This window comes from Micromonospora sp. NBC_01699 (assembly GCF_036250065.1).
Taxonomy (GTDB): domain Bacteria; phylum Actinomycetota; class Actinomycetes; order Mycobacteriales; family Micromonosporaceae; genus Micromonospora_G.
Genome location: NZ_CP109199.1, coordinates 519045 through 634387, shown reverse-complemented (window position 1 = coordinate 634387; position 115343 = coordinate 519045). Strand labels below are relative to the sequence as shown.

Below are 115343 nucleotides of genomic sequence, written 5' to 3'. Positions count from 1 at the left end.
GAGCTACAGGCCGACCCTACGCAATGCGCCCTCGTCGGAGACTCCGAGAGCGACGTCGAAGCCGCCCAGGCCGCCCAGGTCACCGCCATCGGGTACGCCAACAAACGCGGCAAACGCGCCCGCCTCGCCAAAGCCGAAGCCACCATCGGCAGCATGGCCGAACTCGCCACCGCACTCGCCGACGAGGAGCTGTAGCGCACCAACCTCGCACACGAACGCCCCGATCCTGATCAGGAATCGGGGCGTCTCTTTGGCCGGGGTCAGTCGACGTGCGGGAAGCGTCCGGCGAGGTAGTCCGCGATCTGCCGCCGCATCGTCGGGTGGATGTCCAACCCAGCCAACTCATCGTTTCGGAACCAACCCACCTCGCTGGCCTCATCGTTTGCCGCCGGAGCACCGCCGACCGGCCGAGCCAGGAGCGTCACCTCGTACTCCTGACGCACCTCACCGTCCGAGTACGCCACGATGTGACCGGGGTCAGAGTAGATGCCGACGATCCCGGTCACCTCCACGTCCACGCCGGTCTCCTCGCGAGTCTCCCGGACCGCGCACTCAGACGGGGTTTCGCCGATCTCCATCTTGCCCATCGGTAGCGCCCACTGGTCGGTGTCCCGCCGCCGCTGAAGCAGAATCGCCCCCTGGTCGTCGACCGCCAGGACCCCGCACGCCGGCACGAGCGTGTTCGCCTTCGGTGCGTCCGGGTCGTTCCAGTACTCGACACGTCCCACGCTCAGACCTCCCTACCCAGCCACGGCATCGCGGTAGCCCACACCCGCTCGAAGCTACTCACGTAGTGATCGAACAGGCCGCCACCGTCGACCTTACGGAGATGGAACGTCGGATTGGCGCTCGCAGCCTCGCCGTACGCGTGCGGGTTCGTCAGGATCTCGTCGTCGTACCGAAACAGGCTGTTGTACAGCGTCGTCGGGTGTAGTCGGATCTCACAACCGTCCATCCCCGCGATCTCCCGGTAGTACGTCAACGACGCCCGGATCTTCGCCGCGAGCGTGCCGCCCAGGCCCTCCTCCCGATCCCGAACCGTCACCGCCTCGCTGTTCGGGTCACCAAAGCAGAGTCGCACCTGCACCCCGGTCGACAGACGATCAGCGAGCATCCGGGCAACCCGTGGCTGTATCTGCGCGAAAAAAGTCCCAGAGAAGACCAGCACATCCACCCGCTCCTGCGCCTCCGACAGCAGCCGTAGCCACGTCTCACGCGGAACCGACGCCCGATCCGGGAACACCTCGATCAGCTCGGCCCGACTCGCCTCACCACGCTTGTTGGCCACCGAAGCGAGCACGTCAGGCCAGAGGTACGCCTCTTCCGCACCCAGCCGCCGCGCCGTCGCCCACCGATGCCGCCGATGCGGCACCCGCCCCGAGCTAATCCACCGTTCGACTGTCTTCGGGTCAACGCCGCACTCACCGGCCAGGTCCTCAACGGCGACGCCCCGGCGCACCATCACCGTCCGCAGACGTTCATTCATATCTCCATTGGACGTTTCCCGGACGGGACGTCGCAAGGCCGCCACAGGACGTATCGCCGAGGCCCCAGACGTTCGTGAGGGGTCTACCAGGGCAGGCGCGACGTACGACCGGCCGCCGGTTGACTACCCAACGTCGTACGGGGATGGCCCTGTTCTCGTGCTCGCCGCAAGGGCCGCGAGGGCAGGTGCGTACGACAGCACCAGTCGGGGTGCGGGTGGGGGGTCCTCGCCGTCACCCGCACCCCGACCGCAACAAATCCAAGGAGCCAGTACGTGACTGACGCACGCTACGCGAGCGGTCCGCCGCCAAGGAACTCAATCGCACCAACCGCAACCCAGCGCCCACTACCGATCGTGGATCTGTCGCAGCCCGACTCACGATTTGTTATTCACATTCCTTTCAAGGCCACCACGCTCGGGGCCGCCCTCGGGACAGCCGAAAGGCTCGCCGACTTCCTCAGCTTCATTCCTGAATTCGAACCAAGCGACACTGCTGTCAGCCTAGAAGACGACCAGCTCAATCAGCATCCCGTCTACTGCGGCCGCATCCTTCCCGCCCACGGGCGGTGCTTGTATTTGTACGGCCACGCCGACCCGTGCAGCACCACCTAGGAGTCAAAATTTCGACACGCGCTGCGGTTCGCTTTCCTAAAGTCAGATTACTGATTGGATCCCCGCAACTATGAGTGCGGTCAACAGGCCCAGCCTTGTCAAAATCACTGTCAATCTCGCTCCGACCACCGATGCCGCCCTGACTCAGATGGCTACCGGGCAAGGCATTAGTCGCACTGACGCCCTCAACCGTGCGATACGGGTGGCCGCGTTACTGCATGAGTTGGCGCCAAATGATTACTTTAAAATCGTCTTGGCAGATGGCTCAGAGAGAGATATCTACCTGGTTTAGGGCTCTGAATACAACGCCCCGACGGACCGCTGATTCGCAAGTCTCCCACATTTCTTAAAACCTGCCCTAGAACAGGAGCATGCGCTCACCAGCCCCACGCGCGGTTCCAGTCCTCCGTTAGCACCCCACCTCAAGCCTCCTGGCACGCACCGTCGAACCGGTACGGAAGACAGAATTCAACAAACCATCGAGGTAGCAGCGAACGGGATATGTTGATGGTCCCGCAGCCGACCGCCTCATGCAAAGGGGTGCGGCATGTTTGAGTGAGGAGAACGTTTCGTCGAAGGAGAGGCCGGGCGACTTAGGCGCTTCGCCTACCATTTGATCGCTTCAAGTCCTCTCTGGTATCGCGCAACAACTTAAGCAACTTGGCCCGTTGCTCCAGATGCCAGGCGGACTGCCCCGCCAACTGCACTGAACCGATCAGACCCCAAACCGCCATAAAGATTGATGTACCGAAGATTGTCCAGCGAGCGGCGCGCCAGTACCACGTAGACGATGCAGGCAGTATCGGCCACGCGAGTGCCGATAGGAGAGATACGAGTACGCCGATCGCGCAGACCCATATCACAATCTTGTATGGTCGCGAGACTGCCCGGAGGCCACCAGACGCTCTTTCCAGAACGATTAGGTATTCGGCGCTGAGTAGACTGACCAAGATGGTGTGTGCCGCCATCACGATGCCGGTGAGTGTTGCCAAGAGCGCTGTTACTGCGAGCAGAATAGTTCCAGCTTGACCCGAAGCCTTGTCGGCAAACGTAATCAATGCGCCAGCGGCGACTGCCACCGGGATTGCTAGAAGGAAGTCAATCGACAGAATTACCGACCCTGCTCGCGTGTGGGCAAGATAGGTCCAGCGGCTCCGCCCGCGCTCTAGCCAGTTGAGGGACGACGTCCCGTCGCGTGCGTGCGGGCCGATGTCAACTCTTTCCTTCGCAGCCATCAGGGCTCCTCGCCTACCTCAATCCTGCCGAGTTCCATGATGAGGTCACCCACTGACACTTCCCCAGACTCGGAAGCCGGCACCGAAACGATCGTGCTTTCTCCGTTCAGCTCGCTTGCCCACACAGTCTCGACCGTTTCGCCTTCTACGTCACGCTCGCCAGCGGCTACCGCGTGTCCGTAGCCGCGTGTCACGTGGTCCATCAATTGCTGTGTCAGCTCCACATCCGTGTCGATCCGCTCGCCGCGCAGGTCCAGGGTGGCGACCTCAAGATGGAGTCCTTCTATCAAGCGCTCGACCTCAGGCCGCCCCTCGTAGTTTGGGTTGGGGCGCTCCAAGTGCAGGCGAAGGCGCCTCACGTTCCGTACGCTCCGCCTCCACTCGCCGAACGACTGTGCACGGCTGAGGGCGACGATGTCCCAGCCTGACTCGCCGGTGGCCTGCTGAAGTATGTCGAGCATGGCTCCCGTGAACGATGTGACGCGAATGTCCTGCTTGCGTGTCTGAAAGATTAGTGCAAGATCCGCCAAACGGATCGCGAACGGCGTGGCAAGTCCTCCAGGAACGTCGGTGTGCTCGAAGTCCTGCTCGGCCTCATCCCACAAATCTACGCCCGTGCTTGCCTCGTACCCCAAACGACCATGAAGATACTGATCAACGTGGTGCACTTGCCCGAGGCGCCAGAGTCGTCGATACCGGATGGTTTCGGCACCAGGCACGAGCGCGGCCAGGACCTGTTCTGCTGGCGTTCCGAGGAGCGATCCCTGGGATGGCGGAACAATCCGAGCGCGGGCCAGCTTGCCAACATGATTCCGAGGGCTCATCCGGGCGATCCTAGGTATCTCAGCGGCTGACCGCTAGACCGATCGTATCAATAGGGTTGCAGCCTGTCATATTTCAGACTTTGGCAAGTCTGGTGGCGAAGAGGACCAGCGGTCACGCTAGCTCGACACCCCAGAGCCGAAGACCTTCGGTAGGGCCTGAGTGTTGAGCGAAGGATGGAATGCCGTGCCCCATATCACCGACCGTGTTGTCCTTAGAGCTTGGCGCCAGAGCGGCGAAACTGGCCGTATTCACTACGTGGCGGCGAAGGCTGGTGGCGGTGAGCGGCGTCTGTACGTCGACGAGGGCAACGCTCTCTACGCTGTGCTCGATGGGCACCTTCTCGCACAGGGATACACCGGTCCAGCAAGCAGCGAGCGCCGTTCAGATTGAGAGATATGGGCCGACTGGCATGGCTAGCGCCGAGGCGGCGGGGAGGCGACACCGACGCCATAAAAGACAGCGCAGAGGCAAGCAGGCACCGGCTGCACTACAAGCACCGACGTTCCCCAAAACCTAGCCGTAACCGCCAGGAAGCCCTGTCCCGCTCCGAGATTACTCATAGACAGTGAGACAGGGATAAAAGCAGGCTATTGACTGCCGATTTATTCTCTTTAGGATCAAGGCGCCGCGCGTTGCGCGGCGCGGGCGCGGAGCGCCGCCCGGCGAGACCCGCCCCGGACGCCTTCGGCGCCGGGGCGGCAAGCCGCCGACAACCGCCGGGACGGCCGCGCCCGCTGGTCGACTCGGCCGATACGGTCACGGCATGGCTGACCCGATCGAACTGAGTCTCGACCGAGCGACCGCCGAGGATCTTCGCGACGCCCTCTACGACCTAGGCGAGCACCTGGCCGCCGGTCGTCCAATCCCCCTGATGCCCACCGCCACCAGTTCCCGGCTGGGCGCCTTGCTCCGTGACCTCGACGTACGGCTCGGCGGGCCGGGCAGTTTCTCCAGTAGCCCGACACAGAGCCCGGCGGCCCGGAAGCCGGCGTGACCGGGCACCGTCGAGGGCAGGGCTTCCGACTGCCGCGCCAGTCCAAGAACGGGACTGGCTTGCCACCGGTCTACCGTAGCCCGCTCGCCGGTACCTCACTCTCCCCCACGGCCGCCGTACGTCGCTGCCGCGCCCTCAGACCCCGACAGGCCGCCGAAAGCCGGGGCAAGGTCGACTCAGGTACGGACAGCACGCTCAGAGCCATACACACGGGCACACGGGGCACCTGATAGCCACAGGAAGAACCAAGATCGACCTGCCCACCATCTGCCCACTGGGAGTCGTAGACGGCCGGATCTGGCTGGACTTGGCTGGATCAACGAGAATCGCCCCTGACCGGCATCTCTGCTGGTCAGGGGCGATAACCGCACCTGGTGGCGGGTGAAGGATTCGAACCTTCGAAGCTTTCGCGACGGATTTACAGTCCGCTCCCATTGGCCGCTCGGGCAACCCGCCAGGGCGTGCCGCCACGTGTAACGCGGCAGCGGAAGCAAGGATAGCGGTTGCACCGGGCATCTACGCAACCGGGTACGGTCGGCATGTCGGACCGCCCAGCAGCCGTCCGGGACATCTTCATACCGCGACCAGCAGGAGCATGATCATGGCAGCCAACCCGTCGTTCGACATCGTCAGCAAGGTCGACCGGCAGGAGATCGACAACGCCCTCCGGCAGACGGAGAAGGAGCTCGGCACGCGCTTCGACTTCCGCGGCACCGGCGCCGAGATCTCCTGGTCGGGCGAGGAGGCGATCGGCCTCCAGGCCGAGACGGAGGAGCGGGTCAAGGCGGCGCTGGACGTCTTCAGGGAGAAGTTGGTCAAGCGGAACATCTCGATGAAGGCGCTGGACGCCGGTGATGCCCGCCCCTCGGGCAAGATCTACAAGATCGACTGCAAGGTCATCCAGGGCATCGACTCGGAGAAGGCCAAGAGCATCGGCAAGAAGATCCGGGACGAGGGGCCGAAGGGCGTACAGGCGCAGATCCAGGGCGACCAGCTGCGGGTGACCGCCAAGAAGAAGGACGACCTCCAGGCCGTCATCGCGCTGCTCAAGACCGAGGACTTCGGCGTCGCCCTCCAGTTCACCAACTACCGGTAACGCCACCGCTGCGGCCCGCCGGTCAGCGCGGGCCGCAGCCGCATCCAGCGGCCGATCGTGAGCGGCCGGGGCTAGACAAGTTCGGCGGCGAGCGCCTGCTCCACCCGTACGGCCGCATGGGCCTCGGCTCGTGCGATCGGGCCCCGGCGGGGCGCCGCGACCCCGGCCGCGACGGCGACCGCCGCCCCGGCGAAGAGAAACGCCCACGGTACGCCGATCTGGTCGACGATCAGCCCGGCCATCGCGCCACCGGCCGCGCTCGCCGCCACCGACACGGTCACCAGCCAGGTGTACGCCTCATTGAGCATGCTGCCCGGCGAGATCCGCCCGACCATGGTGTTCTCCAGGGTCAGCGCCGGTGCGATGGTCGCCCCGCCGATCACCAGCGCGACACCGAGCGCCACCGGGTGCGGCATCAGCGCGAAGACGGCGAAGCTGGCCGCGACGGCGGCGAGCAGCATGGCGAACTGTCGGGTCAGGTTCGGGGCCGGCCGCCGGGTGCCGAACCAGATGCCGCCGACGGCACTGCCGACCCCCCAGATCGCCAACAGCACGCCGGCCAGACTCTCGGCGTCGCCCGGAACGTGCGCGGAGGCGTACGCCGGCACGGCGACCCCGGCGGCACCGAACGCCATGCCCAGCCCGGCGGCGCAGAGCAGCAGTGCGGAGAAGCCGCCCGAACGCAGCGGACCGAGGCCGGTGGCGTGCGCGTGGGTGGGGTGCGGGCGCCAGCCGCGCATGACCCGGCCGAGCGCCACGGCCAGGGTGCCGACGAGGGTGACCACGGCCGCGCCGATCAGTGCGGCGGCGGCATCGGCGAGCAGTACGAAGACCGCCACCAGCAGCGGGCCGAGCACGAAGACCACCTCGAACAGGGAGGTCTCGGCGGCGAGTGCGGTGTTGCGGAGCCCGTACCGGCCGGAGCCGGGTTCGGTGAGGTCGTTCCAGGCACCCCGGATGGCGGCGGTGAGCGGCGGGAAGGTGGCCCCGGCGACGCCGGACATGAGGTAGATCACGGTGAGCGCGTCCGCTCCGGCTCGACTGGCGAGCAGCAGACCGAGCAGGGCGAGGGGGTGAGCCACCGCGGTGACCACGAGGACCGGGGTCGGGCCGATCCGGTCGGCGATGCGGCCGGCGATCGGGCTGAGCGCGGCGCCGGCGAGGGCGTACGTGCCACCCGCGGCGGCGGCGAGGGCGTACCTGCCGGTGACCTGTTCGACGACCAGCAGCAGCGCGAGCGGGGTCATGCCGATGCCGAGCCGGCCGATGATGCCGGTGACCAGCAGCATCGGTGCGCCGGGGATCCGCCAGACCAACAGATACTGGCGCAGCGCAGCCACGGGCGCGACCTCCTCGTCGTGAGATGTAACCGGTTCGGGTGCCGCCGCGCAACAAGGACATGTAACGAGCGGAAGACCTCCTGACCCTAACGCCCCGGCCGACACGGATCCGGCGGGACCCCGAGCTCGGGGTCCCGCCGGTCGTCGTCGCTCTTTCGTACGGTCACGCAGCCGGGGTGGCTACCCCGGTCAACGCTGGAACTGCACCGGGCCGGAGTTCTGGGCCATCTGCTCCAGCCGGCGTACCCGCTCCTGCATCGGCGGGTGGGTGGAGAAGAGCCCGGCCAGGCCACCGCCCTTGAACGGGTTGTCGATCATCAGGTGGGCGGTCGAGGTGAGCCGGTTGTCGGCCGGCAACGGAAGGCGTTGCGTACCCTCGTGGATCTTCCGCAGGGCACTGGCCAGGGCCAGCGGGTCCCGGGTGATGGTGGCGCCGGAGGCGTCGGCCGCGTACTCGCGGTTCCGACTGATCGCCAGCTGGATCACGCTCGCCGCGATCGGGCCGAGGATCAGCATCAGCAGCAGCGCGGCCGGGTTCGGGCCATCGTCGTCGTCCCCGCCACCGATCGGCAGGAACCAGGCGAAGTACGACAGCATCGTGATGATGCCGGCGAGACCCGCCGCGACGCTGGAGATGAGAATGTCGCGGTTGTACACGTGTGACAGCTCATGTCCGATGACGCCCCGCAGCTCCCGGTAGTCCAGGATCTGGGTGATGCCCGTCGTCACGGCAACCGCCGCGTGCTGCGGGTTACGCCCGGTCGCGAACGCGTTGGGCTGCATGGTCGGGCTGACGTAGAGCCGGGGCATCGGCTGCCCGGCGGAGGTGGAAAGCTCCCTGACCATCTGGTACAGCGCCGGGAACTCGGCCTCGGTGACGGGCTTCGCCCGCATCGAACGCAGCGCGAGCTTGTCCGACCAGAAATAGCTGCCCGCGTTCATCGCCAGCGAAATCAGGACGGCGACGACCAGACCGCCGCTGCCGCCGAGCGCGTAACCGACGCCGAGGATCAGCGCGGTGAGCAGGCCGAGCAGTGCGGCCGTCTTGAGACCGTTGCGGTGGCTGTGCACTATCACTCCTTCGGTGCGCGGTTCTCGTGAAACCGCTGACCGTTCCAACAACTCGATACCCATCAACAATCCCCATATAGCTGAGAATTGCCTGTAAGACGGGGGTGCGAGGGAACTGTCGGCACCAAAGTCCGATTTCCGGGGACGGTCACCAACCGGCGGCGGCGTCCAGCACGAGTTGTGGGGCGAAGCCGATGACAATCGTGACCACGGTGGCGGCGGCGAGTGCCGCGGCGACCGGCCACGGCACCCGGGCCCCGGTCGGACGTTCGTCGGTCGCGGCCGGTGAGAAGAGGGTCGCGGCGACCCGTACGTAGTAGGCCAGTCCGATCACCGCGTTGACCGCGACCACCAGGGCGAGCCAGTCGGAGCCGCCGAACAGCAGTGACCGGACCACGGTGACCTTCGCGAACAGGCCGGCGAGTCCGGGCGGCAACCCGGCGAGCCCGACCAGCGCCAGCGCCAGTACGACGGCGACCGCCGGACGTCGGCGGGCGGCGCCCCGGTAGTCCCCGATCTCCCCGCCGTCACCGTGCCCGGCCCGCAGGGCGATCACCGCGCCGAACGCGGACAGCTCCAGCAGCACGAAGAAGACGGTGTACGCCAGCGCGGCGGACAGCGCCGTCTCGAACGCCTCGGCGGTACGCCCGTCGGCGAGCGCGAACGCGCCCAGCGGGGCGATGACGTAACCGGCCTGGGCGACCGAGGACCAGGCGAGCAGCCGGATCATCCGGGTCTGCCGGAGTGCGACCAGGTTGCCGACGGTCATCGTCAGCACCGCCAGCGCGGCCAGCACCGGCCCGGTCACCGAGGCGGGCAGTACGGCGTTGGCCAGCGGAACCGACCCGTCCGACACCACCGCCCCGGCCACCGGTGCGGCGATCCCGGTGACCGCCAGCAGGGCGACGACACCGCCGAGCTTCGACGCGGTGGACAGGTACGCGGCGACCGGCAGCGGGGCGCCGTCGTACGTGGCCGGGGCCCAGGCGTGAAACGGCACCGCAGCGATCTTGAAGGCCAGCCCGAGCACCACCAGCGCCACCGCCGCCGAGGTGAGCGGGATGTCCAGCAGGTCCGGGTCGGCGGCGAATGCCGTGGCCAGCAGGCGGAAGTGCAGCGCGCCGGTGACCGCGTACAGCAGGGCGGCGCCGAGCAGGGTGACCGCGGTGGCGACCACGCTGACCACGAAGAAGGTGACCGCCGCCTCGGCGCCGGCCACGCTGCGGCGGCGCAGCCCGACCAGCACGTACAGCGGCAGGGTCAGGGTTTCCAGGGCCACGATCAGGGTGATCAGGTCGCCGGCACCGGCGAGCACCACACCGCCGGTCATCGAGCAGGCGAGCAGGAAGCAGTACTCCCCCGCCGGCACCTCGCCGGCCCGCAGCAGCGGCACCGAGAACGCCAGCACCCCGAGGGTGAGCAGGGCGAACAGGGCGCCGATCAGTCCGCTGCGGCCGGTGGCCAGCAACGAGCAGGCGTCGCCGACGCAGAAGGTCTGCCGGTCGTCGCCGAAGCCGACCACCAGCGCCCCGGCGGCGGTGGCGAGCGCGCCGGCCGCGAACACGACCACCGTCGCGCCCCGCCGGGCCAGCACCAGGTCGGCCAACAGCACCAGTACGGCGGTGCCGGCGGCCAGGTACGCCGGCAGCAGCGCGATGTTGTCCACACTCTGGGTCAGGTTCATGAGATCGCCTCGATCAGGGCCTTCACCGGCTCGTCGGCCACGTCGAGCGCGATCGGCGGCAGCAGTCCGATGGCGAGCGTGAGCACCACCAGCGGCGCCCAGATCACCTGCTCTACGGCGTACCCCCGGGGGGTCAGGTTGGCCACGGCGGGCGTTGCCGGGCCGTGGCTGATCCGGCGCAGCAGCCGCAGGAAGTACGCGGCGGTGAGCGCCCCGCCGACCGCCGCCAGTACGCCGAGCGTGGTCCAGAACGGTCCGCCGAGTCGCAGCGCGGCGACGATGGCGAACGCCTCGCCCCAGAAGCCGGCGAGTCCGGGCAGCCCGAGCGAGGCGATGGCGGCGAAGCCGAGCAGTCCGGCCAGCCGGGGCGCGGTCTCCCGCAGCCCGCCCAACTCGGCCAGTTCACCGGTGTGGGCCCGGTCCTTGATCGCTCCGGCGACGAAGAACAGCAGGCCGGTGATGACCCCGTGGGCGATGTTGCCGATCAGCGCGGCCTGGATCCCGGTGGTGGTCACGGTGGCGATGCCGAGCACGACAAACCCCATGTGCCCGACGCTGGAGTACGCGATCAGCCGTTTCAGCTCGGTCTGGGCCAGGCAGACCAGGGCACCGACGATGATCGCCGCGATCGCGAGGACGCCGAGCACCGGCGCGGCCCAGCGGGCGCCCTCCGGGGTGACCCCGACCCCGATCCGGATCAGGCCGTACGTGCCCATCTTCAGCAGCACCCCGGCGAGGATGACGCTGCCGACGGTCGGCGCCTGGCTGTGCGCGTCCGGCAGCCAGGAGTGCAGCGGCCAGAGTGGACTCTTCACCGCGAAGGCCAGCGCGAACAGGGTGAACGCCACCAGTTGGGTGGTCCGGGACAGCCCGTTGCCGCCGGTCAGCGCGACGATGTCGGCGGTGCCGGCGGCGCTGACCGCGACAAAGACGCCGACCAGCAGCAGCACCGAGCCGAACAGGGTGTAGAGGGCGAACTTCCGGGCCGCGCGGCTCCGGCGTTCCCCGCCCCAGATCGCGATCACCGCGTACATCGGGAGCAGGACGACCTCGAAGAAGACGAAGAACAACACCAGGTCGAGGGCGAGGAAGGTGCCCAGGATGCCGACCTCGATGACCAGCAACAGGGCGGCCAGCGTACGGCCCCGGCCCGGTGCCGGCGCCCGCCACCAGGTGTACGCGCAGCAGAGCAGCGTCAGCAGCGTGGTCAGGATGACCAGCGGGTACGAGATCCCGTCCACGCCGAGATGGAACCGCAGATCCAGTCCCGGCACCCAGGTCCAGTCCAGTTCGTGCCACGGATCGATCCCCGGCGGCCCCTGCTCCGGCACCCGGTGGGCGAAACCGCCGCCGACCCCGAAGAACAGCAGCACGCTCACCACCAGCGTGGCGGCGGCGAACCCGGTGGCGACCGCCCGAGCCGCCCGGTCGGCGCGCTCCGGCAGCGCGGCGGCGACCACCGCACCGGCGGCGGGCAGGGCCAGGATGGCGACGAGTCCGACCTGTCCGGCATTCATCCGCCGACTCCGATCAACGCGTTCATCCGCCGATTCCGATCAACACGGCGGCGAGCCCGATCAGCAACGCCCCGGCCAGTACGGCGGTCGCCGCCCTCGGCAGCCCGGAGCGGTGCAGCAGGCCGAGCGAGTCGCCGAGCGCACCGCTGCCCCGGCCGACGCCCTCGACCGCCCCGTCGACCAGCACCTCGTCGCCGCGCCGGCCGAGCCGGGCCAGCGCCGTCACCGGCCGTACGACCAGGGTGTGCTGGACCTCGTCGAGCCAGAAGGCGCGGTCGAACGCCGGCCGCAGCGGGCCCAGCGCGAGCGCCGGGTCGGCGGCGGGCTCACGCCGCCAGCGCCACCAGGCGAGTCCCGCACCGAGCAGCAGCAGGGCGACCGGGTAGATCAGTTGCGGGCCGAAGTGGATCAGCTCCTCGTCCAGCGGCAGCAGGTTCGGCGGGTGCTCGGTGATGCCCGGCGGCCGGAGCCAGCCGGCGAACGGCCCGGCGAACGCGACCGCCCCGAACAGCGCGCTCGGCATCGCCAGCACCAGCACCGGCCAGCGCAGCAGGGCGGGCGGGTCGTGCGGCGCCGCGTCGCCCCGGTAGGCGCCGGCGAAGGCACGCAGCAGCAGGCGGGTGGCGTACCAGGCGGTGACGGCGACCCCGACCAGGCCGGACATCCAGACCAGCCAGCCCACCGGTGCGCCGGCCGGGCCGACCCCGTCGAGCGCGGCCCGCTCGGCGACCGCCAGGATGCCGTCCTTGCTCCAGAAGCCGGCCAGCGGCGGCACCCCGGCAAGCGCGCCGAGCCCGATCACCGTGCACCAGAAGGTGACCGGCATCCGGCGGCGCAGTCCGCCCATCGCCGCCATCGAGTTGGTGCCGGTGGCGTGGATGACGCAGCCGGCGGCGAGGAACAGCAGCGCCTTGAACGCGGCATGGCTGAGCAGGTGGAACAGCGCGGCGGCGGGTGAGCCGACGGCGAGCGCGCCGGCCATGTAACCGATCTGGGAGACCGTGGACCAGGCCAGCACCCGCTTGAGGTCGTCCTGCGCGGTGGCCGCGAGCGCACCGAGCAGCAGGGTGACCGCGCCCATCACGCCGAGCACGGTCAGCGCGGTCGGGGACTGGACGAACAGCGGGTAGAGCCGGGTCACCGCGTAGATGCCGGCGGCGACCATGGTGGCCGCGTGGATCAGCGCCGAGATCGGGGTCGGACCGGCCATCGCATCCGGCAGCCAGGTGTGCAGCGGGAACTGGGCGCTCTTGCCGGCCACCCCGGCCAGCAGCAGCAGGCAGGCGACGGTGAGCGTGGTCGGGTGGAAGTCGTGGCCCAGCACCTCGGAGATCCGGAAGCTGCCGGCGGTGAAGCCGAGCACCGCGATGCCGAGCAGGAAGCCGACGTCACCGACCCGGGTGACCAGGAACGCCTTCACCGCCGCCGCCGGTGCCTCCGGCAGCCGCCGGTCGTGCGCGATCAGCAGGTACGAGCAGATGCCCATCACCTCCCAGCCGACCAGCAGCAGGAGCAGGTCACCGGCGACCACCACCAGCAGCATGGCGGCGGTGAAGAGGCTGATCTGCGCGGCGTACGGGGCGTACCGGTCGTCGTCGGCGAGGTAGCCGACCGAGTAGACCTGCACGGCCAGCGCGACCACCGCCACGGCGATCGCGACCAGGGCGGCGGCCGGGTCGAGGCGTACCCCGGCGGTCACCTCCAGCCCGCCGAACTCGACCCAGAGCGCGGATCCCTCGGCGGCGGCGCCGTCCAGGGTCACGAGCAGGAACACCGCGACGACCAGGCTCACGGCGGCACCGGCGATGCCGAGGCCGGCGGCGACCGCCCGGGACCGCTGCGGCAGCAGCAGCCCGGCCAGGGCCACCCCGAACGGTACGGCCGGCAGCAGCCAACCGAGCACGATCTCGACCCTCACCTGGCCCCCACCCCGCTGGTGGTGGAACCGGTGGCGTCCCCGCCGCCGGTGGCGTCGACTGCCGGCTCCGGTCCCTCGTCCGGCGGGTGCTCGTGCAGGCTCACCTCGTCGAGCGCGACGCTGCCGCGCAGCCGGTAGAGCTGGAGCACGATGGCCAGCCCGACGCCCACCTCGGCGGCGGCGATCACGATGACGAACAGGGCGAACACCTGCCCGCCGTGCGGCAGCGCCGACCGGGTGGTGCTGTCGGCGGTGACCAGCAGCAGGTTGACCGCGTTGAGCATCAGCTCGACCGCCATCAGCACCAGTACGGCGTTGCGTCGGCGGAGCACGCCGTAGACGCCGAGGCCGAACAGGATCGCCGCGGTGACGTACGGGATGACGGGTCTCATCGGCGCCGCCCCGGAATCCGTACGCTGATCGCGATCGCCCCGACCAGCGCGGACAGCAAGAGTACGGAGAGCACCTCGAACGGCAGCACCCAGCGGCCGAAGATCTCCGTGCCGAGCCGTTCGGCGGTCCCCGGTGTCGGCAGGTCCACCCTGGACCAGCGAAACGCGTCGATGAGCAGCAGCGTCAGTCCGGCCCCGGTGCCGCCGCCGATCAGGGCGGCCGGCCAGCCGGGGCGGTCCAGGTCGGTGGAGGCGCCGATCGGGGCGCGGGTGAGCATCACCGCGAAGAGCAGCAGCACCACCACCGCGCCGACGTAGACCAGCACCTGCACCCAGGCCAGCAGTTCGGCGGTGAGCACCAGGTAGAGCCCGGCGACCGCACCGAGGCAGACCACCAGGTAGAGACCGGCCCGGACCAGGTGCCGGGTGCCGACGACCAGCGCGCCGGAGCCGACGGCGACCGCGCCGAGGGCGAGCAGCAGCACGTCCGCCCCGGTCACGACCGCTCTCCCAGCCCGGCCACCGTCCCGGCCATGGTTGTCGTCCCGGCCATGGTTGTCGTCCCGACCATGGTTGTCGTCCCGGCCATGGTTGTCGTCCCGACCATGGTTGTCGTCCCGACCATGGTTGTCGTCCCGACCATGGTTGTCGTCCCGGTCATGGCGTCTCCGAGGGGGCCGGCGGTTCCGAGGCGGGCGGGCCGGCGGGACGCTGTGGGCGTACCGGTGGGGCGGTCGGGCGGGACGCGCCCGGCGCCGGGGTGGCCGCCTTGCGCGCGGCGGCGGTCTCCTCCTTCGCCGGCTCACCGTTCGGGTCGTGCGCGGGCGGCGGCGGTACGGTCGCCATCCACTGCCCGAGGTGGTCCTTGTCGTGCAGCAGGTCCTTGATGTCGTACTCGGCGTACTCGAACTCCGGCGACCAGTAGAGCGCGTCGAACGGGCAGACCTCGATGCAGATGCCGCAGTACATGCAGAGCGAGAAGTCGATGTCGAACTTGTCCAGTACGTTGCGCTGTCGGGGCCGCGCCGCGCCGGGGACCTGGACCTCTTCCTTGTGCGAGTCGATGTAGATGCACCAGTCCGGGCACTCGCGGGCGCAGAGCATGCAGACCGTGCAGTTCTCCTCGGCCAGGGCGATCACCCCGCGCGAGCGCGGCGGCAGTTCGGGCTCGACGTCCGGGTACTGCTGGGTGTGCGAGTGGCCGACCATCGTCTTGAGGGTGACCGCCAGCCCCTTCGCGAGACCCTCTCCGGGCACCTTCATGCCACCGGCCCACTCTGCTCGCTCATGCCGCCCATCCTGCACTGTCGGTCGCCCCCGCGCGACCACCACCCGCCACTTCCCGCCCTACCGGCCGTACGTGGTGCCGTACCCTGGGCACGGGGCATCCGGCCCCGCGTGAGATGAACGTTGCATGACCTCCGCACTCAGCGACGCCTACCCGCCGAGGGACGGGTGGACCACTGACGATCTGGATGCCCTGCCCGACGACGGCTCGCCGCCGCGAGCTGCTCGACGGAGTTCTGATCATGTCGCCCTCCCCCACGGCCGCCCACCAGACGATCGCCTGGCGGCTGGCCGCCGCGCTGGACGCCGCCTGTCCGGACGAGTACGACGTCACCCAGGGTGTCGAGGTACGGATCAACCGGCGCCGCTCGTTCATCCCGGACGTGCTGGTCACCACCGCTGCCGCCGCCCGCCCGCCGGACCACGAGGTACGAGCCGCACGAGGTGGTGCTCGCGGTCGAGATCGTCTCCGAGGGCTCGCGGTCGATGGACCGGATCCTGAAGCCGGCGCTCTACGCCCAGGCCGGTATCCCGCTCTACTGGCGGATCGAGTTCGAGGACGGGCTGACCGTCTACACGTACAAGATCGACCCGGTGCACGAGGTCTACCCGGAAACGGGCCGGTGGAACAAGTTCGTCGACACCGGCGAGCCGTGGCCCTTGAATCTGCCGGTCAGTCGGCTGATCCCCCGGCACCTGTGAGCGGCGGCAGCACCTCGACACCGAGCTGTTGCAGCAGCTGGAACAGCTCGTTGACGCTCCACACATCGATGATCTTGCCCACGGGATCGAACCGCAGGAACGTGGCGCCGGAGTAGCTCACCACCTGCCCGGTCGGCGGCACCGGCCCGAAGGCGCCACGCTGGGTGCCGGCGGCCCGCCAGTGCAGGGCGGCCCGCTCACCGGAGACGATCAGGTCGACGATCTTGTATCGCAGGTCTGGAAAGGCCGTCCGGCGCTCCCGGTGCCAGGCCAGCACCGCCGCCGGCCCCGAACCGCCGAGACCGGGGCACTCGTCGGCGACCAACTCGTACGCCGTCTCCTCGCGGGAGTCGTGCCAGACGTCCGTCACGAACCGCCGTACCGCGCTGTCGATGTCGACCACGATGAGTCAGCCTAGCCCCCGAACCGCCCCGTCCAGAAAACGACGCCTCCGCTCAGAAAACGACGCCTCCGCTCAGGGAGCGACGTGCCCGGCCAGTCAGAAGATGACACGGACCGCGGTGGTGAGCACCAGTTGACCGAGCGCCACCGGGACCAGCACCAGCCAGCAGAGCCGCTGCAACTGGTCCTCGCGCAGGCGCGGGTAGGCCACCCGGAACCAGATCACCACGAAGGACACCGCGAAGATCTTGAGCAGGGTCCAGAGCCAGCCGAGGTACTCGTCGCCGAACGGGCCCTGCCAGCCACCGAGGAACAGGACGGTGGTCAGGGCCGCGATCACCACGATGCCGACGTACTCGGCGAGCAGGAAGAAGGCGAACCGCAGGCCGGTGTACTCGGTCAGGTAACCGAACACCAACTCGGAGTCGGCGATCGGCATGTCGAACGGCGGCCGGCGGATCTCGGCCAGCCCGGCGATGAAGAAGACGAACATGGCCGGCGCCTGCCAGATCAGCCACCACGGCTGCCACGCCTGCACGATGCCGGGCAGGCTCAGCGTGCCGGCGGCCATCGCCACGCTCGCCGCCGAGAGCACCAGCGGCAGCTCGTAGCCGAGCAACTGGGCCGCCCCGCGCAAGCCACCGAGCAGGGCGTACTTGTTCGCCGAGGCCCAGGCCGACATCAGCACCGCGACCACACCCACGCCGATCACGGCCAGGACGAAGAACAGGCCGACGTCCAGCGGCTGTCCGACCAGATCTCCCGGTCCGAGCGGGATGACCAGCAGGGCCAACAGGTACGGCACCAGCGCCACCACCGGCGCCAGCCGGAACACCGCCCGGTCGGCCGCCCGGGGCGTGATGTCCTCCTTCTGCACGAACTTGATCCCGTCGGCGATCAACTGTGCCCAGCCGTGGAAGCCGCCCGCGTACATCGGGCCGAGCCGGCCCTGCATGTGCGCCATCACCTTGTGTTCGAGCTGGCCGACGACGAGCGGCAGGGTGAGGAACGCAACCACCACGGCCACCACCCGGATCAGCAGTTCCAGCCAGAGCGGCATCAGCGGTCGCCCCATTCGCCCGGTGCCGGTACGCCCGGCGGCCGCATCGGCTGCCGGCGGGCGGCTCCCGCCTCCGACTCGCCCGGTTCCTTCGCCCCCGGCCACGGCTTGGCCACCCTTGAGGCGAGCACGAACTCCTTGCGCAGCGGGTGTCCCTCGAATTCCGGTGGCAGCAGCAGCGGCCGGAGGTCGTCGTGCCCGGTGAACCCGATCCCGAACATCTCGTGCGTCTCGCGCTCGTGCCAGGCGGCGCCGGGGAAGAGGTCCACCACGGACGGTACCCGCGGGTCCGACCGGGGCACCCGGGTACGCAGCAGCACACCGTGCCGGTGCCGGATCGACCAGAGGTGCGCGACGATGTCGAACCCGTCCGCCAGCTCGTCCACGGCCGAGAGCCAGTCGAAGAAGTCGCAGCTCAGCTCGGCGTCGTCCCGGGCCCCCCGAACCGCGTCCCGCCATCCGTCCGGCGCCACGTCGACGGTGGCCCGCGCGTACGCCTGCCCGCCCGACACCCCGACGGTGATCTCCGCACCCCCGAGCACCACGCCCAGCCGCGCACCAATCTCCTCCGCCATCACCCCCAAATCCTATGACCCCCCACCCCTCCCACCCCCTCCCCCCACGCCCCACCCTCTCCCGCGATCTAGGGCGAATGGTGGTGATCGGAGATCAACAAACACGTATTCGCCCTAGATCGCGGGGAGGGTGGGGGAGGATACGAGGGTGCGGGCTGTGACGGTGGTGCCGGGGGTGGCTGGGTCGTTGGGGGTGGCGGAGGACTATCCGGAGCCGCCGATCGATGAGGGGGCGGTGCTGGTTCAGGCGTTGTCCGTGGGGGTGTGCGGGACCGATCACGAGATCATCGCGGGGCACTATGGGGAGGCGCCGCCGGGGGCGACGGAGCTTGTCATCGGGCACGAGTCGCTCGGTCGGGTGTTGGAAGATCCGACGGGTTCGCTGCGTCCGGGTGACCTGGTCGCGGGGGTGGTCCGGCATCCGGATCCGGTGCCGTGCCCGAACTGCGCGGCCGGCGAGTGGGACATGTGCCGCAACGGCCAGTACACCGAGCACGGCATCAAGGGCCGGGCCGGCTTCGCCCGCGAACGCTGGCGGGTCGACCCGGAGTACGCCATCCTGCTGGAACCGGCGTTGGCCGAGGTCGGCACGCTGCTCGAACCGACCAGTGTGGTGGCGAAGGCATGGGAACATATCGAGCGGATCGGTGCGCGGGCGGTGTGGAAGCCGGAGACCGTACTGGTCACCGGGGCCGGCCCGATCGGCCTGCTGGCCGCCCTGCTGGCCTGCCAACGCGGCCTGACCGTACACGTACTGGATCTCGCCAAGACGGGGCCGAAGCCGGAGCTGGTACGGGCGCTGGGCGCGCAGTACCACTCCGAGGGGATGGCCGCGCTCGGGTTCGCCCCCGACGTGGTGCTCGAATGCACCGGAGCGCCGTCGGTGGTCCTCGACGTGATGTGCCAGGCCGCGCCGAACGGGATCGTCTGCCTCACCGGTGTCTCCACCGGCGGGCGCCTGATCGACTTTGACGCCGGTGCGCTGAACCGGGAGCTGGTGCTGGAGAACAACGTGGTGTTCGGCTCGGTCAACGCCAACCGTCGGCACTGGGACCTCGCCGCGACCGCGCTGGCCAGGGCCGACCGGCAGTGGTTGGGCTCGCTGATCAGCCGCCGGGTGCCGGTGGAGGCGTACACCGAGGCGTACACCCCCGCCCCCAACGAGATCAAGACCGTGCTCGACTTCAGCTGAGCCCGGGCCGGCCTTTCAAGCAGGCCCGGCTTTCCAACGGGACCGGCCCGGTCACAGGCCGGGCAGGCGGCCGTTGCGGAACAGGTCTACGAAGATCTGGTGGTCCTCGCGGGCCCGCAACCCGTAGGTGTGCGCGAAGTCGACCAGGTGGGCCACGAAGCCGGCCTCGTCCTTGTCCACCACCGCGACGATCTCCTCCTCGGTGGAGTAGTCGACCAGGTCGTGGCTGGACTCGTCGTCGGCGACCGAGTGCATCCGGGCCACCGCCCGACCCAGGTCACCGATCACCCCGGCCAGCTCCGCCGGCTCGTTGACGTCGGACCAGTCCAGGTCGGCGGCGTACGGGGACACCTCGGCGACCAACTGGCCGATCCCGCCCAGCTCGGTGAAGCCCAGCCACGGGTCGGCGTGCGCCTGAAGGGCCCGCTGCGACTCGGCGGTACGGTGCCCCTGGTGCTGGAAGTAGCCGCGTACGCCCGGATCGTCGATGTACCGGGCGACGGCCGGCACCTGGGCCTGCTTCATGTAGATCACCACGTCGTTCTCCAGCGCCTGGGTGTGCCCCTCCAGCAGCAGGTTGTACGACGGCAGGCCGGCCGAACCGATGCCCACGCCCTTGCGCAGCACCACGTCCTTGATCTGGGCGGCAACCGGACGCAGGCCCCCGCTCGACACCGGCAGGGTGTCGAGGTAGCGCTCGTACGCGGCCACCACCTCGGCGCGGGCCGCCTCGTCGATCTCGAACACGCCGTCGGCGAGCGCGAACCGGCGCTCGTAGTTGTCGATCGTGGTCTGGGCGGAGAGCAGGTCGACCCGGGTGCTCAACCGGGCCCGCTGCAACACCGTACGCAGCACCCCGTCGGCGTTGTCGAGGGTGATCGAGCCGATCGCCTCCTCGCCGCCGGCCGCGATCGCCCGCAGTTCGGTCAGGTACGCCTCGGCGAACCGGCTCACCAGGTCGGTGATCACGTCGTCGGATAGGGCCTTGGCGTACCCGATCAACGCCACGCTGGCGACGAACCGTTTCAGGTCCCAGGAGAACGGCCCGACGTACGCCTCGTCGAAGTCGTTGACGTTGAACACGAGTTGGCCGGAGCCGTTCATGTAGGTGCCGAAGTTCTCGGCGTGCAGATCGCCGTGGATCCAGACCCGGCTGGTACGCGGGTTGAGGAAGCGGTCGTCGGCGAAGTCGCCGGTCAGGTCCGCGTAGAAGACCGAGGCGCTGCCCCGGTAGAAGGCGAACGGGGTGGCGGCCATCTTGCGGAACTTGCGCCGGAACGCGGCCGGGTCCAGGGCCATCGACTCGCCGAACTCGGCGATCAGGACGTCGACCAGCTGGTCCGCCCGTTGATCAGTGCTCATGCTCCGCAGGCTAGTCCGCCCCGGCCAGGCCCGGTGCACAGGTCGGCTGACCGGCGACGCAGCCAGCTCGCGGGCAGGTGTACCGGTGGTGTGGTCAGGTCGCGGGCGGGCGTACCGGTGGTGCGGTGAGCGACGCGACGCTGCGGCCGGTGCCGGCGTCGACCGGTGCACTGAGCGGATCCGGGCGGGACACGCCGCCGATCCCGGACTGCTCGGCGGCGATCTTCTCCTGGAGGCGGAGGATGCCGTGCAGCAGTGCCTCCGGCCGGGGCGGGCAGCCGGGCACGTAGACGTCGACCGGGATGAGCTGGTCGACCCCCTTGGTCACCGAGTACGAATCCCAGTACGGGCCGCCGCAGTTCGAGCAGGCACCGAACGAAATGACGTACTTCGGCTCGGGCATCTGGTCGTAGAGCCGCTTGATCGCCGGCGCCATCTTGTCGGTGACCGTGCCGGAAACCACCATCAGGTCGGCCTGGCGGGGGCCGTGGGCGAACGGGATCACCCCGAGCCGGATGAAGTCGTGCCGTCCCATGCTGGTGGCGATGAACTCGATCGCGCAGCAGGCCAGTCCGAAATTGAAGACCCACAATGAATAGCGGCGACCCCAGTTGAGTACGAACCGGATCGGCTCGCCGAGCACTCCGGGCAGTTGCATGGTCCCCCCTCTCGGTCCGGCACCCGACAGTGAACCACAGCATCGTCGTGCCGCTTCCCCGCAACCGGCGCCATCGCCGGCACGTGTTACGGGCGTCCTCGGGCAGGGGCCCGGACGGGGAGGAACGAGTGACGGTGACGACAGGTCCGGGTGTCGATGCTTCACCACCGGTTGCGCCCGCTGGTGAAGCGGACCCGGACAGAGCCGAGAAAGTGGAGTTTGATGCGTTCTACCACGCGCATTTCAGGTCGATGACGGTGCATCTGTGTGCGTACACGGGGGATCTGGGGCAGGCGCAGGATCTGGTGCAGGAGGCGTTCTGTCGGGCGTTCGCGCGGTGGGACCGGGTGGTTCGGTACGACGATCCGGTGGCCTGGGTGCGTCGGGTGGCGTGGAATCTGGCGACGAGTCGGTGGCGGCGGTTGCGTACGGCGCAGGCGTATCTGCGTCGGCAGCGGGAGGAGCACGTGGCGGGTCCGACGCCGGATCGGGTGGCGTTGACCGCGGCGTTGGCCCTGTTGCCGTCGAATCATCGGCGGGCGGTGGTGTTGCACCACCTCGGTGACATGACGATCGCCGAGATAGCCCGGCAGGAGGGGGTGGCGGAGGGCACGGTGAAGTCCTGGTTGCATCGGGCCCGTGTCGCCCTGGCCGAGCAGTTGACCGACCGCAGGGAGCAGAGCAATGGCTGACACCGACGATTTCGGGTACGACGACGTCGCGCTGGACGCCGAGTTCGCCGCCTTCCGTACCGGGCTGCTCGACCGGGTGACGCCACCCGGCCCGGATGCCGTACGCAGCACCGTCCGGCGCCGTCGCCGGGTCGCGACGACCGGCGCACTCGCGCTGGCCCTGGTCGTCATCGTCGGCCCGGTGGCCGGGTACGCGGCCCTGAACCGCACCTCGCCCAGCCCGACCGGGCCGATCGCCACCGACGGGCCGACGCCGAGCCCGACCCCGTCGACCAGCCCGACCCCGTCGGCCGGGCCGAGCGTGTCGGCGAGTGCCACGCCGGGCGCACCGGACGGCCGGATCAGCCGCGCGGACCTGCTCCGGGCAACGGTCGACCTGCCCGCCTGGCGTTCCGGTCCGGGTTGCCCGGCCAACGGTGCGCGGCTGACCGACAGGGCCGTCGACGACGGTGACAACGTCCTGGTCGCGACCGCGTACGGCGATGTCGACGCCGATGGCGCCACCGAGACCGTCGCGCTCGTCACCTGCCTGGTCGGCCAGGGCGGGCCGATGCAGGTGGTCGCGTTCGACCGGGACGATGCCGGTGGGATCGTCACGGTCGGCCAGGTGGTGCGTAGCGACCCGAAGGCGCAGTGGTTCACCGACATCGAGGTACGGGCCAACGGGGTGGTCCGGGTCGAGGTGGCCGACGAGGCTCCGGGCGGCGGTTGGCCGCTGGAGTACTCCCAGCGCCAGTGGCGTGGTTACCGGTGGGACGGGCAGGTGTTCGGCCAGTCCGAGGGGCCGCGTTCGTTCCCGGACAACCCGTACGGTGTGAATCTCACCGTGACCGCGACGGACCTGGTCTACCGCGCGCCGGAGGGCGGCGGGCTGCGGACCGGGGAGGTCACCCTGACGCTGCGCAATGTCGGCACGGTCACGGCACAGCGGCCACGACTGGAGTTCGACGTCCGGCCGGGCGGCGCCGGTACCGCGGCGAGCCCCGGCTGGTACGACTGCGAGGACTCCCGAACGGACGGTGAGCGGAGCTTCTGCACGCTGAAACCGCTGCGGGCCGGGGAGGAGCGGAAGGTGACCTTCCACCTGGTCAACGCCGGGCCGGGGCTGCCGACCACCGCCACGGTCGCGTTGCTGAACCTGAACGGCGGGGGCGGCGTCGCGGCCGACTTCGAGCCCGGGGACAACCGGGCCACGATGAAAATCAAATAGCACCGGTACGGGTGGCGGCGCGGTCGACGCGTCGCCACCATGCGTCCCTAGCCGAGCAGGGCCAGCATCTGGTTGATCTGGGCGGTCCTGGACTGGTCGATCCGACCGGCAAGCTCCTTGGCGGCGGGGTCCTGCCCGAACTTGGTCTCGTTGCGGGCCATCTCGACGGCGTTGTGCTGGTGCGCGATGAACAGGTTGAGGAACGCGGTCTCGAACTCGGCTCCGGTGGTCCGGGCCAGCGCGGCGATCTGCTCCGGGCCGGTGGCCGGCAACCCGCCGTGGTCGGCGTGGGCGTGGTCGGCCGGGTCCGCCTCGGTCGGCTCCCCCCAGGTACGCAGCCAGCCGCGCATGGTCTCCTGCTCCTCGGCCTGGGTGACGTCGACGGCCGCGGCGAGGGTGCGTACCTCGGGTCGCCGGGCCCGACTCTCGGCCAACCGGACCAGTTCCAAACCCTGTCCGTGGTGGGTCACCATCATTTGCAGGAACATCACGTCGGCCGGGTTGAACGGTCCCGGTGACGCGGTGGCGGTCGCGGACGCCGCCGGCCGGGCCACGTCGGGGGTGGGCTCCGCCGGTGTCGCGGCGGGCGGCCCACCGCAGCCGGCGAGCAGCAACAGCACGACCGGGACGAGCAGCGTACGACGGTGACGGGTCATGTCCCGCTCTTTCGGCTCGGACGACGGGCAGGGAGGCGGACTCGACGGTCGACGCCGGGCGCGGGCCCGTACCGGATGGGTACGGGCCCGCCGGTGTTGGCAGTTGTCAGAGCTGCTGCCAGAGCGCGGGCACGTTCGGCGGCTCCCAGCCGGGGATGGCCGTGTGTGCCTGACGGCAGCGGTAGCTGACGCCGCCGTAGGTGACCGTGCTACCGACCTGGTACGCGGTGCCCGGGGCCCAGGTGCCACCGGCCGGCGGCGGGGTGGTCGGGTTGGTCGGCGGCGGGGTTGCCGTACGGGTCGGCGTCGGGGTGGGGTTCGGCGGCGGGTTGCCGCCACCGCCACCGATCTGGAGGTCGACGCAGGAGTAGAACGCGTTCGCGGTGTCGGCGATGTTCCAGATGGCGAGCAGCTTCTGCCGGCCGGAGAAGCCGCCGAGGTTCACCTGGTGGGAGACGGTGGCACCGGGCTGGCGGCCGTTGTCGTCGAACAACGCGACCCGCTGGTTGCCGATGTAGTACTCCCAGGTGCTGGTCGAGTGCCGGGCGGTGAGCACCCAGTTGAACGTGAGCGAGGTGCCGACCGAGGTCGCCGGCCAGTTACGGCTCTCGTCGCTGAGTACGGCGAAGTGCCCGATGTTGGCGTGGCAGTTGCGCAGCCCCTTCGGCCCCTCGACGCTCTGTGGTTCCCACTGGATCTGTCCACAGTTGGCGACCCGACCCTGCGCGCAGTTGGCCTGGCGGCTGGGTGGTGAGGAGATGTAGCCGTGTGCCTGCGCGGGCGCGGCGACGACCAGGGTGGAGGTGACGAGGGCTGCGGCTGTCAGCAGCGACAGTACGGCAGATCTTCGCATCGAAGGGCTCCTTACTCGGACTCGGCAGGGCGCCCTTAACAATTTATAGTAAACACTATTTACAGTAAAGACCTGGAAATAAGTTCGTCGATGTATTCGTACCGCCACGCAGCGCAGCGGCCCGGTGTGCCACCCGTGCAGGGGCGGGACACCGGGCCGCTGCCGGGTCGTCGGATCGGACTCAGGTGGCGGAGATGGTGCCCGTACCGACCAGGACCAGCACCACCGTGCCGAGGATCACCCGGTAGACGATGAACATCGTGTACGTGTGCCGGGCGATGAACTTCAGCAGCCAGGCCACGGCGAAGTAACCGACGATCCCGCTGACCAGGGTGGCGGTGATGGTCGCCGGCCAGCCGACCCCGGTGCTGATGTTGTCGTACTCGTCCACCACCTGGAGCGCGCCCGCGGCCATCAGCGCCGGGATGGAGAGGAAGAACGACAACCGGGTCACGGTGACCCGGTCCAGGTCACGCAGCAACCCGGCGGACATCGTCGCACCCGACCGGGAGATGCCCGGAATCAGCGCGAGGGCCTGCACCGTGCCGATGATCAGCGTGTCCTTCCAGGTCACGTCCGACTCGTGGCGGACCTGGGTGGCGGCCCGGTCGGCGAACCACATCACCCCGGACCAGAGAATCAGCGCGAAGCCGACGAACCACAGACTGCGCAACGTGGTCTCGATCTGGTCCTTGAACAGCAGCCCGATCACCCCGATCGGGATCGAACCCAGGATGACCGCCCAGCCGAACCGGTAGTCCGGACTCGCCCGACCCGCCGGGCTGAACACCCCGCGTACCCAGGCGGTGAGGATCCGGACCAGATCCTTGCGGAGATAGAGCAGGGTCGCGAACACCGCGCCGACCTGGATGATCGCGGTGAACGCGGTGATGTCGGGGTCGTCGATGGAGTAGCCGAGCAGCTTTTCCAGGATGGTGAGGTGGCCGGTGCTGGATACCGGCAGGAACTCGGTGAGCCCCTCCACCGCGCCCAGCAGCACCGCTTCCAGGATGTTCACATGCGCCTCTCGGAGCCGGGATGGAGGCCGGAGGACAACCCCGTCCGGGTGGCTGGATCATCCTTCGACGGGCGTTGACGCTAACGCAGTCCCGACCGGGGAAAACCGCGAGGGGCGGACGTCGGCACCGACCGGCGGTCAGTAGGTCGGGCGTTGCAACAGGCTGAGGAACTCCACCAGCAACCGCTCACGCAGGCGTACCGGGGCGGCGTTGAGCAGGGTGTTGACCACGGCAACCCGCTCCGGCAACGGCCCGCTCGACCCGGTGTCGGCACCGTCACCGCCACCCAGGCCCAACCCGGCGGCGAGGCCGGCGACGAGTTCCGGGGTGAGCTGCTCCGGGGTCAGCGCGCCGGCCAGCGCCAGCAACTCGGCCGGCAGCTCGACCGGACCGGCAACCCGTGCGGCGGCCACGGCGGCCCGCAGGTCCACCCCGAAATCGGCCACCCGGGGCGCCACCGAGGCGGTCACCGTCAGGTGGATGCTGGCCGGCAGATCGCCGTACGCCAACTGGGGTTGGGTGTGCCAACCACGGACGGTGAGTTCGTCCGCCAGGACGAACAGGTCCAGGCCGGGATCCTCGGTGCCGAAACAGACCACGGTCGCCTCGGGCTCGGCCAGCAGCCGCAGCCCGTCCACGCCCCTGACCTCGTCGGCCAACCCACGCACAGCATCCACAGTGGTCCGAGCCAGAGCCAGGTAACCCGCGTCGCCGATAAACCGCAGGGTGGCGAACGCCGCCGCGATCGGCCCGCCCGAACGGGTGGACGAGATCACCGGGTTCAGCATCGTGTAACCGGGCCAGTCGGCGAAGGCGAAGTACTGCGGTCGGCGCAGCCCTTCGTCCCGGTGCAGCAGCACCGACACACCCTTCGGCGCGTACGCGTACTTGTGCAGGTCGACCGAGATCGAGGTGACCCCCGGCACGGCGAAGTCGAACGGCGGCACCTCGACACCGAGCCGGCGCAGGTACGGCAGCGTCCAGCCGCCGAAGCAGGCGTCCACGTGACAGCGCACCCCGGCCGCCGCCGCGATCTGTGCGATCGCGGCCACCGGGTCGACCACCCCGTGCGCGTACGACGGCGCCGAGCACGCCACCAGCACCGTCTGCGGACCGATCGCGGCGGCGATGTCGGCCGGATCCGGACGCAACGTCTCCGGTGACACCGGCACCAGGTCCAGCGCGACGCCGAGATAGTGCGCCGCCTTCGCGAACGCCGCGTGCGCGGTCACCGGCACCACCAGCCGGGGCGCCCCGATCTCCGGGTGCGCGTCCCGCGCGGTCTTCACCGCCAGGATCAGCGACTCGGTCCCGCCGCCGGTGACACTGCCGACCACCTCCGGCGCGCTGCTGCCCGGACCGCCGCCGAGCACCGTGGCCGCCGCGCCGACCAGCGCGTTCTCCATCGCCAGCAGCGACGGGAAGGCGGTCGGGTCGAGCCCGTTCACGTGCGCCGACAGCGCGTACGCCGAGTTCGCCAAGTCGTCCAGGCCGGGCACCGCCGGGTCGTAGACGTAGGCGAACAACCGCCCGCCGTGGGTCGGCCGGTCGGCGGCCCGCAGGCCGCGTACCTCGTCCAACACCTGGGCAGCGGGTACGCCGTGCGGGGGCAGCGCCTCGACCATGGCGGACACCGTAACAGCCGACTCGATCACCGGCTCGGCTCGCTCTCGCCGACCGCCGCCGACCGCTCGAACCCCGCCCCCGCCCCCGCTTCGGCCGCCGCTTCGGCCTCGGCGAGGCGGGCCGAGGTCAGGTCGTAGCGCCGCAGCAGCAGCACCGGCAACCCGACCAGCAGCGCCGGCAGTACGGTGAAGCCGAGCAGCACCCCGAGCCGGGCGGTGTCCGACTGCGCCGCCGCCGTCCCGGTGTCCGACGAGACGTAACCGAACACCTGCAACACCAGCCCGTAGATGCCCGGCCCGAAGGCCAACCCGAACGTCTCCCCCGCCGTCCACACCCCGGTGAACACCCCCGCCTGCCGGCGCCCGGTCCGCGCGGTGTCGTACGCGATGCAGTCCGGCAACATGGCCAGCGCGAAGACCTGGAGGCCGGCATAACCGCAGCCGATCACCACGATCACCAGGTACGGCAGCACGGACGGCAGCAGCGGCGCGGCGACCAGCGCCAACGCGCCGACCGCGAAGATCAGTGAGGCCCGGACGAAGGCCCTCAGCTTGCCGATCCGGGCACCGATCCGGGACCAGAGCGGCATCACCAGCAGCGCCGGCCCGACAAACGCGACGAACGCGATGGTGGTGCCGCCCTCGCCCGCGTCCAGCACCTGTTCGACGAAGTAGTTGACCCCGGCGAGCACGGTCGCGATCCCGGCCGACTGGATGACGAAACAGGCCAGCAGCAACCGGAACGGCCGGTTGCCCGACACGACCCGCAACTGCGCCCGCAGGCTCGGTTCACTCTCGCCGACCGTACCGGCCGAGGTGCCTCGGGTGCCGACGAAGGCGCCCACCGCACCGGCGACGATCAGCACCGCCACGAACAGACCCATCCACCGGTGTCCGGGGATGCCCGAGCCACCCGCCTGCACCACGGCCGGGGCGACCGCGCCGGAGACCAGGATGGCCACCGCCAGCACCGCGATCCGCCACGTCATCAGGCGGGTACGTTCCTGGTAGTCGTCGGTCAACTCGGCCGGCATCGCCACGTACGGCACCTGGAAGAAGGCAAAAGCGGTCGCGGTGGCCAGGAAGGCGAACGCCACGTACCAGCCGGCGTCGGCACCGGTGCCCACCGGTCCGGCGAACATCGCCGCGAACAGCACCGCCAGCGCGATCCCGCCGAACAGCAGGAACGGCCGGCGCGGCCCCCACGGCGAGCGGGACCGGTCGGAGATCCGCCCGACCACCGGGTTGACCAGTACGTCCCACGCCTTCGGCAGCAACACCAGCAGCGCCGCGATGCCGGCCGCGATCCCCAACGTGTCCGTCAGGTACGGCAGCAGCACCAACCCCGGTACGGTGCCGAACGCCCCGGTGGCCAGCGATCCGAGCGCGTACCCGGCGCGTACCCGGCGGGGCAGGCCGGTCCCGGCCGGCGAGGCAGTCATGGGGCCGAATGCTAACGGCGGTACGCGGTCCGCCCCACCCCCCGAAGATCCGATCCTGACCGCCCGGAAAGCGGGGTGCGGCGACCGCATCCCATCAGTCCGTTGGGAACCAGGCGGCGGTCCGCAGGTCCACCCGGTCGCCGCGCATCGGGGCACCCTCGGCGACCAGCCGGGCCCGCGCCCGCGACTCGTGCCCCGGCGGCAGCCGACCGGCCGAGTTCACCACCCGGTACCAGGGCACACCGCCGCCGTGCCGACTCATGATCGACCCGACCTGGCGGGCGGAGTTGCGGCCGGAGCGAGCGGCCAGCGCGTCCGCTATCGCCCCGTACGACATCACCCGTCCCGGCGGGATCCGCTCGACCAGGGCCAGTACGGCCTCGACGTACTCTTCCGTCGTCACGGATCGCCAGCATATGGGAGCCGACCGCCGCCCACCGCCGATAACCGCGCAGAATGGGCGGGTGCGTGAAGCAGTCACGGCAGCGCGGCGGATCGTGGTCAAGGTCGGCTCGTCCTCGCTGACCACCGCCAGCGGCGGACTCGACACCGATCGGGTCGACGCCCTCACCGACGTACTCGCCGCGCTGGCGGCGGACGGGCGGGAGATCGTGCTGGTCTCCTCCGGTGCGATCGCCGCCGGTCTGGCCCCGCTCGGGCTGCCCCGCCGACCGCGTGACCTGGCCACCCAGCAGGCCGCCGCCAGCGTCGGGCAGGGCCTGCTGATCGGCCGGTACGCGGCCAGCTTCGCCCGGCACGGACGCACCGTCGGGCAGGTCCTGCTCACCGTCGACGACGTCACCCGGCGGGTGCACTACCGCAACGCGTACCGGACCCTGCGCAAGCTGCTCGACCTGCGGGCCGTACCGATCGTCAACGAGAACGACACGGTCGCCACCGAGGAGATCCGGTTCGGCGACAACGACCGGCTCGCCGCACTGGTCGCCGCCCTGGTCCAGGCCGACCTGCTGGTGCTGCTCTCCGACGTCGACGCCCTCTACACCGGCGACCCGGCCAAGCCCGGCACCACCAGGATCGAGCAGGTGCACAGCACCGACGACCTGGCGACGGTAACCATCGGCCGGGCCGGACGGGCCGGTGTCGGCACCGGCGGCATGGTCACCAAGGTCGAGGCGGCCCGGATCGCCACCGGCTTCGGCATCCCGGTCGTGCTCACCGCCGCACCGCTCGCCGCCGAGGCGCTGGCCGGCGCCGACCACGTCGGCACCCTGTTCCACCCGGCCGTGCAGCGGCCCGGTGCCCGGCTGTTCTGGCTGGCCCACGCCACCTCGCCCCGGGGCCGGCTGCACCTGGACCCGGGCGCGGTGCAGGCCGTGGTCACCCGCCGCAAGTCGCTGCTGCCGGCCGGCATCACCGCCGTCGACGGCACCTTCACCGCCGGTGACCCGGTCGACCTGGTCGACATCCTCGGCACCCCGGTCGCCCGAGGGCTGGTCAACTACGACGCGGTCGAACTGCCCGGACTGCTCGGGCGGTCCACCGGCGAACTCGCCGCCGCCCTCGGCCCGGCGTACGAGCGTGAGGTCGTGCACCGCGACGACCTCGTCCTGCTGTGAGAAACGAGGAGTTCGAGATGAGCGTCACCGAGCAGGCACGCCGGGCCCGTACGGCGGCGAACATTAGCGTCAGCGAACAGGCACGCCGGGCCCGTACGGCGGCGAACACGCTCGCCACCGCGACCCGTACCGCCAAGGACGCCGGCCTGCACGCGATGGCCGACGCGCTGGTCGCCCGTACGCCGGAGATCCTGACCGCGAACGAGGCGGACCTGGCGGCCGGACGCGCGGCCGGACTGTCCGCGGCGATCCTGGACCGGTTGGCGCTCAGCACGGACCGGGTGGCCGGCATCGCCGCCGCGTTGCGGGAGATGGCCGGGCTCGCCGACCCGGTCGGCGAGGTCGTTCGCGGCTCGACCCTGCCCAACGGCCTGGAGTTGCGCCAGATCCGGGTGCCGTTCGGGGTGGTCGGCATCATCTACGAGGCGCGGCCGAACGTGACCGTCGACGCCGCCGGCATCTGCCTCAAGTCCGGCAACGCCGCCCTGCTGCGCGGTTCCTCGTCGGCGGCGCACTCGAACGCCGCCCTGGTCGAGGTGCTGCGCGACGCGGTCACCGGGGCCGGGCTGCCGGCCGACGCGATCCAACTGCTGGACGCCTCGTCCCGCGACTCGGTCAAGGAGCTGATGCGCGCCCGTGGCCTGGTCGACGTGCTGATCCCGCGCGGCGGCGCCTCGCTGATCCGGACCGTGGTCGAGGAGTCGACGGTGCCGGTGATCGAGACCGGGGTGGGCAACTGCCACGTGTACGTGGACGCCGCCGCCGACGTGGCGAAGGCCGTCGACATCGCGCTCAACTCCAAGACCCAGCGCCTGTCGACCTGCAACACCGCCGAGTCGCTGCTGGTGCACGCGGACGTCGCCGACGCGTTCCTGCCGGCGATGCTGGCCGCGTTCGCGACCGCCGGGGTGACCGTGCACGGCGACGACCGCATCCGGGCCTACTCCGCCGACGTGGTGCCGGCCACCGACTCCGACCACGGCACCGAATACCTGGCCGCGGACATCTCGGCCGCCGTGGTCGACTCGCTCGACGCCGCGGTCGAGCACATCCGGCGGTACGGCACCGGCCACACCGAGGCGATCGTCACCGACTCGGTCGGCGCGGCCCGGGAGTTCGTCGCCCGGGTCGACTCGGCCGCGGTGATGGTGAACGCCTCCACCCGGTTCACCGACGGCGGCGAGTTCGGCTTCGGTGCCGAGATCGGCATCTCCACCCAGAAGCTGCACGCCCGTGGCCCGATGGGGCTGCCCGAGCTGACCTCCACCAAGTACGTCGTCACCGGCGACGGCCACCTGCGCGGCTGACCGGCGCCGCCCCCGCCGCCCGGTTTCAGCGGACGGCGCGGATGACCAGCAGCGTGGTGTGTACGTCGAAGGTGTCGCCGTCCTCGCTCGGCCAGCCGCCGTCGCTGCGCTGGGTCTCGGCGAGCCGGCGGCGGGCGGCGACCAGCAGCCAGTCCTGCGGGTTCACCCCGACCCGGACCAGCGCCGACGCCATCCAGGCCACGTCGGCCGGGGACATCGCCGGCAGCCGGTCGACCAGCACACCCTGGATCCGCGCCGACTCGTAGAACAGTTCCTGCCGGTGCAGCACGGCGGCGGACAACCAACCGGCGGCCAGGAACGACGGCCAGGTGCCGTCGGGTCTCAACCGGCCGGCGATCGCCTTGGCGGCGGCGTGCACCGAGCCGGCGTACACGCCGCCGACCCGGTGGTCGAGTGGCCCGGCGGCGCGGGCGTCGAGCCCGGCCACGGTGAGCCAGAAGCCGGCGTTGGCGGTGAGGAAGAGTTCGGCCTCGGGATCGCCGGGCTTCGCCCAGTCCGGCGCCTCGCGGGCCAGTGACTCGTGCTCCTCCCAGGTGCCGTCCGGACCCTGCCGGCCGGCGAGCCAGTCGAGTGCCTTCCGGGCGGCGGGCCGGTCGAGCGCGCCAAGGTCGTCGAGTTCGGCGAGCCGGAAGCAGGTGGCGTCGACCGAGGCGATCTCGCCGCCCCAGAGCGCGGGCCAGCCACCGTCCGGAGCCGCGCCCATCTCGACGTCGCCGAGCACCTCCGGCGGAGGTGGCGCACCGGTACGCAGCCGGGAAAGCCGAGCCCGGTCCACCGCGTCGCCGTGCGCCACGACAAAGCCGATCGCACCGTCCATGTCCACCACGGGAGAGAAGGCTACCGGTGGGAAACTTTCTCTGCCTCGGTAAGTCAGCCGAGGTCAACCAGCCACTCGGCAGGTCCGCTCATAGGCCACGGTCGATCAGAAATCAGGCCACCGCCCATCAAAAGGCTCCTTCCGCACCGAAAATCGGCACGGAAGGAGCCTGTCCGACGGTCGCCCCGCCGGCCGGTGTAATGATCAGTACGCCGGCAGCGCCGGGTCAACCTGCTTGATCCAGGCGAGCACCCCGCCCTGTACGTGCACCGCGTCCCGGAAACCGGCCGCCTTCAGCGCCGCCAGCGCCTCCGCCGAGCGCACCCCGGACTTGCAGTGCAGCACTATCTGCCGGTCCTGCGGCAGCCGGGCCAGCGCCTCACCGGAGAGGATCTCGCCCTTCGGGATCAGCGTCGAGCCGGGGATGCGGACGATCTCGAACTCGGCCGGTTCCCGGACGTCGATCAGGAAGTGGTCCTTGCCGGTGTCCTGCCAGTCCTTCAGCTCCGAGGCGGTGATGGTCGAGCCGACCACCGCGTCCTGCGCCTCGGTGGAGACCGCACCGCAGAAGTCCTCGTAGTCCTCCAGCAGGTCGGTCACCGTCGGGTTCTCGCCACAGAGCACGCAGCCCGGGTCCTTGCGGACCTTGATCTTGCGGTACTCCATCTCCAGGGCGTCGTACACGGTCAGCCGGCCGACCAGCGGCTCGCCGATGCCGGTGAGCAGCTTGATCGCCTCGGTCACCTGGATCGAGCCGATCGACGCGCAGAGCACGCCGAGCACGCCGCCCTCGGCGCACGACGGCACCATGCCGGGCGGCGGCGGCTCCGGGTAGAGGCAGCGGTAGCACGGGCCGTGCTCGGCCCAGAAGACCGACGCCTGGCCGTCGAACCGGTAGATCGAACCCCAGACGTACGGCTTGCCGAGCAGCACCGCCGCGTCGTTGACCATGTACCGGGTGGCGAAGTTGTCGGTGCCGTCGACGATCAGGTCGTACTGGCCGAACAGCTCGCGTACGTTGTCCCGGTCCAGCGCGGTGTTGTGGATCACCACGTTCACCAGCGGATTGATCTCCCGTACGGTCGCCGCGGCCGACTCCGCCTTGGGCCGGCCGATGTCCGACTGACCGTGGATGATCTGGCGCTGGAGGTTCGACTCGTCGACGGTGTCGAAGTCGACGATGCCCAGCGTGCCGACACCGGCCGCGGCCAGGTACATCAGCGCCGGGGAGCCCAGGCCGCCGGCGCCCACACAGAGCACCCGCGCGTTCTTGAGCCGCTTCTGCCCCTCGACCCCGACGTCGGGAATGATCAAGTGGCGCGAATAGCGGCGGATCTCTTCAACGGTCAGCTCGGCGGCGGGCTCGACGAGCGGGGGCAACGACACGGTGAACTCCCCGGAATCGATAGTGGTGTGCCGCGCCATTGTCGCTCGGGAAAGCGGGCATTGACCATGAGGTGGAACACCTGTCCCGGAAACCGGGGCGGGAATACCCGTGGCGGGACCGCCACCGGAGGTCAGACCGGCGGTCCCTCGTACCGCGCGCCGTCCAGGTACGGCCACGGGTTGACGGTGCAACCGTTCAGGAACAGCGTCTGCTGCTGCATCACCGGCGCCGGCTTCCCCTTGCCGAGGCACTGCTCGTGCCCGTGCCCCAACTGGTGGCCGGTCTCATGGTTGATCACGTACAGCCGGTACGTCGCCAGCGGCAGCTTCGCCGCGACCAGGTAGTCGACCGAGAGCATCCACCGGTTCAGGTTGATGATCACCTTGCCCGGCGTCCGGCACGACGTGTACGGCTTGCCGCCGATCCGGATGTCGGTCCCACCGGCGGCACACATCCGGGCCGCCGTGTCGGCCGTGGCGAGGTAGACGGTGAAGTCGTAGTTCGAACCGTCCGGCACCCGCTGCAACCGGAGCTGCCCGCTGCCGGTCCAACTGCGCGGATCGCCCAGCGCCTCCTCCACCGCCGAGGAGAACTCCTTCACGTCCTCACCGGAGCCGTCCTCGGTGGCGACCCGGTAGCGCCGCAGCGTACCCGCGTGGCCGACGACCTTGCCCGCACCGGTCGCGTACCGGAAGGAGTCCCTGCCGGACTGCGGCACCGGGCCGGGCATCCGCAGCAGTGGTGGCGTCGGCGCCTGCACCACCGCGGGCGCCGACGTGGCCGTAACGGGCGGCTGGACCGCGCTGCCGATGCTCTTCGGACCGGCCGTCACCGGCCGCTCGGCCGCGCTCAACCGATCGAGCAACGGCGGGCCGACCAGGCCGAGCAGCACCCCCACGACCGCCACCAGCACCGCCATGACGATAGCGAGACGTCGTCCGCGCGGGGGTTCCCGCCGCCGGACTCCGCGGTACCGATCCGAGTCGTTCGCCCTGGTGGCACGGGCTCGGGACCGGGAACGGGGACTGGAAGTGGACATCGTTGCCCAGCGTGCCACGTCACAGTCAGTAGCGCAGCATTGCCGCCTCATCCAGCCCCTTCGGGCCGCTTCCGCTCAGACGAGCAGCGCCTCCAACCGCCGGTTGACCGCGGCCAGGGTGGCCCGGACCACCGCCTGCCGCGGGTCGCCCGCGACCAGCGCGGAACCCGCGAGCTGCTCCACCCACCCGTCGCAGACCAGCAGCACCACCACGGTCGCCACCTCGCAGCTGCCGAACGGCACCACCGCCGCGTGCTCCACGAAGCACCGCCCCATCTCGGTCACCCGTTCCGAGCCGCGCAGCAGTTCGTCGATCGCGACCGCGGCGGAGACCGCGCAGAGCCGGAGCACGTAACCGTCCACCGCCGGCCCGGACGCCAGTCCGGTCGCCCGCTGCTCACCGGCGGCGAGCCGTACCTCGACGGTCGCCTCCAGGCCGAAGGTGCTCACCTGGACGTGGTCCAGCACCACCCGGGGACCGGGGAGGCCATCGGTGTTCAGCGGCCGCGAGGGTGCGGTCTCGGTGGTGGTGGGCTGGCCACCCGAGTACGACGTACCGGCGGTCACCGGACTACCGGTGGCCATCCCGGACATGCCGGTGCCACCGCCGTACGGGCCCGGTGGCCGGTCCTCCACGGCGGCCCGGCCCTGGTGTGCGGCGGCCGGTCGGCGTCGGCGGGGTGGCTCGGTGGGAGCTTCGGCGGGCGGGGCGTCGGCGACCGGCCGCCGAGCCTCGGACTGCCCGACGGCGGGTGGGGCGGACGTCGGCGCACCGGACACCGGGGCGGCGGGCAGCATCGCGCCCCGCGTCGGCGTACCGGGCAGCATCGCGCCGGGGACCGGGGTGCCGGGCAGCTTCGGGGCCGCCGCGAGTCCCATCCGGTCCTGGAGCAACCGGGCCACCTGCCGGCTCACCTCCGCCGGATCCGCCCCGTCGGAGAGGTCCAGGCGCAGGCTGTGCGCACCGGCCGGGGTGGTCCGCAGGGACGCGTCGCGTACCCCGGGAACGCCCCGTACGGCGGCCAGGATGGCCTTCACGTCGAAGCCCTCGGGACGGTCGCGGAGCTGGCTGGGCGCGTCCTCGCGGCGCAGGTGGGTGGCGATCCGGGCCAGTTCCGGCGTTTCCGCCGAGGGCTCGCCCGGAATCGGTTCGGGCATGGTGGGCACGTCCGGCTCGGCCGGCACCCGCTGCGGCAGTGCCTCCGGCGCCGGTTCGGCCGCCGCCCGGATCGCCGGGCCGTGCTCTACCGGCCCATGGTCAACCGGGCCCTGGTCGACCGGGCCCGGCTGCGCCGGTACGGCCGGGTAGCCGGGGTACGGCGTCGCCCACGGGCGCTCCGGCCCGGCCGGGTAACCGCCACCCCGACCCGCCGGGTCGGGCGGCGCCGGATAGCCCGGCGGCTCACTCTCGGCCGGATAGCCGGCCGGACCCGGCGGCGGTGGGTAGCCCATGCTCGGCTCCGGTCCGGACAACTGGCCCGGCGTCGGCACCGGGGTCGAATCCGGCCAGCCGGGTGACTCGTCGCGACGGGCGCGCCGCGCCTCGGGTTCCTGGCTGTCCTTCGCCCACGGCGGCGCCCAACTCGACGCCCATCCCGGCCGGGCCTGCTCGGCCGGCTGCTCGGGTTCGGGTGCGGAACGCGGCCACTCCCGGCCGGTGTCCCCACCGGGCGGCGGGTTCGGCCCGGACCTCGACCAACCGGGGCCGGATGCACCGGCCGTTGCCTCGGACTCGGCCTCGTTTCGGGCCCAGGACGCGGCGGCGGCCTGAAACCCGCTGTCGGACCGGGCCCAGGCCGGACGGTTGGAATCCGCCCCCGCCGGCCCGGCGCCGGATCGGGCCCAGGTCGGGCGGGCCGGTTCGCCGGGTTCCGCCCGGCCGTCCGAGCGCGCCCAGGCGGGGCGGCCGTCGGCGTCCGGCGGCGTGGCCGCACGGGTCCGCTCCGGTCCGGGCACGTCGCTCTCGGCGGCGGCGCCGGAACGTGGCCAGTTGGGTTCGACACCGCCACCGGACCGGGCCCAGGCGGGCCGGGCGGGCGCCGCGCGGTCCGCATCGTGCTCCGGCTCCGGCCCCCGCTCGTGCGGGTCCGGGACGCTCCGCAGCGGTGTCGGCTGGTCCCGGTCGGCGGCCGGGCCGCCCCGGTCGGCCGGGTTCGCCGCGACGGGTACCGGTTCCAGCCGCTTCGGTGGGGTGAGGTCGTAGTTCGGCACCGCGCGATACACCGGCGCGGGTTCGAATCCGGGCGGCGTACCGCCCGGCTGCGCCGGTTGACCGGCCGGCGGGGCCGAGGTCGGGGCGGAATCGCCGTACGCGTGCCGGGCCGGCTCGGTCGCCTCCGGCGACTCGCCCGTACCCGGCGGCGTCGAGGTCCGCTCCCCGGCGCCGGTGGACCGGTCATACCCGGCCGGTCCACGGTCCGGACCCGGCGCGGACCGGTCCCCGACGGCGGTCGGCTGACGGTCCGGGTTGCCGGCGGACCGGTCCGGCCCGGACGGCGCGCGGTCCTGCTCCACCGTGGAGCGGTCCGGCGCCGACGTCGGCCGTGGCGCCGGTACGGCTATCCGCTCCGGCCCGAAGTCCTCCGGGTACGCGTACTCCGGCTCCCCCTGGTACGGGTACGGCGGCGCGCTGGCCGGAGCCCGGTACGCCGCGACCGGTGGTTCCGGATAGTGCCGTTCGCCGAAGCCGGACCCGTTGGTCGGCTGCCCGGACTCGCGGGCCGCGTTCGTCGGGTCGGTGTACCTCGTCGCCGGTTCGTCCGCCCATGACGGCGGGCCCCCCGGTTCTGGCGACTGGCGCCACCTCGGCCGTGACTCGGAGCCGCCTTCGACCGGCTTGGCCCCGTTGGGCCAGCCGGAATCGGCCACCGCCCAACCATTGGCCGGCCGAGGCAGGTCACCGTGCGGACCTGCCCCGTTACCGTTCTCGCCGGGTGCGGCGGCCCCGGGTTGCCCTGTTTCGTCCACCGTGCGCTCCTTGGTCGCCCCCGCTGAGGCTACCGTGTGGTGACAGTGGCGATAAGTTACAGCGGTGGCCTAATTCGGCGGCGCGACGTGATACGTCGATCCGACCTGATCGAGGTCGATGGTTGTGCGACGTGAGACACGGAGGTTCCCATGACCGCTGCTGCGGAGAGCGGTGCGCAGACAGCAGGCCGACCCACCCGGCTGCCTCGCTCGGCCCGGCGTAAGCAGTTGCTGGCCGCCGCTCAGGAGGTTTTTGTCGCCCAGGGTTACCACGCGGCGGCGATGGACGACATCGCGGAGCGGGCCGGGGTCTCCAAGCCGGTGCTCTACCAGCACTTCCCGGGCAAGCTTGAGCTGTACCTGGCACTGCTGGACACGCACGCCGACGCGATCGTGGCGATGGTCCGGGACGCGATGGCGGCGACCACGGACAACAAGGAGCGGGTCAGCGGCGCGGTACGGGTGTACTTCGACTTCATCGACCACAAGAGCGAGGCGTTCCGGCTGGTCTTCGAGTCGGACCTGCGCAACGAGCCGGCGGTACGGGACCGGGTCGACCGGGTCGAGCGGGGGTGCATCGCGGCGATCGCCGACACGATCATCTCGACCACCGGCGTACACCGGGCGCGGGCCGAACTGCTCGCCTCCGGCCTGGTCGGCGCGGCCGAGACGGCGGCCCAGTTCTGGCTCGCCGGCGGCCGTCAGGTGCCGAAGTCCGAGGCGGAGGCGCTGCTCGCCGCGCTCTCCTGGCGTGGCATCGCCAGCTTCCCCCTCCAGGGCGAGTCGGCCTGACGGATACCTCCGCTCATCGGATAGCCTTCGCAACGGCGAAGTTTCGCCCTGGATGAGGAGGTCCCGTGGAGGTCAAGATCGGCGTGCAGTACGCGCCGCGCGAGTTGGTGCTGGAAAGCGCGCAGACGCCGGCCGAGATCGAGCAGATCGTGACCGACGCCATCGCCAACGACGGCACCCTGTCCCTGACGGACGAGAAGGGCCGCCGGATCATCGTCCCGGTGACCAAGGTCGCCTACGTCGAGATCGCCGAGGCGTCCCCCCGGGCCGTCGGTTTCGTCGCCCGCTGACCCGGTCCGCCCCGACGCGCTGACGTCCCGACACCGGCCCGACGGCCGGGCCGGGGCGTTTCGCGGCCACGAGGCCCGGTGCCGCCGGTCCGGTTGTTCTACCCGATTGGTTCTACAGGCTGTAGTTGTTCCGCCCGACCGCCGCAACAGCGCGCGGGTGCGCCCGCACCGCCGACGGTGCCCTCGGCGATCAGCCCAGTCGATCCGACCCGCTCGCCGGCCAACCGCCCGCCCGCGACAGCCCCTCCCCGATCAGCCGCCGTGCCATCTTCGGGTCGCGGTGGTGGCTGAACCGGACGATCGCGCCGATCCGCGCACGCCGCATCCAACACCGGCCCGGAACACCGCATTGCGGTAATGGGTACGCAAATTTGGTGCCGCTGATGCGACTGCGCGTCACCGGGGGCCCGCTATCGGGTAATGCGCACCACAGCCGTACACCCCCGTTGGTTGCGCGTAAGACCGAGTAGGGGCGACATTTGCCCGGCTCAGGTAACATGGAGCAGTTGCCGCAGGTCTCGCGTACCTCGAATTCTTCCTGCGGCGCGCGTGCGGCCCGGTTTGAGTCGGCATTTCAGCCGCAGACCGTGTGGCCCGCGCCAACCGAAACCGCGCCCTACGGACTGACGGGGCGCACCACGAGAGGGCACCCCCACAACCAGATGAGCGATCAAATCGAAGAAGTAATGGCTGGCCAAGAGCTGGCCGCCGACGCGCCGGTACGCCCGGAGGCCCCGACCTTCGCGGACCTGGGCGCACGTCAGGAAACCGTGGACGCGCTCGCCGCCGTCGGCATCGTCCGCGCCTTCGCGATCCAGGAATACGCCCTGCCGATCGCGCTGCGCGGCACCGACCTGATCGGCCAGGCGCCCACCGGCACCGGCAAGACCCTCGGCTTCGGCGTACCGCTGCTGGAGCGGGTCACCGCGCCCGCCGAGGGCAGCACCGGAGTGCCGCAGGCGCTGGTTGTCGTACCAACCCGTGAGCTGGGCCTCCAGGTTGCCAAGGACATCGCCGCCGCCGGCAAGACCCGTGGCGTACGCGTACTGCCGATCTACGGCGGGGTGGCGTACGAGCCGCAGGTCGAGGCGCTGCGCAAGGGTGTGGAGATCCTGGTCGGTACGCCCGGCCGGTTGATGGACCTGGCCAAGCAGAAGCACCTGCGGCTCGACGGCGTGCACGCGCTGGTTCTCGACGAGGCCGACCGGATGCTCGACCTGGGCTTCCTCGACGACGTCGAGAAGATCCTGGCGATGTTGCCGGAGAAGCGGCAGACGATGCTGTTCTCGGCCACCATGCCCGATCCGATCGTCACGCTGGCCCGGCGCTTCCTGCACCAGCCGGTGACTATCCACGCCGGGCACACCGCCGAGACCGGCCCGTCGCCGCTGACCCAGCAGCTCGTCTACCGCACCCACTCGATGAACAAGGTCGAGATCGTCGCCCGGATCATGCAGGCCGAGGGACGCGGGCTGACGATGATCTTCACGCGGACCAAGCGGGCCGCCGACCGGGTGGCCGAGGATCTCGACTTCCGTGGTTTCGCGGTCGCGGCGGTCCACGGTGACCTGGGGCAGGGTGCGCGCGAGCGGGCGCTGCGGGCGTTCCGTACCGGCAAGATCGACGTGCTGGTCGCCACCGACGTCGCCGCCCGTGGGCTGGACGTCACCGGCGTCACCCACGTGATTAACTACGACTGTCCGGAAGACCAGGACACGTACACGCACCGGATCGGTCGTACCGGTCGGGCCGGCGCCACCGGTGTCGCGATCACCTTCGTCGACTGGGACGACATGCCCCGGTGGCGGATCATCGACAAGACGCTCGGGCTCGACATGCCGGAGCCGCCGGAGACGTACCACACGTCCCCGCACCTCTACACCGACCTGCACATCCCGACCGACGTCTCGGGCACGCTGCCGACCGCCGACCGGACCCGCGTCGGCCTCTCCGCAGAGGTCGAGGAGGACCTCGGTGGACGGTCCCGGGGCGCCCGCCGGCCCGAGGGCCGCAGCGGCGACAGCGCCGGCCGCGGCGGCGGCAGCAGCGGTCGTACCCGTGGCCGCCGGGACGGCGACGGCCGCTCCGGCGGTGCCCGGCCGGCCGCCACCACCACGGACGCGCCGGTCGACCAGACCGACGAGGCGGTCCGGACCAGCACCCGCCAGCGCCGCCGGCGGCGCGCGGGCGAGGTCGTCGCCGGTGAGGTCGCCGGCGCGGTAACAGCCACCAACGGCGCCACCACGGTCGTGTCCGACGGCACCGGCCCGGCGGCCGACGCCGTCGGCGACGGGTCGGACGAGGCCGGCACCGGCCGCGGTCGGACCCGGCGCCGCCGCCGCGGCGGACGGGGCTCGCGGGCCGGTTCGGCGTCCACCGACGCCGACGCCACCGAATCGGGTACGTCCAACGGGCACTCCACCAGCGACGGTTCGTCCGCCGCTGACTCCGCCAGCGCCTGACCTTCCCCAGCACCACTGCCCAACGGTTGCGGCCTCCCCGATCCTCGGCGGAGGCCGCAACCGTGTCCGGGGAGCGACCCGGCCGGTCGACCATCGACCGCTGTCAACTCCCCCGTGAACCCGCTCGAAAAGGCCAGGTGGACATGCCCGAACAACTCGAACTCGCCCTCGCCGAGGTACGGGCGCTGCTGCTCGACCCCGGACTGACCCGGGCGGTCGCGGCCGGCCGCCGCCGGGGACAGGCACCCACCCTGGTCCGCGCCGAACTGCGACCAGTGGCCCTGAAGGCCGGGCCCCGACTACAGATAGCGACCTTCGACGGTTCCCGGCCGTACACCCGCAACGTGGCACCCGGTCCGGAGTCGGACGCGGCGGTCGACGCGCTGCTCGCCGAGCCGTTCGGCAACTGGCACGTGGAGACGGCCACCGCCACCGTGCAGGTACGGGTGACCAAGAAGGGCGACGCCCAGGTGCACCGGGCGGCGGCCGACCGCGCCTCGGTGGCCCCGGCCGAGCATGACCGGGCCAAGGACTACCTGCTCGATCCGGGCGACCCGCTGTTCGCCTCGATCGGCGGCAGCGCCGCCAAGCGCCGCCAGGTGGACGCGTTCCTGCGGGCGCTGGCGGCGACCCTGCCGAGCGACCTGACCGGCCCGCTGCGTGTGGTCGACCTCGGCTGCGGCAACGCGTACCTGACCTTCGCGGCGTACCGGTACCTGACCGGGCGCGGGCTGGAGGTCGAACTGGTCGGTGTCGACGTGCGCGAGGACCAACGGCAGCGCAACACCGAACTGGCCGAGGAACTCGGCTGCGCCGACCGGGTACGGTTCGTCGCCGGCACCATCCTGGACGCGGTCGTGCAACCGGCACCGGACCTGGTGCTGGCCCTGCACGCCTGCGACACCGCCACCGACGAGGCACTCGCCCGCGCGGTGCGCTGGGACGCCCGCTGGGTGCTCGCCGCCCCGTGCTGCCATCACGACCTGGCCCGGCAGTTGCGTGGCCGCCCGGCACCGGAGCCGTACGACCTGCTGACCCGCGAGGGCATCCTGCGGGAGCGGTTCGCCGACGTACTCACCGACTCGCTGCGGGCCGGGTTGCTCCGGCTGCACGGTTACCGGGTCGAGGTGGTCGAGTTCGTCGACAGCCAGCACACGCCACGCAACCTGCTGCTGCGCGCCCGCCGTACCGGTGCCGAGCCGACGCCGCAGCAGCGGGCCGAGTACCGGGGGCTGGTGTCGCAGTGGCAGGTCGTACCCCGTTTGCAGACCCTGCTGGACTGACGGCGGCCCGGGCTCAGCGGCGGCGGTCGCCGTTGCTGTCGCCCGGCGTACGTCCGGACGTCGCGGCGTCGTAGGCCGCGGTCGGAAACGGTACGACGTTGCCGCTGGTCTCGACCTCGGCGTTGCCGGCGGCGGCGAACGCGTTCCAGGAGATGTCGACGAGCAGCCGCTTGAGTTCGGCGTGCCGCCGCGCCGCGTTGCGTTGCAGCGCCATCCGGACGCCGAGCAGCACCGACACCAGGGTGGTGATGATCGTTCCGGTGGCGGCCAGGAGGTGCAGACTCGTGGCCTCGGTCCGGGTGAAGACCAGCACCAGCAGCCAGGTCCAGAACCCGGCCGCGAAGATGGCGGCCTTGACCACGAAGAACAGGCTGATCGACCCGGGTCGGTGCGGAAGCGGTTGGGCTGGAGCGGCCACGTTGATCCTCTTCACTCGCCTAGGTGGGGACGGGTCCGCAGGCGATAGACGCCAGACGATGGTCGCCGGTTGGCCGAGCCCGTTACGGCCGGTCGACCCGCGCGATGGTCGAGCATAGTGGATTCAACCAGTCACCGGGCGTGTTGGCCACCTCCGGCCGGCGCGACCTTCCACCGTCCCCGGTCGGCCTCCAGCGCTCTCTCGGTTAGCCCCCCGCGCTCTCCCGGTCGGCCTCCCGACCAGGCTCGTCGCGCCGGGACGGGGTGGGGCCGGTCGTCGGCCCGACTCGGTTCGGTCACGGCGGCAGTCCCGGCCACGAGACCGGCCCATGATTGGTTGAGTGGCGATGCACCGAGTTACCACTACGCTCAAGGGGCAAAGGTCGTGCTCCAACAGGAGAGGGCTGTCCACTGACAATGGGTGCCGCATCGGACTCGCCCCAGGCGGCATTTGCCCGCTTCGTACGCCGGGCCATCGACGACGCCAAGGACGAACGCGGCTGGAGCGTCACCGACCTGGCCGCCCACACCGGCGTCGGACGGTCCACGGTGTTCCGTTGGTTGGCCGGCGACTGGCACGACTACCCCGAACTGGCGAAGGTGCGCGGCTTCTGCGCCGCGCTCGACGTACCGGTCACGGCGGCGTTCCGGGCGCTCGGCCTGCCCGACGGTGAACCGGCACGGGACGAACGCCGGCAGTCCCCGACCGGCACCGGAATCCGGACGGGTCGGGCCGCGAAGCGCGCCGACGCCCAGATAGACGCGGACGTACGGGTGATCCTGACCCGGCTCGCCGACCCGAGCGTGCCGACGGACGAGAAGCAACTGATCCGCGACCTGCTGCGTTACCTCGCCCAACGCCCGGTCCGCAAGGCCGGTTGAGCCCCGCCGTTTGTGGCCCGGTCGTGCCGGCTCAGGCCACGATCAGCGTGAACTCGGCGGTACGCACCACCCCGGCGACCTGGAAGTCGAAGAACAACCGGTAGCTGCCCGGACTCGGCGCGGCCACCCAGAACTTCACCGCCCCGCCGACCAGTTCCTCCTCCGGATGCACGTGCACATAGCCCAGGTCACCCGCGCGCAACGCGACCAGGTGCCCGTACGCGCCCAGGTAGCGCTCCAGGCCGGCGACCGGGCTGCCGTTGGCGAAGACCCGGAACAGCAGCGGCTGGGTCACCCCCACCTGCGGGGTGCCCTCGTAGGTGACCGTGAACTCCCCGACGTTCGCCTCCCGGGCGGCCGCCGGCAGCGCCACGGGGGCGTAGTCACCGGCCACCACCAGGTCGACGCCGAGCGTGGCCGCGGTCTGCTTGCCGGTGGCGTCGGGCGCGGTGAAGTCGGCGTATGCCCGCCAGATTCCCGGCGTCGGCAACGTCAGCGGCACGGTCCAGGTGCCGTCCGGGGACATCGTCGGATGCAGGTGCTGGTAGCCGGAGAGATCGCGTCGGGCCACCACCAGGTGCAGCGGCTTGTCGTGCACGACCGTGAACCCGGTGACCGGACGACGGTCGGCGCCCAGCACCCGGAACTGGAACGGCTGGGCCCGGCCGGCCTGGAACGTGCCGGTCGTCGGCACCAGCGTGAAGCCGGAGGCGCTGAGCGAGAGCCCGCCCACCTCCGTACCGGTCGTGGTGGTGCCACCGGTCGTGGTCGTCGCGGGACCGTGCTCGTGCGCCCCGGTGCCCGGCGCGTGGGTGTGGTCACCGGCACTCACGCCAGCCGGCGCGCCACCGGACGAACCGCCGGCGTCGGTGTTCAGCCGGCCGAGCCCGAACCCGCCGACCAGGGCAAGAATCAACCCGCCGACAAAGAGAGCGGTCCTGGCCGTGCCACGCTCCGCTGCCGGCGGCGGCGGCGGCTCCAGCTCGGCGTCCGTCGCCACCGACCCGACCACCGACTCGCCGTCCGTCGCCACCGACCCCGACCCGACCACCGACTCGCCGTCCGTCGCCACCGACCCCGACCCGACCACCGACTCGCCGTCCGTCGCCACCGACCCCGACCCGACCACCGACTCGCCGTCCGTCGCCACCGACTCCGACCCGACCACCGACGACATGACTGGTCTCCTCTACGACCGCACGAGGCGGGCGATGGCGTTGGACGCTTCCTTGACCTTGGCGGACGGATCACTGCCGTCCCGAGCCGCCTCCATCACGCAATGCGCGATGTGCCCCTCCAACAGGTTGACCGCGACCGCCTGAAGCGCCTTGGTCGCGGCCGAGATCTGGGTGAGCACGTCGATGCAGTACGTGTCCTCCTCGACCATCCGGTGCAGGCCGCGTACCTGGCCCTCGATCCGGCGCAGCCGACCGAGGATGGCCTGCTTGTCCGAGGCGTACCAGTATGACCCGTGCTCGCTGCCGTGCTCGCTGCCGTGCTCGCTGCCGTGCTCGGTGGCAGGACTCGGAGCGGGGTTCACGGAGGCCGGAGCGGGGTCGGCGGGAGGGGCCTCGGCCAGCGGCTCGTCGGTCATGCCGAGCAGAATACCCCCCGAGCATCCACACCCAGCCCCGTCGATCTTCCACCACCACCCCGCTCACCCCCACCTGCCCGGAGATCCCGCACGCCTCCCACCGCCGACGCCGAACGCTCCCCGCCCCCAACCTCGGATCATCCCGTCCCCCAATGTTGGACGATCCTGTCGCCGACGCCGGGCCATCCCGTCCCCAACGCCGATGGTCAATCGTTGGACAGATCGTGCCGACAACCGTCGTACCGCGCCGCACTGCGGCGTTCGCAGCCGGGGTGTCCGTGATGTTGGCGCTCGCCCCCGCGCCCCGGCCGGCCGGTGCAGAACCGCCCGGCAAGACCACCGAACAGCAGCTCGCCGCCGCAGCGGAACAGCTCGAAATCGTGATCGAGCAGTACAACGACCTGCACGAGGAGCTGCGCGGGACCCGGGTCCGGGCGGCCGAGCTGGACCGCGACCTGGCCGCGCTGGCGGAGACCATGACCGTCCACCGGGAGGAGGCGGCCCGGCTCGCGGCCCAGGTCTACCGGGGGCACGGGGCACAGCCGCTCGCGGCCGTCTCGGCGCTGCTCACCGCGACCACCGGCGACCTGCTCGGCTCACTGTTGATGTTGAACCGGCTGAGCCGGGACCAGCGTCGGGTGATCTCGCAGCTCGCGGTCACCCATGATCAGCTCTCCGTGGCGAGGGCCGCGGCGCGGGCGCTGGACGAACAGCAGCGCGCCCAGGAACGCCAGTTGGCGACGCGGAAGCAGCATATCGAGGGCGAAATCAGCCGGTTGAGCCGGCTACGCGACGCCGCCGGTGAACGTGAACCCGCCCCACCCCGGACCGCTCCCCGCCCGCCCGACCTCGGCAGCGGCGCCGCCGCGGCGGCGGTCCGGTTCGCGTACGCCCAGCTTGGCAAGCGGTACCAGTGGGGTGGCGAGGGCCCGGACGGGTACGACTGCTCCGGGCTGACCGCTGCCGCTTGGCGCGCGGGCGGCGTGCAGTTGCCGCACAACGCGGCCCGGCAGTGGCGCGTGGTGAAGCGGATCAGCCGTGCCGAGCGGCAGCCAGGCGACCTCATCTTCTACTACGCCGACATCCACCACGTCGCCATCTACGTCGGCAACGGCAACATCATCCACGCCCCCAGATCCGGCAAACCCGTCCAACTAGAAGACGTCAACTACCAACCCATCCACAGCTACGGCCGCCCCACCTAGCTCGAAGTAGACCCACTCCCTCCCGACCAGGGCCACTTCATGTAGCGGACGGCCGGGACTACCCCCACCCCCTCCCTCCTCCCCCTCCCCTCCCCCCCAATCCGTCCGCGATCTAGGGCAAATACGTGTATTTGAAGATCAACTCACACGTATTTGCCCTAGATCGCGAGCGGGGTGGGGCGGGGTGGGGCGGGGTGGGGCGGGTGGGGCGGGTGGGGTGGGTGGGTGGGGTGGGGCGGGTGGGTTAGGAGGTGAGGGAGAGGGAGAGGGGGAGGATGGTGGGGGCGCCGGATTGGCGGAGTAGGCGGGCGACCATGGTCATGGTCCAGCCGGAGTCGACGATGTCGTCGATCAGCAACACCGGGCCGGTGAGGTTGGCGAGGGCGTCGGCCAGCGTCGGCGGTACGACGAAGGCGTCGTGCAGCGTGCGTACGCGTTGAGCGCTGTTGCCGCGCGGACCGTCGCCGCCGGACGCGCCCTGCCGGGGCGGCACCTCGCCGAGCAGCGGTAACCGGCCGATGGTGGCGATCCGCTCGGCCAGGCTGTGCACGAGTCGGGGGCGGCTACGGGAGCCGATCGCGACCACCGCGACCGGTCGGGCCGGCCACGGATCGGTGCCGCGTGACCAGTCCCGGAGCACCTCGACCATGGCCGCCGCGACGTCGTCGGGGATCGTCGTGTCGGCCGCCTCCGGGCCGACGAGGCTCCGCAGCCGCCCGCCCCAACCGAGGTCGGACAGGCGCCCGAGGGCCCGGCCGGGCAGTGCCTGCTCACTCGGCGCGATCTTGCCGCGCAGCGGTACGCCGACCGCCTCCAGACCCGTCGGCCAGAGCTTCTTCGGCGCGATGTCGACGCCGGGGCGGCCGAGCCACGCCTGCGCGGCGGCGAGCGCGGGCGCCGAGACACCGGTGTCGTAGCGGGCACCGGCGCAGCCGTCGCACCGTCCACAGGGGACGGCGTCGGGGTCGTCCAGGCAGCGGCGGAGGAACTCCATCCGGCAGTCGGTGGTGCTGACGTACTCGCGCATCGACTGCTGTTCGGCGGTGCGCGCCTGGGCCACCCGGCGCAGCCGGGCCTCGTCGTAGTGCCACGGTTCGCCAGTGGCCAACCAACCACCGCGTACGCGGCGGACCGCGCCGTCGACGTCGAGCACCTTGAGCATCAGTTCGAGCCGGGTACGGCGCAGGTCGACGATCGGTTCGAGGGCGGGTGTGGACAGTGGACGGTCGGGGTGCAGAGCGGCGAGCACCGTGCGTACCTGCTGCTCGGGCGGGAAGGCGAGCGAGGCGAAGTAGCGCCAGATCGCCTGGTCCTCGGCACCGGGCAGGAGCAGCACCTCGGCGTGCTCGACGGCCCGGCCGGCCCGGCCGACCTGCTGGTAGTAGGCGATCGGCGACGGCGGTGCGCCCAGATGGGCGACGAAGCCGAGGTCCGGCTTGTCGAAGCCCATGCCCAGCGCCGACGTTGCCACCAGCGCCTTGATCTTGTTGTCGAGCAGGTCCTGTTCGGCGGCTCGGCGTTCCGCGTCGTCGGACTGCCCGGTGTACGCGGCGACGGCGTACCCGCGGGAGCGGAGGAACTCGGCCGTCTCGCCGGCCGCCGCGACGGTGAGGGTGTAGATGATCCCGGAGCCGGGCAGCTCGTCGAGGTGGTCGGCAAGCCAGCCGAGCCGGTGCGCCGGACTGGGCAGGTCGAGTACGGCCAACCGCAGCGAGGCCCGGTCCAGCGGCCCACGCAGCACCAACGCCTCCCCGGCCTGCCCCGGTTTGTTACCCGTGTTGAGCTGCTCGGCGACGTCGTCGGTGACGCGCTGGTTGGCGGTGGCGGTGGTGGCGAGCACCGGGGTCCGCTCCGGCAGCCCGGCGAGGAACGTACGCAGCCGGCGGTAGTCGGGCCGGAAGTCGTGTCCCCAGTCGGAGACGCAGTGCGCCTCGTCGACGACGAGAAGTCCGGTGGTGGCGGCGAGCCGGGGCAGCACGCTGTCCCGGAAGTCCGGGTTGTTCAGCCGCTCCGGGCTGATCAGCAGGACGTCGACCGTACCGGCGTGGATCTCCCCGGCGATCTCATCCCATTCGTCCAGGTTCGCCGAGTTGATCGTACGGGCCCGGATGCCCGCCCGAGCCGCCGCCTCGACCTGGTTGCGCATCAACGCCAGCAGCGGCGACACGATCACCGTCGGCCCGGCGGCCACTCCCCCACCCCCGACTCCGGACCGCCCGTCTCCGGCGCGCAGCAGCGCGGTGGCAACGAAGTAGACCGCCGACTTGCCCCACCCGGTGCGCTGCACACAGAGCACCCGCCGTTGGTCGACCACCAGCGCCTCGATCGCCCGCCACTGGTCCTCCCGGAGCCGCGCATGATCACCGGCGAGCCGGCGCAGCACCGCCTCGGCCCGTTCCCGTACCGCCACCCGGTCATCCGTCACCTGGCATTTCTACCAGCGAGGACGGACCTTTCCCGAAACGCGACGCCAAGCAGCTGCCGGAGCTTTCCCGAAACGCGACACCGGGTAGCGCCCGGTCCCGACGAAACGAGTTGGCCCACCCGGGGCCCGGAAACGACCAGAGCGGACGACGCGGGACGCCGAACGAGCGAACTCCCCGTCCGGGCGGCCGGTCGATATAGCGGGAGCCGTCCGGCAATATGTGCGAGCACTCTCGTGATCGAGACAAGCCACCCACCCGGTACGTCCGGGCGGACAGAGCAGGAAGACAAACATGCGGGGACGAAACACCATGATTCACGGCCTCCGACGGGCGACCGTCACCGTCGCGGCGGTCGCGGTGGCAGCCGGTCTGCTGTCCGGATGCGGGCAGGACGCGACGGGGCCGGGGGCATCGGCACCGGCGACGGCGGCGCCCAATCCCAAGGAAACGCTGCTCGCAGCTGTTCCGGACGAGACCCGCCCCGGTTTCGCGTACACCATCAAGGACTGGGAGACGACGCTCACCGGTGAGGTGGCACCCGAGGTCAAGGGCACGCACCTGCGGATGTCGTACAAGGAACCGTCGATGGGCTTCACCATGCACATGGCGTACCTGACCGTGGACAAGGACACCTGGACGAAGATCAGTTTCACCGACACCAAGGGCCTCACCGGTCTGCCCAAGCTGCCGGCCAAGTGGATGCTGCTGGATCCGGCCAAGCTGACCAGCGCGGACGCCGTGCCGACCACCTGGAGCAGCGCCGACGTGGCCGACCTGAAGCCGCTGCTGGCGAACACGACCATCACCGAGAGCGGCGGCGGGAAGTACGCCGGCACCGTCGACCTGAGCGGCGCGGTCGGTACCAACATTCTCGCCGAGGAGACCGCCGCCGGGATCGGCGAGGCGGCGAAGACCCTGCCCTTCCAGGCGACCGTGGACGCCGAGGGCCGGCTCACCAGCCTGGTGGTGAACGTACCGGCGGTGGGCAAGACCAAGGCGTACGACTACAGCGTCACGTACGCCGACTACGGCTCCGCCCCGCCCGTAGCCGCCCCGGCCGCCGCCGACGCAGTACCCGCACCCGCCGCCGCCTACGAACTAATCAACGCCTGACCCCCACCCTGACCCGACCCCTCGGTCGATCATGAAGTTAGCGCGGCCGACATCGGCGTGTCGCCGCGCTAACTTCATGATCAACGCCTCAAGCGGTCAGCGGGTGGGGCGGTGGAGGAGGCGGCGGAGGGGAGTTAGGCGGGTGCTCAGGCTGGCTAGGCCGCCGGGGAAGAAGTACACCGCCAGGATGAAGACGGTGCCGAGGACGAACAGGGGTTGGGACAGGGGGGCGCTGAGGACGGTGGGGAGGCTGTCCACCGCCGAGGAGGAGCCGAAGTCGGTCAGGCGGTGGTCCAGGTACATGTAGAGGAAACCGCCGATGACCGGTCCCCAACGCGTACCGGGTCCGCCGAGCACCACCATGACCAGCAGTGACAGGGTCAGCTCGGACGAGGTGATGTGCGGCGACGCGCCACCGACGAGCAGGCAGTAGATCACCCCACCGGCGGTGGCGAGGCCGCCGGACAGGGTGAAGGCGATCAGCTTGAACCGGTACGGATCCAGCCCGAGCACCCCGATCCGCCGTTCGTCGTCACGCAGTCCGGCGAGCACCCGACCGGTCGGCGAGGCGGCCACCCGGGCCACCACGAAGACGACCAGGGCCAGGTACGCCAGCGCCAACCAGTACAGGTTGACCGTGTTCGCCACCCCGACCAGGCTGTCCGGCAACCCGGAGACGTCCAGCGGCAGACCCTCCTCGCCGCCGGTGAGCCCACCCGAGTCCAGCGCCACCAGGGTCGCGCCGACCTGGGCGAAGGCGAGCGTCACCATGGCGAACGCGATCCCGGCCGTACGCAGCGCGACCGCGCCGAGCAGGGCGGCCAGAATGACGCCTCCGGCGAGCGTCAGCAGGGCCGCCTGCCACAGCGGCAGCCCGCCCTTGGTGACCAGGATGTCGGTGCCGTAGACCCCGGCGGCGAAGTAGAGCGCGTGCCCGAAGCTGAGCATGCCGGTACGCCCGAACAGCAGGTCGTACCCGGCGGCGAGTCCACCGAAGACCAGGCAGATGGCGAGCAGTTGCAGGGTGCCGGGTGAGTTGAGCGGCCCGTCGAAGAGCCCCGGCAGCGACACCGTCGAGTACGGCAGTATCGCGAAGACCACCAGCGCCACCAGCGGCAGCCAGGGCCGGACGATGCCGAACCAGCCCCGGCGGTTCTCCGGTTCTGCCGGCGCGGCCACCTCCGGCGCCGCCACAGGAGTCTGAAGCTCGGTCATGCCAGTTCCTCGCTTCGCTCGTCGCCGCCATGCCTTGCACGACTGAGCTGACTGATGACCTCGCTACGCTCGGTCATGCCGTTACCGCCTTTCCGGCGATGCCCTGCGGGCGGAGCAGCAGCACCGCCGCGAGCAGCGCGACCACGCACAGGTCACCCGCACCGGAGGTGCCGTAGTAGTTGACGAACTGCTGGAGCAGGCCGACGACAACCGCCGCGTACGCGGAGCCGACCACCGAGCCCATCCCGCCGATCACCACCACGATGAAGGCGAAGATGAGCAGCGAGCCGCCCTGGCTCGGTGACACCGAGCCGTAGTAAACGCCGCCGAGCCCACCGGCGAGTGCCGCCACCGCCCCGCCGATGACGAAGACCAGGGTGAACGCCTTGCGTACGTCGATGCCGAGCGCGGTGACCATCTCCCGGTTCTCCACCCCGGCCCGGATCACCAGGCCGTAGCGGGTGTAGCGGAGGAAGGCCAGCAGCGCGGCGAGCACCACGACGGCGGCGACGATCAGCAGCAGAATCGAGTTCGGCACCTTCGCGCCCAGCACCACGGTCACCTGCCGGGCCCAGTCGGGGCGCGGGAAGTCGCGCGGGTCGGCGCCCCAGGTCGCCTGGAGCAGCGCCACCCCGGCCAGCGACAGACCGACGGTGACCAGCACCTGTTCGATGTTGCGCGAGTAGAGCGGCCGGATCATGACGAGTTCGACCAGCGCCCCGACCAGCGCTCCGACGGCCACCCCGAAGGCGACCGCGAGCACGAAACCGAAGCCGCCCGATCCGGCACCGGGCAGGTGGTTCGCCGCCCACCAGGTGCCGTACGCGCCGACGGAGAGAAACAGCCCGTGGGCGAAGTTGAGTACGTCGGCGAGGCCGAACACCAGGGACAGCCCGGCGGCGACGAGGAAGTACAGCGCCGCCAGACCGAGCCCGGTCAGCGTCAACAGCACGATGGTGCCCATCAGGCGTGCACCCCCGACGATCCGACTCCGAGCAGGTTCTTGGTCAGGTCCGGCTCCTCCAGTAGTTGGCGGGCGTTGCCGGTCCAGGCGACCCGTCCGGCGTCGAGCACGATCGCGGACTCGGCGAGCCGGCGTACGACCGCGAGGTTCTGCTCGACCAGCAGCACCGGCACGGTGACGGCGACCCGTTCGAGCACCTCGGCCACCTCGGTGACGACCTTCGGGGCGAGCCCCTTGGTCGGCTCGTCGACCAGCAGCAGCTTGTTGTCGTTGAGCAGGACCCGACCGATGGCGAGCATCTGCTGCTGACCACCGGAGAGCGAGCCGGCCCGTTGCCGTCCGCGCCGGTCCAGTTCAGGGAAAAGTTCATAGACCTTGTCGTACGCCGGTTTTGTGCCACGCTGTTCGGCGAGCCGCAGGTTTTCGCTCACGGTGAGTCCGGCGAACACGCACCGGTCCTCGGGCACGTAACCGAGCCCGCCCCGGACCAGCCTGTGGGTCGGCTGCCCGGTCAGACTCTGCGAACCGGTACGGATGGCGCCGCTCACCTCGCCGTTGCGCGGGGTGAGCCCGATGATGGCGCGCAGGGTGGTGGTCTTGCCGACCCCGTTGCGCCCGAGCAGCACGGTCACCCCGGTCGGCGCCACCGTGAACGAGACGCCCTGGAGGATGTGCAGCCCGGCGATGCGTACCGAAAGGTCCTCGACGGTCAGGATGGGTAACGCGGCGCTCACAGTGACTCCCCCAGGTACGCCTCTTGCACGGTGGCGTTGGCCATGACGGTGTCCGGGGTGTCGATGGCGAGCAGCGCGCCGTGATGCATGACCGCTATCCGGTCGGCGAGCTCCAGGATCACGTCCATGTGGTGCTCGACCATCAGCACCGACCGGCCGCTGTCGCCGGTCAGTGACCGGATGACGGCGACCAGTTCCGGCACGTCCTCGGCGCTGACCCCGGCCATCGGCTCGTCCAGCAGCATCACCGTCGGTTCACCGGCGAGCAGCAGCGCGATTTCGAGTTTGCGCTTCTCGCCGTGGGCGAGGGTGCCGGCGAGTGCCGTACCCCGGTGGTTGAGGCCGACGCGGTCGAGCGCCGCGTCGGCGGCGGCGGCCACGTCCCGGTCGGCCGCCGCCCGCCGCCACAGCTTCATCGACCCGCCACGATGCGCCTGTACGGCGAGCCGCACGTTCTCCCGCACGTCGAGCGAGCCGAAGACCGAGGAGGCTTGGAAGGTGCGGCCGAGCCCGAGGCCGGCCCGCCGGTGCGGCGGGAGCCCGCTGATGTCCTGTCCGTGCAGCAGCACCTGCCCCTCGGTGGGGCGCCGCAGCCCGGAGATCAGGTTGAACAGGGACGTCTTGCCCGCTCCGTTCGGCCCGATCACGCCGAGGAACTCTCCCGGCGCCAGGTCGAAGGAGACGTTGTCGACGATGGCGACTTCGCCGATTCGCCAACTGAGGCCTCGGGTGGCCAGCACTACTTCACTCAGCCCTTCATGGCTACCGCGGGCGGCGCCGTCTCGTCGCTGGTCAGGGCCTTCTGGAGTTCCGCCTTGAGCTGGTCGCCGCTGCCGGTCAGCTTGGCCTGGAACATCGGCTGGAGCAGGGCGTGGTCGGCCGGGCGGATGGTGTTCTTGCCCTTGACCCCGTCGAAGCTCCACCCTTCGAGGGCGGTGACCATCTTGTCGACGTCGTCGCCGCCCTCGGTCGCGGCCCGGACCACCATCTGGGCGGCGGTGAAGCCGTCCGGGTGGAACAGGTCGAGCGTGCCGCCGGGTACGCCGGCCTTGAGCGCCTTGGTGGCGTCGTTCTCGACCGCGCCGTCGAAGAAGTGCGACAGGAACGAGATCTTCGTGCCCGCGGCACCGAAGGTCGGCCACGAGGCGCGGATGTCGAGCCCGGTCACCACCGTGGTCGAGGCCAGTACGCCCTGCTGGTCGAGGGTCTGCCACATCGCCGGGGCGGTGGTGCCGGCCCAGGCGACGAAGAGCAGGTCGGGCTTGGCTGCGCTGATCTGGCTGGCGAACGGGGTGAACTCGGTGGCGCTGGCCGGCGCGAGCACGCTGCTCACGGTGGCCCCGGCCCCGCCGATGACCGCCTGTACGGCCGCCTCGTTGCTCTTGCCGAACGCGCTGTCCTGGGCGAAGACGACAACCTTCTTACCGGTCGCGTCGCCGATGAACGACTTGGCGGTGACAACGTCCTGGTACGACTGCCGGCCCGAGCGGAACGTGTACTTGTTGACCCCGGTGACCCCGTCGGTGGCGGCCGGGCCGGAGATGAACAGCGTCTTGTTCTGGGCGGCGATCGGGGCGACCTGGAGCGCGACACCGGAGGCGGTCGAGCCAGCGATGATCTTCGTGCCCTTACCGATCAGGTCCTTGGCGGCGGAGACCGCCTTGGCCGGGTCACCGGCGTCGTCGACCTCGGTCACCTCGACCGGCCGGTCACCGATCTTGTTGGTGCCCTTGGTCGCGTACGACAGGCCGGCCTTGAAGCCCTCGATGTACTGCTTGCCGTAGCTGGCCAGCGCTCCAGACTGGGAGTAGACCAGGCCGACCTTGACCGGGGTGGTGTTGGAGTCGCCGCCCCCGGTGGCGGTTTCCTGCGGGCTGCCACACGCCGCGGCGGCGAGCGCCACGGCCATCAAACTGGCGGCTGCGACGAGCGCTCGCCGGGTGGTCCGGACCGTCATGTATGGCTCCACGTGAGGGAGTAGTGGGTAACTTGTTTGTCGGCTCACGCTAGGAGTGACGTCACGCACGGGCTATGTGGGCGAAACCCATAAGTAACACTGGTCGGGTGGCCTGATCAGACAGCCAACGCTCGATCGATCGACCTCACCGCCCATGACTTCGCCCCGGCAGGTGTCGGGCGTGACCATTCGGGTTGCCCCGGCTACCGCCAGCGTCAGAGTGTCGCCGGCGGCGGGTGGGGCAGCGGGTGGGCGCCCTGCGGGCGCAGGCCGTCGAAGATGATGGCGAGGTAGCGCCGCCACAGGTCGGGCGAGGCGTCCGGTACGTAGCTGGCGACGTAGTTCGGCGCGCACATCAACAGGATGATGTCGTCCCCGGTGACGTCGGCACGTACGGCACCGTGGTCGCGGGCGCGGTCGACCAGCTGGTGCACGGTGGCGTACATCCGCTCGCGGACCCTGGTGACCTCGGCGCTCGGCTCGCCGGCCGCGTGCAGGAACGACAGGTCGCGTTGCTGTCGCTGCTGCGCGGCGGCGGTGAGGAACTCCAGCAGCGCGGTGCCCGGATCGGTCGCCCCGAGCAGTTTTTCGCCGACCGCGTTGAGTTCGTCGATCCGGTCGAGCACGATCGCCGCGATCAGGTCGTCCTTGGTGGCGAAGTGGCGGAACACGGTGCCCTTGCCGACGCCGGCCCGACGGGCGATGTCGGCGACCGAGGCGTCCATCCCCCGCTCCGCGAACTCGTCCGCTGCCGCGGCCAGCAGCAACCGACGGTTGCGGACGGCGTCGGCGCGCAGCGGACGGTTGGCGGTCACGCCGCCACCCTAACAAGTTGACCGCCCGGTCCGTTTATTGCTAGCTTCCCGTCAGAACATGACCGTGCGGTCCGTTTCCAGGAGGCATCCATGAAGGCAGTTGTCGTCACCCATTACGGACCTCCCGAGCAGTACACGATCGCCGATGTGCCGGTCCCCCGGCCCGGTCCGGGGCAGATCCAGGTACGGATCGCCGCCGCCTCGATCAACCCGGCCGACATCCGGCTGCCCAGCGGCGAGTTCCACGACTTCGCGCCGCTGGAGTTCCCGCACGTGCCCGGCAACGACTTCGCCGGCACGGTCAGCGAGGTCGGTGCCGGGGTTACCGCGTACCGGGTGGGTGACGAGATCTTCGGCCAGGCCGTACCCCGGGCCCTGCGCGCGATGGCCGGCACGAACCGCCCGTCACTGAGCACCGGCTCGCTCGCCGAGTACGCCGTCTTCGAAGCCGACACCCCGTTCCTGGCCCACCGCCCGAGCAACCTCGACATCGAACAGGCGGCGGCACTGCCCACCACCGGCCTGACCGCTCGGGCACTGATCGCCACCGCCAACGTGCAGCCCGGCGAAACCGTCCTGGTCATCGGCGCCACCGGCGGCGTCGGCACCGCGGTTATCCCGCTGCTCGCCGCCGCGAAAGCACGGGTGATCGCCACCGCGACCACCGCCGACGCCCACATCCTGCGAGCCCTCGGCGCCGAGAAAACCATCGGGTACGCCGAAGCCGACTACCCGTCCGACGTCGACGTCGCGCTCAACCTGACCCTGCCGAGCGACCAGCTCACCGGTGTGGCAGGCGCCGTCCGGCCGGGCGGGCGCCTGCTCACCATCACCTTTCCGATTCCTCAGCAGGAGTGGATCGGTCGGGACGACGTACAGCTCCGGTTCGTGCTCGACATGGACGGCACGTACGGCGGGATGCGCGAGGTCGGCGAACTCGCCTCCGGCGGCGAGCTGACGGCCACGATCGGCCGCCGTTACAGCCTCGACCAGGGCGTCCAGGCGTGCGTCGACTTCGCCCGAGCGCACACGACCGGCAAACTCGTCGTCACCGTCTGAGGTTCACCGCCGTACAGCGGCATCGTCGGCTCGTTCGGTGCTGGTGGACGAGCCTGCCGCAACGGCGACTGCGGCTCGGTAGCCGGAGCTGGTGGCGTGTCCCGCGCAGTCCAGTCGGCTGGCTATTCGCCGTCGCGGGCGTATAACGCGGCAAGGACGTACACCAAAGATGTTGTACTCACACAAACGCCGATGTACAGACTCTCCGCGTTACTCGCCCGGACCGTGGTCGTCGCCCCGATTCGGGTCCAGCCGGACCGGAGTCGGCCCACCGGGGCGGCTCCGGGTAACCCGTCGCAGCGCCGACTCCGGCTCGGGCCGCTCCACCGCCGGTGCCGGCTGCTGCGCCAGATCAACGGTACGGAGCGCACGGGCGTGAGTCGTGGTTCATTGCCAGCGAGTAGTGCAACCATGCGTCGCAACGGAGGCCAGTCGCGAACGACCGGCGTGAGGAGCGCTGAAAGGCGAGCTGAACCGCACCCGCGAAGAGTCGCAATGGAGGCCGGTCGCGAACGACCGGCGTGAGTCGAGGCGCTGGAGTTGTACTGATTGTTCGTGCTGCGCGTCGCAATAGAGGCCGGTCACGAACGACCGGCGTGAGCCGATGCCTGACCAGATTGAGCCTGCGGTCGCGTACCAGGTCGCAATAGTAGCCGGTCGCGAACGACCGGCGTGAGTCGGTCTGCTGTCCGGAGGGGTTGTGCCGTTCCGCAAGTCGCAATAGTGGCCGGTCACGAACGACCGGCGTGAGGCCCTGGGTGTATTCCTCGCTGGACTTGGGATCCGACTGGTCGCAATAGTGGCCGGTCACGAACGACCGGCGTGAGTGCCTCCAACCATTCGGTCCCGAACATCGCGGACGAGTAGATCCGGGCGAACTTCGGCCACCGTCCCTTGCGGTGCGAGTCCCAGGCCCCGAACAGCAACGAGTACGGCTCCCGCCGGTAGAGCGGTCGTACGTCGGTCGCCGTCGCCGAGCGCAGCTCCCGCCCGACGTCACTGCGGTCGAACCGGACCCCTCCGACCTCACTGTCCCGCAGGTACGCGTCCGCGTACCGGTGGGGAAAGTCCAGCGAGGTGAGCCTGACCCCTTCCTCCTTCATGACCAGCTCGAACATCGGCAGGTCGAACCGGCCGCCGTCGCGTGCCACGAGCAGCGCTTCCTCGACCCGGTTGGCCTGCGAGGGCACCTGGTCCACCACGACGGTGTCCCGCCGCTCCCCGTCGACCAGACGCTGCTCGAAAACGTACGGCCTCGGCAGCCGTCCCTCGCGCTGAGCGGACCGGGTTTCATGATCGGGAATCGGGAAAGTGGGCGGCATGATCTTTCCGCCCGGACCGCCGACCGGCTGGTACGTCGCACTGAACGCAATCCCGGCGTCTTGACGATCGTCATCGACTGCCGCAATAAGACGATCAACAAGCCTTGACATGATCACTCCTGAAATCTCGACAACAACGAGACGGTCTACCCGGCCGGTACGACAAAAATGGTCTAGTCGTCCTCGCGCTGCCTCACCGAGCGACAACAATCATCACGACCGAACGCCCCGACCCAGCCTTGACGCGCACTCTCGTACTACTAAAGGCTGGCTATGCCTTATCGCGGGACCACGTGTGGACCAGGACCGTCAGTTGACGCTCAGGCGAGCCTTAATTCGGTCAGCGAAGTCGGGGGCACCAGAACGACTGAGTCCAGTACGCAGGTCCTCGACACTGATCTTCCTCATCCCGGGCCGCCGCCCGGTGGCAGGAGTGACACCTTCGGGAAGTGCCTGAGGTTTCGGGTGACGATCAGGCCGGCCCGGCCCCACCACGGCGGCGGCCAGGACGTGACGATCCCCCGGGTCGTTGGTCATACCATCCACAACCGACCGGTAGTTGGTGACGAGCGCGTCATCGAACGAGCGGTTCATGTGCGTGATCGTGCGATCAAACTTGGCCGGCTCGATCTTCGGGTGCAGCCGGAGGACTGTCCGTCGAGTCTCCGCCAGGATGTCGTCGCTCCAGAGCGGGCGATACAGCCCGGTCCCCGCGATTCGGAGCAGAGTATCCCGGAGCACGTTCGGCACCAGAACGTTCGCGTCGAGCAGAGCGGAGAACGGCACCAGGAGAGCTTAGGCGGAGCCTCTCCTAATCGGAAACTCGCTCATGAGATGCCTCGTCGCCGTCATCGTCGTCTTCTGGAACAACAAGATCGTAAAGGCCCATCTCGATGCTGTCCGAGGTCATTTCATCAAGTAGCTCGCGCCGCTCCTGCCGTCTCCGCTGCTGGAATCCCAACAGGTCGGCAAGCTTCACTCGGCGATGACTGCTCGGGCGGTCGTAGAGGATCTTTCCTTCGTCCAGCAACTTGATCAGGGTTGGTCGCGACACGCCGAGCAAATCGGCCGCCTGCTGGGTGGTGAGGGTTGTGTGCTGCGGTGCGATGGTCACGGCATAGCCCTGAGCCAGGGCTTCGAGTGCCTTGACCAGAATGTCATGCAGACCGTCGGGGAGTTCGCTGGAACTCGACCCGTTCGCGCTCACCAGCCGCGCCCGCGCTTCCGGCACCGCCTGACCCCGATCGCGAAGGACCTTGAGAAGGTCGAAAACAACCCCCGCGTTTGCGGCGTCGGGCAGGATTGTCTGCTCGTCCATGACGTCGGCTGTGGCGACCATACCGATCAGGTTGTCTCCAATTCGAAAGAAACGCAAGGGAGCTGTCGCGTGATTACCCACGTGGTCGAAATGCGGACACACCAGACAGCCTGCCCCCGCTTCGTGTAGCGGGCAAGGACTGCGGTCTGAATGACCTACCGCAGACAGCGGGGCCCCGGATCGCGGTTTGTGATCCGGGGCCCCACCGTGTCGGTCAGGCGCCCCGGTAGGCGCGGATGATGGTCTGTTCGATGCCGCTGCCACCGTCGGCGGTCGCCTTGATCCGCAACGAGACGAACTGCCCCGCCGCCACCGCCGGCAGCGCGGCGGTGAAGGTGTCGGAACCACCCGGCCGTACGGCCACAGGCTGCCAGGTCACGCCGTCGTCGACGGAGGTTTCCAGCGTGAACGAGGTGAGGTTCTGCCGCGCCACGCCGTGCGTCTGGAACACCGTGAAGCTGGCCTCACCACCGTTCGGCTTGTTCGCCGCGTCGAGCGGCAGCGCGTAGTCGACCGACAGCAGCGGCACCGGGATGTCGCTGTCGGCGCTCGCCGGGCCGGTGGAGCGGAACGTCCAGGCGGTGTTGACCCGGCTCGACAGGCTCATCAGCCGGGTCGCGTCCAGGTCGTAGGTGAGCCGGTAGTCGCCGGCCGCCTGCGGAATCTCGAACTCGCCGTACGACTCCGGCTGCTCGCCGACCAGTACGCCGTCGCGGTACAGGGTCAGTTTGCGGGTGGTCAGGTCGTAGAACCCGTCCCAGGGGCTGATGCAGTCGAACCGTTGGTGCTGGTCGGACAACTCAACCAGGTCCACCCGCAGCAGGCCCTGCGTACGCCGGATCGGCTGTGGCTGGCACTCGCTCGGTGAGAGCGTCGGGTCGTCGTACCAGTCGGGGCGCAGCGGTTGGCGTACCCAGGTCTTCTGGTGTCGGCTGCCGGCCGGGTACTGCCGCATCGCCTCCTGGGTCACCACCACGGTCTGCGGGTCGAACAGGTCGAAGGCGCCGGAGAAGAACGCCTCGTCCACGTAGGAGTAGCCGGGCGTGAGGTAGTCGACCCGGGTGGCCGGGACCTCGTTCGTCGCGGCGTCGATCAGGAACATCTCGTCGGCGGTCAGGCCGTACCGCTTGTGGCTGGTGACCGCGCCGGGGGTGTCCATGGTGTGGAAGGTCTGGTCGATCCGGATGAGCTGGGCCTGCTCGGCCGGGGTGACCCGCCACGACAGGTCGGTCGGGATGCCGTCCGGCAGGGCCCGGATCAGCTCGTAGACGAACGGGGTCGGCACGGTGCCGGGGGCGTGCAGGCTCACGCTCGCGTACGCCTCGAAGCCGCCGATGCCGGGCTTCTCCATCGGGATGGCGTACGCTCCCCAGGTTTTCGCGGCCTCGCCCCAGGCGAACGCGAAGTCCTCGCTGACCAGGGTGCCGTCCGCCGCCCGCTGCCGGTAGGTGACGCCGACCTGGGCGGCCTCGGTCGCCAACCCGTCGAGCGTCGCCCTGACCGGGCTGGCCTGCCCGGCGTCGGCGACCAGGGTCACATCCCGGTCCACGACCACGTCCGGGTCACCGACCAGGATCATGCGGCTGAGCCCGGTGTCCGGGTTGTCCTCGACCTGGTAGCCGGCGACGCTGTACCGGCCCGCCGGCACCCGGATCGTCACCGGCTCGGTCGGCGACAGGTTGGTGAACTCGTTGAAGCGTGTCGGGTCGTCGATGCTGGCGATCCGTACCCCGCCCCACTGGTCGATGCCGGGGCCGGCATCGGGCAGCGACGTGACGCGCAGCGCCAGGTCGTAGCTGCGCGGTTCGACGTAGAAGGCGACCGGGGTGCTGGCGACAAATGTGCCGCCCGGCGTCCGGGCGGTGACGGTCGCGGTGTAGAGCCCCGGTTTGGCGGCCAGCCGGGTCGGGTCGACCCGCATGGTCACGGTCGAGACGCCGCCCCGGCCGACGGTGAGCCGGTCGGCCGAGAGCCGCACGGCGCCCGGCGGCGCGTTCGCACCGGTACGGGTCCGTACGGTCAGGCCCAGGTTCAGGGTGACCGGGCTCCGGCCGTTGTTGATCCAGCTCAGTTTGGTCGAGGCGGTTCCGGACTGCGGATAGGCGAAGATGCCGAGATCGACCACGTCCTGTCCGGCGACCACCCCGGTCAGGGCGCGTACGGCGTCCAGCCGGCCGGCACCGACCGCGTAACTGTCCACGTTCGACAGTGGCTCGGCGGCGCCGACCAGGGCGGCCTTGAGCTGGTCGGGGCGCCAGCCCGGGTGTCGTTGGGCGAGCAGGGCGGCGGCCCCGGCGACGTGCGGGGCGGCCATCGAGGTGCCGGAGGCGGCGGTGTAGCGGGCGTCGACCGGGGTGCCCATGGACGTACCGGTGGCCCGTGCGGCGACGATGTCGACACCGGGGGCGACCAGTTCCGGCTTGGCGGCCATGGTGTTGACCAGCGGCCCCCGGTCGGAGAACTCGGCGAGCGTGTCGGTGCCGTCGACCGCGCCGACGGTGAGCGCGGTGCCGGCGGCGCCGGGCGAGGAGATCTGTCCGGGGGTCGGGCCGGCGTTTCCGGCGGAGACGACGAACAGGGTGCCGTGCTGGGCGGTGAGGTTGTCGACGGCCAGCGACAACGGGTCCGTACCGTCGCTGGGTTCCCATCCGCCGAGGCTCATGTTGACCACGTCGGCCCGCGCCGCCGCCCACTCCATGCCGGCGATGATCTGCGAGTCGCTGCCGTACCCGTCGTCGGTGAGGACCTTGCCGATGACGAGGTCGGCGTCGGGCGCGACCCCTCGGCGTTGGCCGGGTGCGCCCGCGCCGGTGCCGGCGATCGTGGCCGCGACGTGGGTGCCGTGCCCGTTGCCGTCGACCGCGTCGCCGCCGTCGACGGTGAAGTCGGCCCGCTCCACCACCTGTCCGACCAGGTCGGGGTGGGTGAAGTCGGCACCGGTGTCGAGCACGGCGACCCGGCTGCCCCGACCGGTGACCCCGTCCCGCCACGCCTTGTGCGCGCTGATCTGGGTCAGGTTCCGGTCGAGCCGCCCGGTGTCCGGCCGACGATCGGTGTCCGGAGCGGCGTTCAGCGGTGCGGTCGCGCCGGCCACCGACACCCGGCGGTCCAGCCACACCTTCGGGCCGGCGTCCGCGGTCCGCGCACCGGGCGCGGCGGGCGCGCGGTTGGTCAGCGTACGGATGAAGTCCGCCCCGCTCGTCTTCGGCTGACGGCCGGCGACCGCGGCGATGGTCGGCAGTGCTCGGCGTTCGCCCAGGCTCGCGGCGAGCGGCTCGGCGGCGAGCGTGCCCGCCGCGCGTGCCCCGGCCCCGCCCGGCCGGACGATCAGCGGCAACTCTGTCGTACGCGCGTCGTCGTAGCCGTCGAGGATCAGCGCCGTCACGTCGAACAGCGACTCGTCCAGCACCGACCCGACCAGGCCGGCCACCTCACCCGGCACGACCCGTACGTGACCGTCCGCGCCGCAGCTGCGGTGCTGGACCCCGCTCGGCTTCGCCGGCCGCACACTGACCACCGGGCAGGCCGAACCCCGCCCCGAAACGGTCACCACGTCCCCGGTCAACAGCGTCACCGTGTACGTCCGGTCCGCCGGCAGGACCGGCCCACCGGAACCGGGCGGTGTGGTCGCCGGTGTCGACGGCTGCGGCTGTGCCAGCGCCGGGCTGCCGGACATGCCGAGAGTGGCGGCGACCACCGCCGCGGTCACCGCCACCCGATTGGAACGACTGTGTCTACCCCGTGCCATCAAGCGCTTTCCCTCTCTTGAGCCCACGGTCGCCCCCCGGCCCGCGCTGACGCACGCATCGGGACGCGACGATGCCGGTCCCCCGATCAGGGACCCTCATCTCATTGACGCAGCTCGACCGCCAACGGTTGTGCTGTTACGCCGGCAATCCGACTCGGCTCACGTCACGCAGCGCCGAAGGCTAGAGCGACCCCTTCGCCACCACCCATTCCATGGCTTGCCCGGTGATGGCTGCGATGCGGTCGTAGTCGGCGTTGTTCAGGCACTCAAGGCTGGTGATTTGGCAGGCCGCGAGCCGTCCCTCGGCCAGCAGGGCTTCGAACCGACGTCGAACCTGCGAATAGGCCCCTGGAGGACATAGACGGATGTGTCGGCGAGGTAGACGCTGCCGGCCATCACGCGGCATCAGCCTGACGGGCGTCCTCCACCAGCCGCGACAGGTCGCGACCTCCGCCATAGCCCCAGGAGCGGTCCGGATCCGTGAACTCGAACTGCACGCTGTCGAACGCGTTCACGATTTCGACCGCCTGCCTGCGCAACGCGAACGCATGCAGCGCCGCGTTGATGGTGGCGACCTTGGTGTCGGTGCCCAACACCTCGCGGGCCGCCTCCAGCCACTCATCGTTCACGTCCACCGTGATGCGCGTCATACCCACATACGTACACCAAGATCACATCCTGTGACGCACCAACTTCAAGCTGGAAGTGGTGCTTGATGCCCCCGAACGAGCTCAGTTGCGGTTGACGTACGCGGCCAGGCCGCCGAGGTCCTCGTTGGCCAGGAAGACCGAACGGACGTTGAGCAGGGCTTCCTCGACGTGCTCGGTGCAGCTCCAGGCCGAGTCGCCCCAGGAGTCGGCGAGCTTCAGCTCCGCCGGCCGGGGGCACGGGTTGCGGGCACCGCCGAGCTGGCAGTGGTTGGGGTGCGGCAACTGGCGGTGGGCGATGGCGACGTCGCGTACGCGGGTGGTCAGGTCGGCCGGTACGGCGGTCGCGCGGCACTCGGCGGCGACCAGTTCCCGCTCCGCGCGTACGGCGAGGATGGCGGCCAGGCGCAGATCCAACTGTTTCGCGACCAGGGCGGCGAGTTTCGTCAGCACCGCTGTCTGGTTCTCGGTGACCTGGCGGCGCTTGCGGTCGATCACGTTGACGGTGCCCAGCCGGAACCCGTCGGTGGTGACGATCGGCGCCGCCGCGTAGAACCGCAACGCGAATTCGCCCCGGACCAGCGGATGGTTGAGCGTACGCGGATCCAGCGCCGCGTCGGCGACGACGTACGGGCCGTCGGCGCGGAAGGCCGAGGTGCACAGGCCCGGCTCGGTGCCGGCCTCGGTGACGCCGTCGAGGCCCCTCTCGGCGGCGAACCAGACCCGGTCGGCGTCGACGATGGTGACACTGGCGATCGGGGTGCCGCAGACCATCGCGGCCAGCTCGGCGATCTCGTCGAAGGTGCCGTCCCGGGGCGCGTCGAGGATCTCGTAACGACGTACGGCCGCCAGCCGGGCGGCCTCGTCTTCGTCTTCCGGCGACGACGCGGGGGCTTCGAGGGGCAAGAGGGTACCGCTTTCCGGATCGGGGATGGGCAGGGACGGAAAGCCTCCATCCGGCTTCCCCTGAACTCGCACGCTCCGCACTTGCCAGGATGGGAACGACGAGTGACCAGATAGATGATGATCGGTCACTGCCGACTCCGAGGCTATACCCTCCGGAACCGGTCGGCACACCGGCCGGCGGCAGCCAGCCGGGCTGTCACCGTTCGCTCACCCGGAACCCGGCGAGCGGCCGCCGGTCGAGGTCGTACCCCGGTTGACGTGCATCCGGCTGCGCCGGCCGGGCCGCAGGCCCCAGGCCGCGTCGGCGGTGAGCACCACCCCGAGCAGGACCCACCAGCCGCTGACCTCACCACGCAGCCAGCCGGCCACGCCCAGGGCCAGAATCGGTACGAACACCAGCAGCCGTACGCCGCTGAGTATTCGCTGCCACCTCGGCCGGGGATGGTAGGGATCGGCCTTCGGCGGCTTCGCCGAGTATTCGCGTACGGAGTGGACCACGGCGGCGGCGAAGCCCATCCGCTCGGTGCGTACCGCGCCGGGAACCGTGGCCGCCCAGTCCGCCAACTCCCCGGCGCCCCGGCCGATGACGTCGACGGGTACGCCGATCAGCTCCCCCAGTTCGGTGAGCGCCGCCACCGGCACCAGGTCGGTACGCCGCAGCAGGGCGGTGACCGTCAGTGCCTGCTCCGGTATCCCGAACTCCTCGGCCAACTGCCGACCGGCCCGCGCGGTCGCCTCGGGCGTGACCGGTGCGCCACCACCCCACTCGTGCGCCCCGGCGACCCGGTTGCGCCGGGTGAGCACGAAACCCGCGGTCCGCTCCGACCACCAGTAGGCCAGCGTTGCCCAGCGCTTGTCGGCCAGTACCTCGGCGGCCAACGCCAGGCTGGCCCGTTGCCCCCGACCGTCCCAGAGGTGCAGGCTGCGGCTCTCGTCGACCGGGACGGTCCAGGCTGACTGGGTGGTCAGCGGGGCGTCGGCGGCGGCGACCCGCGCGGGCGCGTACATCAGGACCACGCCGACCTCCGGTTGGGCCGGCGCGGCCGCCCGCGCGGTGACCGGCGCGGACCCGGCGGGGGTCAGCAGTTCCAGTGGCAGGCCGAGGGCGCGGCAGGCGTCGGCGAGCCGGGCCGTCGGGTGGTAACCGGTCGACGGGCTGGTCAGCGCGCGGTGCAGCACGGCGGCGCCGTCCGGCAGCCCGAACAGGGCGGCGACCGCCAACGCGTCCGACTCGGCGCAGGTGCCGTCCAGCGGCCCGACCGAACCGCCGTCCGGCCCGTACGCGGACAGCCGCAGCCCGCCGTCGCCGTCCACCCGCAGCCGGCAGGCCGGAGTACGGGCGGCGACGCTGAGCGCGGCGAGGTCCGTCCCCTCCCCGTCGGCACCGGATGACCGCAGCCGGGTCCAGCCGTCCGCCTCGGCCAGCGGCGTCGCCGGTGCGGCGTCGGCGAGCGCGCCGAGGCGGTACGCGCTGGCCCGGACCACGTCGATCGTCTCACCGGCCCCGGTCGTCGGGAGGTCGGTCATCTCAGGACCGGGCCAGCAGCCGGCCGAGCAGACCCCGGTGCGTCCCGTCGACCCGCTCGGCCTCGTAGAGTCCGGGTTCGTCGCCGACCAGCAGGGACCGTCCGACCGCCACGTCCGGCAGGTCGAACACCCGGCAGACCTGCCGCAGCAGGTCCGCGACCAGCGGTTGCGGGCGACCGGGCACCGGGTCGTTGCGGATCAGCGCCAGTTCGCCGGCCTGTTCCGGGCGGCCGTAGGCGGTGGCGATCTCAGCGCAGTAGACGTCCCACGCCTTGCGGTCGGAGAGGTACTCGGTCGGCTCCTCGGGCGGTTGCCAGCCCGCCGTCCACTGGAGGCTCTGCTGACCGCCGTCGGGGGTCAGCATCGTCGCCTCCGCCAGCGACTCGTTGGCCAGCAGCATCCAGGCCGGCACACCCGTACGCCGGACCAGGTCAGAGCCGGGCCTGGCCAACCGGCGACTGCTGGACCTGGTGCCCGGTGGGGAGTCGAACAGCACGATGGTGCCGAGCGGATCGGGTGCGACAAAGCCGCCGACCCGGCCCGCGTGTACCGAGTCGCGTACCCGGTCCAGCGGTGCCTTCGTCACGACCGCGTACGTTCCCACTGCCGGTCTCCCGTCATCGGTCTTGGCTGCGGAAGCTACCCGAGCCGGGTCGATCGGTCCATGGCCCGGTGTGTGTCGTTTCCGGCGCCGACAGGAATCGATCATCGACGCCCCGCCCGTACGCTTTGCCACCGCCCCGGCCGACGGATTGTTTGCGCTGGTCGTTGCCGGTCCGGTCCGATTCGACGGCAGCCGGAACTGATGATCGGCTCCGTCGATGAATTGTTCTGGACAGCCACGGATCCGGTACTAATCCGTCGCCGTTGTCGACCCGGTTGAGTACAGTCCCCGAGCCGACGATGGTGAGGAGAACCGTGGAACCGACCGGGACGATCGGTGCGCGACGCGCCGGACAGGTGCTGATCTTCGACGCCGACGACACACTCTGGGAGAACAACATCCTGTTCGAGCGGGTGATCGACGACTTCCTCGAATGGGTGGCCCACCCGACCCTGGACCGGGTCGAGATCCGGGCCATCCTGGACGACATCGAGCGGGCCAACGTGGTGACCCACGGGTACGGCAGCGCGATCTTCCTGCACAGTCTCGGCGACTGCCTGGCCCGGCTGCGCGAACGACCGGCCACCGAGGCGGAACGGCGGCAGATCGAGGAACTCGCGGTGGCGCTGGTCGAGCGCCGGGTGGAACTCGTGCCCGGGGTGGCGGACACGCTGACCGAGCTGGGCCGGCGGCACGTCCTGCTGCTGCTGACCAAGGGCAACACCGAGGAGCAGCAACGCAAGATCGACGCGTCCGGGCTGGGACACCACTTCCGCCGTACGCACATCGTGGTGGAGAAGAACGTGGAGGTCTACCGGCAGGTGGTGGCCGAGCACGGGCTGTCGCCGGATGCCACCTGGATGATCGGCAACTCCCCGAAGTCGGACATCCTGCCGGCGCGGGCGGCGGGGATGAACGCGGTCTACATCCCGGACCCGTACCCGTGGGCGCTGGAGCACGCCGACCTCGATCCCGAGGACAGCCGGGTGCTGACCCTGTCGACCTTCCCCGACCTGCTCGACCACTTCTGACCGGCGTACGAGCGGGCTGCCTGTCCATCGGTCAGCCCGGCACCGCGGCCGGGCGGCGGACCGGTGATCGCTCCGATCCGCCGCCCGGCTCCGAGTGGAAGGGTCAGCGCAGGGCGGCGCGGGCGGCCACGGCGGTGTCCGGGTGGTCGCTGAACACACCGTCGAGGCCGAGGCTGAAGAACAGCTCGTACTCGGCCGTGATGTCGCCACGGGCGTTCGGGTCGGCGCCGAGCCGGAAGTCGGTCGGCAGGAACTGGTTCTCCGCCCGGAACGTCCAGGCGTGCACGTCCAGGCCGACCCGGTGGGCGTCCCGGACGACGGTGGTGGGGGCGAGCAGCTTGCCGCTGGCGTCACGGGGCACGAGCAGGTTCTTGGTCGCGCCGATCCCGTCCGCGTACGTGCTGATCCACTTCAGGTTCTCCGGCTTGACCAGGTCCTGGTAGGTGCGCGGGTCACCGGCGACGGTGAAGTCGTACGGCCGACCGGCGGCGTCGAGCAGTTGCGCCAGGCGTACGTCGGTCAGCCTGCTCAGCTTGCGCAGGTTCGCCGTCTCGAAGGACTGGATGAACACGGCGTCCCTGCGGCTGTCCAGCCCGTTGCGGTCGAGCACCCGGACCAGCGGCTCCTCCAGGGCCAGCCCGATCGACTGGAAGTAGGTGGGGTGCTTGGTCTCCGGGTAGATGCCGATGGTCCGGTCGAGCCGCCGGCTCTCGGACTTGGCGAGGTCGATGACCTCCTGGAGGGTCGGGATCTCCAGGGTGCCGTCGAAGGTGGTGTTGGTCGGGCGGACCTGCGGCAGCCGCTCCTTGGCCCGCAGCGTCTTCAGCTCGGTCAGGGTGAAGTCCTCGGTGAACCAGCCGGTGACCGCGATCCCGTCGATGGTCTTGGTGGCCTTGCGGGCGGCGAACTCCGGGTGGTCGGCCACGTTGGTGGTGCCGGAGATCTCGTTCTCGTGCCGGGCGACCAGCACCCGGTCGCGGGTGGACACCAGGTCGGGCTCGATGAAGTCGGCACCGAGGCGGATCGCCAACCGGTACGCCTCCAGCGTGTGCTCGGGCCGGTAGCCGCTGGCTCCACGGTGGGCGATCACCAGCGGCTTCGCCGCGTCGCGGGACCTGTCCGCGTGCCGCTCGGCCGACTCGCCGCCGTCGCGGGCGGCGAACGACGAGGTGGGGACCGCCACCACCGCCGCCAGCATGACGCCGGCCAGGCCGAGGATGGAAAGGGTACGTCGCACCGAAGATCTCCTGACGTGGGGTGGTTCGGGTGGAACCCGATCCAACCGCCGGGGGACGACGGTCAGGAGGTCAGTGGTTGACCGAGAGATGAATAGCTATCCGGTACGGGAGCCGGATGACCTGCGGTGACGGTCAGGTGGCGCGGCTCAGGCGGTGGCGAGGAGCTGATCGACCGGGGCGTACTCGTCGGTGAGCACCATCGCGTCGCCAACGAATTCGTCCAGGTCCGGCCCGTCGAGCACGGTGACCGGTTCGTCGGTCGCGCCGAGCCGCAGGCGCATCGCGTCGAGCGGCAACGGGGTGTCGGTGGCGACGATCAGGAAGTTCGCTCCCCGCGCTCCGGTGATCGCGTTCGGCGGCGCGACCAGCGCGACGTGGCTGAACTCGGCCATCACGGTGGCGAGTTCGGCGCGGATGAACCGCAGCGGCGGGTAGTCGATGACGTTCTGCACGTACAGGCCGCCGGGGCGGACCACCCGGCGGATGTCGGCCGCCATCTCCCTGGTGGCCAGGTGCCAGGGCACCACGAGGTGACCGAAGGCGTCACCGACCACCAGGTCGGCGCTGTCGTCGGGCAGCTCGCCGACCAGCATCCGGGCGTCGCCGACCACCGCGCGCAGTTCCGGGCCCGGCCGTACGCCCAGTTCGCGGCGGCCCAGCTCGACCAGCTCACCGTCGATTTCGAACACGGTGTTGACGGTGCCCGGTCGGGTGGCGCTCAGGTAGGTCGGGATGGTGAACCCGCCGCCGCCGAGGTGCACCGCGTCCAGCCGCTGCCCGGCCGGCGCGAACACGTCCGTCACCGCGCCGATCCACTGGGTGTACGTGAACTCCAGGTGCGTCGGGTCGGCCAGGTCGACGTACGAGTGCCAGGCCGAGTTGAGCACCAGCAGCCGGCCGTCCGGGTTCTCCTCGTCGGCCTCGACGCTGGCGCAGTGGTACGCGGTCTCCACGTCGCACGGGTTCGGCGCCACCGTGGCCAGTCCCGCCCCGACCAGTCCGAGCAGCGCCACGGCCGCCTTCACCCGGGGGCGGCCCGGCGTCGTGGTCCGGTCCAACCGCCACAGGTACCAGCCGAGCCAGAGCCCGGTCAGGCCGAGCAGCAGCGCGAGCCCGACCATGATGACGGTGCTCGGCAGGGCTGCGACCAGCACGAATCCGGTGCCGAGGGTGGCGGTGATGCCGCCCAGGGTGCCGATGCTGGACAGTCGCCCGACGACCTGCCCGGTCCGGCGCAGGTCGCTCAGTTGCAGCTTCACCACCAGCGGGGTGACGGCGGCGAGCAGTGCGGCGGGCAGGAACACCGCCAGCGCGGTCAGCAGCAGGATGCCGGCGGTGGCGCCGCCGCGCAGCACCTCACCGGCGTATCGGACCACCGGCAGGGTGATGGCGGTGCTGATGCCGGCGAGGACGAGGGCCGGGGCGAGCAGCGTACGGGGGTCGCGCCGGTCGGCCAGCCAGCCGCCGAGCCAGGCGCCGTACGCGATGGCGCCGAGCGCCACCCCGATCACCGAGCTGGTGACCTGGAGGGTGACGCCGAGGTACGGGCCGACCAGGCGCAGGGAGACGGTCTCCAGCACGAGCACCGCGCCGCTGGCGAGGAAGACGAGGGTGGCGGCGAGGCCGTTGGGCAGTGCGCGGGCACCGGCCGCCTCGGGCGTGGGCGGACCCGTCGGTGTCACGGGCGCGTCCGCCGGGGCCGGTACGTCAGCGGGTGTTGTGTCCATCGGTGGGATGGTACGCAGGCTGGCTGCGGGTTCGCGTCAAACCATCGAGAGATGAACGTGGTTCGTGTGGTCGCCGGCCGGGCTGCCGCCGCCGTTGTAGGACCGCCATCCGGTGCCGGGCATCCAGATCTGTCGGTACCAGATGACGTAGAGCACGCCGAGCGAGCCGGCGTTCTTCACGTAGTACGCGGCGAGGTTGTTGCCGTAGGTGCGGTCGCCACCGGTGGCGTCGGCGTCCTTGAAGCCGTCGGTCGCGGAGGAGAAGTCGCAGGCGCGTCCCTTGGGGTGTTCCCCGCCGCCGCTGGGGCGGTGGCAGGAGACGTAGCGCTTGTAGCCGGCGGCCTTGGCCTGGTTCATCGCGTGCAGGGTGCGCGGGGTGATGCAGCCGGAGGTGGTCGGGTCGTTGACGGTGCAGGACTCCTTCGGCCAGGAGCCGTCGGAGTTCTTCGGGGCCGACTTGGCCGAGGGCGAGTTGGCGGCGACAAAGCCGGTGGCGCTCTTGCCGCCGACGGCGGCGAGCGCGCGTTCGGCGTCCGTCTTGCGCTTGGCGATGACGGCGAGCTGCTTCTGCTGTTCGCGCACCTCGTTGTCGATCGCGGCCTTGGCCCGGGTCGCTTCCTCGCGGGCCTGCGTGAGCGCCCGGAGCTGCTTGTCGTCGCGCTGGGCCATCACCTCCAGCCCGGCGGCCCGCTCCAGGAACGCCTCCGGTGAGACGCTGTTGAGCAGGGTGGCGACGGCACTGAGCCGGCCGAGCCGGTAGGACTCGACGGCGACCTCGGCGACAATCGCGTTCAGCTCGACCAGCCGGGTCTCGACCTTGGTCAGCTCGGCGGTGAGTGCCGCCTGACGCTTGACCGAATTGTCGAGTTTGGCCTTGGCCTCGATGTGTCCCTTGGAGACGGCTTCGAGCGTGTCGCGCAGGGCCTTGCTGCCGCCCTCCTCACCGGGACCGCTCGGCGCGAACGCGAGTGGCCCGTAACCGAGAGTACGGGTGGCGGGCGCCGCGGCGGCGGCGGGGGTTCCGGTGGCGACCACAACGGCGGCGAGCAGTGCCGCGAGCGTTACCGACGCGCGGCGCCGGATCCTGGCCGTCCTGCGAGGCACGAAAGCCATTCCTTCCGTCGGCCGCCTACCCCGGTTACCTGGTAGCTCTTTCGGCGGCGGCCACCGCCGGCGCCGGATGTGGCGCCTCCGGGCGAGAGACCGGGGGTCACACTACCGGACCACGGGCACGCTGTCGGCCCTACGGCTCACCACATCGCATAGTCGCCGGTGAGTGAAACACATCATTCACACTCTGTATCGGCGGTCACACCGAAGGTGCCGATGATCACGCCAAGGGCGCCGGTCAGACGTCGGGGAGCAGCGTCTCCCGTACCGTGTGCCAGGTTTGTTCGTCGGCGGCGACGAGCAGTCCGTCCCGGTCGTCGGCCGGGTGGTACGGCTCCCCGTCCAAGCGTCGGGCCACCCCGCCCGCCTCCTGCAACAGCAGCACACCGGGCGCGTGGTCCCAGGGCAGCGTGCGCCAGAAGAGCGCGAACTGCTGGGCCCCGGTGAGGATGTCGGCGTACTCGCGGCCGGCGCAGTGCTGACCGGGCAGGACCGTACCGAGCCGGTGGGCGCCGGCCTCGACCGAGGACCGCCAGGCCGGCGGCAGGAACCGGGACATCACCGCGCCGCGCAGCGCCGTCGCCGGAGCGTCGACCGTCGGCCGCACCGCCACCCCGTCAAGGTACGACCCGCGCCCCGCCTCGGCGGTCAGCAGCCGGTCGGCGATCGGGTCGAGGATCCAACTCGCCCGGATCACCCCGGCCTCCAACAGCGCCACCATCACCGCGAACGGCTCCCGTCCGGCGGCGAAGTTGGCGGTCCCGTCGAGCGGGTCGACCAGCCAGGCCGGGACCGTACCGTGCAGGTGCGCAAGGATCGCGGGGTCGGCGGCGACGCCCTCCTCGCCGACCACGACGGACCCGGGCAGCAGCCGCAGCAGTCCCTCGCCGAGGACCCGCTCGGCCCGCCGGTCGGCGACCGTGACCAGCTCGCCGGGGGCCTTCTCGGACACGTCGGCCCGCCCCAGGTGACCGAAGAGCGGCAGGATGACCTCGGCCGCGGTGGTCCTGAGCAACGCCCCCACTTCATCGATCATGGCGTCAGCCCCGCGGCGGGAGCTTCACCACGCTGACGAAGAACTCGTCGATCTGCCGGACCACCGTGATGAACCGCTCGAAGTCGACCGGCTTGGTCACGTACGCGTTCGCGTGCAGCTGGTAGCTGCGCAGGATGTCCTCGTCGGCCTGCGAGGTGGTCAGCACCACCACCGGGATCCGGCAGAGCTGCTCGTCGTTCTTGATCTCCCGCAGCACCTCCCGACCGTCGCGGCGGGGCAGGTTGAGGTCGAGCAGGATCAGGTCCGGCAGCGTGACGTCCGAGTACTGGCCCTCGCGCCGCAGGTACGCCAGCGCCTCCGCGCCGTCGCAGACCACGGTCAGCCGGTTGCGCAGCTTGTGCTCCTCGAACGCCTCCTGCGTCATGAGCACGTCCCCGGGGTCGTCCTCGACCAGCAGGACCTCTATCGGACTTCTGCCGTCCGGTGGTGCCGTCATGCCACGATCTCCTTCATCCCACCGGTCTGCGGTCCGTCCGGCCCAGCGGCCGCCGGTCCGTCCGGCTCGTTCGAGTTGTCGTCGTCCGGTCGCGATCCGTCCGGGCCGGCGGACTGCCCCGGTACGGCCGGCGCGGCGGCCAGCTCCGGCTGGTCGACCTCCACCGTCTCCGGCTGGTCGACCTCCACCGTCTCCGGCTGCTCGACCTCCACCGTCACCGGCAGGGTGAACCGGATGACGGTCCCCTCGGTGGCCTCCAGGTCGACCCAGATCCGCCCACCGTGGTACTCGACGATCTTCTTCACGATCGCCAGCCCGATCCCGGTGCCCGGGTACGCGTCCTTCGAGTGCAACCGCTGGAAGATCACGAAGACCTTGTCCACGAACTCCGGCTCGATCCCGATGCCGTTGTCCTCGCAGCTGATCTCCCACTCGTCGTCGACCCGGCGGGCCGAGATCCGTACCAGCGGCGGAACGTCCGGGCGGCGGAACTTGAACGAGTTGCTGACCAGGTTCGCCAGCAGGTTGGTCAGCAACGGTTCCTCGCCCAGCACCACCGGCAGGTCGGACCAGGTCAGCTCGCCACCGGCGTACTGCCGGGCCGCCTCGGTCTGCCCGGCGACATCGCCCATCACCTGGTTCAGGTCGACCTCGGCGAAACCGGTGGTGAGCCGGCCGATCCGGGAGAACGCGAGCAGGTCGTTGATCAGGCGCTGCATCCGCTGGGCGCCGTCGACGGCGAACGCGATGTACTGGTCGGCGCGCTCGTCGAGCTGGCCGGCGTACCGGCGTTGCAGCAGCTGGCAGAAGCTCGCCACCTTGCGCAGCGGCTCCTGGAGGTCGTGCGAGGCGACGTAGGCGAACTGCTCCAGGTCACGGTTGGACCGGACCAGCTCCTCCGCCTGCTTCTGGAGCTGGCTGTTGACCCACTCGATCCGGGTACGCGCCTCGCGTACCTCGGCCAGGTCCGCGGCGATCTTGCGGCGCATCGCGTCCACGTCGGCGGCGAGCAGGGCCAGCTCGGGTGGGCCCGTCTGCTCGATGTCGCGCTGGTAGTCGCCCTGGGCGACCGCGCGTACCTGCTCGGCCAGGCGGGTCACCGGGCCGATCACCGCCCGGTTCAGCGACACCAGCAGGGCCACCCCCGCCAGGACCACCACCACCCCGGCGAGGATGAGCAGCAGGACCAGGGTGTTACCGGTCTTGCGGGCCTTGGTGGCGACCTCGTTGCGCAGGTCGAGGATCAGCTCCTGCAACCGGCTGGTCGAGCCGCGCAGCGCGTCGAACTGCTGCCGCCCCCGCTCGTTGACCAACAGCTGGCCGGCGCTCGGGCCGCCGCTGGTGGTCGCGTCGACGATCGGCTGGGCCACCTCCGCCCGCCATCGCTCCGCCTGGTCCCGGACCAGGTGCAACTGCCGGCGGATCTCCGGCTGGTCGTCGAGCAGCGCGTCCATCCGGGAGATCAGGACGCCCTCCTGCCCGATCCCCTCGTCGTACGGCGCCAGGTCCGCCCGGTCACCGCTGACCGCGTAACCGCGTACGGCCGTCTCCTGGTCGACCAGCGCGGTCGGCAACGACTCCGCGTCGGTACGCAGCGGACCGGTCTTGGTCAACAGGGTGTCCAGGTGGGTCCGGTTCGCGTTGGCCACCAGCGCCTCGCCGACGGCGAGCAGGGCCAGCACCGAGCCCACCACCACGAGTAGCGCGGTGACCCGGCGGCGCAGGCTCCAGCCGTACGGGCGCAGGGCCGAAGTTGCCGTACTCATCAGCGACCCCCGCCCCGGCTGACCAGCAGCATCGCCACGTCGTCGGCGAGCGGGCCGCCGTTGAGCTCCTCGGCCCGGCTGACCAGCCAGCCCGGCAGCTCGGCCAGCGGCACGCCCCGCGTCCTCGGGTCGGCGACCAGCCCACCGAGCCCCGGTACGTCGAGCCGGTCCGGCCCCTCGCCGACCCGCCCCTCGATCAATCCGTCGGTGTAGAGCAACAAAGACCAGTCCTCGGTGTCGAAGGCGAGATCGAAGGCGATCGGCGGGCGGGGGCGGACCCCGAGCAGCAACCCGCCCGGGACCTGCACCGGGGCGACCCGGCCACCGGAGAGCAGCAGCGGCGGCGGATGCCCGGCGAGCCGGAAGGTGGCCCGGTTCGCGGCCAGGTCCAGCCGTACGGTGGCGACCGTCGCGAAGATCTCCCGGAGCCGACGCTCGCTCATCAGCACCTGCTCCAGCGCGGGCAGCACCTCGTCGTCCGGCACCCGGGCGAGCACCAGGGCCCGCCAGGCGACCCGCAGCTCGACGCCGAGCGCCGCCTCGTCCACCCCGTGCCCGCAGACGTCGCCGACGATCAGGTCGACCCGGTTCGGGGTGGTCTGGACGACGTCGTAGAAGTCGCCGCCGATCAGGGCGGCGTGCCGGCCGGGCCGGTAGAAGGTGTGCACCTCGACCTGGTCGGTGTCCATCAGCGGCTGCGGCAGCAGGCCGCGCTCCAGCCGGGCCGACTCCGCCTGGCGCAACTCCACCTCGCGCAGCCGCCGGGCGTTCTCGTCGGCCCGCTTGCGCTCGACCGCGTAGCGCAGCGCCCGGGACAGCAGGACCCCGTCGACCTGCCCCTTGACCAGGTAATCCTGGGCGCCCTCGGCGACCGCGTCGACGCCGAGCCGCTCGTCCTGGCGGCCGGTGAGCACGCAGACCGCCGCACCGGTGGACATGGCCAGGACCTGGCGGAGCCCGTCCAACCCCTCGGCGTCCGGCAGCCCGAGGTCGAGCAGTACGCAGTCCACCCCGGCGATCTGCTGCCGGGCCTGGTTGAGGCTCGTCGCCACCAGCAGGTCGATCGCCGACTGGGTCTCGGCGAGCAGTTCACCGACCAGGAAGGCGTCGCCCTCATCGTCCTCGACCAGCAGCACCCGCAACCGCTCGCCCGCCGGCAGATTCGGATGCCGGCTGAGCCCACCGTGCGGGTACGTCCGCTGGGGCACCACGGAAGAACCGGTCATACCGGCACTCCGTACCGCTGCGGACCGGTCCCGGATCGGGGATCCTCGATACTGATCTCCTGCTCCTTCGCGATCAACCTGCTGATCCTGTACCAACCAACGCTGCCACACAACACGGGGAACGCGGTGACCCGCGCCGACTGGCCGATCATCCGACCGGACCGCCGATCGGGCCCGCTTCCGGTGACATGCGCGCGGCGCGGGCGGCGATCACCTCGCCGAGGATCCCGTGCAGCCGACCGCAGTCGAGGCAGTGCAGGTTGTCGTCCAGCCGCCGGCCGCCGCACTCCGCGCAGCGGCCCCGGTCGCCCGGATCACGGTAGCCGGCCAGTGCGGCGCCCAGCGCCCGGACCAGGTACGGAGTGAGCGCGAGACGCTCGGTGGCGTGCCGGTGCCGTAGCTCGACCGAAGCCACCGGGGAACCCGACGGATCCGGGTCGTACGGCGCCACCCGCTCGACGAACTGCCGCAGCAGGTCGATCGGATCAGGCTCAAGAACCGGGGTCATACGCCCCACGCTATGCGACAACCGGGGCCAACCGTCAGTCACCCACCGGCACCCGGCCACGGCTCGGATAGCGCGGACCGTACGCACCGGTAACACTGATCACCCGCGCCCCAGGAAGACCCCCCTTCCCCCAGGAGAAACCGTGGCCGCACCCGCCCCGTCACCACCCGGACACGCACCCGCCCGACCGGTCCGACCGGTCCGAGTCGCCCGGCGCTGGTCGGTCGCCGCCGCCGCGCTGACCGTGCTGGTCGCGATCGGCGCCGCCGCACTGCTCGACCTGCGTACGCCGGCCCCGGTCGGCGCCGACGCCCCCGCCGACCGGTTCAGCGCCGATCGGGCCGCCGAGCACGTGGGCATCGTCGCGGCGCGCCCGCACCCCGCCGGCAGCCCCGCCAACGACCGGGTCCGGACGTACCTCGAAGGCACCCTGCGCGACCTCGGCCTGTCCACCGAGATCCAGGACACGGTGGCCGAGGAGGCCGGTCAGCTCAGCGGCGCGGCGGGCGGCACCACCCTGGGCCGGGTACGCAACGTCGTCGCCCGCATCCCCGGCACCGATCCGACCGGTCGGATCTTCCTGGTCGCCCACTACGACGCGGTGCCCTCCGGGCCGGGCGGCAACGACGACGCGGTCGGGACCTCGACCATCCTGGAGGTGGCCCGCGCGCTGAGCACCGGTCCCCGCCCCCGCAACGACATAGTGTTCGTGCTGACCGACGCCGAGGAGGCATGCCTGTGCGGCGCTTCGGCGTTCGCGTCCGGGCACCCGCTCGCGGCCGACGGCGGCGTGGTGCTCAACGTCGAGGCGCGCGGCAGCACCGGGCCGGTGATCATGTTCGAAACCTCGCCGGACAACGCCGGCCTGGTCGGCGTCTTCGGCCGGGCCGCCCCGCACCCGGTCGGCACCTCGTTCGCGGTCGAGGTCTACCGGCTGCTGCCGAACGACACCGACTTCACCGCCTTTCTCGACCACGGCTTCACCGGTCTGAACTCGGCCTACCTGGACGGCGGGGCGATCTACCACACCCCGCTGGACACACCGGCCACGGTCGACCGGCGCAGTGTGCAGCAGCACGGCGACAACGCGCTGGCGCTGGCCCGCGAGTTCGGTTCCACCGACCTGGCCGACCTGCGCGCCGGCGACGACGCCACCTACTTCCCGCTGCCCGGCACCCTGGTCCGCTACCCCGGCTGGCTGACCTGGCCACTGGCCCTGCTCGCGGTCGCCGCGGTCGGTCTGCTCGGCTGGCTGACCCGGCGCCGGGGGCAGGCCACCCGGTCCCGGATCGGCGCCGGCTTCGGGCTGGCCCTGCTGCCGATAGTGGTCGCACCGGTGCTGGCGCAGCTGCTCTGGCTGGGCATCACCACCATCCGGCCCGGCTACGCCGAGCTGCTCGACCCGTACCGCCCGCTGTGGTATCGACTGGCGGTGCTGGCGCTGGCCGCCGCCGTACTGCTCGGCTGGTACGCGCTGTTCCGTCGCCGGATCGGGACGGCGGCACTGGCCGTCGGCGGGTTCGGCTGGCTGGCCGTACTGGGGGTGCTGCTCGCCGTACTCACTCCGGGTGGGTCGTACCTGGCCGCCCTGCCCGCGCTGGCCGGCGCGGGCGGCGCGCTGGTGGCCCTCGCCGTACGGCCGGGCAGCCGCTGGGCGGTGGTCGCGGTGACCGCCGGCGCCGGGATCGGGGTGCTCATCCTGCTGCCGACCGTGATGCTGCTGTTCCCGGCGCTGGGCATGGCGATGGGCGGGGTGGCGGCGCTGTTCGCCGTCATGCTCGGGCTCGGCGCGCTACCGGTCCTCGACTTGTTCCACCCCGCACCGCCCGGCACTGGACCGCCCGGCACTGGACCGGCGGGCGAGCCGGCGGGGGTAGCGGCCGCCAGGCGGTGGCCGGGCGCGGTGCCGGGTCTCGCGGCGGCGCTCGCCGCGCTGGTGCTCGCCGGGACCGGCCTGGTGGTCGACCGGTTCGATGCCGCGCATCCGGTGCCGACCCACCTGATGTACGCGCTCGACACCGACACCGGTACGGCCCGCTGGTTCAGCGAGGAGGCCGACCCGCAACCGTGGACCGCCGGGTACGTCGACACACCGGTCTCGACCCGAGCCGACTTCCCGGCGCTCGGCCCCAAGGACGTGCTCGCCGGTCCGGCACAGGCGGCGGCGCTGCCCGCCCCGGCGTTGACCGTGCTCGCCGACCGGACCGACGGTGATCGGCGTACCCTGCGGCTGCGTCTGGCCCCGCAACGGCAGGTGCGTCTGGTCGGCCTGCACGTGGCCGCGTCGACCGCGACGGTGCAACGGGCGACGGTCGCGGGACGTGACGTCCCGGTGACCGTGGCTCCCGACGGCGGACCGTGGTCGTTCGGGCTGGTCTTCCACGCCCCGCCGGCCGACGGGATCGAGATCGAGTTGGTGCTCACGCCCCTTGGCGGCCCGGTGTCACTGCGGGCGATGGACGGCAGCGACGGCCTGTCCGGGCTGCCCGGCTTCCGTCCGCGCCCGGCCGGGGTGGGCGTGGTCGGCTCGCACACCTCGGAGATGGTCGCCGTCGCCCACACCTACTCCTACTGAGCCGTACGAAAGGCTCCAACCGAGTTGTATGGAAGGACCCCTGGTGTGCGTGACCAGGGGCCCTTCCGTACGCCGGTCAGTGGTGCGGGTGGGCGGCACCGTCGTCCTGGTCGGCGACGAATCCCGCGATCCAGGCCAGCGGGGCGTTCCAGTTGATGGTCAGCTCGTTCGTCGACCAGGACTCGATGTCGTCGAGGTAGCAGAACTGCGGCGCGCAGCCGCGCAGTTTCTGCTGCGCCACCGGGTCCTGGATAGCCGAGTTCGGGCCACCGGAGAGGGTGCCTCGGGGCGGGTTCGGCAGGTCCGGGTTGAGCTGGTGGGCGTACCAGCGGCTGTGCTGGTTGCGGGCGGCCACCTCGCCGTAGCCGGTCACGTACGACTGGTTCAGCGCGTTGCGGCCGAACAGGTAGTCCATCGTCTCCAGCACCCCGTCGCGGTAGCGGTCCCGGCCGGTCAGGTCGAAGGCGGTGGCCAGCACTATCGCGTTGTTGATGATCAGGTTGTTGGAACCCCAGTCCCACAGGTTGTCGGCCGGTGCGTACGGCACCCCGTACGGATGGGTCTCGATCGTGGCCAGGTAGCGGTCGGCGCCCCGGACCACCGACGCCCGGACCCGCTCGCGGTCCGGCAGCGAGCTGGGCAGCGTGGCCAGGTCGAGCCGGCCGAGTGCGGCGGTGTTGCCCCAGTCGAAGCCGCGCTCCCGCCAAACGTCGCCGGTGTGGTGCGGCGAGGCGAGCACCGCGTCGCGGTACTCGCGCGCCCCGGTGGTGAGGAACAGCTCGGCGGCGGCCCAGTAGAACTCGTCGCTGACGTCGTTGTCGTTGTAGGCGCCGCCGCCGTTGGCGTCGGCCGGGTCGGCGTACACCGTTGGGTTCGCCCTGGCCGCGGCCCAGGCGGCCTTCGCCGCGCGCAGGTTGCGGTCGGCGAACCCCCGGTCGTACGGGCGGAAGACGCGGGCCGCCTGCGCGGCGGTGGCGGCCAGGTTGAGCGTGGCGGCGGTGCTGGGCGGGTGCAGTTCGCGCCGCTTGTCGTCAAGATGGGGCAGCAGCGGCAGCCCGGTCCACGAGTCGTCGTGGATCTTGTGGTGGGCCATGCCGGCCTTCGGCTTGCCGGCCGGGACCTGCATGCTGAGCAGGAACTCCTGTTCCCAGCGCGCCTCGTCGAGGATGTCCGGCACCCGGTTGCCGCTCTCCGGCAGGTCGAGGGTGCGGTCGCCGAGCTGCCACGGCTGGGCGGTGTCGGCCCGGCGGGAGCGTTCGTACTCGCTCATCAGCTGGTGCACCGAGATGCCGCCGTTGACCACGTACTTGCCGTGGTCGCCGGCGTCGTACCAGCCGCCGGAGACGTCCAAAGTGTAGTCGCAGACACCGGGTTGGCAGGGCACGGCGGTGTCGCCCTGGTTCGGGGCGAGGCCGGCGTGACCGGCCGGACGGCCATAGCCGGGGCGCAACCGGTCGAGGATCTCCACCCCGCTGCGCTGGGTGTAGTAGAACTTCAACGCGTCCGTACGCAGCCGCTCGTAGAAGTCCGTGCCGAGGTCGAACGGCCGGCTGGTCTCCCCGTCGGCGACCAGGGTGTAGCCGCTGCCGGTGTCGGTGTAGCGACCGAAGTCGATCGAGTGCACCCGCTGCCCGGAGGAGGAGTCGAGTCCACGCGGGACGGTCCGGCCGCTGGCCACCACCCGGCCGCTCCGGTTGCGCAGGTGCCAGGGCAGCGCGGCGGTGGCATCGGTGACCACGGTGGCGTTCTTCGGGCCCTTCGGCAGGTAGCCGACCTGGTTGACCCGGACCCTCGGGCCGGTCTCCGGTACGTAGACATCGGGTGCCGCGCCACCGCGCAGCGAGACGTTGTCCAGGCAGACCGTCCACGGCTCGACGCTGCCGCCGAGTTGGAAGGCGACCTGGGCGTTCGGCAGGTCGACCGGGGAGGTGAAGGTGTAGCGGTAGTCGTTGCCGGAGACACTCAGCTCGGGATTGGCGGACAGATACTGCGTGTACGGGTCGACCGGCAACTGCACCAGCGCCTTGCCGACCCTGGCCGGGCTGGCGGTGCCGAAGAACCGGAACTCGTATGTCTCACCGGCGACCAGCGGGACGTTGTCCTGGCCGATGATGACGTCCCACGGATTGACCGTGCCACCGGGTACGGCGGCGCAGAGCCGCCCGCCGCCGCTGTCCAGGGTGAGGTTGCCGGTCCCCCACCAGGGGGCGTGACCGCCGTCGAAGGTGCCGTTGACTATCTGCTCGGGTCCGGGCTCGGGATCTTCGGCGTACGCGGCCGGGCCGCTAAGTGCGGTGCTGGCCAGCGCGGCCACGGTGAGTACGGCGAGCGGTGCGGCACGCCGGGTGGGTGGTCGGTTTCGCACGGGAGTCCTTTCGGTGGAGGACACGGTCCCGCCGGGCGCGACATCACCACCGCGTACGGGTCACGGCACCCAAGGTCATGGAAGCGCTCCCAGCGAGTAGGGCGATATTGACAGCGCATTTCAGGCATGTCAATATCTCGCTCCCACCCACCACAACCGCCCCCAGCCCCCCACCCCCACCACACACACCCGCACACCCCCCACACCCCCCACACCCCCCACACCCCCCACACCCCCCACACCCCCCACACCCCGTCGATCTAGGGGAAATACGTGTGATTAGAGATCGACTAACACGTATTCGCCCTAGATCGACGAGCAGGTAGGGGCCCGTGGGGGGAGGGAGGGGAGGGGTTGGAGGGGTTATTTCCAGCGGAAGTGGACGAAGACTCGGCCGAAGTTGTTCGAGTCCTTTTCTACGCGGTGGTAGATCTGCTTGATTTCCTTTTGGTCGAGGAAGCGCAGCACCCGCTTTTTGAGCTGGCCCGAACCCTTGCCGGGGATGATCTCGACCAGGGTGGCCTTCTTCGCCACCGCCTCGTCGATGATGCCGCGCAGCGCCCGGTCGATGTCCTGCCCCCGGTTGAAGATGTCGTGCAGGTCGAGCTTGAGCTTCATCGCACGCCCATCCCCCGGTCAGCTCCCATGGGAACCCATCGTAGGCAGGTCACCCCGGCGGGAACCGCCGACCTTGGTCTCCACCCGCCGCAACGCCGTCTGGTAGTCGTCGTTCTCCGAATGCATCGCCGCCGCGATCCGCAGGTGCCGCAGCGCCTCCGGCGCCCGCCCGACCCGCTCCAGGGTCCGGCCCAGCACATGGTGCGCGTAGTGGTCACTCGGGTCACGGTCGACCAGCACCCGCAACTGCTCCTCGGCCCGGCCGAGCTGGGCCGACTGGAAGTACGCGCGAGCCAGCAGCTGCCGTACGGAGGTGTTCGTGGGCTCGGCCTCGACGATCGGCTCCAGCAACCGGGCCGCCCCGCTCGGGTCCCCGGTCTCGAAGAACATGGTCGCCCGCCGGTACTCAGCCAGAAGATCCATCAGACCTACCCCCTCGTCCCGTATCAACCAGTCCCCACTGACGCTGACACAACACCGCACGGATAGCGACTGTTCCCGTCGCCGTTCTCGCCCGCGCCAGCGCCCAGCCGCTCAGCCGGCGGAGATCGCCCAGGCCCGGACACCGCCGAGAATGCCCGCCGTGTTCGGTACCACCACCACGTCGTCGCCCATCCGGGCAAGCTGCTCCGGGCGGATCAGCCGCGAGTTGCCGCCGCCGAGATAGAGCCGGTCCCAGTGGAAGACCGGGCGCAGACCCTCGACGACCCCGCGTACCCGTCGGGACCAGAACCCGTCGCCCAGCCGGCGGCGTTCGTGCTCGCCGATGTAGGTGTCGTAGCTCATCCCCCAGCGCACCGGCGCCTGCGACAGCTCCAGGTGCGGGGCGAGCGTGCCGCCGTCGAACAGTGCGCAGCCCAGGCCGGTGCCGAGGGTGAGCACGAGTTCCGAGCCGGTCCCGGCGACCACCCCGGCGCCGTGTACCTCGGCGTCGTTGAGGACCAGCACCGGCAGGCCGAACGCGTCGGTGAGCGCGGTCCGGGCGTCGAAGCCGGACCACTCGGCGGTCAGCTCCGGGTCGGGTTTGGTCCGGGGGCCGGCGCGGGTGATGTAGTGCGGGGTCGCGACCACCACGCCGTGGCGCAGCATGCCGGGCATCCCGACGGTGACCCGGTCCGCCGCCGGCAGCTGTCCGCCGAGATCCACCAGGGTCTTGACGAAGAGCGCGGGCGGCAACGGGTACGGGGTCGGCACCCGGATCGGCCGGGCCCGCATCGTCCCCGCCTCGTCCAGCACCGACGCCTTCAACCCGCCGCCGCCGCAGTCGATCGCGAGAGTGGTCGCCACCGGCCCAGTCTGCCCCGACGCCGGCACCGCGCGCCGCCCGCCCGGCCGGATATGCCCGGCGATCGTGGCAGCCGGGCGGATAACATCGGCGTTCTCATGAGTGCCACGTTGATCGCCAAGGACCTGACCGCCGGACACGGGGACCGTGTCCTGTTCACCGGGCTGGACCTGGTCGTCGCCCCGGGCGACGTGATCGGGCTGGTCGGGGTGAACGGCGCCGGCAAGTCGACGCTGCTGCGTACCCTCGCCGGGCTTCAGCCGCCGGAACAGGGCACGGTGCAGCTCAACCCGCCCGGCGCAGGCGTCGGGCACCTGCCCCAGGAGCCGGAACGGCGGCCGGGCGAGGCCGTCCGGGACTTCCTGTCCCGGCGTACCGGGGTCAGTGCGGCGCAGGCCGCCCTGGACGAGGCCACCGAGGCGCTCACCGCCGGTTTGCCGGGCTCTGACGACGCGTACGCGACCGCGCTCGAACGCTGGCTCGCGCTCGGTGGGGCGGACCTCGACGAGCGGGCCGAGCAGGTGGCCGCCGAACTCGGGCTCACGGTCGACCTGGACGCCCCGATGACCACCCTCTCCGGTGGCCAGGCGGCCCGCGCCGGCATGGCCTCGCTGCTGCTCAGCCGGTACGACATCTTCCTGCTGGACGAGCCGACCAACGACCTCGACCTGGCCGGTCTGGACCGGCTGGAACGGTTCGTCACCGGTCTGCGGGCCGGCACCGTGCTGGTCAGCCACGACCGGGAGTTCCTCACCCGGACCGTCACCGCCGTGCTGGAACTCGACCTGGTGCAGCAGCAGGTGCGCCTCTTCGGTGGTGGTTACGCCGCCTACCTGGAGGAGCGGGAGGTGGCCCGCCGGCACGCCCGCGCCGACTACGACGAGTACGCCGACACCCGCGCCGGGCTGGAGGCGCGGGCGCGTACCCAGCGGGCCTGGATGGAGAAGGGCGTACGCAACGCCCGCCGCAAGGCACCGGACAACGACAAGATCGCCAAGCACATGCGCGGTGAGACGAGCGAGAAGCAGGCGGCGAAGGCCCGGCAGACCGAGAAGCTGATCGAACGGCTGGACGTGGTCGAGGAGCCACGCAAGGAGTGGGAGCTGCGGATGGAGATCACCGCCGCACCCCGCGCCGGTACGATCGTCGCCGCGCTGCGTGGCGCGGTGGTGGACCGGGGCGGCTTCACCCTCGGGCCGGTCGACCTCCAGATCGGCTGGGCCGAGAAGGTGGCGATCACCGGGGCCAACGGCGCCGGCAAGTCCACCCTGCTCGGCGCCCTGCTGGGGCGACTGCCGCTGGCCGCCGGGCACGCCTCGCTCGGGCCGGGGGTGGTGGTCGGCGAGGTCGACCAGGCCCGGGGACTGTTCCTCGGCGACCAGCCGCTGGTCGACGCGTTCGGCGCCGCCGTACCGGAACTGGCGCCGGCCGACGTACGGACCCTGCTGGCGAAGTTCGGGCTGCGGGCCGCGCACGTACTGCGCCCGGCGGCGACCCTGTCCCCGGGTGAGCGGACCCGGGCGGCGCTCGCCCTGCTCCAGGCCCGTGGGGTGAACCTGCTGGTGCTGGACGAGCCGACGAACCACCTCGACCTGACCGCGATCGAGCAGCTGGAATCGGCGCTGGACGCGTACCCGGGGACGTTGTTGCTGGTCACGCACGATCGCCGGATGCTTGCGGCGGTCCGGACCACCCGGCACGTCGAGGTCGACGGCGGCCGGGTGACCGAACGCTGACCCGGCCCCGGCGGGTCGCCGCCGTCTTCGCCTTGCCGACCTGCCGGAATAGACGACAATGAGCCCATGGTCCAGTTCGAGTACGCCTTGCTCGTACGGCGCCGGCAGGCCCGGCTAGAGGACACCGGTTGGGAACTCATCTACACCTGGTACGGCCCGGACGGCTCCATGCTCGACGTCTCGGCGTACGGCGAAACCGCGCTGGAGCACCTGAACCGGGCCGGGCTCCAGGGCTGGGACCTGGTCGCGGTCACCGACGACAGCTCGATGGAGGGCACCGCCGAGCTGCACCGATACCACCTGAAACGGGTGCTGCCGCCGACCCCGCCCCGGCAGCGGATCCGGGCCACCCGGCTGGGCCGCCGCCCCTCGCCCCGCTGACGCCGGCTCCTGCCGCCGCCGGAAAAGCGGTGGCGGCGGGGCATGGCCGGGCCGATCGTGGGTAGGCCGGGCCGGGAGGTGGGCCCATGGTCGCGTTGGCACGTACGGCGTCCTCCGGCGAGCGGCTGCGGGAGATCGACGGTTTCCTCACGCAGGCGTGCGCCGATCTGGCCGAGCACGACGATCGGATGCGCGGGGTGGCGGTCGACGTCCGCTTCGACCGGGGCGTGGCGCACCTGACCGGCGACGTCGCCGACCTGCGGCAACTGCGGCTGGTCAAGCAGTTGGTCGGGCGGTTCGACGGGGTGCTCGCGGTCTGGTCCCGGATCCGGGTCGGCGGCCGGGAACCGGTGGTGATGGACCTCGGCTGCGGCGCGGCGAAGCAGTACCCGGAGAACCTGGGCCTGGACCTGCGCCGGGCGGACGGGGTGGACGCCCAGGCGGACCTGTCCGGGGCGCTGCCGCTCGCCGACAACTCGATCGACGTGATCTTCACGGTGCACATCCTGGAGCACCTGATCGACTTCCTGTCCCTGGTCGACGAGTGCCACCGGGTGCTCCGGCCGGGCGGCACCCTGCACATCATGAGCCCCTGGTGGGGGCATGTGAACGCGGTCGCCGACCCGACCCACGTACGGCTGCTGGACGTACAGACGATCAAGGGGATCTGCTCGCGGCCACCGGGCACCCCGCGCTGGTACCCGCTGCACGCCGGCTGCGACGGCGCGTCGATCTTCGCCGACCTGACCCCGCTGGAGCCCGGCGACCCGGAGCCCACGAGCAGCCACCTGGCCCGCTTCTTCGAGTGAACGACTCCCCCGGAGTCACCGCGTGCCGGCCGTGAGAGGCTGGTCGGGCCAGGGAGTCGTACCGCACCAGAGGGGACGTACGCGGCATGCCCAAGCTGCACGTCATCATCGCCAGCACCCGCCCCGGCCGGATCGGTCTGCCGGTCGGCGAGTGGTTCTTCGACCGCGCGGCCAAGCACGGCGCCTTCGACGTGGAGCTGATCGACCTGGCCGAGTTGAACCTGCCGATGATGGACGAGCCGAACCATCCCCGGATGCGCCGGTACGAGGGCCAGCACGCCCTGGACTGGAGCGCGAAGATCGACGCCGGGGACGCGTACGTGCTGGTGATGCCGGAGTACAACTACGGCTACACGGCGCCACTGAAGAACGCCATCGACTACCTGCACAACGAGTGGCAGTACAAGCCGATCGGCCTGGTCAGCTACGGCGGGATCGCCGCCGGTACCCGAGCCCAGCAGCAGATCAAGCCGGTTTTGCTGGCGCTGAAGATGGTGCCGCTGAACGAGTCGGTCATGATCCCGTTCGTGATGTCCCTGCGCAGCGAGGACGGGACCGAGATCCGGCCGACCGAGCAGATGGAGACCCAGGCGACGGCGCTGCTCGACGAGCTGGCCCGGTGGGCGCTGGCGCTCAAGCCGATGCGCGAGATCCCCTCCGCCTGACCCGTACCGCCTCGATCGTCGGGCACCCTGTCGGAACGTTCGCATCCGTGCTTCGATCGGGGCATGACGATGCGTGACGTGATGGTGGTCGAACGTGACCGTAGGACGACACTCATCCGTCGACTGTGGATTCGCGCGGATAGCATCCGTCCGTGACCCCGAACTCGCGGCGGCTGTCCGCCCTGCTGAAGCCGCTTCGGAGTTGGGCGCCGGCACTGGTCCTGGTGGCAGCCGTGGTCGTGGCCACCGGGATCGTGGCCATCGGGCTGCGCGGTTCGCCGACCACACCGTCCAGGGCGGTGCTGGTCTCCAGCGGCTCGTGGGCACCGTTCGTCGGCCCCGAGCTGCCCTCCGGCGGACCGGTCACCCGGTTGGTGGTCGAGGTGCTGAGCCGGTCCGGTTACTCCCCCGAGGTCAGGTACACCTCCTGGTCGCTGGCCGAGGAGCAGGTCGCCGCCGGCGCCACCGTCGGAGCGTTCCCGCTGGTGGGTAGCGAGTCCCGGCGTACCGACTTCCTGCTCTCCGACCCGCTGGTCGACTTCGAGTACGTGCTGTTCTACAACCGCCGCAACGGCGAACCGACCGTCTCGTCCGCCGCCGACCTGGGCGCGCTGCGGGTCGGCGCCATCGACGGGTACGACTACTGGGGCGAACTGGAGTCGGCGGTTGACGAATTCGTGCGGTTCGGATCCGCCCTGGAGGGCTTCCGGGCGCTCGCCGACGGCCGGATAGACGTGCTCGCCGAGGGGCTGCTCTCCGGCCGGGCGGTGCTCGCCGACCCGTCCTTCGCCGGTGACGCCGCGGACTTCGGCCACCTGCCGGGCGACAACCCGCTGGTGCACTCGATGGAGGGCCTGTACTTCATGATGGCGGACAGCAACGAGGCCGCCACGGTGATGGCCAGGTTCAACGCGACGCTGGCGAAAATGCGCCAGAGCCAGGAGTACGAGGACATCGTCGCCGACCTCGAACCGTCCGGGCGACGCGAGGTGACCCTGATCCCGGTCGGCGGGACGGGTCTGGTGGAACTCCTGGACCAGGACGGCAAACTGGTGCTGCTCGCCCCGAAGGGCACCCGCGCACAGGTGCTGGCCTGGCCCGAGGCGTTCGGCGCGAGCCCCGGCCCGCCGCCGGATCGGATCCTGGTCCGGGTGAAGGTCACCAACGGGCCGGCGCAGGGCCGGGTGCTGCACGTCGACGCCCGCGCCCTGCTGCTCGGTACGGAGCCGTCGTGATCCAGCTCCGGATCCTGGCCCCGGTGGTGGTCGACTACTACGCCGTACCCGGGGCCTCCCTGCGCGACCCGCAGGGGTACGCGCGCTTCTGGGCCGACCAGCAGCCGGCGGTGGACGAACTGCTGGCGGAACGGGCGCCGGACGACGTACCACCGGATGGACCCCGACGGTCCCCGACCGTGGTGCTGGAACACACCCGGCCGACGAGTTCGCTGAACCTCTACCGCGTGATCAGCGACCACGCCGTCGAACGCACCATGCACGTCCTCACCGGCACGCTCTACCCCGAGCACCTGCCGGGCGAGTTCGTCGGCGTCACCACCGCCCCGCACGCCGGGGTCACCGAGATCAGCTTCCGGCTCTACGACCACGGCCTGATGCTGCTGGAGATGCTGGCCGACGTCGACCCACGGCCCACCGAGGACCCCGCCGGCCTGGCCGGGCGTCTCGACCAACTCCAGGCCGCGGCGGTGGCGATGGGTGAACGGGTGGCGCGGGAGACGGTCACCCGGTACCTGGATCCGGTGCTGCGCCTGCTCCGGCGGGCCGACCGGGACGGCCGGATCCTGGTGGCGGCGACGCCGGAGGAGGACCCGCTGACGGCGGAGTTCGGCGAACCGCTCTGGGTCACCCGCAGCCTCGTACTGGATCCGGCGCAGCCGGGGGCCGACGCGGTCACCCGGCACTGGGTCAAGGACGTGGTGCTGGCCGGTGACGTCCGCAGCCCGGCGGACCGGCTGCTGGCCGGCGATCTGGAGCACCTGGTCCGCTGGCTGAACTACATTTTCATGGACCGCACCGGGGCAGGCGGCCGGATGCTGCCCGGCGACCCGTTCCGGGACCAGTGGGACGCGCTGCGCTACGCGCAGGTGTTCTACGGCACGCTGGACCGGATCGACACCCGGCTGTCGAAGATCCTCGCTGATTCGGCGGCGGTGGCCGCCTCCCGGTGGGAGCTCGACCAGCTCAGGGGGCAGCTGTTGAGCCTGAGCCAGCGGGCCGAGCTGATCATCATGGAGCGGCAGGATCTCTCGAAGTACCTCAAGCGCGCGGTACGGGTGGAGATGGACGCGATCCTGGAGTTCTGGGACTACGACGGCCTCCTGGCCCAACCCGTACGGTTCAAGATCGAGATCTGCGACCGTCGGCTCGCCGAACTGGCCGCCCGGCGTACGGCTCGGTCCGGGATGTTCACCGACCTGATCCTGCTGGGCATCGGCGTGACGTCCATCCTCGCCACGGCGCTCGCGGTGACCGAGTTCGGGCGGTCGATGGCCAACGACCCGGACATGGCCGCATACGACCTGGGTCGTTCGTCCATGGTGGAGTGGGTCGCCGCGCAGCCGGCGGACGCCATCCTGATCGCGTCCGGGGTGGTGTCACTGCTACTGGTGATCATGTACCTGTTCTTCCGCCGCGACCGGGCCTGACGGACGCGATCGGACCCGATGAGAACAGCTCTGCGCAGCCGCCCGATCCGTACGCTGACGATCACCCAGTTCCTGCTCGAAGTGCAGTTCTGGTTCCCCATCTGGCTGATCTACCTGCTCGACCTCGGTTTCCCGCTGACCACCGCCGTGCTCGCCGATGGGGTGTTCCGGATCGTCTCGGTCATCTGCGAGTTCCCGGTGGGTCTGGTCGCCGACCGGATCGGGCGACGGCGTACCTACCTGGCGCTGGCCGGCGCCACGGTGCTGACCTTCACCGCCATCACGCAGATCGACTCGGTGCGGGTGCTGTTCGGCGCATGGGTGCTCTGGGGTGTGCTGTGGGCGCTGTCGTCCGGCGCGGCCAGTACCTACCTCTACGAACTGTGCGCCCAAGACGAGCTCGACATCGATCCGGCCAGGGCGTTCGGACTCGTACGGGCGGTCGGCAACGGGTCCGTACTCGTCTCGCTGCTGGCGGCTGGTTATCTCTACGAGGTGGACCACCGGCTGCCGTTCACCGTCACCGCCGTACTGGCCGGGGTGGCGTTCCTGCTCGCGTACACGCTGCCGGAGATCGCCGGTTCACGGGTGGTCGCCACCCTCGGCTCGGTGCTGGCGGACATCCGGGCGGCGGCGGCCAACCCCCGCGTACGGCGTGCCGTGTGGCTCGGCGGCCTGCTGCTGCTGTTCGGCTGGAGCGCCCGCATCCTGTTCCAGCCCCTGGCCCTCGAACTGGGCCTGTCCGCGCAGGTCACCGGCTGGATGTACGGGGTGTTCGCGGCCGCCTCGGTGTTCGGCGGGCTGGTCGCCGGATACGTCCGGCCGGTGCACCGCCCGACGGCACTGGCCACGGCGTTCCTGCTCATCCTGGCCGCGCTGGTGGCGACCAACCAGGTGGACTGGCTCGGCCCGTTCCTGTTCCTGCCGCTGATGGGATTCGGGTACACCCTCGGCCTGACGGTGCTGGAGGTCTTCACCAACGAGGTCACCCCGCGAGCCGTACGCGCGACGATCTTCGGGGTGGTCGCGTGTGTCGGCGGGGTCGGCATCGCCGTGGCCCGGCCCGGTCTCGGGGTGCTGGCCGCGCAGCACTCCACATCCTTCGCGTTCGGGATCTGGGCCGGCGTCGGTGTGCTGCTCGTCGGCCTGGCCGTACCGGGAATTCGCCGGATCCGGGCCGACGCGCCCGTCCTACCCCCGGTCGCCGAGCGGTGACGACCCGACGGGCGCCGACCACCGCAGCCGGCTCTCGACCACGAGCGCGGTCGCACAGAGCAGGTCCTCAGCGAAGGCGGGCCCGACCAGTTGCAGGCTCGGCGGTACGGCCGCGCTCGTAAACACGGCCGCGCCCGGCGGTACGACTGCGCCCGGCGGTACGACTGCGCCCGGCGGTACGACTGCGCCCGGCACCGGGATCGGCGGTGGCGCCGGAATCGGCAGCGCGATGGCGGGCAGGCCGGCGAGGTTGACGGGTGCGGTCAGTGCGGTGAGCGGGAAGCCGGCGAAGTCGGTCGACAGCGGTGGCGGTGCAACCAGCGTCGGCAGGGCCAGCAGGTCGACCTCGGCCAGGGCCGAGGCCAGCTCCGCCCGCCAGGCCCGCTGCACGGACCTCGCCTCGGCCAACTGCTCCACGCTCACCGCGCTGCCCGCGCGAAGTGCCCCGTTGGCGAGCGGGCTCATCCCGTCCGCGTCGAGCAGGGCATGGTGGGCCTGCCAGAACTCGCTGATCACGATGGTGTCGAAGGCGGCGTGGGTGGCGTTCCACCCGTCCAGCCGTACGGCGCGAACGCTGAACCCGGCGACGTCGAGCGCGGCGTCGACGGCCCGCTCGTAGGCGGGATCCACCCCATCGATCCGCAGCCGGCCGACGGTACGGGCGGCCGCGGGAGCGACGGTCCAGGCCGGTTCGAGCAACCGCATCCCGGTGACGACACCGGCCACGTCCCGGGCGAGCGGGCCGACCGTGTCGAGGCTGCGGGCCAGCGGCCACACCCCGTCGGTCGGGATCCGCCCCCAGGTGGTCTTGAGGCCGACGACGCCACAGCAGGCGGCCGGGATGCGGACCGAGCCACCGGTGTCCGTACCCAGGGCGAGGTCGGCCTCGGCGGTCGCGACCGCCACCGCGCTGCCGCTGGACGAACCGCCGGGGATGCGATCCGGTGCCAGCGGATTGACCGGGGTGCCGAACAGGGCGTTGTCGCCGACCGGGCTCAGACACAGCTCGGTCAGGTTGGTCTTCCCGACTATGCGGGCGCCGGCCGCCCGTACGCCGGCCAGGCAGGCGGCGTCGGCGACGGCGGGCACAGCCAGGTCACGTACGGCCGCACAGCCCGCGGTGGTGACCGTGCCGGCCACGTCGATGGCGTCCTTGACCGCCACCCGCAGCGTGCCGTCGTCGGGATCGGTGCCCGGTCCGAACCGCTCGATCCAGGTCACCATGCGAGGAAGGTACTGCGGCCCGCTCGTGCCGAGCCAGCCGTTTTCCCGCCCGCCCGGAGGGTCACCGGGGACCGGTTTGTTCAGAACGAGCAGTTGACGAGGTCGCACTCCGGGTTCAGGCGGACGTCGTACCGGGCTTCGACACCGTCGCGGATGTGCGCGGCGAACTTCATCACGTCCGCGGTCGTGGCGCCGCCCCGGTTGGTCAGCGCGAGCGCGTGTCGGCTGGACAGGGCGACGGTCCCGTTGCCCCAGTCCCGGCCGTAGCCGGGCGGGAAGCCGGCGTGCTGGATCAGCCAGGCCGCGGAGAGCTTGGTCCCCTTGATGTCCGGGTGACTCGGTGCCTCGGCGGCGCGCCGGGGCACCTCGGCGAGCACCGGGTTGATGAAGAACGAGCCCACGCTCCAGGTGTCGTGGTCGTCGGGGTTCAGCACCATCCCCCGCTCGCGGCGCTGCGCGATGACGGCCTCGCGTACGTCCGCCGGGGCGGCGGTACCGCCGACCTCGATGCCCAACCGCTCGGCGACCTGGGGAAAGGTGACCGGGTTCGACTGGCCGTCGCGGCGCAGGCGCAGCGTCACGTCGAGCACCACCCAGCGGTCGCTGTGCTTGAACACCGACTGCCGGTGGCTGCCGAACCCGCACTGCTCGGGGAGCCAGCGCTCCACCGAGCCGGTCTCCCGGTCGTAGACGGTGAGCGCGTCGAGCACGTCCGAGGTGAGGCTGCCGTACGCGCCCACGTTCTGCACCGGTGTACCGCCGACCGAGCCCGGAATCCCGGACAGGGCCTCGATGCCGGCGAGCCCCTCCCCCACCACCGTCTTGACCAGTTCGTCCCATTCGACCCCGGCGGCGGCGGTGACCAGGTCACCGTCGATGTCGAGCTCGGACGACGCCATCTTGATCACGGTGTCCGGCCAGCCCACATCCCCGACGACGAGGTTCGACCCGCCGCCCATCACCAGCAGTGGATCTCCGGCGCCGCCGGCGGCGCCGAGCAGCTCGATGGCGTGCGGAACGCTGGTGGCGACGTGCAGCCGCCCTACCGGGCCGCCGATCCGCATGGTGGTCAGGTCAGCAAACGTGGTGGTCACGGCTGCATAGCTTACCGAGCGGCCCAGTACGGGTACCGGGCATCGGACCCGTAGCCCTCGCCAGCCGGTGGACGCTCACGCCGACCCCGGCCGAGGGGCACACGGGACCGGGCGGGCGGGAAGCACGAACGAGTGGCGGGTAGTAGTGGACGGGGCACCGGAGGAGTGGGGGATGCTGGGTCGGTGCAGATCACAATCCTCGGCCCGCTAGCCGTCGACGGCCAGCCGGTTCGGGGCGAGCGGCTAGCGGCGGTGGTCCGCGAGCTCGTCGGCGCGCGCGGACGGGCGGTGTCCACGGCGGCACTGGTCGAGGCCGTCTGGGACGGCACCCCGCCCGACGACGCGACCGGGGCCGTACAGGCGCTCGTGTCCCGGGTGCGGCGCCTCGGGCTGCCCGTGGTCGCCGTGCCGGGGGGATATCGCGTCCCGCCCGAGCGGGTCGAGGTCGACGCCGTCGAGGCCCGCGCGCTGACCGAACGGGCGCGGAACGTCCTGCGTACGGGTAATCCGGACAGCGCGCGCCGGCTGGCCGACCAGGCCCGTGCCCTGTTCCCCGAGGTCCCCGAGCTGGGCAGCGCCGAAGACACCCGACTGTTCACGGATATCGTCACGCTGCGCGCCCAGGCTGCGCTCGCCGGCTCCGGGTCGTACGACGAGGCCGATCTGCGCCGGCTCGTCGCCCGTACGCCGCCGGATGAACCGTCGGCCGCGCTGCTGGTACGCGTACTGGCCGCCCAGGGGCGGGACGCGGAGGCGTTGGAGGTGGTCGAACGGCTCCGCGCCGAACTGGCCGAGCGGTACGGCACCGACCCGTCGCCGGTGATCGCCCAGGTCCACCTGGCCCTGCTGCGCGGAGAACTCGCCGGCCCGGCCGTCGTGGAAACACCCCACCGGCCGACCACGATCGCCCTGCCCGCCGCGTGGCGCCGCTCCGCGACCGCCCTCGTCGGGCGGGAGCGGGACGTGGCCGAGGTGACCGGCGCGCTGATCGACGCCCCGCTGGTGAGCATCGTCGCGACCGGTGGCGCGGGCAAGACCCGGCTCGCCGCGGAGGTCGCCCGACGCGCGGCGGCCGCCGGGCGGACCGTACGCGTGATCGAGCTCGCGGGGCTGCGCGCGCCGGACGAGGTGCTGCCCACGGTGCTCGCGGCCCTCGGCGGCGCCGACACCTCCGCGACCGGGGCCAACCTGGGTCTCGACCGGCGGGTACTCAGCCCCGAGGAACGGTTGCGGACGATCGCGCCCGACCTCGACGGGCTGGTGGTGCTGGACAACTGCGAGCACGTCCTCGACGCCGTGGCCGTCGTCGTCGCGGACCTGCTCACGGCGGCCGCGCCGGAGGTCGCGGTGCTCGCGACGAGCCGGGCCCCGCTGGGACTGGTCGGCGAACTGGTCCACCGGCTGACGGCGTTGCCGGACGCGGACGCCCTCGGGCTGGTCGAGACGCGCGCGCGAGCCGGCGGAGCGGTGCCGACCTGGGACACCGAGCGCGCGCTCACCCTGTGCCACCGGCTGGACAACCTGCCGCTGGCCCTCGAACTCGCCGCGGCGCGGCTGCGCCACATGCCGATCGACGACGTACTCGCCGGCCTGACCGACCGGTTCGCGCTGCTCGACGACGCGTTGCGGGGGCTGCCGGAGCGGCACGCGAGCCTGTGGGCGATGGTCGACTGGAGCCACGAACTGCTCGCCCCCGGCGACCGTGAGCTGCTACAACGCCTCGCGGTCATCCCGGCACCGTTCACCGCCGACCTCGCCGCCGCGGTCACCCAAACCCCGGACGTACGGCGCGGGCTGGCAACACTGGTCGAACAGTCCCTGCTGACCCTGGTCGAGGGCGACGGGCCACCCCGTTACCGAATGCTCGAAACCGTCCGCGAGTACGGCGAGGCCCGGCTCGACGCCGCCGGCAACCGGGAACCGGCGATGGCCGGACTGGTCAACTGGGCCAGGGAACAGTCCGTCGCGCTCGCCGCCCAGCTCATCGGCAGCGGCCAACTCGCCGCGTTCGCGCGCTGCGCCACCGAGCAGGACAACCTGATCGCGGGCCTGCGCTGGGCGCTCGGGCGGGACGACGAACCCGCCTCGATCGACATCGCCATCGCGCTGTTCCACCTGTGGGCCGTACGCGGCCTGCACCTCGAAGTCACCGGCTGGGCCCGTGCACTCCTGCACGCCGACGAACCGGAGCTGCGGCGGCGCTCGGCGATCCTGGGCGGGCGGGCCACCGGCAGGCCGCTGCCCAATGCCGACCGGCTCGCCTGGATCTGCCTGCTGATCAGTGTCAACGCCGGCATCACCGGCCCGCTCCGGGTGGCCGCACTCGCCCGGCGGGCGTTGCGGACCCTGTTCGCGGAGCGGCCCGGTGAGGTCTCGCCGAGGCGGACCGTACTCGCGTCGGCACTGCCCGGGTTCGACAAGTTCGACCTGGAGCAGAACATGAAGGGCGCCGAGGAGATGATCTCCCACCCGGACCCGTACGTGCAGGGGCTTGGCCTGTTCGCCCGCGCCGCCGTACGGGAGAACGGCGGCATGCCCGAGGCGTCGATCGCCGACGCCGAGCAGGCGTACCGCCTGTTCGAGGTGGCCGGCGACCACTGGGGCATGGCGGTCGCGGCGCAGGCCGTCGGGCAGTTCGGCAACTGGCAGGGCGACCCGCAGACCACCGAGTGGCTGACCCGGGGCGTACGGCACATGGACCTGCTCGGTGCGACGCAGGACGCCCGGTCGATCCGGGTGGTGCTGGACGTGCAGCTGGCCCTGGCCGGCGACCCGGAGGCGGAGCACCGGTTGCGGGAGACGGCGACGGCGGGTCCGGCCGGGGAGATGGACACCGCGCAGACGTACCTCGGGCTGGCCCACCTCGCCTGGCAGCGCGAGCGGTACGACGAGACGGTCGCCTACGCCGACCTGGTGGCCCGGTCCGCCGCCGGGTTCGACGAGCTGCCGTCGCAGCCGCGCATCATGTTCCGGGTGGCGGCCGCGATCCTCTACCTGAGGGTGGCCGAAGTGCGGCCGAACTCGGCCGACGACTCCGACGCCCGCGCGGCCACGCTGTTGGCGCTCACCCGCGACGAGGCGCTGGCCGGGCACGACCTTCCCCTGGTCGGGGCATGGGCGCTGGGCGGTGCCGCGCTGGCCGCGCACCGGGGCGATCTTCCGACCGCGCGCGAACTGTGGGTGCTGGGAGGCCGGATCGGGGCCAACCTCGGCCGGCTGTTCCCGCCCGGCGACGGCGAACGGCTCACCGCCGCCCTCGGGAACGAGGAGCAGCGTGAGCCGTTGCTCGATGCGTGGCGGGAGCGGCCGGTCCGGGCCGTCGGTGCCCGCATCCGGGAACTGATGGACGACCTGCTCGCCTAGCCTTTCTTCCGGTACGCGCGTCAGACCTTCTTGCGGTAGGCGCGCAGTGCCAGTGGCATGAAGACCGCCACGAAACCGGCGCACCAGGCAAGGGTCCACCAGACGTGCGAGCCGACCGGCGTACCGAGGAACAGTCCGCGTACCGCCGCCACCAGGTGGGTCATCGGGTTGACGTCGACGAACGCCTGCATCCAACCGGGCAGCGTGTCGGCGCTGACGAACACGTTGGACGCGAAACTCAGCGGCATGATCAGGGCAAACATCAGACCCTGTACGGCACCCGGTGTGCGTACCTTCATGCCGACGAAGACCGGCAGCCAGCTCAGGCAGAGTGCGAACAGCACCGCGAGCAGGCAGCCCGCGATCGCGCTCAACGGGCCGGAGTCGATCCGGAAGCCGAGCAGGTAACCGATCGCGAGGGTCGAGATCGTGACGATCACGTACCGGACGACGTCGCCGAGGACCGCGCCGAGCAGGGGTGCGGAACGCGGGATCGGCAGCGAACGGAACCGGTCGAAAATGCCCTTGGCGATGTCGGTGTTGAGGTTGACGCCGATCGCGATGCTGCCCGTCGCGATAGTCTGGGCCAGGATGCCCGGCAGCAGAAATTGCAGGTAATCATGGGTCGAGCCGGCAACCGCGCCGCCGAAAATGTAGACGAAGATAATGAGGAACAGCACCGGCTGCAACGTGACGTCGATCAGTGCTTCGGGCGTACGCCAGGTTTTTATCAGGCTTCTTTTTGCGAGTGCGAGCGAGTGCCGGACCAGCCGAAATGGTCGCGGATTCGGGGCCACCGCCGACAACACACTGCTGGCTCTCGGGGCTGATTCGACCATCGTGCTCATGCCGCCACCTCCTTGATCTTCGTGGAACCCTCGGTCCCGGTAGTGGTCGTGGTCTTGGTCTTGGTCGTGTCGTCGGCGGACGCGGTGCGGCCGGTGAGGCTGAAGAACACCTCGTCCAGGCTCGGCAGGTGCAGGGACAGTTCGGTGACACCGATCCGGGCGGCGGCGAACCGGGCGACGCTCTCGGTCAAGGCCGCGTCGTCGGTGACCGGCACCGCCAGCACGCCCTTGCGGATCTCGTCGGCCCGGGCACCCGAGGACACCTCGGACAGAATCGCGGCGGTCCGGTCAAGGTCCACCGGGTCCGACGGCCGCACCTCAAGGGTCTGGCCACCGACGACCCGCTTGAGCCCCTCCGGCGTGTCGTACGCGATCACCCGGCCGTGATCGATCACCGTGATCGCGTCCGCGAGCGCGTCCGCCTCCTCCAGATACTGCGTGGTGAGCAGCACGGTCGCCCCGTTCGTCACCAATGACCGCACCACGTCCCACATGTCCTCGCGCTTGGCCGGGTCGAGTCCCGTCGTCGGCTCGTCGAGGAAAATCACGTCCGGGGAGCCGACCAGACTCGCGGCCAGGTCCAGCCGCCGCCGCATCCCACCCGAGTACGTCTTCGCCGGCCGGTTGGCGGCGTCGGTCAGGTCGAACCATTCGAGCAGTTCGGCGGCCCGGCGGCGGGACCCGGCCCGCCCGAGTTCGAGCAGCGTGCCGAACAGTTCCAGGTTCTGCCGGCCGGTCAGGTCCTCGTCAACGGAGGCGTACTGGCCGGTGAGACCGATCACCTGCCGGACCCGCTCCGCGTCCCGTACGACGTCGAAGCCGCTGATCCGAGCCGTGCCGCCGTCCGGGACCAGGAGCGTGGAGAGAATGCGTACGGCGGTCGTCTTGCCTGCACCGTTCGGACCGAGCACCCCGAGCACCGTCCCCCGAGGTACGGCCAGGTCCACGCCCTGTAGCGCCCTCGTCTTCCCGAATTGCTTGACGAGGCCCTCTGCCTCGATCACCAGATCTGCTGTCATGCCGACCAGGTTGCAAGGCCCGGCTGACACCGCCCCGACACGCCACCGACACCGAGTTGATCTGGTGTCACGACCGTGGCGGCGCCCTCGGAGTCGAGCCCGCCTGCTGACGTTGGTCAGGTCCGTGAGCTGCGGAAACATGCCGCAGCTCAGGTCACGTGCGTGAAGCGGTTGCGCTGTACCTACTGGTATGTACAAACTATTGGCATGGACTCGCGACAACTGCTGGTCGAGACGATGAGCGAGCTCATGTGGGAGCGCGGCTACGCCGACACGAGCCCACGTGACGTACGCGAACGGTCCGGGGTGGGCCAGGGCAGCATGTACCACCACTTCCCGACCAAACGGGACCTCGCGCTCGCCGCCCTTGAGCGCAACGTAGCCGATCTGCTGCCGGCCGCCTCCGAGCTCGACGGTCCGGGCGACCCGATGGCCCGGATCGAGGCCTACCTGATGCGTCCCCGCGACGCCCTCAAGGGCTGCAAGGTCGGCCGGATGACCCAGGACCCGCAGGTCCGCGAGGACCCGGTGCTGCTTGCCCCGGTGGCTCGTGCGTTCGCCCAGGTCCACGTCAACTGGGTGAAGGTGCTTCGCGAGGCGGTCGCCGCGGGCGAGCTGCGGGGCGACCTCGACCCCGAGCGCCTCGCCCACACCCTGATGGCCGTCCTACAGGGCGGCTACGTGCTCGCGATCGCGCAGCAGGACCCGGGCAGGTTCGACGACGCCCGCGCCGGCGCCCTCGACCTGCTCCGGGCGGCGGCACCGTCCGCGCCGAACAACAAGAACGACAGGAGGAACTGAACGTCATGACGGTACGCATCGGGATCAACGGGTTCGGGCGGATCGGGCGCAGCTACCTACGTGCCGCCCTGGCGAACGACGCCGACGTCGAGGTGGTCGCGGTCAACGACCTCACCGACGCCCGTACGCTGGCCACTCTGCTTGAGTGGGACTCCATCTTCGGCCACCTCGACGGCGTCGCCGTCGAGGGCGACGCGATCACGGTACGGGGTTCGCGCATCGCGGTCTTCGCACAGCCCGACCCGGCCACCATCCCCTGGGGTGACGTCGGCGCCGACGTCGTCATCGAGTCCACCGGCCACTTCACAGACGGAGTCACGGCTGCGGCCCATCTCAAGGGCGGCGCGAGGAAGGTCATCATCTCGGCGCCGGCCAAGGGGGACGTACCCACGTTCGTACTCGGGGTGAACGACGACAGGCTCGACCCGAACAGCCACGATGTCTTCTCCAACGGCTCGTGCACCACGAACTCGCTAGCGCCGCTGGCCAAGGTGCTGAACGACTCGTTCGGCATCGAGTCAGGACTGATGACGACGATCCACGCCTACACCGGCGATCAGCGGCTGCACGACGCCCCGCACTCCGACCTGCGCCGGGCCCGCGCGGCCGCCGTCTCGACCATCCCCACGTCGTCGGGCGCGGCGAAGGCGATCGGCAAGGTCATCCCCGAACTCGACGGGCGCCTTACCGGCGCCGCGCTGCGCGTCCCCGTCCCGGTCGGCTCGATCACCGACCTCACCGTGGTCCTGCGGCAGAGCGCGGGCGTCGAGGACGTCAACGCGGCGTTCCGCGAGGCGGCCGCCTCGCCGCGGCTGCAACGCTATTTGCAGTACTCCGAGGCGCCGCTGGTCTCGGCGGACATCGTCGGCAACCCGTACTCGTCGATCTTCGACGCGCCGCTGACCGAAGCCGTCGGGAACCAGGTCAAGGTGTTCGGCTGGTACGACAACGAGTGGGGATTCTCGAACCGCCTCGTCGAGTTCTCCGAGCGAATCGGAGCAGCCACCTGACGCGGGGCAGGTGGGGGCTGGGCCTCCGGCGGCGTGAAGGACCACAGCGCCAGTCCTCGGGTCGCGGTAGGAGGCCGGGCGCCTCGAACCCGCGCAGCACCGCCCTACTTAGGCCGATGCGAGACGACGTGACGCGTCAGCCACTGCGGGCCGGCGCGAGGGTCCGCCGCCGAGAGCCCGATGGAGGTCACGCAAGACCAACCGCACGCGCCGGCTGTGGTCAGGGCGCGTTCGGCACCGTACAGCGGGGCGGCCCGAGGATGCCCGGCCGTTCGGCCGGGGCATCCGAGCACCCCGTTGCCCGCCAACGTCTCGCGTGCCTGACATGTCACAGAGCCTGGGAGCTGACTTCGCCATCAACGGCCCGCAGCGGTGGTCCAGCCAGGATCACTTGTCGCCTCCGAACGAGATACCCCCGTGAACGTCACGCGCCCGCACTACAGGGCCGCTGACATCGCCCGAGATGGAGTTCGCCACGCCGTCCGGACCGGCTGCGACGGCCGCGCCTCTTCCCGGCCCTTCTTGTACACGTCACCCGGCAGGCCAGTCTGCTGCCATCGGTCTTGGAACTCTGCGCCGAACTCCGGGTCGCGTCGCGCCTCGCGATTGAGCAACACCGCAAGGGGATAAGCGGCGTCCTGTGATGGCTGGTGGAGCAAGCCCTCGATGACCTCTCGCGCCTCTGGCTCGCGCCGGAATCGTTCTCGCAGGAAATCGATCAGCGCGGACACCGCCTACCGGCCGCCCTGGGCGAGTTCGGTGGTCGTCCAGGGCGGCAAGTATCGTCGCTGCGGTAACCATGAGTGGGTCCACCGTCGGTCCACCTCCAAGCAACCGGCTCCGGCCGACACGGCGAGCTGTTTCTTCTCAATGAAGCCCGTCAAGACCCACCTCGGCCGGCTGATGAGCAGGCTCGCGCTGTCCAGCCGGGCGCAAGCCGTGGCGATGGCCTACGAGGCCGGCCTGGTCGTGCCCGCCGCCCGGGCATAGCGGACGCAGACGTCCAGGAAGCCTCGATCAGCTGTCCATGTCACAGGGAAGCCCGGCCCACAAGCTTCGTGCAAGACAGCGGACCGAGGATGCTTCGTATGGTGCAAGAGTTGAGGCGGGTACTCGCCAGATGTGTCATTGCGGTCTTCGTCATCGCGGTTTCGTTGGTGACTGTCGGCAGTCCGGGTCTGGCGGCCTGCCAGCGTGTGATCGTCATCAATCCCGAGGTGACGGTCAACGAGGGCGCCGGCAGGTTGATCTTCACGGTGTTCTCGGGCGGGTGTGCGGCCTCGGGCCAGGTCGCCTACACGGTCACGGCTGGCGCCGCCCAGCCGGGCGTGGACTTCGCGTTGTCAGGGAGCCAGCTGCGCTGGGCTGCGGGGGATTCCACCACCCGCAGAATCACTGTCACGGTGGCGCTCGACAGCGTGCCGGAATCCGCGCTGGAAGACTTCCGAGTGACGCTCGTCAACCCGAGCCCGGGTGTCAGGGTGGCCCACGGCGTCGGGCACGGGCGCATTGTCGATGACGATGGCCTCGGGTTTGCCTGGGCGGTGGACGACCAGGTCTGCCCGCAGTGGGTCGTCGACCAGACGCCGCCGCCCGGTGAGCCGTGGATAGCCGGTGAACAACGGCTTCTGTGCGACTTGGTCGAAGGCGCGATCTACGTGGTTCCGCCACCGGGACCAGCGATGACGGTGCGCTGGGGAACTGCGGACGGGACCGCCGAAGCGGGCGTCGACTTCGTCGGGGTCCCCGACCGGGTGGCGGCCGTGCCAGCGGGGGCGAAGCTGGTCGCGCTGTCGGTCAAGCTGCTGTCGCGTCCGGCAGGCCCGCAGCGGCGATGGTTCAATGTCCGGATCTTTGCGCCCTCGCACGGTGTCGTCGTCGACGGCGTGGCCGTGGTCACCCTTCTAAGCGCGTGAGACTCCTTCGGCCGGCTGGTCATCGCGCAGGTGGGCCAGGGTCGCCGCCTCGAGGTGCCGGTCGCCGAGCTCTACGCTGAGCGCCAAGGCCTGTCGGAAGTGTCCGGTGGCGGCTGCGTGGTCGCCACGACCCTGGAGGGTGAGGCCGATGAGGTTGAGCGTTTCGGCCTCCCGGCGCCGTTCGCCGATCCGTCGCCGGATCGTCAGAACCTTCGTGAAGCAGTCGAGCGCATTGTCGTGCTCAGCCTCGGCGAGGTGGACCTCGCCGAGGCTGTGCAGCGCGGACGCCTCCAGCGGGGAGTGGCCGATTTCCCGGGCGAGCGCGAGCGCCTGCGACAGCGGCTCGAGGGCGAGTTCCGGCCTACCCATCAGGGTGTAGATGTGACCGAGGTTGTTGAGGGCAAGGGCGATGCCCGGCGGGTGGCTGTCAGCGGTGTGCAGCGCCAGGGCCTCACCGAACGCGTCGGCTGCCGCGTCCAGCCGGCCCAACCGGCCGTACGCCATGGCGATGTTGTTGAGCGCCATGCCCTGCCCCCGCTTGTCGCCGACGGTCCGGGTGAGCGCAAGGGCGTGTTGCAGGTGCTCCAGCGCCTCTGCGTAACGTTGCGTGCCGTTGCAGGCCATGCCGAGCAGACTTCGCATCAGCGCCTCGGCCGTCGGGTCGTCGAGGCGCTGCGCTGCGGCCAGGCCGAAGCGGCACATCTCGACCTGGTCGGCCCGGTGCCCGCGTACGAGATTGAAGCTGGTCAGCAGGTAGGCAAGCTGCCACACGGCGCGGTCGTGGCCCTGTTCGCCTGCGTGGCGCACCACCGGCAGCAGATTGGCGCGCTCCTCATCGAGGAAGGCCAGCGCGCTGTCATGATCGGCGGGGAACGGGGCTTCGATGGGCGGGTGGACCGACAGTGGTCCCGCCCGGTCGCGTGCCGGGTCGAACACCCGGTTGGCGGCGTCAGCCACGATCAGGTGCCAGTCGATGATCCGGCTCACCTCGTCCTCGTTGGACTCGGCCTGCTCACCGGCGTAGAGGCGGATGAGGTCGTGAAAGCGGTAACGGCCGGCGCCCATGTCGATCAGCAGGTGGACACCGGCCAGCTCGTCGAGCGCGCTGCGGGCTTGGACGACGGAGGCGCCGACGACCGCCGCCGCGAGCGCCAGCGTGAACGTGGCGCCGGGGTGCAGGCCCATTCGGCGGAACAGGCATGCGGCAGCCGGGCTCAGGGCCTGGTAGGCGCTAGCGAAGACGGTTCTGATGCTGCGCGAGTCCCCTGGGACGGCCAGGGTGGCAAGCCGGTCGGCGCCGGCCAGATCGGCAGTGAGCTCCGCGATCGGCCGCGGCGGGCGGGTGGCGAGCTTGGCCGCGGCGATCCGCAGGGCCAGGGGCATCCGACCGCAAAGGTCGATGAGCTTGCTGGCCGCGGCCTGTTCCCGGTCGACGCGGTCGACGCCCAGCACCCGGCTCAGCAGCGTCAGCGCCTCCCCGGCCGAGAGCACGTCGACGTCAACACTGATCACGGCGTAGTCCACCGCGAGGCCGGCCAGCTGGTTGCGGCTGGTCGCCAGCAGCAGGCTGCCACCCGACGGGGGCACCAGTGAGGTCACCTGATCAGCTGCGGCGGCGTTGTCGAGCAGGATCAGGACGCGCCGGTCGTGCAGCGCCGACCGGTACAGGCCGACCAGCTTGGCCAGATCGGCCGGTATCTGGTCGGACGGCACATCGAGCCCGCGGAGCAGGTGCGCCAGCGCCTCGGCGACCGGCATCGCGGTGGCGGGGTCGTGGCCGCGCAGGTCAAGGTAGAGCTGCCCGTCGGGAAACCTGCCGGCGACCCGGTGTGCCCACTGCACCGCAAGCGCGGTCTTGCCCATGCCTGCCGGGCCGCACACCACACCCAACCGACCGGCCTTCGCGGAGCCCTTCAGCAGGCCGCCCAGGACGGCGAGTTCCCCGTCACGGCCGACGAAATGGCCCACTCGCGACGGCAGCTGCGCCGGTCTGGATATCCCCCTCCGGGCCGCGACCCCGGAGTCGAGATCAAGCTCGGGGGACCGGCGCAGCACGGCTGTGTACACGTGTGCCGCTCGGGGACCGGGCTCCACGCCCAACTGCTCGGCAAGATGGCCGCGCAGCCTCTGGTACGCCTCGACAGCCTCGTTGTGCCGTCCACCCCGGTAGAGGGCGACCATGAGCAGTTCGACAAGTCGCTCCCGGGCCGGACGGGTGACGAGCAGCCTTTCCAGCTCATCGACAGCGAGGACATGCTCGCCGAGGCGCAGCCGTGCGTCCAACAGATCTTCCTGCGCGCTCAGCCACATCTCGTGCAGCCGGTCGACCTCCGCCGCCCCCCAACCAGCCGGTTGCGCGTCGGCCAGCGCGTCACCCCGCCAGAGGGCCAGCGCGTCACGAAGACCTGCGGCGGCATCGGCCGTCCTGCCGTCGGCAAGGGCCGGTCGCGCTTGAGCTGCCAGTTTGGCAAAGCGGGTCACGTCCACCTCGTCGGGCCGTGCCGCGAGGACGTATCCCGAGGCGCGGGTCATCAGCAGGCCCGGCAGTCCACAGGCGTCGAGGGAGCTGCGGACCCGTGCGACATGGCTGTACAGGCTCTCGATCGCGGTCCGGGGTGGCGCCTCGCCCCACAGCGCGTCCACCAGCCGGGTCTTGGTGACGACTCGGCCGGCTTCGAGGGCCAGCAGGCCGATCAGGGCCCGCTGCCGCACACCCACCAGCGCCGCCCGGCCGCCCGGCCCGACCACCTCCACCGGTCCGAGCAGCCTGACGTCGGCACGATGCGGGGTGGCGCCGCCCGCCGCCGGGGTGGGACCGCGCCGATGGTCATCGGCCCTGTCCCGCGCCGTAGCGAGAACGCCCAGCTCAGCAGGAGAGGCGCCCAGCAGCCGGACCAGGACGTCGAACCGGTCTACCGGCGGAAGCGACTTGCCGGAGAAGTACTGCGCGATGATCCCGAGTGACCAACCCGTCCTGGTGGCCAACTCCCGGTAGGTCAGCTCCGCGCCGCCCCGCCCCCGCGCCTCGCGCCGCCGTAGCTGGCGCAACATGCGGGTCAGGTCTGACATGCCCTTGTCGTCGGTCATCCGGCCACCCTCCTGAAACACGATAGCCGCCGCGTTCGCCAAGTTGACGGCTTCGGTCGATGCCCCGACAGGTCCATCTGTTCAACAATGTTCAGCCCCCGTGTTCAACCGAGTTCAGGATCGGCAGCGCTCGCCCCATGGACTGCCGGACCGTAGGCACTCGTTCGTCTCACCTGTGCCAGACAGGCACATCAGACGTCAGGAGTGCATCATGACCATGCGCAGACGGGTGGCGGTCGTGCTCGCCACGGTCCTGGCCGGCGCGGCGCTGAGCGGCCCGCCAGCACTGGCAGTGCCGGGCGCGCCGTCCCCGATCTTCGATCCGGACTCGGTCTCGTGGCTGTCGTTGCGTGACCAGACCAGCGCCCAGTTCGCGACCTCGTTCGCCACGCACAGCAAGAACTACCTGATCGACGACCTGGACATCGACACCACCGGCGGAGCCTATCGGGTCGGCTCGGTGTGGCAGCAGAACATCGACAAACGGGGCTGGAAGGAGCTGCGCGACCTCGACGACGCAGGGTTTCATGCCGCCTGGGTCGAGGCCGGCAACCAGGGAATGCGGCTGACCGAGCAGGAGACCTACCTCGTGGGCGGGGCACGTCGCTACGCCGGGGTCTGGGTCGAGAACGTGGAAAACCTGTCCTGGGCCTCGTTCAGAGGGCTGACCAGCGCCGAGTTCTCGACAAAATTCGACGAGCAGCGCCGCGCCGGACGAATGCCCATCGACATCGACGTGTACGACACATCGCAGGGCCTGCGCTACTCGGTGATCTGGGTCCAGAACGCCGAGAGCCTCGCGTGGGCGCTGTGGCGCGATCTCACCTCCGCTGAGTTCTCGACGAAGTTCGCCGAGCTTCAGCGCGACTACCGGATGTTGACGTTCGAGTCGGTGCGGACCACCGCGGGTCAGCGCTACGCCGGCATCTGGGTGGAGAACCGCAACGGCCGCGGCTGGGCCGAACGCCGCGACATGACCGCCGCGATGTTCGCCAACCACTGGCACCGCTACTCCGACGAGGGCTACCGGCTGGTGGCCTACAACAAGTACGACACCGCCGGCGGCGCGCGATACGCCGGAATCTGGCGGCAGAACAACGACCGTCCGGACTGGGCGTTGAAAAATGCTGTCAACACCAGGATCCAGGCCGAACTGGACAGCACCGCCGTGCCCGGCATCAGCGTGGCGGTGTTCCATGACAACCAGGCGAAATACCTGCGCGGCTTCGGCTTCGCCGACATCGACGACAACACGTGGATGGACAGCGAGCACGTGGGCGGCCTCGCGTCGGTGAGCAAAGCCGTCGGTGGCGTGCTGACCATGCGGATGGTCGAGCAGGGGCTGGTCGACCTCGACGACGACAGCCGCGATCTCGTGCCGTCGATGCCGGCGCACCACACCCACACCGTGGGCGACCTGGTGAGCAACCGCGGCTGCGTCGGCGACTACGGAGACATCGACACGTCCGGCTTCAACAACCTGCCGTACGCGACCGCTCTCGCCGCCGCCGACGAGTTCTGGGACGAGCCGCTGGTCTGCACGCCTCCGGACTACTACTACTCCACCCTGGGATACACCCTGCTCGGCGCCGATCTGGAAGCAGCCGGCGGCGACAACATCAAGAACCTGGTGCGTACGAAGCTGACCAGTCCCTACGGTCTCGGCACTCTCGCCCCGGCAGACCTGAGCGCCGGCGTCCGGCGGATGACCATGTACACGACCAGCAACGCGGAGGTGCCGCTCGAGAACAAGGACTGGAAAACCCTCGGCGGCGGGATCCAGTCGAACGTGTACGACCTGGGCCGGTTCGGCGCCAAGCTCGCGGCAGGCCAGATCCTGACCCAGGCGTCGCTGGACACCATGTGGACCGCACCGGACGCCGACAGCAGCTACGCCTACGGCTGGAGCACCGGCGTCGAGAACGGCCACCAGGTGGTCGCCAAGGACGGCTCGTGGACGGGCGCCCTCGCCTACCTGCGGATCTATCCCGAAGACGGCATCGTGGTGGCTGTCATGATGAACGACCGTTCCGGCGCCCAGAGCACCACCCAACTCGGCCGTGACATCGGCGCCATCGTGCTCAACTCGCTGCCGTAGCGACAACCGACCGGCCAGATCAGGTGCAGACGTCGGTCTTGGCCGCACGAGACAGTGCGGCCAAGACCGGCACAGCGCGTCAGTACGTGGTGGCGCAGCTGATGTTGTTCCAGGCGGAGTAGCCCGCCGTGTTGTGGGCCCGGACCTTGAAACAGATCGTCTGGCGGGAGCCGAGGCCGGTGCGGTAGAACGAGGTGCTGTTGGCGCCGACGTAGAACCCTGCCCACGCCGGACCGGATGGATACGCAGGGGCAGCCTCGACACCCCACAGCACGGGTCAGCTGGAACCTGATCGCCCATAGGTGTTACCCGGGGGGTCGGGGACGATGCAACATTGCATCGACGGACATCTAGGCCCCGGTTGGCTTGTTGCAGGTCAGGACATCGTGTTCGTGCCCCGGCAGGATTCGAACCAGCGACACACGGTTACCGACCGTCACGGCGTCCAGCTTGTCGTCGCTTGCCAAGCTTTCGCATTGAGCTGCGAGAACGTCACCAAGCGGTGATGGTCGCTTGTCGCTGTTTGTCGAAGCTTGGAGGCCGTAAAGGGGGCGCCATGCCGGTACCGGTCACTGTGCCGCCTTTCTGAGCACCGCACGGCGCCCACCATCCTCCAATGATGCCTGTGCACGTCGACCCGCGCGTCAGCAAGACCGGCTACGACCCTCGGGTCTGGGGGTCGGTACGCCGATACCACCATGACCCACACCGGACCGGACAAACACGCAGGGACAACATCCGACATCCCACGGCGCGGACCGGCCGTAACCCGATCGCCCATAGGCGTTATCGAGGGGATTCCGGGGGACGATTCAAAACCGCATAGAAGGATTTCGAAATCCTGACTGGCTTTTTGCTGGTCAGAGCCTTGCGTTGGTGCCCCCGGCAGGATTCGAACCTGCGACACACGGTTTAGGAAACCGACGCTCTATCCCCTGAGCTACGAGGGCGCAAGCCAACAGGGTACCTGCCTGCGAGCGGTAACCGTCGACGGGGAGCGGTAGACGTCGGTAGCCGTCGCATCCCCGACCAGGGACCCCACGTGGACCCCACGGCCGGCTGATGATCTTGTCGCATGGTCACGTCACCGAACAGCGGCAGCCCTCGTCAGTCCTCGATGAACGTCGGTAATCGCCACGGCCCCCACACCGCTCCCACGCATGATCAACAACTCGCCACTATTGCGGCACGAACCGGGGCCGGACCGATGTTTCAGCAGCATAGCCTGCTCGGGCGTTGGCAGACACGAACGGTCACGCCCGTCGTCAGACACTCGCGTCTGCAAATACGCCACAGGACCACCCTGAGAGGCCACCCTCACCCACAGGGAGTGCACAGGTGCCGCCCCCTTGACGGCTGATCGCTGCGGCTCAATAGCCCCCTGGCCTCCGAGCGAAGGCGACGCTGGGCGCTTCGGGAGGGATGCCGGCCGTCTCAAGCAACCGAACCGCAGCCCCGGAGGGTGCTGCGGTCGGAGGTGCCGCGGTGGATGGGCGCTGACGTCACTGGATTCGCGCGCAGGCGACCACCCACCGCCGAGGCAGCCGGGGTGAGGCGCTGGTTGGTTTACGCAGCGTCGGGGGCCCGTAGGGCTGCCAGGTGTCGCTGGTTGTTGCTGGTCGTGGCCGAGCCGATGCGGTCCGTGGGCCTTGTTGTCGGGCCCGCCAAGGTCAAGCCGGCGTCGTTGCCGACGATGGCGGCGCGAGCTCGCCGCAGGACCGTAATGAGGCTGTCGATGCCAACGACGCCGAGTTCGGCGCCCTCAGAGTGGGTGGTGAGGAACGCGTACGGCGGCCGGCTCTGGTCGTCATCGTGCTCCAACGTGACCTGGACATACGAATCGATGTCACCGTCGGCTGACACGCAGTCCATGACCATCGAATGCAGAAGGATGTTGCCCGGCTTACGCGCGTCCAGGATCTCTCGTTTCGAATGCCCCTTACACCACAAGATGCGACGCGGGCAGGGGTACCGGGCCTCGCCGCGCTCGTGCCGTAACGGCGTGGGACCCTTCAGCGACGACGCGGCCGAGTCCGGCACCTCGGGCAGGGATGGCGCCTGACCGGCGCGGACGAGGCGCCGCAGGTCGCCGGCCAAGCTACGGGCTTCCGCAGGGGTGAGAGTGATACCGAGCAAGCCGGACTTCGTCATGTCCACTGTCCCGATCGAGTCCCGATAGTGGCGGAAGACCATGAGTTCGAGCCACTCGGGGCAGTCGTCGGCCGCGCGTTCCAGGCACAGGTCGACCCTGGTCATCACGTCTTCACAGGTATCGGGTACGTGCTCGCGGTCCTGGTAGAAGCCGTCGACGTCGTGCGTCTCCTCGCACCAGGACGGGCACGCGGTGGTCAGCCAGAAGGGTGATCCTTCGGACGGGGGTCCGACCGGAAGGGGTTCCTCGCCACGCTCAGCTGCGGCGACGAGCTTGTCGGCAAGATCCCCCGCCTCCGCCATGGCGCAGGTGAACCACACCTCCTCGGCCCAGTGGTCGCGGTAGAACCGGAGAGCGGGCTCTGCCTCGGTGAGCCGTTGGACGAGTTGGACATGCAGCCGGGCGGGCTCGTACCTACGCTCGTCGGGGATATTGGCGCCGTGGTCATAGACGTCGGCCAGTGACAGGCGCATCTGTGCGGTGACGCTCTCATGGCGCCGGTCGTCGAGGCTGTCGTCGTTGAAGTGACCGAAGGCGCACCATGTGGGCTCCGGGCCGACCATCCAGAAAGGCCGGAACGCCGATGCCGGGGCGGACAGCCCCGTGTCCGAGCCGACCAGGTGCCTCACCGCTGGCAGCGATTCACGCATCGCGGTGGTGGCGTCGATCGGAACCGAGCGGATCACGGCCACTGATCGCGGTGACCGCGCAAGGCGCCGCCCACGGTTCTTCGATCCCGTCTTCCGCCGGCCCATGTTCTTCGACATCGTGCTTCCTCTCCGATCGGGGCTCTACCGCGCCCGAGTCACCTTCCTTCCCGCCGTTTTGACGCGAAGGCTCCGCCAATCTCAACCTTCCGCAGGCGACTATGTCGGACAGTCTGTGCGTTTCTATGACTTATCGGCATCAGCAACTGATGAGGTATGGAGGACGGCTCCTCGGCGACGATGTCTACTGGAGCGGGTATGCGTGCCGTAGCTGTTGAGAGGCCGGCCTCTCCTGCCCCGTCGCACATCCCCGCACCACCGCTCGATCCGCAGCCGCGACTCCAGTTCCTCGGCTGATTCGCGGCCAACCGCCGTACCGCCGTCGATCCCGCCCATCCCACAGCAGGGTGGCCACCGCACCACATCCTCGAACCCGGGTTGCGGGTGGCGTAGCGGCTCGCGCGGTCTGTGGATCTAACGGTTTTCCGACCCGACCTACCGGGCGTTGCACCTGGCGAGGAGGGCGCCATGATGACCACGACACTGAATGACATGACCTGGGGACGGCCAAGGCCGAGCCCAGCAACCGAGGCAAAGGCCCTCGCCGAGCTCGTGCGGCTGACCAAGGAACAGGGTCTGTCAACTGACCGGCCCAGACGGCTACTCACGCGCCCACCCGCCGGCTACCTGCTGGGTACCTGCGGCCTGTTTCGGCCGGAACAACGATCAGCGATGCTCAAGGACCCGCAACCGTGCAGGAGGTCGCTAGATTGACGAAACGCCAACCCCTCAACAAGGTCCATTCCCTACCAACAATGGGAAACTGGGGTGAAGCACCAACTACCCGCTTGGAACGACCCAAACACGACTAGTTGGCCAATCCGAATGTAAGCAGAGCCCAGTCCAGATACGACGGCGTCGCCGCGCAGCCACAACCCGAAGTTGTCGTAGCTTCTTGTTAGGCTCGTTCGCCGTGGCATCGGCGTTCGCACAGACCGTGCGCCACCGCTCGTCACGACCAGTTTTGGCAGTCGATCAGTTCCCATATGCGCCAGTCGGAGGTGGCATGGGCTCGCGCGCGGCTCGGACGACGCACGGTGTCCGTCGGAAGCGGCGACTCGGTGGCTGACCACTTCGTCAGGCACCCGATCTACGGCATCGGAAGGATAGCTGGCGGCGGATCGCTGGTCTGGTTCTTCGACGCCCCCGGCATCGACGAGATCGCCATGCCCTTCACGTCGGACTTCACTATCGTTCAACTCGAGCACCGCCAGCGGGTCTGGTTCAAGGACGCAGGATGGTGGCTCACCGGGTATGCCGATAGCCCGAGCGATAATGGTGACGTCTATCTAGTTGACCTTACACAGGGCGGAACGAAATATATTTCCGCCGACCTATTGCGCGTTCGAAGGAGGTTGCCCCTTGTCGATCCTTTGCCGTTCCTGAAGGCCGGCGTAGTCGAGAGTAAAGGCTTCCATGACGGCCGCGCCGCTTTCGTTGGCGACATCATGCGACAGCGTGCAGCCTCCCAAGGACTAGCCGGCATCTGGTCGTCCGGAGTCGAGCTCCATGCCCACCAAATCGGTGCCGCCCGCCGGGTTCTAGCAGATCCAGTAAAGAGATATCTCCTCGCGGACGAGGTCGGGCTGGGCAAAACAGTCGAAGCGGGAATGATCCTTCGACAACTAATGATGGACGAAGCTGGCGATATTCTGGTCATTGCGCCAGACGGCCTGGTCGCCCAGTGGGATAGCGAGCTTCACTCAAAGTTTCGTGTCGACCAGTACCCAAACCGAGTCTCGATCGCTGCTCACTCCGAGGTTCCAGCCATTGACGCAGCACCGCGACTGCTCGTCGTCGTCGACGAAGCGCACCGGCTCACGGCGTTAGACGCCGACGTCGACCACAGCTACACATCGCTCTGCGCGATCACCAAGGCCGCCAAGTGCCTGTTGCTCCTGTCTGCGACGCCAGTCCGATCGAACGAGGATGGCTTCCTGAGGATGCTGCATCTCCTTGACCCAACAACCTACCCGTTGGACGACATCGCCAACTTTCGACGTCGAGTGGAAATCAGGGACGATCTGGCGCAGGCGCTCGCCTCGATGAGCGACGAGACTCCGGTTCGATTCCTCAACGAACCAGCGACGACATTACGGAGGTTGCTGCCCAACGAACAGTGGCTAGCCTGTGAGCTGGACCTGCTCGACACAGCAATCACCAGTCGGGATGCCGCCACCGCACGGGCCATTTCTCGGAGGGTGCACACCCGACTTAGCGAGACGCATCGAATTCACCGTCGACTGATCAGAACCCGCCGCAGCGGGTCCTTGGCGAAACTTTTTCCTGTCCGCGGCCGGACCGGCGGAAAGAAGTGGCTGCTTGCCGACCCAGATACCCGGCGGACAGAGGTTCAACGCCTGATGGAAGACCTACGGATGGAGTTGTATGAGTCCAATACCGTGAACCCCGCCGCCGCATTCCGGGCAATGCTCGGAAGAGCCATGGCCCCTATAACCGCGTTGGCCGATGCAGCAATTGCCCTGCGCGCGGAGCCCGGTCACGATCTTGATGCGGCTGAGGCTGCCGCCCTCGACGGTCTCACCGACACCCCTGTTGGGCGATCGCTGGCGAATCGCATTGACCAGATTCTGACCCTTGGCACGGAGAACGACCGATTTGACGTGATGATCGAATGGGCATGGCCCCATATCGGTGTGCGCCGAGTTGCCGTAGCCACCTCTTTTCCGGCCACCGCCGAGGCCGCCGCCCTACGGCTGGAGACGCAGTTCGGCTCTGGGCGCGTGGTACGCCTGCTGTCGACAATGAGCGTCGAAGCGCGCGACGAGGCCGGAAGCCTGTTCCTCGCAGAACCCTCTCGGTCGATCGTCGTGATCGACCGGGGTAGCGAAGAGGGTCTGAACCTGCAGGTCGTCGAAGAGGTCCTTCATCTCGATCTCCCGGTTAGCAACGCCCGCCTTGAGCAACGTCTCGGGCGCTTTGATCGATGGGCTCCACGGGGCTCTGCCATCACGTCCCCGGTGAGATCCACTGTCTTCTCTGAAGCCGACGAACGCTTGGACGCTCACCTCGGGGCATGGCGACGGGTACTCGACGAAGGCGTCGACATCTTCGGTCAGTCGAGCGCGACACTGCAGTACGTACTGCCCGAGCTTGAAAACGGGTTCATCGAGCTAGCCCTCGACTCAGGACTCCCAGACGCAGCCAAGCAGATGGTCGCCCGGCGCGACGACCTCGAGGCTCAGCGTCGTCGAATCGAGGGTCAGGACCTACTGGACACAATCGAGGACCGGGCCGACGATCAGCACTTGGCCGACAGCATGCAATCGACTGATGGATCACCCCGAATCTCCGGCAAGTTCCGCGACTATGTCGTCAAGACCCTGCGATTTACCGAGGATGTCGGAAAGAACAGCACGCGTTTTGGTATCAGTTCGCGGCAACCGCCGCGTCTAACAGAGTCGCAGATCCATCAGATCGGACCGGACCACCTGCGCCGCCGCTACGCCAGCCGCCGTGCTGCGGCAGTCGACGGAATCGGCTTGCTGCGGTGGGGCGAGCCGATGGTCAACCGGTTCGTCGATCTCGCGATGATGGACGAACGGGGACGTGCTTTCGCCATCGAGGTTCGCCAGCCGCGCCGCGACCCTCAGTCGGTGTTGACGTTCTTCAGGTTCAACGTGATTGTGACGCCGGGGCCGGCGCCCGTCGACCACCTCTACGCGAAAGACCCGGCAGCCGGGGCGGCAGCAACAGCCCGACTCGGTCAACTGTTCCCGCCACGACTGGAGACCGTATGGTGGCACTCGATACACGGCGAACCCGACGAGCGTGCACGTCAGGCGCTTGCCTCGGCTACGGGGCATGACCTCGGCGTGGATCCGGAGCGGTTCCACCACCTGACCTACGGCCTCGACTGGCAGCATCTGTGCGAGCGCGCAGCCGCCGGGGCCTTGCGAGTGGCAGCGCAACGGGACGCGGTCCAGGAGACCGCAGCGGCAGCGGCGGCGGGCGCAGAGGTGATGTTGGCTCATGAGAGCGCCATCCTCCAGGCCCACCTAGATGCCAGTGCCGGACCCACACTGGATGCCGCCGTTCTCAGGGCCGTCGTGGCCGCCGTGCAAAATCCTCATCTAGCTATCGACGCCTGCGGCGTCGTCCTCATAACCGACCCAAGCCTATGACCGGACCGACCATCGCCCTCGGCGACCTGCGGCACAACGACCCGAGGCTCGACCGCCGCCTGGCAGCAAACAACCCTGCGCCGCACGAAGTCGCCGTCCTTGTCCG

96 protein-coding genes, 2 tRNA genes, 3 pseudogenes and 1 CRISPR repeat array (2 of these 102 cut by a window edge) are annotated in these 115343 nt (G+C 70.4%); of the genes and pseudogenes, 35 read left to right on the top strand and 66 right to left on the bottom strand.

The window, feature by feature from the left end; all coding sequences use genetic code 11:
* Positions 1–195 carry the end of an HAD family hydrolase gene (locus OG792_RS02845; RefSeq protein WP_329107071.1) on the top strand. The gene continues 495 nt to the left of window position 1, outside the view, so 195 of the gene's 690 nt are visible here — the last part of the coding sequence; the start codon falls outside the window, past its left edge; the stop codon is at positions 193–195.
* 65 nt (positions 196–260) lie between these two features.
* Here OG792_RS02845 and OG792_RS02840 read toward each other — a convergent pair whose 3' ends face one another.
* The gene (locus OG792_RS02840; protein WP_329107069.1) at positions 261–728 is read right to left on the bottom strand and encodes an NUDIX domain-containing protein; all 468 of its coding nucleotides are present in this window, start codon (positions 726–728) and stop codon (positions 261–263) included.
* A gap of 2 nt (positions 729–730) precedes the next feature.
* Positions 731–1531 (bottom strand): helix-turn-helix transcriptional regulator, encoded by an 801-nt coding sequence (locus tag OG792_RS02835; RefSeq protein WP_329107067.1) that lies wholly within the window; start codon positions 1529–1531, stop codon positions 731–733.
* 228 nt (positions 1532–1759) lie between these two features.
* On the opposite strand from OG792_RS02835, the gene OG792_RS02830 reads away from it, so the two are divergent.
* Positions 1760–2098 (top strand): hypothetical protein, encoded by a 339-nt coding sequence (locus tag OG792_RS02830; protein ID WP_329107065.1) that lies wholly within the window; start codon positions 1760–1762, stop codon positions 2096–2098.
* A 593-nt stretch (positions 2099–2691) separates the two neighbouring features.
* On the opposite strand, the gene OG792_RS02825 is transcribed toward OG792_RS02830, so the two are convergent.
* Positions 2692–3333 (bottom strand): hypothetical protein, encoded by a 642-nt coding sequence (locus OG792_RS02825; RefSeq protein WP_329107063.1) that lies wholly within the window; start codon positions 3331–3333, stop codon positions 2692–2694.
* Entirely contained in the window at positions 3333–4157 is an 825-nt protein-coding gene (locus OG792_RS02820; protein WP_329107062.1) for a hypothetical protein, read from the bottom strand. The genes OG792_RS02825 and OG792_RS02820 overlap by 1 nt, the downstream gene beginning before the upstream one ends.
* A gap of 764 nt (positions 4158–4921) precedes the next feature.
* Between OG792_RS02820 and OG792_RS02815 the strand changes: the two genes are divergently transcribed.
* Positions 4922–5152 carry a hypothetical protein gene (locus OG792_RS02815; protein ID WP_329107060.1) on the top strand — a complete coding sequence of 77 codons (231 nt, stop codon included), beginning with the start codon at positions 4922–4924 and terminating at the stop codon, positions 5150–5152.
* Positions 5153–5524: 372 nt separating this feature from the next.
* On the opposite strand, the gene OG792_RS02810 is transcribed toward OG792_RS02815, so the two are convergent.
* Positions 5525–5608: transfer RNA gene (locus OG792_RS02810), tRNA-Tyr, on the bottom strand.
* Between the two features lie 145 nt (positions 5609–5753).
* On the opposite strand from OG792_RS02810, the gene OG792_RS02805 reads away from it, so the two are divergent.
* The gene (locus tag OG792_RS02805) at positions 5754–6248 is read left to right on the top strand and encodes a YajQ family cyclic di-GMP-binding protein (RefSeq protein WP_329107058.1); all 495 of its coding nucleotides are present in this window, start codon (positions 5754–5756) and stop codon (positions 6246–6248) included.
* A gap of 71 nt (positions 6249–6319) precedes the next feature.
* Here OG792_RS02805 and OG792_RS02800 read toward each other — a convergent pair whose 3' ends face one another.
* The 8 genes from OG792_RS02800 to OG792_RS02765 form a co-directional block, all read right to left on the bottom strand.
* A complete protein-coding gene (locus tag OG792_RS02800) occupies positions 6320–7588 on the bottom strand; it encodes an MFS transporter (protein WP_329107056.1) in 1269 nt (422 codons plus the stop codon).
* A 189-nt stretch (positions 7589–7777) separates the two neighbouring features.
* Positions 7778–8659 (bottom strand): zinc metalloprotease HtpX, encoded by an 882-nt coding sequence (htpX, locus tag OG792_RS02795; RefSeq protein WP_329107054.1) that lies wholly within the window; start codon positions 8657–8659, stop codon positions 7778–7780.
* 148 nt (positions 8660–8807) lie between these two features.
* Positions 8808–10343, bottom strand: a complete 1536-nt coding sequence (locus tag OG792_RS02790; RefSeq protein WP_329107052.1) for an NADH-quinone oxidoreductase subunit N — start codon at positions 10341–10343, stop codon at positions 8808–8810.
* Positions 10340–11860: a complex I subunit 4 family protein gene (locus OG792_RS02785; RefSeq protein ID WP_329107050.1), complete on the bottom strand. Its 1521-nt coding sequence runs from the start codon at positions 11858–11860 to the stop codon at positions 10340–10342. The genes OG792_RS02790 and OG792_RS02785 overlap by 4 nt, the downstream gene beginning before the upstream one ends.
* A gap of 22 nt (positions 11861–11882) precedes the next feature.
* Positions 11883–13778 (bottom strand): NADH-quinone oxidoreductase subunit 5 family protein, encoded by a 1896-nt coding sequence (locus tag OG792_RS02780; protein WP_329107048.1) that lies wholly within the window; start codon positions 13776–13778, stop codon positions 11883–11885.
* Positions 13775–14170, bottom strand: a complete 396-nt coding sequence (nuoK, locus tag OG792_RS02775; RefSeq protein ID WP_329107046.1) for an NADH-quinone oxidoreductase subunit NuoK — start codon at positions 14168–14170, stop codon at positions 13775–13777. Before nuoK ends, OG792_RS02780 begins: the two co-directional genes overlap by 4 nt.
* On the bottom strand, positions 14167–14670 hold the full coding sequence (locus OG792_RS02770; protein ID WP_329107044.1) for an NADH-quinone oxidoreductase subunit J family protein: 504 nt from the start codon (positions 14668–14670) through the stop codon (positions 14167–14169). Before OG792_RS02770 ends, nuoK begins: the two co-directional genes overlap by 4 nt.
* Before the next feature lie 157 nt (positions 14671–14827).
* On the bottom strand, positions 14828–15433 hold the full coding sequence (locus OG792_RS02765) for a NuoI/complex I 23 kDa subunit family protein (protein ID WP_329107042.1): 606 nt from the start codon (positions 15431–15433) through the stop codon (positions 14828–14830).
* Positions 15434–15645: 212 nt separating this feature from the next.
* Here OG792_RS02765 and OG792_RS02760 point away from each other — a divergent pair.
* Together OG792_RS02760 and OG792_RS02755 are read left to right on the top strand one after the other, a co-directional pair.
* Positions 15646–15819 (top strand): annotated as a pseudogene (locus tag OG792_RS02760) (Uma2 family endonuclease); the annotation flags it as partial.
* 82 nt (positions 15820–15901) lie between these two features.
* Positions 15902–16159, top strand: coding sequence for a Uma2 family endonuclease (locus tag OG792_RS02755; protein WP_329107040.1), 258 nt, complete (start codon positions 15902–15904; stop codon positions 16157–16159).
* Here OG792_RS02755 and OG792_RS02750 read toward each other — a convergent pair.
* From OG792_RS02750 to OG792_RS02740, 3 genes are all read right to left on the bottom strand, one after another.
* Positions 16131–16562, bottom strand: coding sequence for an ester cyclase (locus OG792_RS02750; RefSeq protein ID WP_329107038.1), 432 nt, complete (start codon positions 16560–16562; stop codon positions 16131–16133). The genes OG792_RS02755 and OG792_RS02750 overlap by 29 nt on opposite strands.
* Before the next feature lie 96 nt (positions 16563–16658).
* Complete coding sequence (nuoH, locus tag OG792_RS02745; protein WP_329107035.1) at positions 16659–17621, bottom strand: NADH-quinone oxidoreductase subunit NuoH; 963 nt, start codon at positions 17619–17621, stop codon at positions 16659–16661.
* A complete protein-coding gene (locus OG792_RS02740; RefSeq protein ID WP_442932366.1) occupies positions 17621–18196 on the bottom strand; it encodes an NADH-quinone oxidoreductase subunit C in 576 nt (191 codons plus the stop codon). Before OG792_RS02740 ends, nuoH begins: the two co-directional genes overlap by 1 nt.
* 148 nt (positions 18197–18344) lie before the next feature.
* Between OG792_RS02740 and OG792_RS02735 the strand changes: the two genes are divergently transcribed.
* Positions 18345–19388: a glucose 1-dehydrogenase gene (locus OG792_RS02735; protein WP_329107032.1), complete on the top strand. Its 1044-nt coding sequence runs from the start codon at positions 18345–18347 to the stop codon at positions 19386–19388.
* A 51-nt stretch (positions 19389–19439) separates the two neighbouring features.
* On the opposite strand, the gene OG792_RS02730 is transcribed toward OG792_RS02735, so the two are convergent.
* Both OG792_RS02730 and OG792_RS02725 read right to left on the bottom strand, forming a co-directional pair.
* Positions 19440–20750 (bottom strand): DUF2252 domain-containing protein, encoded by a 1311-nt coding sequence (locus OG792_RS02730; RefSeq protein WP_329107029.1) that lies wholly within the window; start codon positions 20748–20750, stop codon positions 19440–19442.
* A gap of 94 nt (positions 20751–20844) precedes the next feature.
* A complete protein-coding gene (locus tag OG792_RS02725) occupies positions 20845–21408 on the bottom strand; it encodes an NADH-quinone oxidoreductase subunit B (protein ID WP_329107027.1) in 564 nt (187 codons plus the stop codon).
* A gap of 128 nt (positions 21409–21536) precedes the next feature.
* On the opposite strand from OG792_RS02725, the gene OG792_RS02720 reads away from it, so the two are divergent.
* Together OG792_RS02720 and OG792_RS02715 are read left to right on the top strand one after the other, a co-directional pair.
* A complete protein-coding gene (locus OG792_RS02720; protein WP_442932365.1) occupies positions 21537–22100 on the top strand; it encodes a SigE family RNA polymerase sigma factor in 564 nt (187 codons plus the stop codon).
* Complete coding sequence (locus OG792_RS02715; protein WP_329107024.1) at positions 22093–23310, top strand: hypothetical protein; 1218 nt, start codon at positions 22093–22095, stop codon at positions 23308–23310. Before OG792_RS02720 ends, OG792_RS02715 begins: the two co-directional genes overlap by 8 nt.
* 47 nt (positions 23311–23357) lie before the next feature.
* Here the strand turns inward: OG792_RS02715 and OG792_RS02710 are convergent, their stop codons facing one another.
* The 6 genes from OG792_RS02710 to OG792_RS02685 all read right to left on the bottom strand — a co-directional run bounded on the left by OG792_RS02710 (position 23358) and on the right by OG792_RS02685 (position 29308).
* Complete coding sequence (locus OG792_RS02710) at positions 23358–23966, bottom strand: DUF305 domain-containing protein (RefSeq protein WP_329107022.1); 609 nt, start codon at positions 23964–23966, stop codon at positions 23358–23360.
* A gap of 106 nt (positions 23967–24072) precedes the next feature.
* A complete protein-coding gene (locus tag OG792_RS02705) occupies positions 24073–24819 on the bottom strand; it encodes a lytic polysaccharide monooxygenase (protein ID WP_329107020.1) in 747 nt (248 codons plus the stop codon).
* 181 nt (positions 24820–25000) lie between these two features.
* Positions 25001–25837 (bottom strand): undecaprenyl-diphosphate phosphatase, encoded by an 837-nt coding sequence (locus OG792_RS02700; protein WP_329107018.1) that lies wholly within the window; start codon positions 25835–25837, stop codon positions 25001–25003.
* 138 nt (positions 25838–25975) lie between these two features.
* The gene (locus tag OG792_RS02695; RefSeq protein ID WP_329111073.1) at positions 25976–27463 is read right to left on the bottom strand and encodes a pyridoxal phosphate-dependent decarboxylase family protein; all 1488 of its coding nucleotides are present in this window, start codon (positions 27461–27463) and stop codon (positions 25976–25978) included.
* Positions 27464–27489: 26 nt separating this feature from the next.
* The gene (locus OG792_RS02690) at positions 27490–28905 is read right to left on the bottom strand and encodes an MFS transporter (protein ID WP_329107017.1); all 1416 of its coding nucleotides are present in this window, start codon (positions 28903–28905) and stop codon (positions 27490–27492) included.
* A gap of 94 nt (positions 28906–28999) precedes the next feature.
* Positions 29000–29308, bottom strand: a complete 309-nt coding sequence (locus OG792_RS02685; protein WP_329107016.1) for an MGMT family protein — start codon at positions 29306–29308, stop codon at positions 29000–29002.
* A gap of 61 nt (positions 29309–29369) precedes the next feature.
* On the opposite strand from OG792_RS02685, the gene proB reads away from it, so the two are divergent.
* On the top strand, positions 29370–30482 hold the full coding sequence (proB, locus tag OG792_RS02680) for a glutamate 5-kinase (RefSeq protein ID WP_329107014.1): 1113 nt from the start codon (positions 29370–29372) through the stop codon (positions 30480–30482).
* A 62-nt stretch (positions 30483–30544) separates the two neighbouring features.
* Positions 30545–31789: a glutamate-5-semialdehyde dehydrogenase gene (locus OG792_RS02675; RefSeq protein ID WP_329111071.1), complete on the top strand. Its 1245-nt coding sequence runs from the start codon at positions 30545–30547 to the stop codon at positions 31787–31789.
* Positions 31790–31814: 25 nt separating this feature from the next.
* Here the strand turns inward: OG792_RS02675 and OG792_RS02670 are convergent, their stop codons facing one another.
* From OG792_RS02670 to OG792_RS34610, 4 genes and pseudogenes are all read right to left on the bottom strand, one after another.
* Complete coding sequence (locus OG792_RS02670; RefSeq protein WP_329111069.1) at positions 31815–32627, bottom strand: prenyltransferase/squalene oxidase repeat-containing protein; 813 nt, start codon at positions 32625–32627, stop codon at positions 31815–31817.
* Between the two features lie 204 nt (positions 32628–32831).
* A complete protein-coding gene (gene moeZ, locus OG792_RS02665) occupies positions 32832–34052 on the bottom strand; it encodes an adenylyltransferase/sulfurtransferase MoeZ (RefSeq protein ID WP_329107012.1) in 1221 nt (406 codons plus the stop codon).
* Between the two features lie 92 nt (positions 34053–34144).
* On the bottom strand, positions 34145–34933 hold the full coding sequence (locus OG792_RS02660) for a DUF3152 domain-containing protein (protein ID WP_329107010.1): 789 nt from the start codon (positions 34931–34933) through the stop codon (positions 34145–34147).
* 195 nt (positions 34934–35128) lie between these two features.
* Positions 35129–36190 (bottom strand): annotated as a pseudogene (locus tag OG792_RS34610) (hypothetical protein); the annotation flags it as partial.
* A gap of 1980 nt (positions 36191–38170) precedes the next feature.
* Between OG792_RS34610 and OG792_RS02650 the strand changes: the two are divergent.
* From OG792_RS02650 to OG792_RS02635, 4 genes are all read left to right on the top strand, one after another.
* Positions 38171–38812 (top strand): TetR/AcrR family transcriptional regulator, encoded by a 642-nt coding sequence (locus OG792_RS02650; protein ID WP_329107007.1) that lies wholly within the window; start codon positions 38171–38173, stop codon positions 38810–38812.
* A gap of 65 nt (positions 38813–38877) precedes the next feature.
* Positions 38878–39102 carry a DUF3107 domain-containing protein gene (locus tag OG792_RS02645; RefSeq protein WP_121158362.1) on the top strand — a complete coding sequence of 75 codons (225 nt, stop codon included), beginning with the start codon at positions 38878–38880 and terminating at the stop codon, positions 39100–39102.
* 662 nt (positions 39103–39764) lie between these two features.
* A complete protein-coding gene (locus OG792_RS02640; RefSeq protein WP_329107003.1) occupies positions 39765–41564 on the top strand; it encodes a DEAD/DEAH box helicase in 1800 nt (599 codons plus the stop codon).
* A gap of 143 nt (positions 41565–41707) precedes the next feature.
* Positions 41708–42847, top strand: coding sequence for a class I SAM-dependent methyltransferase (locus OG792_RS02635; RefSeq protein WP_329111067.1), 1140 nt, complete (start codon positions 41708–41710; stop codon positions 42845–42847).
* A gap of 13 nt (positions 42848–42860) precedes the next feature.
* Here the strand turns inward: OG792_RS02635 and OG792_RS02630 are convergent, their stop codons facing one another.
* Positions 42861–43265: a hypothetical protein gene (locus OG792_RS02630; RefSeq protein WP_329107001.1), complete on the bottom strand. Its 405-nt coding sequence runs from the start codon at positions 43263–43265 to the stop codon at positions 42861–42863.
* Between the two features lie 416 nt (positions 43266–43681).
* On the opposite strand from OG792_RS02630, the gene OG792_RS02625 reads away from it, so the two are divergent.
* A complete protein-coding gene (locus OG792_RS02625; protein ID WP_329106999.1) occupies positions 43682–44146 on the top strand; it encodes a helix-turn-helix domain-containing protein in 465 nt (154 codons plus the stop codon).
* A 31-nt stretch (positions 44147–44177) separates the two neighbouring features.
* On the opposite strand, the gene OG792_RS02620 is transcribed toward OG792_RS02625, so the two are convergent.
* Together OG792_RS02620 and OG792_RS02615 are read right to left on the bottom strand one after the other, a co-directional pair.
* Positions 44178–45323: a hypothetical protein gene (locus OG792_RS02620; RefSeq protein WP_329106997.1), complete on the bottom strand. Its 1146-nt coding sequence runs from the start codon at positions 45321–45323 to the stop codon at positions 44178–44180.
* 12 nt (positions 45324–45335) lie between these two features.
* Positions 45336–45584 carry a metal-sensitive transcriptional regulator gene (locus OG792_RS02615; protein WP_329111065.1) on the bottom strand — a complete coding sequence of 83 codons (249 nt, stop codon included), beginning with the start codon at positions 45582–45584 and terminating at the stop codon, positions 45336–45338.
* A gap of 437 nt (positions 45585–46021) precedes the next feature.
* Between OG792_RS02615 and OG792_RS02610 the strand changes: the two genes are divergently transcribed.
* On the top strand, positions 46022–46945 hold the full coding sequence (locus OG792_RS02610; protein ID WP_329106995.1) for a C40 family peptidase: 924 nt from the start codon (positions 46022–46024) through the stop codon (positions 46943–46945).
* Positions 46946–47189: 244 nt separating this feature from the next.
* Here OG792_RS02610 and OG792_RS02605 read toward each other — a convergent pair whose 3' ends face one another.
* Complete coding sequence (locus OG792_RS02605; RefSeq protein ID WP_329106993.1) at positions 47190–49370, bottom strand: RecQ family ATP-dependent DNA helicase; 2181 nt, start codon at positions 49368–49370, stop codon at positions 47190–47192.
* A 310-nt stretch (positions 49371–49680) separates the two neighbouring features.
* Between OG792_RS02605 and OG792_RS02600 the strand changes: the two genes are divergently transcribed.
* Positions 49681–50484 carry a hypothetical protein gene (locus tag OG792_RS02600; protein ID WP_329106991.1) on the top strand — a complete coding sequence of 268 codons (804 nt, stop codon included), beginning with the start codon at positions 49681–49683 and terminating at the stop codon, positions 50482–50484.
* 96 nt (positions 50485–50580) lie between these two features.
* Here the strand turns inward: OG792_RS02600 and OG792_RS02595 are convergent, their stop codons facing one another.
* From OG792_RS02595 to OG792_RS02570, 6 genes are all read right to left on the bottom strand, one after another.
* A complete protein-coding gene (locus OG792_RS02595) occupies positions 50581–51699 on the bottom strand; it encodes a branched-chain amino acid ABC transporter permease (RefSeq protein ID WP_329106989.1) in 1119 nt (372 codons plus the stop codon).
* Between the two features lie 73 nt (positions 51700–51772).
* The gene (locus OG792_RS02590) at positions 51773–52663 is read right to left on the bottom strand and encodes a branched-chain amino acid ABC transporter permease (protein WP_329106986.1); all 891 of its coding nucleotides are present in this window, start codon (positions 52661–52663) and stop codon (positions 51773–51775) included.
* The gene (locus OG792_RS02585) at positions 52663–53397 is read right to left on the bottom strand and encodes an ABC transporter ATP-binding protein (RefSeq protein ID WP_329106985.1); all 735 of its coding nucleotides are present in this window, start codon (positions 53395–53397) and stop codon (positions 52663–52665) included. Before OG792_RS02585 ends, OG792_RS02590 begins: the two co-directional genes overlap by 1 nt.
* On the bottom strand, positions 53394–54137 hold the full coding sequence (locus OG792_RS02580; RefSeq protein WP_329106984.1) for an ABC transporter ATP-binding protein: 744 nt from the start codon (positions 54135–54137) through the stop codon (positions 53394–53396). The genes OG792_RS02585 and OG792_RS02580 overlap by 4 nt, the downstream gene beginning before the upstream one ends.
* Positions 54138–54145: 8 nt before the next feature.
* A complete protein-coding gene (locus tag OG792_RS02575; RefSeq protein ID WP_329106982.1) occupies positions 54146–55354 on the bottom strand; it encodes a substrate-binding domain-containing protein in 1209 nt (402 codons plus the stop codon).
* A 215-nt stretch (positions 55355–55569) separates the two neighbouring features.
* A complete protein-coding gene (locus tag OG792_RS02570) occupies positions 55570–56169 on the bottom strand; it encodes a TetR/AcrR family transcriptional regulator (RefSeq protein ID WP_329106980.1) in 600 nt (199 codons plus the stop codon).
* Between the two features lie 90 nt (positions 56170–56259).
* Here OG792_RS02570 and OG792_RS02565 point away from each other — a divergent pair, with 90 nt between their 5' ends.
* Positions 56260–57228, top strand: coding sequence for an NADP-dependent oxidoreductase (locus OG792_RS02565; RefSeq protein ID WP_329106978.1), 969 nt, complete (start codon positions 56260–56262; stop codon positions 57226–57228).
* Between the two features lie 415 nt (positions 57229–57643).
* Positions 57644–58055: a CRISPR direct-repeat array (repeat unit 37 nt; unit sequence GTCGCAATAGTGGCCGGTCACGAACGACCGGCGTGAG).
* A gap of 75 nt (positions 58056–58130) precedes the next feature.
* On the opposite strand, the pseudogene cas7g reads toward OG792_RS02565, so the two are convergent.
* From cas7g to OG792_RS02525, 8 genes and pseudogenes are all read right to left on the bottom strand, one after another.
* A pseudogene (cas7g, locus tag OG792_RS34605) lies at positions 58131–58550 on the bottom strand (type I-G CRISPR-associated RAMP protein Csb1/Cas7g); the annotation flags it as partial.
* Positions 58551–58859: 309 nt separating this feature from the next.
* On the bottom strand, positions 58860–59336 hold the full coding sequence (locus OG792_RS02555; RefSeq protein WP_329106973.1) for a PIN domain-containing protein: 477 nt from the start codon (positions 59334–59336) through the stop codon (positions 58860–58862).
* Positions 59337–59361: 25 nt separating this feature from the next.
* The gene (locus tag OG792_RS02550) at positions 59362–59889 is read right to left on the bottom strand and encodes an excisionase family DNA-binding protein (protein ID WP_329106971.1); all 528 of its coding nucleotides are present in this window, start codon (positions 59887–59889) and stop codon (positions 59362–59364) included.
* Positions 59890–60082: 193 nt separating this feature from the next.
* Positions 60083–63583, bottom strand: coding sequence for a S8 family serine peptidase (locus OG792_RS02545; protein WP_329106970.1), 3501 nt, complete (start codon positions 63581–63583; stop codon positions 60083–60085).
* A 428-nt stretch (positions 63584–64011) separates the two neighbouring features.
* Positions 64012–64266 carry a type II toxin-antitoxin system VapB family antitoxin gene (locus OG792_RS02540; RefSeq protein WP_329106968.1) on the bottom strand — a complete coding sequence of 85 codons (255 nt, stop codon included), beginning with the start codon at positions 64264–64266 and terminating at the stop codon, positions 64012–64014.
* 81 nt (positions 64267–64347) lie between these two features.
* A complete protein-coding gene (locus tag OG792_RS02535; RefSeq protein ID WP_329106966.1) occupies positions 64348–65169 on the bottom strand; it encodes a GAF domain-containing protein in 822 nt (273 codons plus the stop codon).
* Positions 65170–65376: 207 nt separating this feature from the next.
* Entirely contained in the window at positions 65377–66696 is a 1320-nt protein-coding gene (locus tag OG792_RS02530) for a hypothetical protein (RefSeq protein WP_329106965.1), read from the bottom strand.
* 1 nt (position 66697) lies between these two features.
* On the bottom strand, positions 66698–67300 hold the full coding sequence (locus OG792_RS02525; RefSeq protein ID WP_329106964.1) for a hypothetical protein: 603 nt from the start codon (positions 67298–67300) through the stop codon (positions 66698–66700).
* 356 nt (positions 67301–67656) lie between these two features.
* Here OG792_RS02525 and OG792_RS02520 point away from each other — a divergent pair, with 356 nt between their 5' ends.
* Positions 67657–68331 carry an HAD family hydrolase gene (locus OG792_RS02520; RefSeq protein ID WP_329111062.1) on the top strand — a complete coding sequence of 225 codons (675 nt, stop codon included), beginning with the start codon at positions 67657–67659 and terminating at the stop codon, positions 68329–68331.
* A gap of 103 nt (positions 68332–68434) precedes the next feature.
* On the opposite strand, the gene OG792_RS02515 is transcribed toward OG792_RS02520, so the two are convergent.
* The 8 genes from OG792_RS02515 to OG792_RS02480 all read right to left on the bottom strand — a co-directional run bounded on the left by OG792_RS02515 (position 68435) and on the right by OG792_RS02480 (position 77399).
* Positions 68435–69568 (bottom strand): glycerophosphodiester phosphodiesterase, encoded by a 1134-nt coding sequence (locus tag OG792_RS02515; RefSeq protein ID WP_329106963.1) that lies wholly within the window; start codon positions 69566–69568, stop codon positions 68435–68437.
* Between the two features lie 147 nt (positions 69569–69715).
* Positions 69716–71296 carry a fused MFS/spermidine synthase gene (locus OG792_RS02510; protein WP_329106962.1) on the bottom strand — a complete coding sequence of 527 codons (1581 nt, stop codon included), beginning with the start codon at positions 71294–71296 and terminating at the stop codon, positions 69716–69718.
* A 36-nt stretch (positions 71297–71332) separates the two neighbouring features.
* A complete protein-coding gene (locus OG792_RS02505; RefSeq protein WP_442932364.1) occupies positions 71333–72409 on the bottom strand; it encodes a coiled-coil domain-containing protein in 1077 nt (358 codons plus the stop codon).
* A 235-nt stretch (positions 72410–72644) separates the two neighbouring features.
* On the bottom strand, positions 72645–73442 hold the full coding sequence (locus OG792_RS02500; RefSeq protein ID WP_329106959.1) for an inositol monophosphatase family protein: 798 nt from the start codon (positions 73440–73442) through the stop codon (positions 72645–72647).
* A 4-nt stretch (positions 73443–73446) separates the two neighbouring features.
* Positions 73447–73899, bottom strand: a complete 453-nt coding sequence (locus OG792_RS02495; protein WP_329106958.1) for a response regulator — start codon at positions 73897–73899, stop codon at positions 73447–73449.
* Positions 73896–75665 carry a sensor histidine kinase gene (locus tag OG792_RS02490; RefSeq protein ID WP_329106956.1) on the bottom strand — a complete coding sequence of 590 codons (1770 nt, stop codon included), beginning with the start codon at positions 75663–75665 and terminating at the stop codon, positions 73896–73898. The genes OG792_RS02495 and OG792_RS02490 overlap by 4 nt, the downstream gene beginning before the upstream one ends.
* Entirely contained in the window at positions 75665–76891 is a 1227-nt protein-coding gene (locus OG792_RS02485; RefSeq protein WP_329106954.1) for a PP2C family protein-serine/threonine phosphatase, read from the bottom strand. The genes OG792_RS02490 and OG792_RS02485 overlap by 1 nt, the downstream gene beginning before the upstream one ends.
* 148 nt (positions 76892–77039) lie before the next feature.
* Positions 77040–77399 carry a hypothetical protein gene (locus tag OG792_RS02480; protein ID WP_329106952.1) on the bottom strand — a complete coding sequence of 120 codons (360 nt, stop codon included), beginning with the start codon at positions 77397–77399 and terminating at the stop codon, positions 77040–77042.
* Between the two features lie 142 nt (positions 77400–77541).
* Between OG792_RS02480 and OG792_RS02475 the strand changes: the two genes are divergently transcribed.
* Entirely contained in the window at positions 77542–79974 is a 2433-nt protein-coding gene (locus OG792_RS02475) for a M28 family peptidase (RefSeq protein WP_442932363.1), read from the top strand.
* Positions 79975–80050: 76 nt separating this feature from the next.
* Here OG792_RS02475 and OG792_RS02470 read toward each other — a convergent pair whose 3' ends face one another.
* The 4 genes from OG792_RS02470 to OG792_RS02455 form a co-directional block, all read right to left on the bottom strand.
* Positions 80051–82339, bottom strand: coding sequence for a glycoside hydrolase family 9 protein (locus OG792_RS02470; RefSeq protein WP_329106950.1), 2289 nt, complete (start codon positions 82337–82339; stop codon positions 80051–80053).
* A 363-nt stretch (positions 82340–82702) separates the two neighbouring features.
* Entirely contained in the window at positions 82703–82957 is a 255-nt protein-coding gene (locus OG792_RS02465; RefSeq protein ID WP_326561197.1) for a Smr/MutS family protein, read from the bottom strand.
* Between the two features lie 18 nt (positions 82958–82975).
* The gene (locus tag OG792_RS02460; protein WP_329106946.1) at positions 82976–83380 is read right to left on the bottom strand and encodes a tetratricopeptide repeat protein; all 405 of its coding nucleotides are present in this window, start codon (positions 83378–83380) and stop codon (positions 82976–82978) included.
* 111 nt (positions 83381–83491) lie between these two features.
* Positions 83492–84244, bottom strand: a complete 753-nt coding sequence (locus OG792_RS02455) for an ROK family protein (RefSeq protein ID WP_329106944.1) — start codon at positions 84242–84244, stop codon at positions 83492–83494.
* 96 nt (positions 84245–84340) lie between these two features.
* On the opposite strand from OG792_RS02455, the gene OG792_RS02450 reads away from it, so the two are divergent.
* The 7 genes from OG792_RS02450 (at position 84341) to OG792_RS02420 (ending at position 91713) form a co-directional block, all read left to right on the top strand.
* On the top strand, positions 84341–85978 hold the full coding sequence (locus OG792_RS02450) for an ABC-F family ATP-binding cassette domain-containing protein (RefSeq protein WP_329106943.1): 1638 nt from the start codon (positions 84341–84343) through the stop codon (positions 85976–85978).
* A 66-nt stretch (positions 85979–86044) separates the two neighbouring features.
* Positions 86045–86359, top strand: coding sequence for a hypothetical protein (locus tag OG792_RS02445; RefSeq protein ID WP_329106942.1), 315 nt, complete (start codon positions 86045–86047; stop codon positions 86357–86359).
* 86 nt (positions 86360–86445) lie between these two features.
* Entirely contained in the window at positions 86446–87168 is a 723-nt protein-coding gene (locus OG792_RS02440) for a methyltransferase domain-containing protein (RefSeq protein ID WP_329106941.1), read from the top strand.
* A gap of 86 nt (positions 87169–87254) precedes the next feature.
* The gene (locus OG792_RS02435; RefSeq protein ID WP_329106939.1) at positions 87255–87833 is read left to right on the top strand and encodes an NADPH-dependent FMN reductase; all 579 of its coding nucleotides are present in this window, start codon (positions 87255–87257) and stop codon (positions 87831–87833) included.
* A 152-nt stretch (positions 87834–87985) separates the two neighbouring features.
* A complete protein-coding gene (locus tag OG792_RS02430; RefSeq protein ID WP_329106937.1) occupies positions 87986–89068 on the top strand; it encodes a substrate-binding periplasmic protein in 1083 nt (360 codons plus the stop codon).
* Entirely contained in the window at positions 89065–90498 is a 1434-nt protein-coding gene (locus OG792_RS02425) for a hypothetical protein (protein ID WP_329106935.1), read from the top strand. Before OG792_RS02430 ends, OG792_RS02425 begins: the two co-directional genes overlap by 4 nt.
* A gap of 18 nt (positions 90499–90516) precedes the next feature.
* Positions 90517–91713, top strand: a complete 1197-nt coding sequence (locus OG792_RS02420; RefSeq protein ID WP_329106933.1) for an MFS transporter — start codon at positions 90517–90519, stop codon at positions 91711–91713.
* Here OG792_RS02420 and OG792_RS02415 read toward each other — a convergent pair.
* Complete coding sequence (locus tag OG792_RS02415; protein WP_329106931.1) at positions 91690–92937, bottom strand: amidase; 1248 nt, start codon at positions 92935–92937, stop codon at positions 91690–91692. The genes OG792_RS02420 and OG792_RS02415 overlap by 24 nt on opposite strands.
* 80 nt (positions 92938–93017) lie before the next feature.
* Positions 93018–94031 carry a UDP-N-acetylmuramate dehydrogenase gene (locus OG792_RS02410; protein WP_329106929.1) on the bottom strand — a complete coding sequence of 338 codons (1014 nt, stop codon included), beginning with the start codon at positions 94029–94031 and terminating at the stop codon, positions 93018–93020.
* Between the two features lie 183 nt (positions 94032–94214).
* On the opposite strand from OG792_RS02410, the gene OG792_RS02405 reads away from it, so the two are divergent.
* Complete coding sequence (locus tag OG792_RS02405; protein WP_329106927.1) at positions 94215–97394, top strand: BTAD domain-containing putative transcriptional regulator; 3180 nt, start codon at positions 94215–94217, stop codon at positions 97392–97394.
* Between the two features lie 20 nt (positions 97395–97414).
* On the opposite strand, the gene OG792_RS02400 is transcribed toward OG792_RS02405, so the two are convergent.
* On the bottom strand, positions 97415–98242 hold the full coding sequence (locus OG792_RS02400; RefSeq protein ID WP_329106925.1) for an ABC transporter permease: 828 nt from the start codon (positions 98240–98242) through the stop codon (positions 97415–97417).
* Positions 98239–99261 carry an ATP-binding cassette domain-containing protein gene (locus tag OG792_RS02395; protein WP_329106923.1) on the bottom strand — a complete coding sequence of 341 codons (1023 nt, stop codon included), beginning with the start codon at positions 99259–99261 and terminating at the stop codon, positions 98239–98241. The genes OG792_RS02400 and OG792_RS02395 overlap by 4 nt, the downstream gene beginning before the upstream one ends.
* A gap of 207 nt (positions 99262–99468) precedes the next feature.
* Between OG792_RS02395 and OG792_RS02390 the strand changes: the two genes are divergently transcribed.
* From OG792_RS02390 to OG792_RS02375, 3 genes are all read left to right on the top strand, one after another.
* Positions 99469–100062: a TetR/AcrR family transcriptional regulator gene (locus OG792_RS02390; protein WP_329106922.1), complete on the top strand. Its 594-nt coding sequence runs from the start codon at positions 99469–99471 to the stop codon at positions 100060–100062.
* A 5-nt stretch (positions 100063–100067) separates the two neighbouring features.
* Entirely contained in the window at positions 100068–101072 is a 1005-nt protein-coding gene (gene gap / locus OG792_RS02385; RefSeq protein ID WP_329106920.1) for a type I glyceraldehyde-3-phosphate dehydrogenase, read from the top strand.
* A gap of 1088 nt (positions 101073–102160) precedes the next feature.
* Positions 102161–102988: a Calx-beta domain-containing protein gene (locus OG792_RS02375; protein ID WP_329106916.1), complete on the top strand. Its 828-nt coding sequence runs from the start codon at positions 102161–102163 to the stop codon at positions 102986–102988.
* Here OG792_RS02375 and OG792_RS02370 read toward each other — a convergent pair.
* Entirely contained in the window at positions 102977–106075 is a 3099-nt protein-coding gene (locus OG792_RS02370; RefSeq protein ID WP_329106914.1) for a BTAD domain-containing putative transcriptional regulator, read from the bottom strand. The two genes, OG792_RS02375 and OG792_RS02370, sit on opposite strands and share 12 nt — an antisense overlap.
* Before the next feature lie 211 nt (positions 106076–106286).
* Here OG792_RS02370 and OG792_RS02365 point away from each other — a divergent pair, with 211 nt between their 5' ends.
* On the top strand, positions 106287–108173 hold the full coding sequence (locus OG792_RS02365) for a serine hydrolase (protein ID WP_329106912.1): 1887 nt from the start codon (positions 106287–106289) through the stop codon (positions 108171–108173).
* Positions 108174–108252: 79 nt separating this feature from the next.
* Here the strand turns inward: OG792_RS02365 and OG792_RS02360 are convergent, their stop codons facing one another.
* The 3 genes from OG792_RS02360 to OG792_RS02350 all read right to left on the bottom strand — a co-directional run bounded on the left by OG792_RS02360 (position 108253) and on the right by OG792_RS02350 (position 111092).
* Positions 108253–108447, bottom strand: a complete 195-nt coding sequence (locus OG792_RS02360; RefSeq protein WP_329106910.1) for a hypothetical protein — start codon at positions 108445–108447, stop codon at positions 108253–108255.
* 600 nt (positions 108448–109047) lie between these two features.
* Positions 109048–109123: transfer RNA gene (locus OG792_RS02355), tRNA-Arg, on the bottom strand.
* Between the two features lie 616 nt (positions 109124–109739).
* The gene (locus OG792_RS02350; protein ID WP_329106908.1) at positions 109740–111092 is read right to left on the bottom strand and encodes a DUF6907 domain-containing protein; all 1353 of its coding nucleotides are present in this window, start codon (positions 111090–111092) and stop codon (positions 109740–109742) included.
* 1061 nt (positions 111093–112153) lie between these two features.
* Here OG792_RS02350 and dpdE point away from each other — a divergent pair.
* Together dpdE and dpdF are read left to right on the top strand one after the other, a co-directional pair.
* A complete protein-coding gene (gene dpdE / locus OG792_RS02345; RefSeq protein WP_329106906.1) occupies positions 112154–115237 on the top strand; it encodes a protein DpdE in 3084 nt (1027 codons plus the stop codon).
* On the top strand, positions 115234–115343 hold the beginning of the coding sequence (dpdF, locus tag OG792_RS02340; RefSeq protein ID WP_329106904.1) for a protein DpdF. Its footprint extends 2332 nt past the window's final position; 110 of the gene's 2442 nt are visible here — the first part of the coding sequence; the start codon lies at positions 115234–115236; the stop codon falls past the right edge of the window. Before dpdE ends, dpdF begins: the two co-directional genes overlap by 4 nt.

Coding starts and splice junctions, on each gene's coding strand:
- OG792_RS02500 (WP_329106959.1), bottom strand. CDS start 73,442: ATGATCGATGAAGTGGGGGCGTTGCTCAGGACCACCGCGGCCGAGGTC.
- OG792_RS02490 (WP_329106956.1), bottom strand. CDS start 75,665: ATGAGTACGGCAACTTCGGCCCTGCGCCCGTACGGCTGGAGCCTGCGC.
- OG792_RS02480 (WP_329106952.1), bottom strand. CDS start 77,399: ATGACCCCGGTTCTTGAGCCTGATCCGATCGACCTGCTGCGGCAGTTC.
- OG792_RS02805 (WP_329107058.1), top strand. CDS start 5,754: ATGGCAGCCAACCCGTCGTTCGACATCGTCAGCAAGGTCGACCGGCAG.
- OG792_RS02765 (WP_329107042.1), bottom strand. CDS start 15,433: ATGAAGGTGCCCGGAGAGGGTCTCGCGAAGGGGCTGGCGGTCACCCTC.
- OG792_RS02610 (WP_329106995.1), top strand. CDS start 46,022: ATGTTGGCGCTCGCCCCCGCGCCCCGGCCGGCCGGTGCAGAACCGCCC.
- OG792_RS02565 (WP_329106978.1), top strand. CDS start 56,260: ATGAAGGCAGTTGTCGTCACCCATTACGGACCTCCCGAGCAGTACACG.
- OG792_RS02705 (WP_329107020.1), bottom strand. CDS start 24,819: ATGCGAAGATCTGCCGTACTGTCGCTGCTGACAGCCGCAGCCCTCGTC.
- OG792_RS02815 (WP_329107060.1), top strand. CDS start 4,922: ATGGCTGACCCGATCGAACTGAGTCTCGACCGAGCGACCGCCGAGGAT.
- OG792_RS02600 (WP_329106991.1), top strand. CDS start 49,681: ATGATTCACGGCCTCCGACGGGCGACCGTCACCGTCGCGGCGGTCGCG.
- OG792_RS02505 (WP_442932364.1), bottom strand. CDS start 72,409: ATGGCTTTCGTGCCTCGCAGGACGGCCAGGATCCGGCGCCGCGCGTCG.
- OG792_RS02550 (WP_329106971.1), bottom strand. CDS start 59,889: ATGGTCGCCACAGCCGACGTCATGGACGAGCAGACAATCCTGCCCGAC.
- OG792_RS02370 (WP_329106914.1), bottom strand. CDS start 106,075: ATGACCGACGACAAGGGCATGTCAGACCTGACCCGCATGTTGCGCCAG.
- OG792_RS02730 (WP_329107029.1), bottom strand. CDS start 20,750: ATGAGCACTGATCAACGGGCGGACCAGCTGGTCGACGTCCTGATCGCC.
- OG792_RS02695 (WP_329111073.1), bottom strand. CDS start 27,463: ATGGTCGAGGCGCTGCCCCCGCACGGCGTACCCGCTGCCCAGGTGTTG.
- OG792_RS02450 (WP_329106943.1), top strand. CDS start 84,341: ATGAGTGCCACGTTGATCGCCAAGGACCTGACCGCCGGACACGGGGAC.
- OG792_RS02670 (WP_329111069.1), bottom strand. CDS start 32,627: ATGGACGGTGCGATCGGCTTTGTCGTGGCGCACGGCGACGCGGTGGAC.
- OG792_RS02465 (WP_326561197.1), bottom strand. CDS start 82,957: ATGAAGCTCAAGCTCGACCTGCACGACATCTTCAACCGGGGGCAGGAC.
- OG792_RS02440 (WP_329106941.1), top strand. CDS start 86,446: ATGGTCGCGTTGGCACGTACGGCGTCCTCCGGCGAGCGGCTGCGGGAG.
- OG792_RS02460 (WP_329106946.1), bottom strand. CDS start 83,380: ATGGATCTTCTGGCTGAGTACCGGCGGGCGACCATGTTCTTCGAGACC.
- OG792_RS02350 (WP_329106908.1), bottom strand. CDS start 111,092: ATGTCGAAGAACATGGGCCGGCGGAAGACGGGATCGAAGAACCGTGGG.
- OG792_RS02625 (WP_329106999.1), top strand. CDS start 43,682: ATGGGTGCCGCATCGGACTCGCCCCAGGCGGCATTTGCCCGCTTCGTA.
- OG792_RS02660 (WP_329107010.1), bottom strand. CDS start 34,933: ATGGCGGTGCTGGTGGCGGTCGTGGGGGTGCTGCTCGGCCTGGTCGGC.
- OG792_RS02395 (WP_329106923.1), bottom strand. CDS start 99,261: ATGACAGCAGATCTGGTGATCGAGGCAGAGGGCCTCGTCAAGCAATTC.
- OG792_RS02445 (WP_329106942.1), top strand. CDS start 86,045: ATGGTCCAGTTCGAGTACGCCTTGCTCGTACGGCGCCGGCAGGCCCGG.
- OG792_RS02375 (WP_329106916.1), top strand. CDS start 102,161: ATGGTGCAAGAGTTGAGGCGGGTACTCGCCAGATGTGTCATTGCGGTC.
- OG792_RS02485 (WP_329106954.1), bottom strand. CDS start 76,891: ATGACCGGTTCTTCCGTGGTGCCCCAGCGGACGTACCCGCACGGTGGG.
- gap (WP_329106920.1), top strand. CDS start 100,068: ATGACGGTACGCATCGGGATCAACGGGTTCGGGCGGATCGGGCGCAGC.
- OG792_RS02400 (WP_329106925.1), bottom strand. CDS start 98,242: ATGAGCACGATGGTCGAATCAGCCCCGAGAGCCAGCAGTGTGTTGTCG.
- OG792_RS02420 (WP_329106933.1), top strand. CDS start 90,517: ATGAGAACAGCTCTGCGCAGCCGCCCGATCCGTACGCTGACGATCACC.
- OG792_RS02820 (WP_329107062.1), bottom strand. CDS start 4,157: ATGAGCCCTCGGAATCATGTTGGCAAGCTGGCCCGCGCTCGGATTGTT.
- OG792_RS02790 (WP_329107052.1), bottom strand. CDS start 10,343: ATGAACCTGACCCAGAGTGTGGACAACATCGCGCTGCTGCCGGCGTAC.
- OG792_RS02595 (WP_329106989.1), bottom strand. CDS start 51,699: ATGACCGAGCTTCAGACTCCTGTGGCGGCGCCGGAGGTGGCCGCGCCG.
- OG792_RS02650 (WP_329107007.1), top strand. CDS start 38,171: ATGACCGCTGCTGCGGAGAGCGGTGCGCAGACAGCAGGCCGACCCACC.
- OG792_RS02365 (WP_329106912.1), top strand. CDS start 106,287: ATGACCATGCGCAGACGGGTGGCGGTCGTGCTCGCCACGGTCCTGGCC.
- OG792_RS02710 (WP_329107022.1), bottom strand. CDS start 23,966: ATGACCCGTCACCGTCGTACGCTGCTCGTCCCGGTCGTGCTGTTGCTG.
- OG792_RS02390 (WP_329106922.1), top strand. CDS start 99,469: ATGGACTCGCGACAACTGCTGGTCGAGACGATGAGCGAGCTCATGTGG.
- OG792_RS02825 (WP_329107063.1), bottom strand. CDS start 3,333: ATGGCTGCGAAGGAAAGAGTTGACATCGGCCCGCACGCACGCGACGGG.
- nuoK (WP_329107046.1), bottom strand. CDS start 14,170: ATGAGACCCGTCATCCCGTACGTCACCGCGGCGATCCTGTTCGGCCTC.
- OG792_RS02620 (WP_329106997.1), bottom strand. CDS start 45,323: ATGTCGTCGGTGGTCGGGTCGGAGTCGGTGGCGACGGACGGCGAGTCG.
- OG792_RS02740 (WP_442932366.1), bottom strand. CDS start 18,196: ATGGCGGAGGAGATTGGTGCGCGGCTGGGCGTGGTGCTCGGGGGTGCG.
- OG792_RS02590 (WP_329106986.1), bottom strand. CDS start 52,663: ATGGGCACCATCGTGCTGTTGACGCTGACCGGGCTCGGTCTGGCGGCG.
- OG792_RS02495 (WP_329106958.1), bottom strand. CDS start 73,899: ATGACGGCACCACCGGACGGCAGAAGTCCGATAGAGGTCCTGCTGGTC.
- OG792_RS02575 (WP_329106982.1), bottom strand. CDS start 55,354: ATGACGGTCCGGACCACCCGGCGAGCGCTCGTCGCAGCCGCCAGTTTG.
- OG792_RS02725 (WP_329107027.1), bottom strand. CDS start 21,408: ATGCAACTGCCCGGAGTGCTCGGCGAGCCGATCCGGTTCGTACTCAAC.
- OG792_RS02540 (WP_329106968.1), bottom strand. CDS start 64,266: ATGACGCGCATCACGGTGGACGTGAACGATGAGTGGCTGGAGGCGGCC.
- OG792_RS02785 (WP_329107050.1), bottom strand. CDS start 11,860: ATGAATGCCGGACAGGTCGGACTCGTCGCCATCCTGGCCCTGCCCGCC.
- OG792_RS02715 (WP_329107024.1), top strand. CDS start 22,093: ATGGCTGACACCGACGATTTCGGGTACGACGACGTCGCGCTGGACGCC.
- moeZ (WP_329107012.1), bottom strand. CDS start 34,052: ATGGCGCGGCACACCACTATCGATTCCGGGGAGTTCACCGTGTCGTTG.
- OG792_RS02530 (WP_329106965.1), bottom strand. CDS start 66,696: ATGACCGACCTCCCGACGACCGGGGCCGGTGAGACGATCGACGTGGTC.
- nuoH (WP_329107035.1), bottom strand. CDS start 17,621: ATGCCGCTCTGGCTGGAACTGCTGATCCGGGTGGTGGCCGTGGTGGTT.
- OG792_RS02690 (WP_329107017.1), bottom strand. CDS start 28,905: ATGACTGCCTCGCCGGCCGGGACCGGCCTGCCCCGCCGGGTACGCGCC.
- OG792_RS02640 (WP_329107003.1), top strand. CDS start 39,765: ATGAGCGATCAAATCGAAGAAGTAATGGCTGGCCAAGAGCTGGCCGCC.
- OG792_RS02635 (WP_329111067.1), top strand. CDS start 41,708: ATGCCCGAACAACTCGAACTCGCCCTCGCCGAGGTACGGGCGCTGCTG.
- OG792_RS02415 (WP_329106931.1), bottom strand. CDS start 92,937: ATGGTGACCTGGATCGAGCGGTTCGGACCGGGCACCGATCCCGACGAC.
- OG792_RS02510 (WP_329106962.1), bottom strand. CDS start 71,296: ATGGACACAACACCCGCTGACGTACCGGCCCCGGCGGACGCGCCCGTG.
- OG792_RS02435 (WP_329106939.1), top strand. CDS start 87,255: ATGCCCAAGCTGCACGTCATCATCGCCAGCACCCGCCCCGGCCGGATC.